The sequence below is a fragment of the Marinomonas pontica genome, assembly GCF_026191375.1.
Lineage (GTDB): Bacteria > Pseudomonadota > Gammaproteobacteria > Pseudomonadales > Marinomonadaceae > Marinomonas > Marinomonas pontica.
This window is the reverse complement of sequence record NZ_JAODTL010000053.1, coordinates 1-115,343: the sequence shown is the minus strand read 5'-3', so window position 1 is coordinate 115,343 and position 115,343 is coordinate 1. Positions and strand designations below refer to the sequence as shown.

The 115,343-nt window shown below is 45.2% G+C and carries 103 protein-coding genes, 3 tRNA genes and 4 pseudogenes (1 of these 110 running past the window's edge); 43 read left to right on the top strand and 67 right to left on the bottom strand.

Features of this window, described 5'->3' with window-relative positions; all coding sequences use genetic code 11:
* The 3 genes in view from pseB to pseF are tightly spaced (at most 3 nt apart) and all read left to right on the top strand, a layout consistent with a single transcriptional unit that may run on beyond the window.
* Nucleotides 1-293, top strand: partial view of a UDP-N-acetylglucosamine 4,6-dehydratase (inverting) gene (pseB, locus tag N5P32_RS15585; RefSeq protein WP_265729937.1) — the end only. 703 nt of this gene lie to the left of the window's left edge; 293 of the gene's 996 nt are visible here — the last part of the coding sequence; the start codon falls outside the window, past its left edge; the stop codon is at nucleotides 291-293.
* Nucleotides 280-1,467, top strand: a complete 1,188-nt coding sequence (gene pseC / locus N5P32_RS15580; protein WP_265729936.1) for a UDP-4-amino-4,6-dideoxy-N-acetyl-beta-L-altrosamine transaminase — start codon at nucleotides 280-282, stop codon at nucleotides 1,465-1,467. Before pseB ends, pseC begins: the two co-directional genes overlap by 14 nt.
* A gap of 3 nt (nucleotides 1,468-1,470) precedes the next feature.
* Nucleotides 1,471-2,178 (top strand): pseudaminic acid cytidylyltransferase, encoded by a 708-nt coding sequence (gene pseF, locus N5P32_RS15575; protein WP_265729935.1) that lies wholly within the window; start codon nucleotides 1,471-1,473, stop codon nucleotides 2,176-2,178.
* Here pseF and N5P32_RS15570 read toward each other — a convergent pair.
* From N5P32_RS15570 to N5P32_RS15455, 24 genes and pseudogenes are all read right to left on the bottom strand, one after another.
* Nucleotides 2,153-3,133: a PseG/SpsG family protein gene (locus N5P32_RS15570; protein WP_265729934.1), complete on the bottom strand. Its 981-nt coding sequence runs from the start codon at nucleotides 3,131-3,133 to the stop codon at nucleotides 2,153-2,155. The two genes, pseF and N5P32_RS15570, sit on opposite strands and share 26 nt — an antisense overlap.
* Complete coding sequence (gene pseI, locus N5P32_RS15565; RefSeq protein WP_265729933.1) at nucleotides 3,130-4,149, bottom strand: pseudaminic acid synthase; 1,020 nt, start codon at nucleotides 4,147-4,149, stop codon at nucleotides 3,130-3,132. Before pseI ends, N5P32_RS15570 begins: the two co-directional genes overlap by 4 nt.
* A 2-nt stretch (nucleotides 4,150-4,151) precedes the next feature.
* Nucleotides 4,152-6,260: a motility associated factor glycosyltransferase family protein gene (locus N5P32_RS15560; protein ID WP_265729932.1), complete on the bottom strand. Its 2,109-nt coding sequence runs from the start codon at nucleotides 6,258-6,260 to the stop codon at nucleotides 4,152-4,154.
* A complete protein-coding gene (locus N5P32_RS15555; RefSeq protein WP_265729931.1) occupies nucleotides 6,250-6,543 on the bottom strand; it encodes a hypothetical protein in 294 nt (97 codons plus the stop codon). Before N5P32_RS15555 ends, N5P32_RS15560 begins: the two co-directional genes overlap by 11 nt.
* Nucleotides 6,543-6,977, bottom strand: coding sequence for a flagellar export chaperone FliS (gene fliS / locus N5P32_RS15550; RefSeq protein WP_265729930.1), 435 nt, complete (start codon nucleotides 6,975-6,977; stop codon nucleotides 6,543-6,545). Before fliS ends, N5P32_RS15555 begins: the two co-directional genes overlap by 1 nt.
* A gap of 38 nt (nucleotides 6,978-7,015) precedes the next feature.
* Nucleotides 7,016-8,710 (bottom strand): flagellar filament capping protein FliD, encoded by a 1,695-nt coding sequence (fliD, locus tag N5P32_RS15545; RefSeq protein WP_265729929.1) that lies wholly within the window; start codon nucleotides 8,708-8,710, stop codon nucleotides 7,016-7,018.
* A 40-nt stretch (nucleotides 8,711-8,750) separates the two neighbouring features.
* A complete protein-coding gene (locus N5P32_RS15540; RefSeq protein ID WP_265729928.1) occupies nucleotides 8,751-9,173 on the bottom strand; it encodes a flagellar protein FlaG in 423 nt (140 codons plus the stop codon).
* 64 nt (nucleotides 9,174-9,237) lie between these two features.
* On the bottom strand, nucleotides 9,238-10,122 hold the full coding sequence (locus N5P32_RS15535) for a flagellin N-terminal helical domain-containing protein (RefSeq protein WP_265729980.1): 885 nt from the start codon (nucleotides 10,120-10,122) through the stop codon (nucleotides 9,238-9,240).
* Nucleotides 10,123-10,762: 640 nt separating this feature from the next.
* Nucleotides 10,763-10,918 (bottom strand): hypothetical protein, encoded by a 156-nt coding sequence (locus N5P32_RS15530; protein ID WP_265729927.1) that lies wholly within the window; start codon nucleotides 10,916-10,918, stop codon nucleotides 10,763-10,765.
* Nucleotides 10,919-11,858: 940 nt separating this feature from the next.
* Nucleotides 11,859-12,743, bottom strand: a complete 885-nt coding sequence (locus N5P32_RS15525; RefSeq protein WP_265729926.1) for a flagellin N-terminal helical domain-containing protein — start codon at nucleotides 12,741-12,743, stop codon at nucleotides 11,859-11,861.
* Nucleotides 12,744-13,206: 463 nt separating this feature from the next.
* Entirely contained in the window at nucleotides 13,207-14,745 is a 1,539-nt protein-coding gene (locus tag N5P32_RS15520; RefSeq protein ID WP_265729925.1) for an HD-GYP domain-containing protein, read from the bottom strand.
* 21 nt (nucleotides 14,746-14,766) lie between these two features.
* Nucleotides 14,767-16,077 (bottom strand): flagellar hook-associated protein FlgL, encoded by a 1,311-nt coding sequence (gene flgL / locus N5P32_RS15515; protein WP_265729924.1) that lies wholly within the window; start codon nucleotides 16,075-16,077, stop codon nucleotides 14,767-14,769.
* Between the two features lie 4 nt (nucleotides 16,078-16,081).
* The gene (gene flgK, locus N5P32_RS15510) at nucleotides 16,082-18,058 is read right to left on the bottom strand and encodes a flagellar hook-associated protein FlgK (RefSeq protein ID WP_265729923.1); all 1,977 of its coding nucleotides are present in this window, start codon (nucleotides 18,056-18,058) and stop codon (nucleotides 16,082-16,084) included.
* Between the two features lie 108 nt (nucleotides 18,059-18,166).
* The gene (flgJ, locus tag N5P32_RS15505; RefSeq protein ID WP_265729979.1) at nucleotides 18,167-19,114 is read right to left on the bottom strand and encodes a flagellar assembly peptidoglycan hydrolase FlgJ; all 948 of its coding nucleotides are present in this window, start codon (nucleotides 19,112-19,114) and stop codon (nucleotides 18,167-18,169) included.
* A 54-nt stretch (nucleotides 19,115-19,168) separates the two neighbouring features.
* The gene (locus N5P32_RS15500; RefSeq protein ID WP_265729922.1) at nucleotides 19,169-20,257 is read right to left on the bottom strand and encodes a flagellar basal body P-ring protein FlgI; all 1,089 of its coding nucleotides are present in this window, start codon (nucleotides 20,255-20,257) and stop codon (nucleotides 19,169-19,171) included.
* Nucleotides 20,258-20,306: 49 nt separating this feature from the next.
* Nucleotides 20,307-21,155 (bottom strand): flagellar basal body L-ring protein FlgH, encoded by an 849-nt coding sequence (locus N5P32_RS15495; protein WP_265729921.1) that lies wholly within the window; start codon nucleotides 21,153-21,155, stop codon nucleotides 20,307-20,309.
* A gap of 13 nt (nucleotides 21,156-21,168) precedes the next feature.
* Entirely contained in the window at nucleotides 21,169-21,954 is a 786-nt protein-coding gene (flgG, locus tag N5P32_RS15490) for a flagellar basal-body rod protein FlgG (RefSeq protein ID WP_265729920.1), read from the bottom strand.
* 50 nt (nucleotides 21,955-22,004) lie between these two features.
* Nucleotides 22,005-22,747 (bottom strand): annotated as a pseudogene (flgF, locus tag N5P32_RS15485) (flagellar basal-body rod protein FlgF).
* A 138-nt stretch (nucleotides 22,748-22,885) separates the two neighbouring features.
* On the bottom strand, nucleotides 22,886-24,583 hold the full coding sequence (locus tag N5P32_RS15480; RefSeq protein WP_265729919.1) for a flagellar hook-basal body complex protein: 1,698 nt from the start codon (nucleotides 24,581-24,583) through the stop codon (nucleotides 22,886-22,888).
* 12 nt (nucleotides 24,584-24,595) lie between these two features.
* Nucleotides 24,596-25,300 (bottom strand): flagellar hook assembly protein FlgD, encoded by a 705-nt coding sequence (locus N5P32_RS15475; protein WP_265729918.1) that lies wholly within the window; start codon nucleotides 25,298-25,300, stop codon nucleotides 24,596-24,598.
* 10 nt (nucleotides 25,301-25,310) lie between these two features.
* A complete protein-coding gene (gene flgC, locus N5P32_RS15470) occupies nucleotides 25,311-25,760 on the bottom strand; it encodes a flagellar basal body rod protein FlgC (protein WP_265729917.1) in 450 nt (149 codons plus the stop codon).
* A gap of 5 nt (nucleotides 25,761-25,765) precedes the next feature.
* Nucleotides 25,766-26,158 (bottom strand): flagellar basal body rod protein FlgB, encoded by a 393-nt coding sequence (flgB, locus tag N5P32_RS15465; protein WP_265729916.1) that lies wholly within the window; start codon nucleotides 26,156-26,158, stop codon nucleotides 25,766-25,768.
* Between the two features lie 221 nt (nucleotides 26,159-26,379).
* Entirely contained in the window at nucleotides 26,380-27,216 is an 837-nt protein-coding gene (locus tag N5P32_RS15460) for a CheR family methyltransferase (RefSeq protein ID WP_265729915.1), read from the bottom strand.
* Between the two features lie 60 nt (nucleotides 27,217-27,276).
* Nucleotides 27,277-28,206 carry a chemotaxis protein CheV gene (locus tag N5P32_RS15455; RefSeq protein ID WP_265729914.1) on the bottom strand — a complete coding sequence of 310 codons (930 nt, stop codon included), beginning with the start codon at nucleotides 28,204-28,206 and terminating at the stop codon, nucleotides 27,277-27,279.
* 139 nt (nucleotides 28,207-28,345) lie between these two features.
* On the opposite strand from N5P32_RS15455, the gene flgA reads away from it, so the two are divergent.
* The 4 genes from flgA (at nucleotide 28,346) to N5P32_RS15435 (ending at nucleotide 30,140) form a co-directional block, all read left to right on the top strand.
* On the top strand, nucleotides 28,346-29,038 hold the full coding sequence (gene flgA / locus N5P32_RS15450; RefSeq protein ID WP_265729913.1) for a flagellar basal body P-ring formation chaperone FlgA: 693 nt from the start codon (nucleotides 28,346-28,348) through the stop codon (nucleotides 29,036-29,038).
* A 112-nt stretch (nucleotides 29,039-29,150) separates the two neighbouring features.
* Nucleotides 29,151-29,465: a flagellar biosynthesis anti-sigma factor FlgM gene (flgM, locus tag N5P32_RS15445; RefSeq protein WP_265729912.1), complete on the top strand. Its 315-nt coding sequence runs from the start codon at nucleotides 29,151-29,153 to the stop codon at nucleotides 29,463-29,465.
* 37 nt (nucleotides 29,466-29,502) lie between these two features.
* A complete protein-coding gene (locus tag N5P32_RS15440; RefSeq protein ID WP_265729911.1) occupies nucleotides 29,503-29,982 on the top strand; it encodes a flagella synthesis protein FlgN in 480 nt (159 codons plus the stop codon).
* Nucleotides 29,983-30,064: 82 nt separating this feature from the next.
* Nucleotides 30,065-30,140 (top strand) — tRNA-Arg (locus N5P32_RS15435).
* A 76-nt stretch (nucleotides 30,141-30,216) separates the two neighbouring features.
* On the opposite strand, the gene N5P32_RS15430 is transcribed toward N5P32_RS15435, so the two are convergent.
* Genes N5P32_RS15430 through N5P32_RS15415 form a run of 4 tightly spaced genes read right to left on the bottom strand, consistent with a single transcriptional unit; the run spans nucleotide 30,217 to nucleotide 33,147 of the window.
* The gene (locus tag N5P32_RS15430; RefSeq protein WP_265729910.1) at nucleotides 30,217-30,624 is read right to left on the bottom strand and encodes an OsmC family protein; all 408 of its coding nucleotides are present in this window, start codon (nucleotides 30,622-30,624) and stop codon (nucleotides 30,217-30,219) included.
* 44 nt (nucleotides 30,625-30,668) lie between these two features.
* The gene (gene trpC, locus N5P32_RS15425) at nucleotides 30,669-31,484 is read right to left on the bottom strand and encodes an indole-3-glycerol phosphate synthase TrpC (RefSeq protein WP_265729909.1); all 816 of its coding nucleotides are present in this window, start codon (nucleotides 31,482-31,484) and stop codon (nucleotides 30,669-30,671) included.
* A gap of 20 nt (nucleotides 31,485-31,504) precedes the next feature.
* Complete coding sequence (gene trpD / locus N5P32_RS15420) at nucleotides 31,505-32,545, bottom strand: anthranilate phosphoribosyltransferase (protein ID WP_265729908.1); 1,041 nt, start codon at nucleotides 32,543-32,545, stop codon at nucleotides 31,505-31,507.
* Between the two features lie 23 nt (nucleotides 32,546-32,568).
* Nucleotides 32,569-33,147: an anthranilate synthase component II gene (locus N5P32_RS15415; protein WP_265729907.1), complete on the bottom strand. Its 579-nt coding sequence runs from the start codon at nucleotides 33,145-33,147 to the stop codon at nucleotides 32,569-32,571.
* Between the two features lie 365 nt (nucleotides 33,148-33,512).
* On the opposite strand from N5P32_RS15415, the gene N5P32_RS15410 reads away from it, so the two are divergent.
* Together N5P32_RS15410 and N5P32_RS15405 are read left to right on the top strand one after the other, a co-directional pair.
* Nucleotides 33,513-34,844, top strand: coding sequence for a magnesium transporter (locus tag N5P32_RS15410; protein WP_265729906.1), 1,332 nt, complete (start codon nucleotides 33,513-33,515; stop codon nucleotides 34,842-34,844).
* Nucleotides 34,845-34,907: 63 nt separating this feature from the next.
* Nucleotides 34,908-36,020: a mechanosensitive ion channel family protein gene (locus N5P32_RS15405; RefSeq protein ID WP_265729905.1), complete on the top strand. Its 1,113-nt coding sequence runs from the start codon at nucleotides 34,908-34,910 to the stop codon at nucleotides 36,018-36,020.
* A gap of 162 nt (nucleotides 36,021-36,182) precedes the next feature.
* Here the strand turns inward: N5P32_RS15405 and N5P32_RS15400 are convergent.
* Together N5P32_RS15400 and rpe are read right to left on the bottom strand one after the other, a co-directional pair.
* A pseudogene (locus tag N5P32_RS15400) lies at nucleotides 36,183-36,793 on the bottom strand (HAD-IA family hydrolase); the annotation flags it as partial.
* Nucleotides 36,793-37,464 (bottom strand): ribulose-phosphate 3-epimerase, encoded by a 672-nt coding sequence (rpe, locus tag N5P32_RS15395; RefSeq protein WP_265729904.1) that lies wholly within the window; start codon nucleotides 37,462-37,464, stop codon nucleotides 36,793-36,795. The pseudogene N5P32_RS15400 and the gene rpe, both read right to left, overlap by 1 nt.
* 89 nt (nucleotides 37,465-37,553) lie before the next feature.
* On the opposite strand from rpe, the gene N5P32_RS15390 reads away from it, so the two are divergent.
* Both N5P32_RS15390 and N5P32_RS15385 read left to right on the top strand, forming a co-directional pair.
* Nucleotides 37,554-37,802 (top strand): hypothetical protein, encoded by a 249-nt coding sequence (locus N5P32_RS15390; protein WP_265729903.1) that lies wholly within the window; start codon nucleotides 37,554-37,556, stop codon nucleotides 37,800-37,802.
* Between the two features lie 44 nt (nucleotides 37,803-37,846).
* Nucleotides 37,847-38,365 (top strand): DUF3530 family protein, encoded by a 519-nt coding sequence (locus tag N5P32_RS15385; protein WP_265729902.1) that lies wholly within the window; start codon nucleotides 37,847-37,849, stop codon nucleotides 38,363-38,365.
* Nucleotides 38,366-38,538: 173 nt separating this feature from the next.
* Here the strand turns inward: N5P32_RS15385 and djlA are convergent, their stop codons facing one another.
* Nucleotides 38,539-39,342, bottom strand: a complete 804-nt coding sequence (djlA, locus tag N5P32_RS15380) for a co-chaperone DjlA (RefSeq protein ID WP_265729901.1) — start codon at nucleotides 39,340-39,342, stop codon at nucleotides 38,539-38,541.
* Between the two features lie 128 nt (nucleotides 39,343-39,470).
* Between djlA and N5P32_RS15375 the strand changes: the two genes are divergently transcribed.
* From N5P32_RS15375 to N5P32_RS15340, 8 genes and pseudogenes are all read left to right on the top strand, one after another.
* Nucleotides 39,471-41,726 (top strand): LPS-assembly protein LptD, encoded by a 2,256-nt coding sequence (locus tag N5P32_RS15375; protein ID WP_265729900.1) that lies wholly within the window; start codon nucleotides 39,471-39,473, stop codon nucleotides 41,724-41,726.
* Nucleotides 41,716-42,975, top strand: a complete 1,260-nt coding sequence (locus N5P32_RS15370; RefSeq protein WP_265729899.1) for a peptidylprolyl isomerase — start codon at nucleotides 41,716-41,718, stop codon at nucleotides 42,973-42,975. The genes N5P32_RS15375 and N5P32_RS15370 overlap by 11 nt, the downstream gene beginning before the upstream one ends.
* Nucleotides 42,976-42,984: 9 nt before the next feature.
* Nucleotides 42,985-44,004: a 4-hydroxythreonine-4-phosphate dehydrogenase PdxA gene (pdxA, locus tag N5P32_RS15365; RefSeq protein WP_265729898.1), complete on the top strand. Its 1,020-nt coding sequence runs from the start codon at nucleotides 42,985-42,987 to the stop codon at nucleotides 44,002-44,004.
* Nucleotides 44,001-44,801 (top strand): 16S rRNA (adenine(1518)-N(6)/adenine(1519)-N(6))-dimethyltransferase RsmA, encoded by an 801-nt coding sequence (gene rsmA, locus N5P32_RS15360; protein WP_265729897.1) that lies wholly within the window; start codon nucleotides 44,001-44,003, stop codon nucleotides 44,799-44,801. Before pdxA ends, rsmA begins: the two co-directional genes overlap by 4 nt.
* A complete protein-coding gene (apaG, locus tag N5P32_RS15355; protein WP_265729896.1) occupies nucleotides 44,802-45,176 on the top strand; it encodes a Co2+/Mg2+ efflux protein ApaG in 375 nt (124 codons plus the stop codon).
* An 8-nt stretch (nucleotides 45,177-45,184) separates the two neighbouring features.
* Nucleotides 45,185-46,013, top strand: a pseudogene (locus tag N5P32_RS15350) (symmetrical bis(5'-nucleosyl)-tetraphosphatase).
* Nucleotides 46,010-46,330, top strand: a complete 321-nt coding sequence (gene glpE / locus N5P32_RS15345; protein WP_265729895.1) for a thiosulfate sulfurtransferase GlpE — start codon at nucleotides 46,010-46,012, stop codon at nucleotides 46,328-46,330. Before N5P32_RS15350 ends, glpE begins: the two are co-directional and overlap by 4 nt.
* A gap of 6 nt (nucleotides 46,331-46,336) precedes the next feature.
* Nucleotides 46,337-47,452 (top strand): tRNA nucleotidyltransferase, encoded by a 1,116-nt coding sequence (locus tag N5P32_RS15340; protein WP_265729894.1) that lies wholly within the window; start codon nucleotides 46,337-46,339, stop codon nucleotides 47,450-47,452.
* On the opposite strand, the gene N5P32_RS15335 is transcribed toward N5P32_RS15340, so the two are convergent.
* Both N5P32_RS15335 and tsaD read right to left on the bottom strand, forming a co-directional pair.
* Nucleotides 47,453-47,716, bottom strand: coding sequence for a dihydroneopterin aldolase (locus tag N5P32_RS15335; RefSeq protein ID WP_457920490.1), 264 nt, complete (start codon nucleotides 47,714-47,716; stop codon nucleotides 47,453-47,455).
* A gap of 103 nt (nucleotides 47,717-47,819) precedes the next feature.
* Nucleotides 47,820-48,857 carry a tRNA (adenosine(37)-N6)-threonylcarbamoyltransferase complex transferase subunit TsaD gene (gene tsaD / locus N5P32_RS15330; RefSeq protein WP_265729978.1) on the bottom strand — a complete coding sequence of 346 codons (1,038 nt, stop codon included), beginning with the start codon at nucleotides 48,855-48,857 and terminating at the stop codon, nucleotides 47,820-47,822.
* A 451-nt stretch (nucleotides 48,858-49,308) separates the two neighbouring features.
* On the opposite strand from tsaD, the gene rpsU reads away from it, so the two are divergent.
* The 5 genes from rpsU (at nucleotide 49,309) to N5P32_RS15305 (ending at nucleotide 55,804) form a co-directional block, all read left to right on the top strand.
* The gene (rpsU, locus tag N5P32_RS15325; RefSeq protein ID WP_009835737.1) at nucleotides 49,309-49,524 is read left to right on the top strand and encodes a 30S ribosomal protein S21; all 216 of its coding nucleotides are present in this window, start codon (nucleotides 49,309-49,311) and stop codon (nucleotides 49,522-49,524) included.
* Nucleotides 49,525-49,664: 140 nt separating this feature from the next.
* Nucleotides 49,665-50,111, top strand: coding sequence for a GatB/YqeY domain-containing protein (locus N5P32_RS15320; protein ID WP_265729893.1), 447 nt, complete (start codon nucleotides 49,665-49,667; stop codon nucleotides 50,109-50,111).
* A gap of 4 nt (nucleotides 50,112-50,115) precedes the next feature.
* A complete protein-coding gene (gene dnaG, locus N5P32_RS15315) occupies nucleotides 50,116-52,170 on the top strand; it encodes a DNA primase (protein WP_265729892.1) in 2,055 nt (684 codons plus the stop codon).
* 60 nt (nucleotides 52,171-52,230) lie between these two features.
* On the top strand, nucleotides 52,231-54,069 hold the full coding sequence (gene rpoD, locus N5P32_RS15310; RefSeq protein WP_265729891.1) for an RNA polymerase sigma factor RpoD: 1,839 nt from the start codon (nucleotides 52,231-52,233) through the stop codon (nucleotides 54,067-54,069).
* A gap of 328 nt (nucleotides 54,070-54,397) precedes the next feature.
* Nucleotides 54,398-55,804 (top strand): PhoH family protein, encoded by a 1,407-nt coding sequence (locus N5P32_RS15305; protein ID WP_265729890.1) that lies wholly within the window; start codon nucleotides 54,398-54,400, stop codon nucleotides 55,802-55,804.
* Between the two features lie 88 nt (nucleotides 55,805-55,892).
* On the opposite strand, the gene N5P32_RS15300 is transcribed toward N5P32_RS15305, so the two are convergent.
* From N5P32_RS15300 to N5P32_RS15285, 4 genes and pseudogenes are all read right to left on the bottom strand, one after another.
* Nucleotides 55,893-56,519 carry a bifunctional 4-hydroxy-2-oxoglutarate aldolase/2-dehydro-3-deoxy-phosphogluconate aldolase gene (locus N5P32_RS15300; RefSeq protein ID WP_265729889.1) on the bottom strand — a complete coding sequence of 209 codons (627 nt, stop codon included), beginning with the start codon at nucleotides 56,517-56,519 and terminating at the stop codon, nucleotides 55,893-55,895.
* Nucleotides 56,520-56,560: 41 nt separating this feature from the next.
* On the bottom strand, nucleotides 56,561-58,036 hold the full coding sequence (gene zwf, locus N5P32_RS15295) for a glucose-6-phosphate dehydrogenase (protein ID WP_265729888.1): 1,476 nt from the start codon (nucleotides 58,034-58,036) through the stop codon (nucleotides 56,561-56,563).
* Nucleotides 58,037-58,056: 20 nt separating this feature from the next.
* Nucleotides 58,057-59,030 (bottom strand): annotated as a pseudogene (glk, locus tag N5P32_RS15290) (glucokinase).
* A 102-nt stretch (nucleotides 59,031-59,132) separates the two neighbouring features.
* Nucleotides 59,133-60,197 (bottom strand): GGDEF domain-containing protein, encoded by a 1,065-nt coding sequence (locus tag N5P32_RS15285; RefSeq protein WP_265729887.1) that lies wholly within the window; start codon nucleotides 60,195-60,197, stop codon nucleotides 59,133-59,135.
* A 259-nt stretch (nucleotides 60,198-60,456) separates the two neighbouring features.
* Between N5P32_RS15285 and N5P32_RS15280 the strand changes: the two genes are divergently transcribed.
* A complete protein-coding gene (locus N5P32_RS15280) occupies nucleotides 60,457-60,780 on the top strand; it encodes a hypothetical protein (protein ID WP_265729886.1) in 324 nt (107 codons plus the stop codon).
* Here N5P32_RS15280 and N5P32_RS15275 read toward each other — a convergent pair.
* Entirely contained in the window at nucleotides 60,777-61,712 is a 936-nt protein-coding gene (locus N5P32_RS15275) for a DUF3080 family protein (protein ID WP_265729885.1), read from the bottom strand. The two genes, N5P32_RS15280 and N5P32_RS15275, sit on opposite strands and share 4 nt — an antisense overlap.
* Before the next feature lie 97 nt (nucleotides 61,713-61,809).
* Between N5P32_RS15275 and N5P32_RS15270 the strand changes: the two genes are divergently transcribed.
* Nucleotides 61,810-62,142 carry an acyl-CoA thioesterase gene (locus N5P32_RS15270; RefSeq protein WP_265729884.1) on the top strand — a complete coding sequence of 111 codons (333 nt, stop codon included), beginning with the start codon at nucleotides 61,810-61,812 and terminating at the stop codon, nucleotides 62,140-62,142.
* A gap of 126 nt (nucleotides 62,143-62,268) precedes the next feature.
* On the opposite strand, the gene N5P32_RS15265 is transcribed toward N5P32_RS15270, so the two are convergent.
* From N5P32_RS15265 to rlmE, 15 genes are all read right to left on the bottom strand, one after another.
* Nucleotides 62,269-62,859: an LPP20 family lipoprotein gene (locus tag N5P32_RS15265; protein WP_265729883.1), complete on the bottom strand. Its 591-nt coding sequence runs from the start codon at nucleotides 62,857-62,859 to the stop codon at nucleotides 62,269-62,271.
* 143 nt (nucleotides 62,860-63,002) lie between these two features.
* The gene (gene pnp, locus N5P32_RS15260; protein WP_265729882.1) at nucleotides 63,003-65,111 is read right to left on the bottom strand and encodes a polyribonucleotide nucleotidyltransferase; all 2,109 of its coding nucleotides are present in this window, start codon (nucleotides 65,109-65,111) and stop codon (nucleotides 63,003-63,005) included.
* 176 nt (nucleotides 65,112-65,287) lie between these two features.
* Entirely contained in the window at nucleotides 65,288-65,557 is a 270-nt protein-coding gene (rpsO, locus tag N5P32_RS15255) for a 30S ribosomal protein S15 (RefSeq protein ID WP_012068748.1), read from the bottom strand.
* 111 nt (nucleotides 65,558-65,668) lie between these two features.
* Nucleotides 65,669-66,595, bottom strand: a complete 927-nt coding sequence (truB, locus tag N5P32_RS15250; protein WP_265729881.1) for a tRNA pseudouridine(55) synthase TruB — start codon at nucleotides 66,593-66,595, stop codon at nucleotides 65,669-65,671.
* Between the two features lie 9 nt (nucleotides 66,596-66,604).
* Nucleotides 66,605-66,994: a 30S ribosome-binding factor RbfA gene (gene rbfA, locus N5P32_RS15245; RefSeq protein WP_012068746.1), complete on the bottom strand. Its 390-nt coding sequence runs from the start codon at nucleotides 66,992-66,994 to the stop codon at nucleotides 66,605-66,607.
* A gap of 12 nt (nucleotides 66,995-67,006) precedes the next feature.
* The gene (infB, locus tag N5P32_RS15240; protein ID WP_265729880.1) at nucleotides 67,007-69,577 is read right to left on the bottom strand and encodes a translation initiation factor IF-2; all 2,571 of its coding nucleotides are present in this window, start codon (nucleotides 69,575-69,577) and stop codon (nucleotides 67,007-67,009) included.
* A 26-nt stretch (nucleotides 69,578-69,603) separates the two neighbouring features.
* Nucleotides 69,604-71,094 carry a transcription termination factor NusA gene (nusA, locus tag N5P32_RS15235; RefSeq protein ID WP_265729879.1) on the bottom strand — a complete coding sequence of 497 codons (1,491 nt, stop codon included), beginning with the start codon at nucleotides 71,092-71,094 and terminating at the stop codon, nucleotides 69,604-69,606.
* A 27-nt stretch (nucleotides 71,095-71,121) separates the two neighbouring features.
* Nucleotides 71,122-71,583 (bottom strand): ribosome maturation factor RimP, encoded by a 462-nt coding sequence (rimP, locus tag N5P32_RS15230; protein ID WP_265729878.1) that lies wholly within the window; start codon nucleotides 71,581-71,583, stop codon nucleotides 71,122-71,124.
* 315 nt (nucleotides 71,584-71,898) lie between these two features.
* Nucleotides 71,899-71,984 (bottom strand) — tRNA-Leu (locus N5P32_RS15225).
* Nucleotides 71,985-72,027: 43 nt separating this feature from the next.
* Nucleotides 72,028-72,381, bottom strand: a complete 354-nt coding sequence (gene secG / locus N5P32_RS15220) for a preprotein translocase subunit SecG (protein ID WP_265729877.1) — start codon at nucleotides 72,379-72,381, stop codon at nucleotides 72,028-72,030.
* 3 nt (nucleotides 72,382-72,384) lie between these two features.
* Nucleotides 72,385-73,134, bottom strand: coding sequence for a triose-phosphate isomerase (tpiA, locus tag N5P32_RS15215; protein ID WP_265729876.1), 750 nt, complete (start codon nucleotides 73,132-73,134; stop codon nucleotides 72,385-72,387).
* Between the two features lie 91 nt (nucleotides 73,135-73,225).
* Complete coding sequence (glmM, locus tag N5P32_RS15210) at nucleotides 73,226-74,572, bottom strand: phosphoglucosamine mutase (RefSeq protein WP_265729875.1); 1,347 nt, start codon at nucleotides 74,570-74,572, stop codon at nucleotides 73,226-73,228.
* The gene (folP, locus tag N5P32_RS15205) at nucleotides 74,572-75,405 is read right to left on the bottom strand and encodes a dihydropteroate synthase (RefSeq protein ID WP_265729874.1); all 834 of its coding nucleotides are present in this window, start codon (nucleotides 75,403-75,405) and stop codon (nucleotides 74,572-74,574) included. The genes glmM and folP overlap by 1 nt, the downstream gene beginning before the upstream one ends.
* A 33-nt stretch (nucleotides 75,406-75,438) precedes the next feature.
* The gene (ftsH, locus tag N5P32_RS15200; RefSeq protein ID WP_265729977.1) at nucleotides 75,439-77,400 is read right to left on the bottom strand and encodes an ATP-dependent zinc metalloprotease FtsH; all 1,962 of its coding nucleotides are present in this window, start codon (nucleotides 77,398-77,400) and stop codon (nucleotides 75,439-75,441) included.
* A 69-nt stretch (nucleotides 77,401-77,469) separates the two neighbouring features.
* The gene (gene rlmE / locus N5P32_RS15195; protein WP_265729873.1) at nucleotides 77,470-78,090 is read right to left on the bottom strand and encodes a 23S rRNA (uridine(2552)-2'-O)-methyltransferase RlmE; all 621 of its coding nucleotides are present in this window, start codon (nucleotides 78,088-78,090) and stop codon (nucleotides 77,470-77,472) included.
* Between the two features lie 99 nt (nucleotides 78,091-78,189).
* On the opposite strand from rlmE, the gene N5P32_RS15190 reads away from it, so the two are divergent.
* The 3 genes from N5P32_RS15190 (at nucleotide 78,190) to N5P32_RS15180 (ending at nucleotide 79,435) form a co-directional block, all read left to right on the top strand.
* Nucleotides 78,190-78,492, top strand: a complete 303-nt coding sequence (locus tag N5P32_RS15190) for a YhbY family RNA-binding protein (RefSeq protein WP_265729872.1) — start codon at nucleotides 78,190-78,192, stop codon at nucleotides 78,490-78,492.
* 101 nt (nucleotides 78,493-78,593) lie between these two features.
* On the top strand, nucleotides 78,594-78,905 hold the full coding sequence (locus N5P32_RS15185) for a hypothetical protein (protein ID WP_265729871.1): 312 nt from the start codon (nucleotides 78,594-78,596) through the stop codon (nucleotides 78,903-78,905).
* A gap of 131 nt (nucleotides 78,906-79,036) precedes the next feature.
* A complete protein-coding gene (locus N5P32_RS15180; RefSeq protein WP_265729870.1) occupies nucleotides 79,037-79,435 on the top strand; it encodes a hypothetical protein in 399 nt (132 codons plus the stop codon).
* 75 nt (nucleotides 79,436-79,510) lie between these two features.
* Here the strand turns inward: N5P32_RS15180 and erpA are convergent, their stop codons facing one another.
* Nucleotides 79,511-79,858 carry an iron-sulfur cluster insertion protein ErpA gene (erpA, locus tag N5P32_RS15175; protein ID WP_265729869.1) on the bottom strand — a complete coding sequence of 116 codons (348 nt, stop codon included), beginning with the start codon at nucleotides 79,856-79,858 and terminating at the stop codon, nucleotides 79,511-79,513.
* A gap of 66 nt (nucleotides 79,859-79,924) precedes the next feature.
* Nucleotides 79,925-81,511, bottom strand: coding sequence for a peptide chain release factor 3 (locus N5P32_RS15170; protein ID WP_265729868.1), 1,587 nt, complete (start codon nucleotides 81,509-81,511; stop codon nucleotides 79,925-79,927).
* Nucleotides 81,512-81,827: 316 nt separating this feature from the next.
* Between N5P32_RS15170 and N5P32_RS15165 the strand changes: the two genes are divergently transcribed.
* The 6 genes from N5P32_RS15165 to phnE (N5P32_RS15140) all read left to right on the top strand — a co-directional run bounded on the left by N5P32_RS15165 (nucleotide 81,828) and on the right by phnE (N5P32_RS15140) (nucleotide 88,842).
* A complete protein-coding gene (locus N5P32_RS15165; protein WP_265729867.1) occupies nucleotides 81,828-83,720 on the top strand; it encodes an ATP-binding protein in 1,893 nt (630 codons plus the stop codon).
* Nucleotides 83,721-85,088, top strand: a complete 1,368-nt coding sequence (locus N5P32_RS15160; protein WP_265729866.1) for a sigma-54-dependent transcriptional regulator — start codon at nucleotides 83,721-83,723, stop codon at nucleotides 85,086-85,088.
* Between the two features lie 218 nt (nucleotides 85,089-85,306).
* Entirely contained in the window at nucleotides 85,307-86,350 is a 1,044-nt protein-coding gene (gene phnD / locus N5P32_RS15155) for a phosphate/phosphite/phosphonate ABC transporter substrate-binding protein (RefSeq protein WP_265729865.1), read from the top strand.
* A 104-nt stretch (nucleotides 86,351-86,454) separates the two neighbouring features.
* On the top strand, nucleotides 86,455-87,240 hold the full coding sequence (gene phnC / locus N5P32_RS15150; RefSeq protein WP_265729864.1) for a phosphonate ABC transporter ATP-binding protein: 786 nt from the start codon (nucleotides 86,455-86,457) through the stop codon (nucleotides 87,238-87,240).
* Nucleotides 87,228-88,022, top strand: coding sequence for a phosphonate ABC transporter, permease protein PhnE (gene phnE / locus N5P32_RS15145; RefSeq protein ID WP_265729863.1), 795 nt, complete (start codon nucleotides 87,228-87,230; stop codon nucleotides 88,020-88,022). The genes phnC and phnE (N5P32_RS15145) overlap by 13 nt, the downstream gene beginning before the upstream one ends.
* 22 nt (nucleotides 88,023-88,044) lie before the next feature.
* Nucleotides 88,045-88,842: a phosphonate ABC transporter, permease protein PhnE gene (gene phnE, locus N5P32_RS15140; protein WP_265729862.1), complete on the top strand. Its 798-nt coding sequence runs from the start codon at nucleotides 88,045-88,047 to the stop codon at nucleotides 88,840-88,842.
* Nucleotides 88,843-88,910: 68 nt separating this feature from the next.
* Here phnE (N5P32_RS15140) and N5P32_RS15135 read toward each other — a convergent pair whose 3' ends face one another.
* On the bottom strand, nucleotides 88,911-92,039 hold the full coding sequence (locus N5P32_RS15135) for an efflux RND transporter permease subunit (RefSeq protein WP_265729861.1): 3,129 nt from the start codon (nucleotides 92,037-92,039) through the stop codon (nucleotides 88,911-88,913).
* A 3-nt stretch (nucleotides 92,040-92,042) separates the two neighbouring features.
* The gene (locus N5P32_RS15130) at nucleotides 92,043-93,233 is read right to left on the bottom strand and encodes an efflux RND transporter periplasmic adaptor subunit (RefSeq protein WP_265729860.1); all 1,191 of its coding nucleotides are present in this window, start codon (nucleotides 93,231-93,233) and stop codon (nucleotides 92,043-92,045) included.
* A gap of 93 nt (nucleotides 93,234-93,326) precedes the next feature.
* On the opposite strand from N5P32_RS15130, the gene N5P32_RS15125 reads away from it, so the two are divergent.
* Entirely contained in the window at nucleotides 93,327-93,899 is a 573-nt protein-coding gene (locus tag N5P32_RS15125; protein ID WP_265729859.1) for a TetR/AcrR family transcriptional regulator, read from the top strand.
* Here N5P32_RS15125 and N5P32_RS15120 read toward each other — a convergent pair.
* The 3 genes from N5P32_RS15120 to N5P32_RS15110 form a co-directional block, all read right to left on the bottom strand.
* Nucleotides 93,896-94,786, bottom strand: a complete 891-nt coding sequence (locus N5P32_RS15120; protein WP_265729858.1) for a DMT family transporter — start codon at nucleotides 94,784-94,786, stop codon at nucleotides 93,896-93,898. The genes N5P32_RS15125 and N5P32_RS15120 overlap by 4 nt on opposite strands.
* Nucleotides 94,787-94,891: 105 nt before the next feature.
* Nucleotides 94,892-96,205, bottom strand: coding sequence for a Na+/H+ antiporter NhaC family protein (locus N5P32_RS15115; protein ID WP_265729857.1), 1,314 nt, complete (start codon nucleotides 96,203-96,205; stop codon nucleotides 94,892-94,894).
* Nucleotides 96,206-96,401: 196 nt separating this feature from the next.
* Nucleotides 96,402-97,598: an FAD-dependent monooxygenase gene (locus tag N5P32_RS15110; protein ID WP_265729856.1), complete on the bottom strand. Its 1,197-nt coding sequence runs from the start codon at nucleotides 97,596-97,598 to the stop codon at nucleotides 96,402-96,404.
* Nucleotides 97,599-97,930: 332 nt separating this feature from the next.
* Between N5P32_RS15110 and N5P32_RS15105 the strand changes: the two genes are divergently transcribed.
* The 6 genes from N5P32_RS15105 (at nucleotide 97,931) to N5P32_RS15080 (ending at nucleotide 108,678) form a co-directional block, all read left to right on the top strand.
* Nucleotides 97,931-99,385, top strand: coding sequence for a circularly permuted type 2 ATP-grasp protein (locus tag N5P32_RS15105; RefSeq protein ID WP_265729855.1), 1,455 nt, complete (start codon nucleotides 97,931-97,933; stop codon nucleotides 99,383-99,385).
* Between the two features lie 2 nt (nucleotides 99,386-99,387).
* Nucleotides 99,388-100,332, top strand: coding sequence for an alpha-E domain-containing protein (locus N5P32_RS15100; RefSeq protein WP_265729854.1), 945 nt, complete (start codon nucleotides 99,388-99,390; stop codon nucleotides 100,330-100,332).
* Nucleotides 100,329-103,688, top strand: coding sequence for a transglutaminase family protein (locus N5P32_RS15095; RefSeq protein WP_265729853.1), 3,360 nt, complete (start codon nucleotides 100,329-100,331; stop codon nucleotides 103,686-103,688). Before N5P32_RS15100 ends, N5P32_RS15095 begins: the two co-directional genes overlap by 4 nt.
* A gap of 29 nt (nucleotides 103,689-103,717) precedes the next feature.
* The gene (locus N5P32_RS15090) at nucleotides 103,718-106,297 is read left to right on the top strand and encodes a circularly permuted type 2 ATP-grasp protein (protein ID WP_265729852.1); all 2,580 of its coding nucleotides are present in this window, start codon (nucleotides 103,718-103,720) and stop codon (nucleotides 106,295-106,297) included.
* Nucleotides 106,294-107,157, top strand: coding sequence for a transglutaminase family protein (locus N5P32_RS15085; RefSeq protein WP_322783878.1), 864 nt, complete (start codon nucleotides 106,294-106,296; stop codon nucleotides 107,155-107,157). Before N5P32_RS15090 ends, N5P32_RS15085 begins: the two co-directional genes overlap by 4 nt.
* A 126-nt stretch (nucleotides 107,158-107,283) precedes the next feature.
* Nucleotides 107,284-108,678 (top strand): DEAD/DEAH box helicase, encoded by a 1,395-nt coding sequence (locus N5P32_RS15080; protein ID WP_265729851.1) that lies wholly within the window; start codon nucleotides 107,284-107,286, stop codon nucleotides 108,676-108,678.
* A gap of 89 nt (nucleotides 108,679-108,767) precedes the next feature.
* Here N5P32_RS15080 and N5P32_RS15075 read toward each other — a convergent pair whose 3' ends face one another.
* The 5 genes from N5P32_RS15075 to N5P32_RS15055 form a co-directional block, all read right to left on the bottom strand.
* Nucleotides 108,768-110,759 (bottom strand): methyl-accepting chemotaxis protein, encoded by a 1,992-nt coding sequence (locus N5P32_RS15075; protein WP_265729850.1) that lies wholly within the window; start codon nucleotides 110,757-110,759, stop codon nucleotides 108,768-108,770.
* A gap of 187 nt (nucleotides 110,760-110,946) precedes the next feature.
* Nucleotides 110,947-112,338, bottom strand: coding sequence for an L-cystine transporter (locus N5P32_RS15070; RefSeq protein ID WP_265729849.1), 1,392 nt, complete (start codon nucleotides 112,336-112,338; stop codon nucleotides 110,947-110,949).
* Nucleotides 112,339-112,579: 241 nt separating this feature from the next.
* Nucleotides 112,580-112,656 (bottom strand) — tRNA-Ile (locus N5P32_RS15065).
* Between the two features lie 179 nt (nucleotides 112,657-112,835).
* A complete protein-coding gene (locus N5P32_RS15060; protein ID WP_265729848.1) occupies nucleotides 112,836-113,111 on the bottom strand; it encodes a helix-turn-helix transcriptional regulator in 276 nt (91 codons plus the stop codon).
* Nucleotides 113,083-113,682, bottom strand: coding sequence for a cupin domain-containing protein (locus N5P32_RS15055; protein WP_265729847.1), 600 nt, complete (start codon nucleotides 113,680-113,682; stop codon nucleotides 113,083-113,085). The genes N5P32_RS15060 and N5P32_RS15055 overlap by 29 nt, the downstream gene beginning before the upstream one ends.
* 123 nt (nucleotides 113,683-113,805) lie before the next feature.
* Here N5P32_RS15055 and N5P32_RS15050 point away from each other — a divergent pair, with 123 nt between their 5' ends.
* Entirely contained in the window at nucleotides 113,806-114,336 is a 531-nt protein-coding gene (locus tag N5P32_RS15050; protein ID WP_265729846.1) for a peroxiredoxin-like family protein, read from the top strand.
* An 82-nt stretch (nucleotides 114,337-114,418) separates the two neighbouring features.
* Here the strand turns inward: N5P32_RS15050 and N5P32_RS15045 are convergent, their stop codons facing one another.
* Both N5P32_RS15045 and N5P32_RS15040 read right to left on the bottom strand, forming a co-directional pair.
* The gene (locus N5P32_RS15045; RefSeq protein ID WP_265729845.1) at nucleotides 114,419-114,748 is read right to left on the bottom strand and encodes a DHCW motif cupin fold protein; all 330 of its coding nucleotides are present in this window, start codon (nucleotides 114,746-114,748) and stop codon (nucleotides 114,419-114,421) included.
* 103 nt (nucleotides 114,749-114,851) lie between these two features.
* A partial coding sequence (locus N5P32_RS15040) for a GNAT family N-acetyltransferase (protein ID WP_265729844.1) occupies nucleotides 114,852-115,343 on the bottom strand: 492 nt, incomplete at its 5' end.

Below are 115,343 nucleotides of genomic sequence, written 5' to 3'. Positions count from 1 at the left end.
ATTTGGCGGCGGCTTACGCACCAGACATTCCGACTAAAGACGTGGGTATTCGCCCTGGCGAAAAACTTCACGAAGTCATGTGCCCAGCCGATGACTCGTACCACACTTACGAATTCAAAGACCATTACGTCATTTCACCAAGCATTAAGTTTTATCAAGAAGACATGGACTTTGCGCACAATCGCCTTGGCGAAACCGGTGATTTGGTAGAACCTGGGTATGAATATCAGTCGGGTAGCAACCCTCACTTTCTAAGTATTGAAGAGATTTTAACCTTCGATGACGCACACTGACTTTATTCCCTACGGCCGTCAATCCATTAGCGAAGACGATATCGCAGCGGTTGTAAAATCGCTGCGCTCTGACTTTTTGACGCAAGGCCCTTGCGTTAATGAGTTTGAACACGCCATCTGTACGAAAGTTGGCGCTGGTTATGGCGTTGCCGCAAACAGCGCAACATCCGCCCTGCACCTTGCTTGCTTGGCATTAGGAGTGGGGTCTGGCGATACCGTTTGGACATCGCCAAATACATTTATCGCTTCCGCTAATTGCGCACGCTATTGCGGTGCGAATGTGGATTTTGTCGATATTGACCCTCGCACCTACAACATGTGTGCGGATAAATTGGCCGAAAAACTGGCTACTGCGCACACCAAAGGCCAGTTGCCCAAAGTCGTTATTCCTGTGCACTTTGCTGGCCAATCCTGTGATATGCAAGCCATCCATGCGCTATCCAAAAAATATGGCTTTCATATTATAGAAGATGCTTCCCATGCGATTGGCGCAAAATACCAAGGCCAATATGTCGGTAATGGGGCTTTTAGCGATATTTGTGTTTTTAGCTTTCATCCAGTGAAAATCATCACCTCGGCTGAAGGCGGCATGGCTGTGACCAACAACGAGCAACTCGCGAATCACATGCGCACACACGCTCAGCAAGGCACAACTAGATCGCCCGATGAACTGACTGAAATGCCAGGAGATTGGTACTATGAACAGCAGACGTTAGGATTTAATTACCGCATGACAGAGTTGCAAGCCGCATTGGGAGCCTCGCAATTATCGCGTCTGGATGATTTTATCCAGCGTCGCCACGCGCAATTTTCCCATTACGAAACGCTCTTAAAAGACTTTCCAATTACCTTGCCTTTTCAAGCGAAAGACACGGTTTCGGCGCTGCATTTGTTTCCTATTTTATTGCCAGAAGCGAATAAAACCGCGAGAAAAAGTGTGTTTGATATTTTGCGTCAAGCTGGCATCGGCACTCAAGTTCATTACATTCCAGTCCACACCCAGCCTTACTACCAAGCGCTTGGCTTTAAGCAAGGCGATTATCCGGTTGCGGAAGATTACTACGCTCGCACACTGAGTTTACCGCTTTTTGCCGATCTAACCCCTACCCAACAAGAACGTGTGGTATTGATTCTGAAGCACGCGTTAATTGCCAACCAAGTGATGAGCGCTTAAACGATGAATCCGACGTCCAACACACCATACCGAGTGGCGGTGATACCCGCCCGTGGCGGATCCCAACGCATTCCAAGAAAGAACATTCGCTTGCTGGCTGGCAAACCTCTGATTGGCTACTCTATTGAAACCGCCATCGCCTCAGGGCTATTTGATCGAATCATAGTTTCTACGGATGACGCCGAGATTGCAGAAGTCGCCCGACAGTTCGGCGCCGAAACACCATTTTATCGTCCGGCTGATTTGGCCGATCACATGACGGGGACCACACCCGTGATGCAACACGCATTGCGCTGTCTTATCGATGAAGGCAAAACGCCCGACCAAGCCTGTTTGATTTACGCCACTTGCCCTATGTTGACCCCAGACGATTTACATCGTGGATTGGCACAACTGGATAACACCACTGCTTTTTGTTTTTCTGCCACGACGTTTGCTTTTCCCATTCAACGGGCGCTGCACATTCAAGAAAATGGCAAATTAGCGCCAATGTTTCCTGAGCACATTAGCAAGCGTTCACAAGACTTGGTAGAAGCGATTCACGATGCAGGGCAGTTTTATTGGGCGAGTACGCAAGACTGGTTTGATGAAGTGATCTTTGGCCCTAAATCCAAGCCATTGCTACTACCAAGGCATAGAATTCAGGACTTAGACACAGAAGAAGACTGGTTGCGTTTAACGCAAATCATGGCGCTGCAAAATATGAATTAATGGTTCTGGCTACGCGGTTTGCTCCGTCACCATCCACCAAGCTGTGAGCTATCTTTTTGGCTTCTTGCTGCCATTCATTGTCCGCCCAACGACAACGCACTTCTTCAACTAACTGTGCAATACGCGCTTGTCGGCTACCTTCTGGTGTATTATCAAAACGCACTGAACGACACCAACCTAGCGGCACATGTTGCTCTAAAGAGCGCGTTTGGTTGTCTGCCACTTGCGCAAAAACAGTCGGAACGCCCATGCACGCCAGTTCAAACAAGGTACCTCCAGCGGCAGAAATTGCCATCTTGGCTTGCTTCATTAACGGCCTAACATCCGCTAGCCCTTGCTCAAACGCGATGTTATTTTCAAGACAAAATTGAACAACCTGATCACCATGTTTGGCATTCGCACCCAGCAAGACCTGAATATATTTCGTAGGGAAATTGGACGCCAATAGGGTCTTTAAAATGGGCAAAGTTAATGCGAGAGGATCGGTTCCACCCAGAGTAATGAGCAAGTGTTCAGGGGAAGCATGACTGTCATTTTGCTGTCGAAACGTCGGTCGTAACAACGCGTATCGGCTTCCTGTTAATGGGCATTCAACGCGTTTGGAATACGCTTGCTGCAAAGGGTTTAACAACCATTTGGTGGGAAACTCGCCCCTATCATTCATGTCATCCAACACCAACAAGTTTGACTGATGGGAGTAAAGCTGCGCAATCAGATCCGCGTGATAGCCATAATGATCCAAAACAACCACGTCCGCTTGTTCAGCCGCAGAAAAGAACTCAGTCTCATCATCAATAAAATAATCGTCAGGCGCAGCAAACGACTGATAACGTCGATCAACAACAAACTGGCATTGCCAGCCTAATTCTTGAAAGGCGAAGATAAGAGCTTGGCAACGAACTCGGTGTCCCATGCCGATCTCGACAGAGGCATCGGCTCGTACCAACAATTTCACGCCATCATTTCCCAAGCAAGAGGCTGACCTTTTTTCGCATCTGCCACTAATGTTTTACCTAATACGTCTGTCCAATGCTTAGGCGCAAGACCAAAGGAGGGACGAATAATTTTAAGGTGCTCTTCAGTCAATATGGTGCCAGCTGGCAAATCTACAGCCACATAAATAGAACGACGATATTTCTTCGCAGCTTGCTCGGCGTCTGAACCACCGTATGTCACCGTCCCCAATGCCGCTTTTGCTGCTCGACACGCCACCACCAGCGCCTTCATTTCGTCTGGTTCCATAGAGAATTCGGCGTCGACACCACCAGCATTACGATCTAACACAAAGTGCTTTTCAATCACGGTCGCACCCAATGCGGTTGCCGCCACCGCGGCACCAAGTCCTTTGGTGTGATCAGATAAGCCGACTAAACAGCCCGTTTTTTCAGCCAAATCAGCCATGGTGAGCAAGTTAGAATCTTCGATTTTGGAAGGATAGGTACTGGTGCATTTGAGCAAAGTTAACGGGTTATCGCCAATGGCTCGAATGGTCGCGACGGCTTCCGCTATTTCGTCTTCGCTTGCCATGCCCGTCGACATAATAATCGGTTTGCCCGTGCGAGCCACCGCCTGAATCAGAGGTATGTCGGTCATTTCAAACGACGCAATTTTATACAAGGGCACATTAAGCGACTCTAAAAACGCCACAGCACTCAAATCAAACGGCGAACTGAACGCCACCAACCCCAAAGACTCCGCCAACTCGAACAAGGGCTGATGCCATTCCCATGGGGTCGATGCTTTGGCATACAAGTCATACAAATTTGAACCGCGCCAAAGACTGTCGTCTTCAGACACCATAAATTCACCATGACGAATGTCCAGTGTCATGGTATCGGGTGTATAAGTTTGCAATTTGATGGCATCCACACCCGCGTCCGCCGCAGCGTGAATCATGGCCTTGGCGAGCTCAAAATCTTGATCATGGTTGCCCGATAATTCAGCAATAATAAACGGCGTTTGTTCGAACATAATTAACCATTGTAAAAAGTAATGAGGTGGTCATTCCCTTGGTCGACATACTCCGATGCTTGTTGAAGCATACTGGGCATTTCTTCCAGGAACTCACACCATGGGGTAAATAGATGACGCGCACGAGACACGGTGTCGGCTTCATCTTGATACTTAAATAAGAACTGCACAATCAAAAAAGCAGAGTACGTAAATGAACCGATTAAAAGGTCGTATATGTGTCGATGAACACTGCCTTTCAAAAAGTAAATTTGGCGATGATGCGACCAAAGCAAATCGCACACTTGTTCTCGTGTGACCACCGACTCATCCCAGCCTTGCTGTAAGGTTCGGCTAATTTTTTGGAAGTCGTCCACAGAAATAAGCGCTTCTGTTGATTGCCCAACCAATGATTCTGGTGGCTCGGTAAAAAACGCGCTTTCTAATAAATCAATCACGTTAGCATGATCTATCTTAGGGTCCATGATCAAAACATCTTCCATTCGCAATGGCGTGACGCCTTCAATCTTCGCCCCATCAGACAAATTAAAGCTCGCGAAATTACGGCGCTGATTCAGTTGTCGCGTTAAGGATTCAAGCTGAACACGCGACGTATCCATAATGCCTGTTGCGTAAATAGTGCCGCCAAAATTGCCTTCTCTTTCCACCAAACTGGCTTTTTGGAAGGTTTGGAAACCGGTCTCTTTACCGTCTTTATAGTATCCACTGTGAACCGAGTGATGACTGCCTTTGTCTTTAAAACCATTGTCTACGCCAAGATAATAGACATTGTTGAAGCCAAACAAATGCACGTAGGACAAAGCCAAATTAGCTACCACAGGGTTGCAGTAGTTCAATTGTACGTATTCTTTGGTGTCGCCCTGCATGCGAGCTTGGTTCAGCATCAGTGAGGTGATCGCTTCTCCGGGTTTCATGGCCATACCCGAGCGTTTGAAACAATCAAATAACCCAGGATGCATAACATTGACCGACAAGCCCCAAATTTTGTCCAAGTAGTCTTGATCTAAAAACTGGAATTTATCGACGGTTTGTTTCAACCGCTCAATATCAACGTGAATATCTGGGGTGACACCCAGTTTTTTTAGTGTGTTAATCGTTGAACCACAACAAATTAACAGCACTTGGTCACGTACTTCTTTTACCAGCTCAATACCTTGATCCAATGACGGGCCATTCCCTAAGATAAAAACAGGAATGTTTGTTACCCATTTTGGCAAGGCTTCACGACCTTGAAAGTGTGCTAACTTAGTTTTAGGCAACGATTTTAGGCCTTGAGCAATACCAATCAAGGCATCATCAAAGAACCCCCACCCCATCACTTGACGCGCGTAGTGTTTTTTAAAATAACTGACCGCCAAATCATTTTCAGGGCTGCTATAGCCAATGTGTAGATACGTTTCAGGCGCTAAGAAATAGCCATTCTCTTCTAATTGGCGAAGGTATTTCTCAGTAAACTCTTCAGGGCTAACCCCTAAGAAAAAGTGAATGGTGCGGCCATCACGGTTACATTCTTCCAGAATGCTCTGCCATTCTATAGCAAACAAAGAATAGTAGAAAAAATCCAAGTCGCATTCATATAAATACAAATGCTTCACCGCTCTCTGAGCCAATATCATTTCAAGCTGATAACCAAACTCAACCCCAAACAAAATGGCAGAACCTACAAATTCTGGCCAGCCTTCTTGAAGAGTCAGACCATCACTATGCTGTTCAGCTTGATCCAGAATTTTATTGCTGTAATGCACATGACGACTGGGATGATTGTCCGTACGCTCCAAGTTCAATACGGTTTTATTCGGCTTAGATAACGCACGTTTAACACGTTCAGAGGCTTGTTGACGGGGTGCGGTGGAGAATAGAGGCACTCCAACATCTTCACGGTATACGTTAAGCTCACCGCTTTCTTCCATGTAAATGTGGCGTTTTTTGGGTTGGTAATGTTGAAAGGATTCGTAGATGTGCGGCATGACGTGCGAAAATACCGTCATGTTACGAATGTATCGCTCCGTTAACTCTTGATCGTTTTCTCTGAGGCGTTTAGCACCTCTTTCAAACAGGGAAGCAAAAGCTTCGGCCTGATCAAGAGAGGATTGGTTGTCCTCATTTTGCATTTTTCACGCCTTTATACTTGCTCACACCCTTACGGGTTTTATTGGTTTGGTAAAGTTGCTTTTGCATTTCGGCATGCACATCACGAATTAGCTGAGTAGCCGTTTGATGTACCAGTATAAATTGCTTTATTTTTTCATTATCGGCCGCATTAGACTGCGGCACGATGGTATAAATAAAAGCACTATTGTCTTCGCATAATTGCTGTATTTGCTCTATGTCTTTGTCAATAATGCTTTGCTCTAACGCGTCACTCAACGTCGTCAAGTGTGACATATCGAGCATTAAACAGCTCCTACACGAGCTTCCATTTGGCCTTCATAAGCGGCTTGCTTATCAGCCGGTGAAATCTGATCCCACGCGCCTTTAATCTGCAAAATTAGACCCATAACTTGGTCTAATATGCCAGTGTCTTTGGCAATACTGGCTTCCGTAATACGTACGATCATGTACTCGTAAAGCGACTCAAGATTGTCCACGAGCTCCGGATTAACATCACGGTCTAGTGCATCTCTTAACGCATTGATGATCTCACTCGCGCGCGTTAACGCAGCGGCTTTTCCTTCCCAATCAGCGCGTTCGATACAACCTTTACCTAACGCCAGCTTTTCAAGCGCGCCTTGCATTAAGAGCTGAATGACGCGGTGAGGGTCAGCAGAGGCTAAATCGGACTTAATTGAGTCCTTTCTATAAGCTTGGATCCCTTTACTCTTGTACATAAACAACCCCATTAAAACGTGTAGACAATTTAAAACGTTTACATTTTCGCCAATACGGAGTTCAGATAACCGCCTTGCGCATTCATGTCTGCTAGGCGCGAATCCAAACTTGTAAACTTAGAACGTAAGGACGTTTCGTATTTAACCATGCGGTCTTCATACGCTTCTAACGTCCCCTCTGTACTATCTATCGACCGACGAACGGAATCCTTTAATGAATTTGTCATTCCACCGGATCCAGTATAGCTAGAAAGTAGGTTATTCAGCGATTCAGCTAAGCCATTTTCACCCGAAATCAGCGGGGCGATTTCACTGTAACCCCGTTTCATTGCCTCATTGAATTTACCACTGTTGAAGCTCAGCATCCCTTGATTGTCCATTTTGACACCTAGGTCAAAAATAGAGGTAAAGGTGCTGGTATTGCCGTGGCTGGTCATTAATTGGGTCGACAACGAAGACTGCAAATTACGAACCATACTGTTGCCATTCAGTACCGCTCCTTTATCAGAGCTTGTCTGCAATAGGCTGACTAAATCATTATAAGACGCAATAAATTCTTCGATTGTGTCCTGCACGGTCTGTTGGTCAAAGCTGATATCGACTTTGGTTGTTTTATCGGTTTCAGACAAGGCTTCTATAGACAGACCAGCAACCGCCCCATCAAAAGTGTTGGTATCGTTTCGAATTTGAATGCCATCTACAGTGATAATAGCGTCTCTGGCTTGCTCACCCATCGGCGTGTACATGCCAGCAAACGCACCTTCTGTAGAAAGGCTGTCCAGCATAGATGTGGAGGTATTCGCTGCAATCGCTGTCGGATCGGCTTCTTGGTCTTCAAGGTCTTCTTCGACAGGGTCGTCTTCCGTCGTCTCTTCGACTATCGGCGTTTCGTTTGCATCCAGAGTATCTTCTTCTACTTCTGGTGCATCATCTTCTGGAATGGGGCCATCATTTGCGTAGTCAAATTCATCGCCAGGCAGATCTAACTCATCCGTTTCATCGACCGGAGTCTCTGGCAGCTCTTCTGGAACTACGTCTTCTTCGACTGGTAGATCTTCTTCAATTGGCTCGTCTTCAACTGGCGGTTCTTCTTCAGGCACAACAAGATTACCTTGTTCGTCTGTCACCACCGATGTATTGATGATTTTCAGCGTATTTCCTGATCCTTGAATCGAAGACGTGGCGGTAAAAAATAAATTGCCATTACCATCATCGACTAGGTTAGCAGAGACACCAAAGTTGTCTTCAGACGTGTTAATAAGGTTGCGTAATTCGGAAAGGGTCGTGCCAGCCTTGACGTCCAAAGTAAACTCATGTTTACCGGCCTTAAACGTCAGTTCAGCATTTTTAGGGGTAACAACGTCGTCTGCAGACGAAAAAGTGCCTGGCGCAGACATAACACGGCTGCCTTTTGCTAATTGATTCACATCAATTGCATAAGATCCATTCGATGCCGTATTGTCCGTTGTTATTGCAATAGACTCTTCACCTTCTGGCTGAGCAATCTTTGCATCTCGCCCAGTAAAAAGTTCATCATCTTTAAGCGCCTCGACGGCGGATTTAAAGCTATCAATGGCAGAGCCAACTTTGCCTAATGCAGATAGCTCAGCTTCATAACCGTCAATTTTGTCTTGATAAAGTTTGACCTTAACGTCTTTTTGGGCGCTCACCATTTGTTTGACAAGGGATTCCAGATCCAAACCAGATCCAGCACCTAATGAGCCTACCGACATAACTTTATCTCCTGACGCTTAACAACATCTATAAACTAAATCAAACCTCACTATTTACCAAGGTTCCCTTGATATCGCTGAGTTGACTCATAATAGCATCAATTCTATCAGACATTTTCAGAAACTCTTCTGTTGGAATTTGGCGAACCACATCCCCTGTCGTCTGATCTAATACTTTGACAATATTTTGCTCTCTGTCTTCTGTCATTTCAAAGGTTAAATGCACATTTAATTGAGACATTTTTTGGTTCACTGTCTCCACATCACGTGGCTCAACTTTGGCAGAGGAATGAAAGGATTGAGCATTTCGGTTGTCTTTATCAGCCCTGCTTGTATCGGCAGAATTTTGCACTACTTTAGCATTCGCTTGACGCAATGCAGCAAAATCCTCAGCAGCACGCTGCTCAGGCTTTAAAGAATAACCAAGGCCCTGTTTAGAAAAATCACTGGCATTGATTGACATATCAGAGTTCCTCCACATAGACAAAAGCCAGGGCTTAGCCCCAGCTTTCCGCTACCACTACTTCTTAGCCTAAAAGAGACAAAGCTGTTTGTGGACGTTGGTTTGCTTGAGCCAAGATTGATGAGCTTGCTTGTTGAAGGATTTGAGAGCTTGTTAGCTTCGCAGTTTCTTCAGCAAAGTCAGCATCACGTACACGAGCACGAGCAGACGATACGTTTTCAGTAATGTTACTTAAGTTACTGATTGTAGATCCAAAACGGTTTTGAATCGCACCCAACTCAGCACGCTTAGAGTCTACTGCAGAAATCATAGTGTCCAACACATCAATCATACTTTGCGCATTGGCAACAGTAGAAACAGACGCTGTTGATACATCAACCTGTGCAGTCGCCGCACTACTAGATAGACCAGACATTGTGAAACCACCGTTACCTGCGTAATCGATAGAGTTGTTCACGCCGCCATCCACTAGGTTGAAGCTGATCGTTTGGTTTGAATCCGCACCTACTTGGAAAATACCGTTGTAAGTACCGTCCAGTAAGTTCTCGCCACCGAATGTAGTGTCAGAAGCGATACGGTTAATTTCTGTAGACAATTGGCTAACTTCTTGTTGGATCGCCGCGCGGTCTTTATCAGAGTTAGAGCCGTTAGATGCCTGGATAGAAAGTGTACGCATACGTTGCAACATGTTTGTTGTTTCGTCCAATGCACCCTCAGCCGTTTGAGACAAAGAAATACCATCGTTCGCGTTACGTACAGACTGGTTTAAGCCATTAACCTGAGAAGTTAAACGGTTAGAAATAAGTAGACCTGCCGCATCATCTGCCGCGCTGTTAATACGCAAACCAGAGGACAAACGTTGGAAAGAAGTATCCAAAGATTTAGCAGAGCCCATCAACTGGCGCTGAGCGCTTAAAGATGAAGTATTTGTATTTACATAAAGAGCCATCATAGCCTCCTAGGTTTTATTAAATCCTGCAAAAAAGCAGATCGTATAAGGTTTTCGACAACACTTTGAAAACCTTTAGTCAATTTCGGAATTTATTTTCCGTTTAGAGGAAAAAACCATCCCTTTAGACGGCAATTTAATGCCTAACTAATTGTTTTAAATAAATTTAAAGACAATTAAATTTTTTTGCACTTTTTTTCTAAAGCGTGTGATTTTCATACAAAAACCGCCTAGAAATTCCCTTAAAGCGCTTACTAAAACGGGTTTTGAGCACAATACTGACAAAACCCATAAACAACCTTCGACACAGCGCCCAGATACAGCGGCAACAAATCACCATTCGCAGCTGTCTATTAGGCAAAAAGCCATTTTATTGCCGCTTAATAACTGACGTCACAACGCCCTATAACCATCTATTCATGGCCAGCCAAGTCGTGTTATTTCTGACAACTGTGCGAAGGCAGTAACCCCATAAACACAGTCGAACTCAAAAACGCTCAAGCAACATTGAGCACCGCATTTTTAGGCGCAGCCATACCGTCAAAAGCCACGCTTTTTAAGCAAAATTGGGCAAAACATAACGCTCAGCATCAACAACAGCCGCTTTACTCCGCTCACCGAGACCACCCCATCAAATGCGCTACCAAGCAAACAGATGCCATCCAACAGATTCCGCTGAAAAGAAGACACAGCGGTGCCGTTGCATCATTGAAATATGCAGATTCAGCGCACCACCAATCCCTCGACGCACCATCAGACAAATAAAGCCGCATTTTCTGGCTACACAGGTAGTCATCTCGACAGCCCGCCTTTGATCGACAAAATATGACGGTCGACGTCAAATTGAAGGCGCAACTTTGCCACCTCAAACTTAAATGACGTGAGGCTATGTATGGCCATACGGATTGCGCCGGAAAGAAACAATCCCGCACCCCCGCTGACACTCATACGCCTAGCCAAAGCAACCAGCCTGACTTATAAAAAATACAGTCATCAAATACGTACCTTCCTCGTATACAAATTTTTGCTCGCAACCAGATACCAGCAACCAAGTGAATAGACACACAGTCTGGACGCTCATGCTTTTTGCGCACGCCAATACAACAGGACGCAGCCGTGCTGACTAAGATCGAATGACGATCTATTCAATAGACACAGCCCTTCGTATTAACGAAAAAATGTCCCCACGGTGCAGCTCAGAAAAAACGCCAGCCATAGCAACCCTTTTTTGGGTACGCCAATATCCAACACAATCACGTTGATTGCGTTTTCATCGTGCCGCGCTTTCATAGTTGTATGAAGGCTATGCGATACCATCCCCATGTCGTCTAATTCACTCTCATGTTTCCTATATCCAAACTCGATTGTTATTAGGTTGCTTTTTTTAGACGGCGATGCCCGTGTCAGACACAAACACAACTCGACAAAAAAGACGTTCAAGACGTCAACTCAACCCACTCAAAGCTCATCTCATAGCCGATCTAGAGCAACGACACACCATAACGGCAGCCTCTATCACCCATAAAACACCTATGGCATAAGCCTAAAAAGCCACTCCCAACTCACCCAAATGCCTTAAAACGGCACTATTTGGGCAAAAAAAAGCCGGGTGAAATAATCACCCGGCATAAGAGGCACCTCTAGGAGAGAGAAGTAGCCCATTTTCCGAGAAAAACTCGAATCATTTGTAAAAGCTGCAGTCTAGTGCCGCTTCACATCATTCTGTTATCTGCTCATTAGTTACCTAATAAAGACAGCGCAGTCTGTGGACGCTGATTCGCTTGAGCAAGGATAGTACTGCTTGCTTGCTGAAGAATTTGCGTGCTTGTCAGATTCGCCGTTTCCTGAGCAAAGTCGGCATCTCGCACTCGTGCTCGTGCAGCCGATACGTTCTCAGAGATATTACTCAAGTTGGTAATGGTTGAGCTGAATCGGTTTTGTACCGCACCAAGTTCTGCCCGCTTAAAGTCCACCGCAGAAATCATGTCATCGATGATCGCGATCATACTTTGCGCGTTCACAATAGTAGACACAGAGGCCGTATTCACATCGATCTGAGCTTGCGCTTGGTTCGATAAACCCGACATGGTGAAACCGTTGTTCGCTTGGTAATCAATAGAGTTATTCGCCCCACCAAATTCTAATGAGAAACTGATCGTTTGGTTGGCATCGGCACCGACCTGGAATATACCTTGGTAAGTACCATCTAGTAAGTTTGCTCCACCGAACGTCGTGGTTGCTGCAATTCGGTTAATCTCTTCGGACAATTGCGCCATTTCTTGTTGTAGCGCGACACGGTCTTTGTCTGAGTTAGATCCGTTTGCTGCCTGAATGGACAAAGTACGCATACGTTGTAGCATGCTGGTTGTTTCGTCCAAGGCCCCTTCCGCTGTTTGCGCTAGGGAAATACCATCGTTTGCGTTTCGAACAGATTGGTTCAAACCATTAATCTGAGAAGTCAAACGATCCGAAATTTGAAGACCCGCGGCATCGTCTGCTGCGCTGTTAATTCGACGACCAGATGACAAGCGTTGGTATGCCGTGTCAAGGTCTCGACTAGAGTTTGAAAGTAGTCGCTGAGCATTCAGCGAGGATACGTTAGTATTTACATATAAAGCCATTTTTTCTCTCCTAAAATCATTTTTTTTAACGAGACAACCTTTTGATTTAATTAGTTATTTGGTTTTTGTCTCTTATTAAAGTTATCGACACGTTTGCGCTGACCTTTAATATTTTTTAATGCTTTTTTTAAGTTTTTTACATTTTCTAAAACCTAAAAAAGCGGCACTCAAAGTTATCGAACTCAATGCCAATAACTTTAAGAAAAAACATTAAAAACAGCCAAATTAGTGATAAAAATTCACATGGAGAGAAACAGAATTGAAACAGCGCCAAGCTCTATAGGCTAACGCAGTGATTGTGACTATTAAGAAAGCGGTGAACGGTGAACGGTGAACGGTGAACGGTGAACGGTGAACGGTGAACGGTGAACGGTGAACGGTGAACGGTGAACGGTGAACGGTGAACGGTGAACGGTGAACGGTGAACGGTGAACGGTGAACGGTGAACGGTGAACGGTGAAGGCTAGGAAATGTGATTAATAAATTGAAGCCCTACAGATTGAGGATCCACTTCTTTTTCAATCACCACCTCTGTGCGTAAGTTGGCCGACTTATTAAGCTCAATATCGGATGACTCAATAAACGCCTTGTTGGTCATACTGTACACCTGTCGAACCAACGACGGCTGAAACTCTTTATTAAGCGTCAGTACAAAACCGACCCGCCCATTAGACAGCAAAACACAAGAACCAACAGGGATGCGCCCAATACTCTTTAAGAACACGCCGAGCAATTGCTTATCGAACGCTAAACCTGACTCTTTTTGCATCTGCTGGTAGGCCTTAATAGGCCCCATTGACGGCTTATGCGGTTGCTCCGATGTCATGGCATCGTAAGCATCAATGATCGCTGCTATTTTTCCATACACTGAGATTTCCTGATCTTGTTTCCCTTCTGGATAACCTGATCCATCAATTTTTTCGTGATGATCTAATAGCATTTGATACACCGCCTTAGGCACCCCTTCACACTTTTGCAAAATTTGCTCGCCAAACTGTATATGCTTGCGGAACAAATCAAATTCTGCATTCGTCATTTTAGAAGACTTAGTCACCATGGCCATCGGCAATCGGAAGCGGCCCAAATCAAATAACAAAGCCCCCAGCGTAATCACTTCAATGTACGCTCTTGATAGCTTCATGGCTTTCGCAAAATGAATCCCCAACACAGCCATCCCCATGGCATGCTGCTCCAGATACGTTGAGGCGTCTTTTATATGACGAATCGCCATCAAGGAGAAGTTATTCCGGGTATGAGACTCAATCAAACGGCGACAGAACTTCATCAGCTCCAACATTTCTAATTGTTCACCCCGTCTAAAACGCTCTACTTGAGTGACTAACAAGGCATGCCCGTCTTGAAAAAGCTTTAAAGCCGTCGCAGTTTCTGCATCAAATGAAGTAGGAATCAATTTAGTATCAACAGGCTCTTTTTTCATGACTGTCGATTTTAATGGTACGGATTCAGCCAAAGGAGAAACGTTACTTTTGACACTTTCAGCATTAGAACGATGGCTCATGCGATCTTTATAACTAAGAATGTACTCTCTTGTTTGCTCATTGAGCTCTTGGCGAAAATAACGAAACAAGCTTTGCCCACGAGCATGCTTACTGCGTAATTCTTTGGTATTTAAATCTGGATTGAGTTTTTTTAGACTGCGAACGGAACGCCCACTTGCGATAGACATGCACAACACCAGAAATCGCTCTTGTGCATCGTAAAGTCTTTCACGTCGGCTATTTAATAATTTGTCATCCGTAAAATACGGATCATAAGGAAGGAAAGAAGAATCTAAATCAGAACGTAAAAGATCAAAAGCCACTTGGCGCATGGCCACACTCACAATACGATCTTTTCGTCCATGAAGTTTAATAAGGCTTTGAACACGCTTACTGTTAACAACTTTTTCTTTGATGCCCAAAATGCTGAGTATTTCATCGATGTCAAAATACCCAACGTTGATATCAGCCCCAAAACAGGACTCAATTTTAAATGCTGACATCTTTTACCTATACCTTAGAACTTACATTTTATTAAAGAGAGAAAGGTTACTCATGCGAGTGAACACTTTCTGCGAAGCGCTTAATGCAGACTCTTTCATTGTCAATTCCGTTGCCGCAGCCGCAATATCCAATCCCCCCACACGATCCTGAGCGACCGCATTTGACAATTGATTTGCTGAGCTAAAATCTTCTCTATCCCTAAGAATATTCAAACGCGCACCGACGGATGAACGACCTTCCCCCACTTTAAGTTGCGCGTGATTAATGCTGGTTGTCGCATCAAAAAACGCTTGTTGGCGCGCTTCATGAGTCGAATTGCGATCTTTTAATACCGCCAAGGTATCATTAATTTCATTCAGGACATTATCGCGTCTTGGTTTATCCAAAGCGACATCCACACTGGCACCTGGCTGCCCTCGCATTAAAAATGACATGCCACCAAAGTTAATCGGCCGGCCGGCAGTATAAGACCCGGATGCCACCACTTCGCCTTGGTTATTAGTGATGCTGAAGGTTCCTGGCGTGCCATCAAATGCGCGTCGTCTTTCCTGATCCTCTCGTGTGTCTGAGCCAACATACGTTGAATCCACCGGCGGCGGTGTCGTGCCGTCAGCAACAACTGGAGACGTTGTTATTTGATATAAATTTGACGCTGGATTTTCAGGGTCATAATAATCCGCCATAAACTGATCAAAATCCCCCTGATTTTGTACTTTAGTCGACAAAGACACATCGCCCGTTAATAACTGAGAGGAAAAAGTTCGATTTGTCCAAATATCCTGAAAAAGCTTTTTTCCTGAATCACTAACAGGGATTTTCATGTCTTCAGCGATTTGCGCGTACTTTATTCCTTCATTGCCAGTCCATTTGTATCGACCTTGACTGTCCAAAACAAAAGGTGGTCCCTGAGTGTCCGTACCAGCAAAAATATAATTGCCGTCCGCACTTTTTGAATTCATCAGTTCAGCCATAGACTCGGTGATCAAACCAACCTCTTGAACAATCGCGTCAATGTCTTCTTGTGTGTTGATGTCGTTTTGGGCTTGCATTAAAAGCGACCGCACATCATCCATCGAGTCATTAAGGCTCTCTAATGCAACTTCTTGATACTCTAAACTGCTCGTCGCCATTTTAATGGAATCATCAAACAACTTTAGGCGATTATTGCTGCCTTCATACATGAGTATTTGGCTAGCACCAACGGGGTTGTCACTTGGCTTAATGATGTCGGTTTGCGCTGAGATTTTTTCTTGTGCTTTAAGAATTTTCTCATTCGCTTGGCCAATGGATCGGCTTGACTGACTGTAAATTAAATTATTCGTCACTCGCATACACTTACCTCATAATTCCAAGCAGAGTTTCGAAGGTGGTACGAGCGGCAGTCACCACTTGAGCCGAGGCCGAATAAGATTGCTGATATTTCAGTAGATTCACGGCTTCCTCATCCAAACTCACGGCAGACAATCGATCTCGTCGATTGATGCTGTCGTTCATGATAATTTCGCTCGACTCTGCATGCCCAGCTACTTCTGCGGTTTTACTGCCCACATAGGAAATAAACCCTGCAAAGGCTTTTGACAAGTTCGCTTTTCCAGCCACGATAGATTTATTTTGGAGGTCAACCAACGCAAGTCCATTAAAGTTATCAGATGGCCCTAGATTGTCAGTACTAATAGAGAACTCGTCGCCCAGCTGTGGCATAGAAGACACAGACACATCAAAGCCCGCCTCGTCTGCCAAACCCGCCTGCTTCAGTAGATCGGTATACTGAGTCACATTGTTTACAGTCGCAATATTAACACCTGAAGCATCACGAACCACATAAGAGCTAGGTGATGTAAAATAAATTTTATGGGGCGCACTTGGGTACAAAGAGCCGTCCGACGCAAACGCAGAAGAATCTGGACGCGTATTGCTTACCGACGTCAGAGATATTCTTGCGTCCGATAAATTCTCCGAACTAGTGCTCACTCCAACTGGCGCACTCAGCGCGAGAGCATCACCATTTTTTGCCTGAAGGCTAAGATTCGTCGCCGCGCCTTCGGTGGGAGAAAAACGAAAAACATCATCATGATCAATAGCGCTTAAATCTGCCAAGCGAATGTCCAGCCCAAGTTCATCAATTTTATAATACCCATCACTGTCCATTTTCATGGTGGATGGATCAAACAATGTCGATGGCCCAGTCGAGTTACCGTTTAGGTCAAACTGCGTGATGGCAAATCGGTTGTCGTCCGTTCTCGTTAATTCGTACGAATCTTTGGTGATTTTAGTGGCTTCGCCTGCTGACACCTTGACAGAAATACTTGGCAACTTACTGATATTGTCTTGGCTTGAGTAAATGCTGATTTTACCTAGACTAAAAAGGTCACGGCCAAAATTACCGTTCGCATCCAACCCTTTCGCGTTTTGAGTGTTCATAGCGTCTGCAATGGCAATGGCATGCTGCCCTAGAGTACGGTCTGCATACACACTGAATTCCGAGCGAAAATCCACTAAACCACCAATACTGCCGCCCAGGTTATCCGTTTTTAACCCTACATCGTAGTCACCAAAGCTCACCACCAAATCAATTTTTTTCGGATTCATTTGATTGGGAATCACTTTTAACTCTGTCGGATGCTGATCCATTACCAAAGGCTGGCCATCGGCCAATTGGATTGTCATCAAGCCTTTGTCATTGAATTGCGTTTTAATATCCAGATATTTGGACAAATCCTTCGCTAGCAACTCTTGCTGATCTCTCAGCTCATTGGCTGGAGAAATAGACAAGCCTTCTTGTCTAAGAATTTTTCCGTTTAAATCAGAAATTTTTGCGGTAATGGCGTTAAGATCAATCAAAGAAGAAGACAGTTGCTCGTCAACCAACCCCTCTTGGTTCGTTACCATACCCGATAGGGTTTTATATTGCTCAACCAAGTTATTTAAACTGGAATGGGCAAGCTGTCGCAAAGACGCAGAGGTGGGGTCATTATTTGCCGTCTGCAAAGCGTTAAATGCTTTATCCAAATACCCTGTCAACGCGACACTGTCTTCCGCCAACAGGTTATCAGAAACCGTCATCATAGAATGGTAAGTGTCATAATAAGAAAAATCAGACGTGTCAGAGCGCACTTGAGCACTGATAAAATTATCAACCAAACGTGACGTATCCCGAAGGACAACGCCACCCACTGGCGAACTAGAAGTGGATGTTCTTTGACGGCTATAGCCCTCAGTATCCACATTGGATGTATTCTGCCCAGTCGTATTAATACGGGCATTACTAGACTGAAGTCCAGACAAACCAATTGAATATAAACTTGAGCCCATAGCTCACACCCCTAGTACGTTTTTAGAAATTGCCTTGATATTTATTTAGCTCTATCGGCTATCAATGCAAGAACTTTACCAACGCTGTCAATTAGGGGGAATTATTTACTAAAGCCGTTGAAACCACTGACTTGAAAGGATGTTATCAATTTTTTCGGCGTATTTTGGATCCGTCGCATAGCCGCCTTGTTGCAAAGAAGCGGCAAACATTGACGCGTCATCTCCTGCCTCTAAGGCACCTTTGTACCGCTCACTTGAGGACAGAAAATGGGCATAATCTTCAAAGCTTTGGGAGAAAGAATCGTAGGCACGAAACGCCGCTTTTTCACGCTTGGCAACCCCATCACGAAACTCTAAGGTGTTCACCACCGCCCGATCACCTTGCCAACGACTGTCCGCTTTAATGCCAAACAGATTGAAGCTCGCCGTCCCATCTTCTTTTGCAATAGGGTATTTCCCCCATCCGGTTTCCAACGCAGCTTGAGCGAGTACAGCCTTAGGGTTAACGCCGAGTTTTTCGGCTGCACGTTGAGCATGAGGCCAGAGGTTTTCAACAAACTCTTGAGGTGAGGAGAAGACCACCGACAATGCGGATGGCGCAGCAACAGGAGTCGTCGACCCAGAGACGGAATCAACATGCGCTTTTTGTTCTGCTTCTTGTCGAACAGACTGAATAAACTCAGTGGACGCACGATGCGCCAGCGCTTGAATTCGCACTAAGTCTTGTTTAGCAACCTGATTCAAAAAATCAGTATCGCCTCTTTGTTTCGCTTCAGGAGAGCTTAATTGCCCCTGCTGTTGAGTTTGATATTGACGAATTAACGCCTCAGACAAACCGATACCACCAGACTTCGCCATGCTTTGCGACATCTGAGAGTCCATCATTTCTTGATATTGCTTAGTTTGCGCACTGGAAAACAGCCCACCGCCAATCGCTTCGTTTGTGCTGCGCATGTTCTTCAGCAACATATTGATAAAGATAGACTCAAACTGCTGAGCCACGTCTTTTAGCGCAGCATCTGGGTCTTTTTGAGCCTTAGTCTTTAAATCCGCCAGCGTCGAAAAGTCAGCAAAAAATCCTGCTTTGGCTGTATTGAATTCATCACCAAACTATATCACCACCAAATCAGCGTTAATTGCACCAGCTTGTTTTAAGCCTTCTAGGATTGCCATCACATCACCAGGAGCGGCACCCACCTGATTCACGGCACGCACAATATCGTTTAACGAAGCACCAGGGTCAAAGACAAACATATGACCGCTATTTGGAGCAATTTCAATCCCTTCTCGTGGTGAGACAATCGTTTGCCCTCCCGTCACAGTACCGTCTTGTCCAACGACAGGAGGAACGTCTTTGATGGTGACCGTCAAACTACCATGAGTAATGGCAGCGGGTGATACTTTTACATGCTGACCAATAATAATGGTTCCTGTACGGGAATTCACCACGATGCGCGCTCGCTCTTCGGCCACTTCCACGTCTAAATTTTCCAGAATAGACAAATAGGTAACCCGCTGGCTTGGATCTCGCGGAGCCGATACACGAATTGACGTAGCGTCCAATGTCGTCGCAACACCAGGACCTAAAAGATCGTTAATTTTATCGGATACTTGTTTGGCCGTTGTAAAATCAGGGCGATTCAGGTTAAACGTCAAGGTGTCGCCAGTATTAAAACTGCTAGGCACCACACGCTCCACACTGGCACCATTGGGTATACGCCCAACCGTTGGAACATTGACAGAGTTACGAGAGCCATCCGCACCGTTAGCACCTAAACCACCAACCACTAAATTACCTTGAGCAATCGCGTATACCGCTCCATCCGCCCCTTTGAGCGTTGCAAGCAACAAGGTGCCACCACGCAAGGCACTGGCATTACCAATAGACGAAGCGGTAACGTCGATTTTTTGACCCGGCTTAGAAAAAGCTGGCAAGGTTGCCGTTAACGACACCGCCGCAACGTTTTTGGACGTCGCGCTTACCCCTGCAGGCAATGTCACACCAAAACGAGACAACATACTTGCAAAGCTTTGGTTCGTGAATGGCGTACTGTCGCCCGTGCCGTTCAAACCGATCACCAAACCATAACCAAACAATTGGTTTTCTCGTACGCCTTGAACACTAGCGATGTCTTTTAAACGCTCCGCTTGAACAGAAAAAGACAGTAGATACAAAACAATTAGCGCTACGTGCTTCATCACATCACCTATTGAGAGGAACGAACCTCTCTACTGTTAGATCAATAAACTAATAAGGCATATCGCTGGAATTGAGCAAACGACTCACCCAACCTTGCTCACTGCCAGCGGCCACATCGCCTGTTCCCGAGTACGTAATTCTCGCATCTGCCACTCGTTCGGACTCAACGGTATTATCCGGGGAAATGTCTTGTTTTCTCACCATACCAGAAAAACGGATGTATTCGTCTCCCTGATTCAATCGCAACCATTTTTCACCACGCACTGCCAACAAACCGTTTGGATAGGCTTTATACACAGTCACCGAAATCGTACCACTCAAGCTGTTATTTTGGTTGGCTGAAGCATTACCAGAAAAGTCCGTACCCTGTTGCGGCAACGTTGTGTCCATTTTCAACTCTTGACCCAGGACCGTCGGGTTTTCGATTGTCGCTGACGAAGACTTAGACACCGTGGCTGCATTGGCTTTCGTTGAGGTGGTTGTCTCGTTTAAGTTTATGGTCAGGATATCGCCCACTTTACTGGCTTTTTGATCCCCAAAGAACACATCCCCCATACTGGTCTGGTAAATACCGCCCGTTGGGGCTTGAGATGGCGTCATGCCATTTGGGTAAACGGGTGCGTAATAAGGGTCATCCGATTGTATTGCCTGACTTAATTCTGGACCATTTAATGGGTCATTGGGATCTGGAATATAGCCTTTACGCTCCTCAGTCGGTGTCGACTCTGCTGGCGTTTCCTCCTCTCCAGTCACAGCGTCGATAACGGCATTCGTCACGGCTCCCGCTGCACCAGCAGCCGCGGCGTTTGCGACCGCTTGCTGGTTCACATCCCACGCAAGGCAACCCGACAAGCAAGCACTGAGCAAAACTAAGAAGGTAAATTTAATCTTCATCATATCCCACACGTTACTATAATTGCTGAATCGCAAAGCTCATCATGCCGTCAGCCGATGCGATGACTTTCGAGTTCATTTCATACGCTCGTTGCGTTGTGATCATATTGACAAGCTCTTCTATGGAATTCACATTGGACGCTTCAAGCATACCTTGACTAATAGTACCTAATGAATCGGTTCCTGGCACGCCAACCAATGGTGGCCCACTCGCGTTGGTTTCGGTGAAAATATTTTGCCCTACGGAGTTTAGACCGGTTGGGTTGATAAAGCCCGCAATGTTAATAGCCCCCACCTGTTGAGCATCCGCATTGCCATTTCTTCGTACCGACACGATACCGTCTTCCGCTATCATAATCTCAATCGCATCAGGGTCAATTTGGATCCCTGGTTCAACCACCAAGCCGCCAGAAGTGGATAGCTGACCTTGGCTATTTAATTGCAAACTGCCATCACGGGTATACGCAATCGTCCCGTCTGGCTGCAATACTTGCAGGAAGCCTTTCCCCTGTATAGCAATATCGAGCTGACGATCGGTCATGTTGTAATCGCCATTAGAAAAGTCTTTTTGAGTTGCTCCCACTTTCACACCAGTACCCAGTTGCAAACCGGATGGGAGTTCAGCGTTTTGAGCACTCAAGCCACCCGGCGCACGAACGGTTTTGTACATCAAATCTTCAAAGACCGCTCTGTCTTTTTTAAAGGCCGTCGTCGAAACGTTTGCCAAGTTGTTGGCAACAACGTTCAGTTGCTTATCCATTGCACTCAAACCGGTTTTACTGACCCATAATGCTGAATTCATAAAAGCCTCTTAATTATTCCACTGTTCTTTTAGGTATTTACCAATCTTGCTTAAGACGTACGCTGCAATATGCGCGCAGACGAATCAGCGTTATTTCGAATGGTATCCATCATTTTCACATTCATTTCAAAGCGGCGAGAAAGGTTCATAATGTGCGTCATTTCTTCGACGGCATTCACATTGCTGCCTTCAATGAAGCCACTCACTAGCTTCACATTAGGGTCAAGGTCGTAGGTTTGACCGTCCCTTGTGTGCAGCAAACCATCCTCTTCTTTGCGTAAGTTTTGTTTGTCTGGGTTAACCAATTTGATTTGGTTCAACACGGCCACTTCATTATTTGCTCCACCTTGTGGAACAATCGAAATAGATCCGTCAGCGGTGATATTAATGCTGTTCGCGGGGGTAAAAAAATAGGGCCATCAACCCCTGCCACTGGCAAACCTCGGCCTGTGACCAATTGCCCAGCGGCGTTAATTTGGAGGTCTCCCGCGCGAGTATACGCCTCTTGACCGGTTTCATCGTACACAGCAATAAAACCATCACCTGCAACCGCTACGTCTAAATTTCGACCCGTTTGGATCATGTCACCTTGAGTAAAGCGGGTTGCCGGGTTTTCTGTCATCGCATAGACGCGGCTAGGATAATAGTCGCCATAGACTTGCATAGAGCGAGCTTGTTCGAAATCAGAACGAAATCCTGTTGTACTGACGTTAGCGAGATTGTTTGCATGAATAGTCTGGGCATTCATGGTTTGAACACCACCACTCATTGCCAAATATAAAGCCTTATCCACTGCTATTCTCCTAGAAAAAATGACCACTAGGTGTAGTTGCTTTCAAAAACCATACCAACTTAAAAAAGACACGAAAAAAGGCCAAAAAAAAGCCAGAACAGCGAGGCTGTTCTGGCTTAAATCTCTCTCTCCAGAAAATTAACGAAGGTTTATTATCGTCTGAGTCACAGTATTTTCTGTTTCTAATGTTTTACTGTTTGCTTGATAATTACGCTGCGCCTCAATAAGCGCAACCAATTCAGACGTAAGGTCAACGTTAGACTCTTCTAACGCACCACCTTGTATTTTTCCTAATGTTCCACTGTTCGGACGACCAATGTCGGCTGGACCAGAACCCTTACTTGCCAACCAAGCGGTATGTCCAGACGGCATAAGACCGTCGGTACTGTCAAATGTTGCCAGCGCAATCTGGCCAAGTGTTGCCGTTTGTTGATTAGTATAATTGGCAACTAAAAAACCATCACTGTCGAACGAAACACCCTGCAACTCACCCGCTGAAAAGCCATTTTGCTCAAAGTTGTCTGTATTATCTAACGCGAATTGAGTGGAGCCAGTAAGGTCCATTGGTGTAATACGGCCACGATTGGTCGGATCCACCCCCATAATTTCTAGGGTAATTGGTGTCGCCACTCCGTACGGAGGAAGCCCACGATACGCGCCCATCAAATTACCCGCCGCATCAAATGACACCGTCGTGTCTTTCTCTAGAAATAACGTGTCCTCACCGGTCAAAGGGTCACTGTAGGACTCCTCACCATCCATTGTGACACGCATTTCGTAAGTATTGTCTTCGCCTTGTTTGATAAAGTAATAACCCAGAGTGTGAGACTCACCTAATGAGTCATACACCGTTCTGGTATTACCGTAGGTATAGGTATCAGGATTCAATGGGTCAAACGACTCACGCGCTACCGAACTAGGCTCACGCACTTCAGTCGGAGCAAGTGCAGACGCAATGGCCACACCACCCAATGTACCAGCCACCGCCAAAGGGTTTTTCGTCGCCGCCGCAATATCTGCAACACCAGGCTCTGTCGCACCAATGTACAGAAGCTCAAACGGAGCCTCATTCGTACCGTCACCGTTATAATCCGTACCACCATCAGCAGAATTATACGTGGCAAAGGTCTCACCCAAGAAGGCAGCACCCGTATCGTCCGTCAGATTGCCATCAACTGTCGCGTGAACTTTATAGGTGTTTGGCAATTCACTCTTTGAATAGTAGTACGTTACGATGTGAGACTTACCATTACCATCAACCACACCTTGCGTTTGCGTGTAGTTGTATGTATCTGGATTCATTGGATCAAAATCTGCCTTAATGTATGGCGGCACATCTTCGCTTTTCGAGTTAAGGTTAACTTTTAGATCCATCGACGTCGTTGCTTCAGGCGCAATCCTATCCGTCGGAACTTTTAAGTTATCTAGGTTACCACCCACCACGCCATCGACAGCGTTAAAGCCTTGCACATTGCTTCCCGTGTTGGTAACAAGAAAGCCATTTTCATCCAGCTTAAAATTACCCGCTCGCGTGTAAGATTGAGCAATACCAGCATCCAATATAAAAAAGCCAGCACCGTCGACCGCCAAGTCAAGGTTGTTGTCAGTATAAGATAAATTGCCCGGAGCGAACTCTTGTGACACTTTACTCACACTCACGCCCGAACCAATGCTGTTACCACTACCCGCGCCCAGCACGCTCGTGTTGTAGAGATCATCAAACTCAATACGTGACTTTTTAAAGCCCGTGGTATCGGCGTTGGCAATATTGTTACCTGTTACGCTTAAATAATCGGCAGATGCTTTAATGCCAGACAGTGCAGTATTGAATCCCATAATGCTCTCCAATCACCCTAATATTTCTAATTCATTCGTGAGTTTTATTTTGCCGTGGTTTTCCACATTCAAAACCGTACCGTTTTCACCATTGATTGTGACACCTTGGATGCGTGTCGGTAATCGGGTATTCATCGCGGAAATTTCGCCCTTCTCATTCGCCGAAGAAGCGGCAAAACGATATTCTCCAGACGGCAAAACATTTCCGTCATCGTCTTTCTTATCCCACTTGTAATCGCCCGTGTTCAATGTTGCTGTGCGAACAAGACGGTTGTCTGCGTCGTATATTTTCAACGTGGCCGTTTGTGAGTTTTCAGGTATCACCACTTTTACTGGCACTTCATCCAATCCGTCGGTGACTTTCGTCCTGTTTCCTTCCATCAGAATCGATTTCCCCACCAACGTCGAAGCACTCAACGCTTGATTAGAGGTCAAAGAAGTCGCCATATTCTCAAGCTGATCCGAAATACTAGTTAATCGCTCGAGAGAGCTGAACTGGGACATTTGCGCCACCATATCATTTGCATCTTGCGGGGCGGTTGGATCCTGCCCTTTAAGCTGCTCGATATAGAGTTTTAGAAAGACGTTTTGGTCCGCTAAGGCCGCCTCATCTTTTGGCACTTCCGGTTTTTCAATTCCGGCTTTAGATTTGGCCGCATCCGTCCCGTATTGGGAGATCAGCCCACCAAGCCCTTTTGTATCAGAGATATTCGCCATATGTCAGCTCCTATGACTGCCCAAGTGTGAGCATCTTCTGCATCATACTTTTTGCGGAGTTCATAATTTCTACGTTCGTCTGAAAAGATCGAGAAGCCGACATCATATCCGCCATCTCTTCCATTGGGTTTACGTTTGGATAAAACACGTACCCTTCATCATTTGCCATGGGGTGATCTGGTTCATATCTTGGTTGTAACGGGGCATCGGATTCTACAATGCCATCTACCTTTACACCCACTCCAGCTCCACTGTTGTCTGTCTTTACATTTCCCCAACCATACTCTTGCATGCTGTCGTTCATCATCTGTGAAAAAACAGGCTTACGCGCACGGTATGTCTGGTCCGCTGAACTTGCTGCACTGTCCACGTTTGCCATGTTGCTTGCAATCGTATTCAAACGCACTGTTTGCGCGCTCATTGCAGATCCAGAAATGGTAAAAATATTACTTAAAGACATCGTGATTAATTCCCAGTAAGCGCTTTTTTCATGCCGCTGATTTTACGATCCAAGAACATAAAACTCGTATCAAACTGCATCGAGTTTTGGGCGTACTCCGCTTGCTCTCTTTGCATATCTACCGTGTTCCCATCCAAAGAAGGCTGGTTGGCGTTACGATAAAGCAACCCCTCTGGCTCACCAGCAAAACCTTCCCCCGATATATGTCGAGCGTTAGTGCCTGCCAGTGATAACTTATTACGTTCATTGTTTAAAAGTGAATCGAATGAAATGTCTCTCGCCTTATAGTTTGGCGTATCCGCATTCGCAATATTATTCGCAAGCACAGCCGCTCTGGCACTTCTAAACTCAAGCGTTTTATCGTGACCCGCAAATGCACTGGAAAAAGAAATCGCCATTTCACCCTCAATTCAAACAAAAATAATTGATTCTGCTTAACATAAAGCAATTATAGTGCCAGAAAATAAAATCTTTTAATTTCAATAACTTAAACAAATAAATATACCGAACGGCAAAAAGCGGCAATACAAAAGATAGGACAACAAAAACAAAAAAGCCCATCTAAACACATTAGACGGGCTAATTTGGAGACCTCAAGAAGGTCTAAGATATGTTGTATTTACAGCGACTTTGCCTTGTAAACAATACCCGGATGACATTGCACTATCTCAAAGTAATCAGACAAGCCACTGAGCGCCTCCGATCCACCAAGAAATAAGTACCCGCCCGGCTTCAATGATGCGTGCATACGCTTCAAAATATCTAACTTCAATTCCACCGTAAAATAAATCAGAACATTTCGACAGAAAATAACATCAAACTTGCCTAACATTGAAAACGACTCAATGAGGTTCAAATATTTGAACTCAACACGAGCCCCTAAATGCGGCTTAATCTTCCAAGTAAGATCATTTACCTTATCGAAGTAACGTTTTTGCAAATCCGGCCCAAGACCACGCGCAATAGCAAGACTATCGTACTCCCCCTGCTTGGCGTGCTGCAGTATGTTGGTACAAATATCCGTCGCAACAATTCTTTCACCCGCTTTCAATACACCAGGGCGAGAGGACTTAAATTCCTCGATCACCATACTGATAGAATAAGGTTCTTGCCCGGTAGAAGACGCTGCCGACCAAATTCTCAGTGGAGACGCCGACATTTCCGGCAATACTTTTTCTTTTAAAATAGTAAATGGGTGCGTATCTCTAAACCACAGCGTTTCGTTCGTCGTCATCGCATTGATGACTTCTTCCTTCAACTTAGAGCCGCCAATCCTTTCCAAAGCATCCACTAGCTGCTCTATTTTAGAGAAGCCTTCACGCTCTAAGATTTTACCTAAGCGACTAGCAACCAAATACTGCTTGTTATCGCTCAATGAAATACCGCACACTTTCTGCAGATAGTCCCTGAACCTGATATAACCATTTGGTGTAATTGTATTTGTACTACTGAGCATCAAAACTCCATACGTGCCAGATTCAATATAAAAAGATAAATCTCAAAGAATCGCTAAATGCTATTCTGATTGAACCTGAACCGTCTCAATTGCCAAACGAGCAAGCTCATCAGGCTGGAACTTGGCCAAGAAACCATCCGCACCCACTTTTTTCACCATAGATTCGTTAAACACACCACTCAAAGAAGTATGAAGAAGAATAAACAAGTCTTGTAGGCGACTGTCATTACGAATAGATGTGGTCAGCGTATAGCCATCCATTTCTGGCATTTCTATGTCGGAAATGACCATGGAAAACTCTTTCGTAACATCTTTCCCTTCCGCTACCATGTTCTGTAGATAAGTAAGCGCCTCTCGCCCATCACAAAGAACCGTCGTAGCAAAACCGACTTGCTCCATACAACGCTTAATTTGCTTACGCGCCACAGACGAGTCATCAACGATTAATATATGATGTTTCTGAGCGTTTTCGGTGACACCGGCATTAACAATACCTTCTGAGATATCTTGGCGTGTTGGCGCCACTTCAGAAAGAATCTGTTCCACATCGATGATTTCTACCATTTCTTTGTCTACCTGACACACAGCCGTCAGGTAATTGTCATTAGACAACCCCTTTGGCGGCGGCTGAATATCACTCCAGTTCATGTTCACAATACGCTCTACGCCACGCACTAAGAACCCCTGAATGCGACGGTTGTATTCTGTAATGATCACAAAGCACTGACTGATGTTCTCGATCGGGCTTGCCCCCGTAGCCAACCCCAAATCTAAAATAGGAATAGTACCGCCACGGATATGAGCCACCCCTCTCACCACAGGAGAGCTGTGCGGCATCGTGGTCAATTTAGGACACTGCAGGACTTCTTTCACTTTAAAGACGTTAATACCGTAAATCTGCTTACCATTTAAGCGAAACAACAGCAATTCAAGTCGGTTTTCTCCCACGAGCTGTGTACGTTGGTTAACAGTATCCAAAACTCCAGCCATAAACGCCTCCAAAATGTGTAAACATTAACTGAGGTAGCACCTCAAAATTGTTAAAATGTATCGTCCAATGATAAAGTGAATTCAAATTTTTTACTAACTATCTTATTTATCACGTCATAATAAACAAAGAGACCGAATCATGCGAACCATAAGGCTAAGTATAGCCTTCATTTTTCTACACGCGGGAATAACATTCGCTGCATCAACCGAAGAACAAATTAATCACTACATCAATCAGGTAGAGATCCCACGGTTGTCAGAAATTTATCCAGATGCAAGCATTACCATTACATTAAACAACCTTGCTGCGCTCAACTACTTACCAAACTGTGAAAGCGGTCCAATTCAGATACAAAACCAACGCCCGGATGCTACGAAACGCACAAACTACGAAATAAGTTGCGAGCAACCAACATGGAAATCTTATATACCGGTCACCCAAAGCATCATGATTCCGGCCATAAAAACCATCGTCCCTATCAACCGAGGCCAAGTCATCAGCCCGTCTAACACCGATGTCGGCGAAGTGGATATATCAAACCTCAGAGGGCACATTTACACCAAAAAGAAGCCACCCTATGGCCTCATCGCGTCGCGTAATTTGCGCATCAACACCTTTGTTACCGATGCCCTGACAACCCCACCAACCTTGGTTAAAAAAGGCGATTTGGTTCTCATTACCGCCAACAGTGGAAACATTATAGTAAGAATGAACGGCGTTGCTTTAGAAAACGGCATAAAAGGCCAACAAATACGCGTAAAAAACACCAGTTCTGAACGAATTATATACGCCAAAGTTGTAACTGACAGTGAGGTTCTTGTAAACTATTGAGTACAGAGTGATCGGCAAAATATAAATTCTTTTTCTGAGGCTTTATTACTAAAGTTTCGCTAGACCCAGCCGACAATATAGACAGGCAAATCATAAAAGGGCGGAAAACCCAATGGCAATACATTTTACAGGTCTATCAAATCAGAACCCGATAAGCAAAAGTGAGCGATCGCAAAAAGACGACGCTACTGGCAGTGCTACGGCAAAACAAAGCGGCGTTCAAAGTGGCGGCACTCTTGCGGAAGATACCGTAAAACTGAGCGGTACAGCACAAACACTACAAAGCCAGCAGTCTAAAATTAACAACTTACCTGATGTTGATATGGACAAAGTAGAGCAAATTAAAAACGCAATCGCGGCGGGCGAGTACAAAATAGACACTCAGAAGCTAGCGAATAATATGGCTTCTATGGATTCACTCTTCTAGACTGCTAACTCAATGCAGCTAGCACACGGTTTGTCCTATGATTCCTATCGCTCCAATATTCGTCAGAAGCAAAGAGATATTAGAACAGCTCTCTTCGCTTCTTGATGAAGAACGCACCGCATACGGTAAACAAGACAGCGAAGTCATCATCGACTTATCCGCTAAAAAACAAACCCTTCTTGATGAAATGAACCAACTTAATGAGAAAAGAGTCAATATTCTTATTAAATTTGACATCGTAGATCGCAAGAAACCCACCGAAGAAGCATTTAAAGACTGGCTGAGCTTACAAGATAGCTCAATGGACAATGTTCGCCTCTTAATGCAGGAATGTGAAGCGCTATTAAAAACCTGCAAAACCAAAAACAACACCAATGCACGCGTCCTCAATACCCTTCAAAAACGCAACAAACACCTTTTTGAATTACTCCAAGGTCACAGCAGCAAAAATAAGGTCTATACAGCCAGAGGGTCTACCCGCCCGATAAGCAGCAAACACACCTTAGGTCGAGCTTGAAAAAACCATAAAAATCAAAGCCATAGTTCGTTTGGATTTGTATTTATACACCAAATAATGTATAAAACTCTCTGAAAAATACGTCCTCATAGGTAAACAGGATATACCGGCCGCCTCCTAAGCAGCTATTCCAGGTTCGAGTCCTGGTGGGGACACCATATATCGCTCGCTCATTTTCATTCCGAAAAAAAGAGCCTTTCGGCTCTCTTCAATATTCATAAACTCAGCAACGTATTATTCAGCTTCAACCACTTCGAAGCTATGTACGATCTTCACGCCACCTTTTTCTAACATAAGTGAAGCCGAGCAATACTCTTCAGCGGACAATTTGACGGCACGCGCAACCACGCTCTCTTTTAGGTTGCGACCTGTCACAACAAAGTGAACACGAATTTCTGTAAAAACGGCAGGCACAGCGTCCGCACGATCGGCATCAATTTGTACTACGCAAGACACGACATCTTGGCGAGATTTTTTCAAAATACCTACCACATCATAAGAGGTGCAACCTCCTAAGCCAGCAAGTATCAATTCCATAGGTCTCGGTCCAGCAACCTGATTACCGTCTATTTCTACTTTAAAACCAGAACCCGTTTCAGCCGTAAAGTGCACATCTTCTTGCCAACTAACATTCGTCTTCATATCTAAACCTTACCTATATTCTGTCATCCAAAAATTCATCGTTACTAGGATTGAAACAATTCCGCCAACTTTTCACCAGGATCATCAGCACGCATGAACGCCTCTCCCACCAAGAAGGCATGAATGCCTTTTTGACGCATCAATGCCACATCATCACGCGTATGAATACCACTTTCCGTTACAATCAGTCGATCTGAAGGCACACTTCCCATCAACTCAAAGGTGTGATCAAGGCTTAATTCAAACGTATGCAAGTCACGATTGTTGATACCAAATAGCTCTGTCTCGGTATACTCCAAAGCCAAATCCAACTCAGGACGGTTGTGAACCTCAACCAAAACATCCATTCCCAAGTCACGAGCCATTTGATCCAACTGACGTAACTTATCACCACTCAAACAGGCCGCGATTAATAGGATACAGTCAGCCCCTATGGCTCTGGCTTCCAATACTTGGTATTCATCGACAATAAAATCTTTACGGATAACAGGCAATTTACACGCACTGCGCGCTTCCACCAAAAAATCTTCATGCCCTTTAAAAAAGTCACTGTCTGTCAATACAGACAAACACGCCGCGCCAGACCGTTCATAAGATCGAGCAATATCAGCAGGAATAAAAGGTTCACGCAAAATACCTTTACTCGGAGACGCTTGCTTAACCTCTGCGATAACAGCGGCTTTACCAATGGCAATCTGATGTCTCATCGCTTGTGCAAATCCACGGGGCGCATTGTGCACATTGGCAACAGACGCAGCCACTTCCAAATTACCGTACGGTGTATGAGATTTGCGCTCAGTAATTTCTTCATACTTACGAGCCACAATTTTTTTTAAAATAGTCGGTGTTTCTACTTGCATTAGGTTACTGCTCCTATTTTCTACAGTGAGTCAGGGCTCATAAAACAACGTGTAAAACTGGCTAGTTCAGACATTTTAACTTTGGCTGTCCCGCCACCGATGACGTCTTCCGCAATGTTCACACCCTCCGCCAACGAATCGGCAATACCAGAAACATAAATGGCCGCACCGGCATTCAGTGCCACAATATCTCTAGCAGGGTTTATTTTTCCTTTACCCTCTAACGCCATTTTAACCAAAGCCAGGCTTTCAGAGGCATCGGACGCTTGAATCGTATCAATTGATTGAAGCGGAATACCAAAATCTTCAGGGGAAATCGTATATTCAAACACCTCGCCATTTTTTAGTTCCGCTACATACGTTGGTGCAGCAATGCTAATCTCGTCCAATCCATCTTGTGAATGAACCACCATCACATGCTCACTGCCTAAGGCTTTAAGCACCTCGGCAATAGGACGAACCCACTTCTGATGAAAAACCCCCATGACCTGCCGTTTCGCATTGGCCGGATTGGTAAGTGGGCCGAGTAAGTTAAAAATAGTGCGCGTCGCCATTTCTTTGCGAGGCCCGACCGCATACTTCATCGCCGAGTGGTGATTCGGTGCAAACATGAATCCCAGACCAATCTCTTCTACGCATCGGCATACTTGTGCAGCATCAAGCCCAAGAAAAATCCCAGCTTGTTCAAGCACATCTGCGCTGCCCGATTTCGATGACACAGATCGCCCTCCATGCTTAGCCACTTTCCCGCCAGCAGAAGCCACAACAAACGCTGAAGCTGTCGAGACATTAAATAAGTTTCCACCATCGCCGCCAGTACCGCAGGTGTCGACCACATGTTCTAGGTCCAAATGCACTTTACTGGACAACTCTCTCATCACTTGTGCCGAAGCAGTTATTTCTTCAACGGTTTCGCCCTTCATGCGCAAACCAATTAAAAAACCGCCAATTTGAGCTGGTGTGGCTTTTCCTGTCATGATGTCATTCATCACTATTCGCATTTCGTCGCCGCTTAAATCTTGGCGCTCAACAACAGCAGCAATCGCTTTTTGAATATCCACCAGCCTCTCCTATCAGGTTAAATCTATCGTGTTAAAAAGTTGGCCAACAAAGCATGACCTGCTTCGGTTAAAATTGATTCAGGGTGGAACTGCACCCCTTCTACATTCCATGCCTTATGTCGAATTCCCATAATTTCATCTTGTTCTCCTGCCGCATTGTGGCTCCATGCCGTGACTTCTAGACAGTCCGGTAACGCGTCCGCCGACACCACCAAAGAATGATAGCGCGTGGCCGTTTGGGGGTTCGGTAATCCATAAAACACAGAGGTATTTTGATGATAAATTAATGACGTTTTGCCATGCATAACATTTTTAGCACGAATCACCTCTGCGCCAAAGACCTGACCAATACTTTGATGGCCTAAGCAAATACCCAATATCGGAATACGCCCGGCAAACGCCGCAATAGCAGACATAGAAACACCCGCTTCATTTGGTGTACAAGGTCCCGGCGAAATAACCAAGTGCGATGGCGCAAGACGCTCTATCTCCTCGACACTAATTTCATCATTACGAAACACTCGCACATCCGCTCCCAACTCGCGGAAGTACTGTACAAGGTTGTAAGTGAAAGAATCATAATTATCTATCATCAATAACATAACGAAGGGACACGCCTAATTAAAACAATATGGATCCATACCAATTCCGCCACTGGATAAGCACGGACACAAAAGCCGAAATGCAATGATGAGCAACAATCGCCTGCATTTATTGTGCGCTAAATTCTACACTGTCAGGCACAGCCTGTCTCGCCAGACCGTGATCCCGAGGCGCTTAGGCTTGATACTTTTTTAGCCACAAAGTCATTAATTGACACATTTATGCGTCAACCTTGTTTAATGATTTTGAAAACCCAGCATAAAATCTTATAAAAACAATGCCTTGTTTGAAATCAAAGCGGTTATACCGCACACTAGAAAGCATGTTATCTTAACCGTCATTACTCTGTGTTTAAGGATGCTCTGTGCATAGTCAAGTCGCTGCCCTCATCGAAACTCTTATCCATGACGAACACTCTCCAGAGTCCGTTAATAAAGCCATTTCAGAGTTGACTCCCGACGATGTGGCGCTGGCCTTAGAATCCATTCCATTGGCGCAGCGTAAGCAAGCTTGGGCCAACATAAAACAAGCTAACCGGCTCGACATTTTAGTAGAAATGCGTGGTGAATCTCGCCAGCTACTGCTCAAAGAGCTGGACGATTCTGAGATTGAAACCTTATTTACCGACGTTGATGCCGAAGACCTATTAGAGATCACGGACTCGTTGCCAGATCGTCTTGTCGACATCGCGCTCAAACAAATGGACACCAAACAGCGTGAATACTACCAACAAGGTATTGTTTACGACGATGATGTTGTCGGTCGTTGGATTGATCACGAATTATTAATTGCCTCTCAATCCATTCGTACGTCCGAAGCCATGCGACTGCTTAAAAAGAGCACGCCAGATTACACAGACATGGTTTATCTGGTCAATCGAACTGGCCGCTGGGTTGGCTGCGTAAAATTCGACAAACTCTTTAAAGCGCAGGGTCATGAGCCGATTTCCAGTCTTATTGATGAAGACTGCTCTTTTATTCACGCTGACACGGAACTCACCAAAGCCGCAGAGCAATTAGAGCGCTCCGCCCTATCTGCTCTGCCTGTTGTCGACGACAATCACATCCTTTTAGGGCGATTCCATGCTGGCTTGGCCATGGAAACTTGGCGTTTAGAACACGAAGCGCAGCAAATGTCGACCGCCGGTCTAAACGAGGAATCCGACCTTTTTGCTCCAGTTAAACGCAGCGCAGCCACGCGTGGCATTTGGCTTGGTATCAATTTGCTCACCGCTTTTTTAGCCTCGGCTTTTATCGGCCTATTTGAAGCCACACTGCAACAAGTGGTCGCTCTTGCCGTACTCATGCCTGTGGTCGCCTCCATGGGCGGCATTGCCGGCAGCCAAACGCTCACTCTGATTGTGCGTGGTTTAGCACTTGGCCAGATCACTCGCAGCAACTTGAAGTCGCTCTTAAGCAAAGAGCTAAAAGTCGGCGGACTCAACGGTATTTTATGGGCCATTGTGATCGGCGTAGTGACACTTTGGTGGTTTGAAAGCCCAATGTTAGGAGCCGTTATCGGCTTAGCCATCATCGTCAATATCATTATGGCGGCCCTTTCAGGTGTGCTGATTCCTGTTCTACTGGATAAGTTACGCATTGACCCAGCACTTTCTGGCTCGGTCATCCTGACAACCGTTACCGACATTGCAGGGTTTGTTGCCTTCTTGGGGTTAGGCACGCTATTGCTTTTGTAATGATGGCATAACGACAATCACGCTTCACATTTACGACAAAGATATAGGAAAAGAGAACCAACAATGACTTGGGAAACGATGCAGCTCTATTTGGGCCTAGGCGACACAAAAATGCACTGGGTAGTCAGGGTATTTTTAGTTGTACTAGGGACACTATTGGTCAACTTTATCGCCACCCGCTTCCTAATGCGTGTTGACCGTCAGCTCGAAAAAACCAAAACACCATGGGACAATGTCTTAATTCATGCAGCTCAAAAGCCAATTGGGATGTTTATTTGGCTTGCTGGTTTAAGTGTTGCGGCAGAAATTTCCGGTACCGAATTAGACCCAGACTTCAGTTCGCTTATTCATGCCATCAGGGAAGTGGGTGTCATTGTCATTCTTACTTGGTTTGTTCTTCGATGCATATCGGAGAGCGAGCGCACCTTAACCAGCTCAGACAAAATAAACAACAATGTCGATTACACAACGGCCAGCGCAATCAGTAAACTATTGCGCGCTGCGGTGGTCATTACAGCCGCTTTAGTGGTGTTGCAAACATTAGGGTACAGCATCTCTGGAGTTTTGGCCTTTGGCGGTATCGGTGGTATTGCCGTTGGTTTCGCCGCAAAAGATTTACTGGCCAACTTCTTTGGTGGCTTGATGGTGTATTTAGACCGACCGTTTGCCATTGGTGATTGGGTTCGATCGCCGGATCAGAATATTGAAGGCACTGTTGAGCATATTGGCTGGCGTCAAACTCGCATCCGAACTTTCGATAAACGTCCGCTTTATGTACCAAATTCGACGTTTTCTCTTATTTCAGTTGAAAACCCGTCGCGCATGACGCACCGTCGCATTAATGAAACCATTGGCGTTCGCTATGACGACTTCCGCCTATTGCCTACCATTTTGTCCGACATTAAAGAGATGGTGGCCAATCATGAAGACCTCGATACAAATGAAACCTACATGGTCAATTTTAATCAATTTGGCCCATCATCATTAGATTTCTTTATTTATGCCTATACCAAAACCGTGGACTGGCGAACCTATCACAACGTCAAACAAGACGTGCTGTTCCAAGCAATGCAGATCATTGAGTCACATGGCGCGGAAGTGGCTTTCCCGACTCACACCATACATATGGCCGCAGACAATCAAGCCTCTTTATCCGCAGAACCAAAGAGCGAGTAACAAAAAAGCGCCAAGCTCAATAGAGTTTGGCGCTTTTTACATTACAACCAATACCATCCTCAACCCATGCCAATATCAATAACAGCGCGCTGCTTAGACAAGCAACTCAGCCAGATCGTCGATGACGGCATCCGCGCCTAGCGATTTCAAATCCACGCCCTGATGATAACCATACGTCACCAAAGCACATTTAAAGCCTGCGTTTTTCGCGGCGTTAAAGTCTGTAATCGAATCGCCAATCATTAGACAATTTTCAGGCAATGCTTCGATGGATTCACTGCAATACAATAAAGGCATTGCCGAAGGTTTTTCTCTTCTAACGTATCGCCACCTAACAACCAACCAAACTGTTCTGTAAGCTCAAAGTGATCCAGCATAGGCTTTACAAACACACTTGGTTTATTGGTGATCAATGCCACCGGAACCCCATTGTGCTTGAAGGCTTTAAGCAAGGCTTTAACATTTGGATATAGACTTGTGCCATCCGTTAAATGCGCGTGGTAATGCATTAGGAAAATACGGTACGCCTCTTCCTGCTTCGCAGGATCAATATTGGCCCACTCCAATGCTTGCTCGATCAACTTAGCCGAGCCAAAACCCACCCAGCCGCGCACTCGATCTTCGCCAGCCACTTGGGATCCAAGCTCCGTCAAGAAAGCATCTACCGCACCAGCAATATCAGGAACGCTATCAACAAGTGTCCCGTCGAGATCCAAACAGACGAGTTCCGGCCAGCCGTCAAACCATTTAGTGAAATACTGCGGCGTTTTCATTAACGCGTACTCGCAAGTTCTTTACGCATGGCATCAATCACCGCTTTGTAATCTTCTTTGCCAAAAATGGCGGAGCCTGCAACAAAGGTGTCTGCACCAGCGCGCGCGATTTCCGCGATGTTCTTTTCACTTACCCCACCATCCACTTCAAGACGAATGTCATAACCACTGGCATCGATTAATGCACGCGCTTCACGCAATTTGTCCAAAGTGCCAGGTATAAAAGATTGCCCACCAAACCCTGGGTTCACCGACATCAACAGCACCATGTCGATTTTATCCATCACATGCTTTAAATAATGCAATGGCGTGGCTGGATTAAACACCAACCCGGCCTTACAGCCGCCGTCTTTGATCATTTGCAAAGAACGGTCAATGTGCTCGCTGGCTTCTGGGTGAAAAGTAATAATAGAGGCACCTGCTTCTATGAAATCACCAATCATACGATCAACCGGTTTCACCATAAGGTGTACATCAATATCGGCGGTCACGCCGTGTTTGCGTAATGCCTTGCAGACCATAGGCCCAATGGTTAAATTGGGGACATAATGATTATCCATCACATCAAAATGGATGATGTCGGCTCCTGCCGCCAATACAGTATCAACTTCTTCGCCTAATCGAGCAAAATCGGCAGAAAGGATAGAAGGGGCAATGATAAAATCATTCATATCTGACTCCAGCAGTGACACAATAAAGGTCTCATAGTGAAAATGTAGACCGCATTTTAACAAGACCTTTTAAAGAAGTATTGAAAACAATGAAGAAAATTACCCTACCGTTCACCATCATTGCACTTCTTTCCTTGAGCTCATTTTCTCTGTTGGCTGAGGAATCTCAGCCCACATCCAGTGATACCAATTCACAAAGCACACCGCCCGAAAGCAACAACGAGTATGTTGTACCAAAACCGCAATTATCACGCATTGACGCCTTAAAATCGTCACTTACGCTGAGGCACCTTGATCATCAGATACAAACGCTGGATGCCAATGGAGAAACCTTTTAACCCTCTACAGCCCGTCATTAACCAGCTCAACCCAAGGTTGTGTAATGTTACTGCACTCTGACAACGAACACCCAGACTGGCCTGATGCAATAGCGCCTTTGCGCGCAGCGCTTCCAAAATACAGTTGGTGCACCCTGTCTATAGAAGTTCCTGATATCATCAAGCGCGCTTCGCCAGTTCAAGTAAGCCTTGAAGACGCCGCCACAGAGACATCCCCCATCGAATTACCCAATCAAACATTGGTATTTGCTCGCATTCAAGCCACCATAGAAAAAGCCAAAACAGAAGGAGTGGAGCAATTTGCCTTTCTAGGCTACAAGACCGGCGCCAGTTATGCCCTTGCTTTTTTAGCCAGTAATGCATCCGCTGGCAGCGCACTGGCACTCATTGATATTGAGCCAACGCCCAATCTATCGGAATACGAAACGGCACAACTGATTCGACAGATAACGCAACCAGTGCTGGATTACTACGTGAACAACGTGGGAAGCGAACAATTCGCAATGTGGCGAAAACAAGCCGCTAACCAGAGAGCAGAAAAAAGGGAGACTACATTCAGCTAGACTCGATCCCAGACAGAGTAACGGGAAAAAACGGTAAACAACTTCTCATTCAACGCGTCCGAGGCTTTTTAAAACAAAACACCCGCCAAATTAATCAGCGTTCAGCATTACCCAGCGCAAAAAAAGGGCTTTTCTATGAAAGCCCCATTAGCAATTAAATACTTAGCTATCCCTTATTTGCGAGCGTTTTTAACCAACTCGTAAGCGGATTGAATTTCTTGCGTGCGTTCTTTTGCCAATTCAATCATCTCATCAGGAAGCCCCTGAGAACTTAGCTTATCAGGATGATTCTTACTCATTAAACGACGATAAGCTTTTTTGATATCCGCGTCACTCATGTCTGGCGTTACACCTAACGCCTCATACGCCGCCTTCAATAAATCTTTTGCCCCTGCGCTGTTAGACGAGTAATCGGATGACGACTGATAACCCTGTCTAAAGTGCGCTTGCTGCTTCACTTGAATATGCAGGGCTTCAAATTCCGCCACAGACACACCAAGGTATGCACAAACCTGAGACACAAAAGATTTCTCTTCAACACTAAAGTGCCCATCTGCGTAGGCAGACACCAATAATATTTCCAATAAGGTTCGCGTTAGGTCACCCGGTCCTACTACGGTTTTGAAGGTATTTAACACCGTTGCAAGATCGAAGTTTTCCGATTTGCCTTCATTAAAAAGTTGCTTCGCTTGCGCTTGAGCTGCTGGAGACAGACGCAATCGTTGCATAACAGACTGCGCCAATTGAATCTCCGCTTCCGACACCTGACCATCAGATTTCGCTAAGCGTCCCATCAACAAAAATAAGGTACGGAAAAAGGTTTCTTGCTGAAGACGGATTGTTGCGCCGTTTCGAATAGCGCTAAAACCACCGCCCTTCTGCGCTCTATCAATCACGCCACCTACAATAAAACCAAGCAAGCCGCCTAGTAAACCCGCCAAAATATAACCCAAAATGGCGCAAACAATTTTCCACATAAAGATATTTCTCCAGAATCGGTAGCCCCTATAGGCCTGCTTAGATTATCATTTGTCTTAACACGTGGACCCGCTTATGGGCAGTATCCGATTTCGGACAATAATTATTGGTAACAAGTATACCCTGCATGGTTAAGCATTTACGCACCTACGCCTTATTTTTTCAAAGTCTTTTCATTTTGCCACTTGCGCACGCGGAAGTAGAGCAATGGGATTGGGCGCCAAGAGAATCCTTGACGACGGAGCAGCAATCACAGCTGAGTCGATATTGTCAGGGAGCCTATATCAACAACTGGACAGCAACCGACGTAAAAGGCACAAAGCTGAGCGCCGACCTTATCGTGCGAGATAAGAGCGGAGTTATTCACCTTGAAGGCGCAGCAGAAATCGTCCAACCTCAATCGGCGTTAACGGCCAGTAACATTGAAGGCATTCCTGACGAATATTATCGTGCCAACGGCAATGTTACACTGCGTGGCGACAACCAATTAATACGCAGCTCCGATGCTTACATTTCAAATAACGGCAATGGAACAACCGAATTCAATGATGCCATCTTACTCAGTCATCAATCGGGCTCTCGTGTTTCAGCCAAATCGCTATCGAATGATCAAGATGGCGTCGTCTTCATTGAAGAAGGTTTCTTTACCACGTGTGAGCCAACCCAAGAAAGCTGGAAGCTGTACGGAAGTTCGATTGAATTAGACACCAAAAGCGGATTCGGGACAGCAAAACACGTGCAAATACGCATTGCTGACATACCCGTTTTTTACTTTCCCTGGTTGCGTTTTCCACTTGATAACACGCGACAAACTGGTTTCTTGTTTCCGAACTTCGGCTATTCTGGCTCTGATGGGGTCAGCTTTTCCGCTCCATTTTATTGGAATATTGCGCCCAACTATGACGCCACCATCACGCCTCAGTACATTCAAAGAAAAGGCGAAGGATTCGATTTAGAAATTCGCCATCTCAGCGAATATGGCAAAACCACTTACGAGCAATCTACCTTTTCAGACAATGACGAAGGTGAGCAAACCCTATTAAAATTAACGTCCACACAAAACCTTAATGACTACTTTAGTGCCGGTCTGATACTTGAAGCCAACCCAACTGACAACAAGTTTCCAGAAGCCAACAGCACCTCGATTGGTGAAAAAGACCATTATCAACGCAGCCTGTACTTTGCATTCAACAATGGCAACTTTCTCAATAAAGTAACGTATTTAACCTATCAGACACCGGACGACACCGTCGATCAACCGTTTGAATGGTTACCACGCATTGACAGTTCTTATCGTATGGCGGCGTCCTTTCTGGATTATAACGTCGATGTTCAATACACCGATTTCTATGATCCAGCCGAGGACGACTTTGATGGCGAACGTGTCGTCGTCAATCAAAATGTGGCGTTGGATTTCAGCAATGAATGGGGGAAATTTAGCCCTGGGATTTTGACCCAATACCGCGACTACAATCTGCACGATTACACCACGGACAGTGACAGCAGCACGGCAGTGGGTCATTTATCGAGCTATATCGACTCATCGCTGTTATTTGAACGACGTTTTAGCAATGACGATGAACACATATGGCGACAAACACTCGAGCCTCGTCTTAGCTATCTCAATGCCCCTTTCGAGTATCAAAACCTCATTCCCGATTTTGATAGCAGCGAACCGACCATGACCTATTCTCAGGCATTCAGTCACACTCGCTTTAATGGCAGTGACCGTATTGGCGACACAGAACAAGTCACGCTGGGTTTGGAAAGTCGTCTATATGATGAAAACAATAATGAAAAATGGGCGTTTAAAGCCGGTCAAGTCTTCTATTTAAAAGATCGTTATGTTGGTATTGATGGCGACTCAGACACAGACACACCAGTTGATGATACAAAACACAGCGACCTGTTAACGTCTGCGGATTACAATGGCAACCGATACAGCTTAACCGCCAATTTGAACTACAGCTTAGACGATCAAAATGTCAATTTGGCGCAACTCGTTGCTGACCTCAAGCCAACTGACGATATAAAGATAAACTTAAGCTATCTGTATTCGATCAATAATTCAGATTCAGACGACGATGCCAAGCAAGCCAGTATTGGCAGCATCTTTCCTCTGAATCAAAATTGGTCAATGTATACGCAGTATACGTATGACTTCATCAGACAGGACTCCACCAAAGAGATCGTAGGTTTGGGTTATGAGAACTGCTGTATCAAGGTGTCATTAAGCTATCAAGACTGGCTAAACGATGATAATGAATACGATCGTGGCGTCTTTTTACAATTTATTTTACGTAGTTTAAGCAGTGCTGGTCGCGCCAACAGCGAAGACAATATTGCCAATAGCTACTGGAACCAAGGAAAAGTTGGATATTAATCATGAAGTTATCTTTTTCTCTTTTATGCTGTTTGCACTTATACCACTGCATTCTCTGCACGCAGCACCAACAAAGATCGATGGTATTTCAGCGATCGTTGACTCCAAACCCATCTTAGAAAGTGACATTCAAAACCGCTTTCAAATTGTTAAGGATCGTGTTCCAGGCGGCATCATGACGGATAACATTCACCGTCAGATCCAAAACCAAATGATCGATGAAGCACTCCAAGTCAACTACGCGCGCAAAGTAGGCATGCGAGCATCCAGTTCAGATGTGGACAACGCCATTCTTGGTGTGGCTAAAAACATGAACCTGGATTTACAAGGTTTAAAAACGGTTTTAGCCAGCAAGGGGATTGACTACAACCGTTACCGAGCTCAAATAGAACAAGAAATTTTGATCAACAACATCAAGCGTGAAATCATCAAAAAGCGCATTGTGATTTCCGATCAAGAAGTAGACGACTATCTTAGCTCCAGCACCAGCATCACCAAAGAAAAGGAGCAAGTCCATCTAAGACACTTGTTAATCAGGGCAACAGACCCCGAACAAGCCAAAATAAAAATGGACGCGATTGCAGACAATATCCAAACAGAAAACGATTTTATTCAACAAGCAATTGAAAACTCCGATGGGCAATTTGCCATTGAAGGTGGCGACTTAGGCTGGCGCCCATTAAACCAATTACCGCCACTTTTTGTACGCGCTATCGAAACCGAAAAAGGCCCATTGATTGGCCCATTGCAAAGTAATGCAGGTTTTCACTTATTATGGTTAATTGAAAAACGTTCACCCGATGTCACCCTGCAGCAGCAAACCAAAACCAGACACATTTTGGTTCGAGCTAATGAAATTAGAGACATGGCACAAACCAAAGAGTTTGCCGATGACATCTACAAAAAACTGCAAAATGGTGCCGATTTTGCCCAACTTGCAAAAGAAAATAGCGAAGACCAAGGCTCTACGTTACAAGGTGGTGATTTGGGCTGGGTGACGCCTGGCACCATGGTGCCAGAATTTGAAGACATGATGGACAAAACCGCGATTGGCCAAATAAGCAAACCATTCCGCACACAATTTGGATGGCATATTTTGCAAGTTGAAGGTCGACGTGAAGCTGACATCAGCGACAAGGTAAAACGCAGCAACGCTGAACGCGCTCTAACGGCTCAGAAACAAGACATAGTACTGGGCAATTGGCTTGATGAATTGCGCGCCGATGCGTTTATTGATATTAAAAAGTAAGGGTACAAAATGCCAATGGGGTCGCTTGAAACACATCCAACCATCGCCATCACTTCGGGCGAGCCTGCCGGCATTGGCCCAGACATCATATTAAGCGCACTCAGCGAACAGACATTTCCTGCTCGCTTGGTGGTGCTAGCAGACATAGAGTTGCTCGAAGATCGAGCCAAAGAATTGGGCTTATCGGTCACTATTAGTAAGCTCGAGCAGCCATCAGACGCACCGCCTCATTCCCAAGGACAGATTAATGTCCTGCCAATCCCCAAAGCGAAAAAAACCACTTCTGGCATTTTAGAGGTGGCCAACTCGCCCTACGTGTTAGAAACACTCAAGCGAGCAGGCGAAGGGTGCTTACGTCACGAATTTGACGCTATTGTCACACCACCCGTGCATAAAGGCATCTTATGTGAGACTGGGGTTCACTTTTCAGGTCACACCGAATACTTCCAAGCACAATGCAAGTCGCCGCACGTGGTCATGATGCTAGCCACCGAAGCAATGAAGGTGGCATTAGTGACCACTCACCTACCCCTGAAAGACATTTCTTCGGCCATCACCGAGCACAGCATCAGCCTTGTAGTAACAGCACTTAATAAAGATCTTCAAGAAAAATTTGGTATTGCACAACCTAAAATTTTAGTCTGTGGGTTAAATCCACATGCCGGTGAAGATGGTCACCTTGGCCGAGAAGAAATTGACGTTATCATTCCGACTCTCAATAAACTTCGCCAAGAGGGCTTAAACCTAATTGGGCCGCTACCAGCAGACACACTGTTTACACCGAAATACCTAAATGATGCCGACTGCGCCCTTGCTATGTATCACGATCAGGGGCTACCTGTGTTAAAATACTCAGGTTTTGGTAATGCCGTAAATATTACATTAGGCTTACCTATTATTCGGACATCCGTCGACCACGGCACAGCCATTGACTTGGCTGGCACAGGCAAAGCAAATAACGGCAGCCTTAAAGTGGCCATTCAACATGCCATTAACATGGCAAATAACGCGAAAAAGTTTTCTAAATGAGCAAACCACAACCCCATAAAGCCAGAAAAAGATTCGGCCAAAACTTCCTTCATGACCACGGCGTTATTCGTCGTATCGTGGCGTGTATTGGCCCTAAAAAAGGGCAACGCATTGTAGAGATTGGGCCTGGTAAAGGCGCTTTAACCGAAGGCATCATCAGTGTCACTGAGCGCATGGACGTGGTTGAGCTTGACCGTGACCTAATTCCTATTCTAAAAGTGAATTTGTTCCGGTTCCCTGACCTTACTGTGCATGAAGCCGACGCCATGAAGTTCGACTTCACTTCGCTGCGCACAGAAGAACAAGCCATTCGTGTTGTTGGTAATTTGCCATATAACATCTCGACACCGCTTATCTTTCATCTGCTCAGCCAAGCCGATGCGATTGAAGACATGCACTTCATGCTACAAAAAGAAGTGGTTGATCGTTTAGCAGCACGCCCTGGAGACAGTTTGTACGGCCGATTAAGCGTGATGGCACAATATTACTGTGCGGTTGAATCGCTCTTTATTGTTGGTCCAGAGTCGTTCGACCCAGCCCCCAAAGTGGATTCGGCCATTGTAAGAATGACACCATACCAATCGATTCCATACCCAGTAAATGACATTAAAAAACTGGAAGACATGGTTCGTATTGGCTTCCAGCAGCGCCGAAAAACGCTACGCAACAATTACAAAGGCGTGTTGGACAACGACGACTTCGCGGCATTAGACATTGACCCAACACTTCGCCCAGAACGTCTGGATGTTGAAGATTTTGTGCGAATTACCAATTACGTCATCAACAAGGAAGGATGAATGGAAAAGTATGATGTCGTGGTTTCCGTTCGTACCGAGTATTTGGCAAATCAATCCACACCAGCGGAATCCCGCTATGTGTTTGCTTACCATATCTCCATCACTAACTGTGGAACCGAACCGGCCAAACTTCAAACTCGCCACTGGATAATCACCAATGGCGATGAGCAAATCCAAGAAGTAAAAGGCAGCGGCGTCATTGGCGAATACCCTCATTTGGAACCCGGAGAATCGTTCCATTACACCAGCGGCACCGTAATGGATACCGTTGTCGGGAGCATGCAGGGAAGCTACCAATTTATTGCTGATGATGGCACCGAGTTTCAAGCGCCTATTCGCCCCTTCACTCTGTCCGTTCCCAACCAGATTCACTGAGGTTTTCTATGTCGACCTACGTTATTGGCGACTTACAAGGCTGCCTAACCCCTCTTGTACAATTGCTAGAACAAATCCAATATCGTCCAGAACAAGACAAATTGTGGTTTGCGGGTGACTTAATAAACCGTGGCCACGAATCGCTTGAAACACTGCGCTTTATTAAGTCATTAGGGGACAATGCGACCGTCATATTGGGCAATCACGACTTACACTTGCTGGCGGTATCTCATGGATTTGGCACACTAAAGCGCGGCGATACGCTAACAGAAATTCTCTCAGCCAGAGATCGAGATGAATTAATGGATTGGCTACGCCAACAACCTTTGTGCCATTACGATAAAACACTGAATACTGTCATGACGCACGCCGGCATTCCGCCGTGCTGGAGCCTAGAAGATACATTGACCTTTGCAAAAGAAGTAGAAACGAAGCTCAAGTCCGACACTGTTGATGAATTTTTTGCCACCATGTATGGTAATACGCCAAATCAATGGGACAACACACTCACAGGGTTGGACCGCCTTCGCGCCATCACCAATTACTTTAACACGGATGCGCTTTTGCGATAAAAACAGCAAGCTCGATTTGAAATCTAAAGAAGGCATCAATACTGCTTCAAAAGGCTATGCGCCCTGGTTTAACTACCCGACCAAGCTCCCTGAAGACTGTCACATTGTTTTTGGACACTGGGCTGCACTGGAAGGCAAAACCCAACAAGATCGTATCCACGCATTGGATACCGGCTGTGTTTGGGGTGGTAGCCTAACCGCATTGCGCCTTGAAGACAGACAACGCTTTAGTACACCTTGCACAATTAACCGGAAGAAATCATGACTTACACTTGTATCGATATTTCAGACGCCCTCCCCATCATAGAAAACAACGCCGCAATTGTAGATATTCGCGATTTGGTTAGCTTTCAAACCAGCCACATGAGCAAAGCGCTCAACCTCACCAATGACAACGTCCAAGACTTCATTGAGAAAACAGACAAACAACAGCCAGTGATTGTGTGCTGTTATCACGGCAATAGCAGCAAAGGCGCGGCTGAATACCTAGCCTCACAAGGTTTCAAAGAAGTGTACTCACTTAATGGCGGCTTCAGTCAGTGGAGCGCCATGTTTCCTGAGCAGTGTGAAACAGGAAATTAACCAAGCATGACAACCCCTTATCAAGTGTATCTTGTTGGCGGCGCAGTACGAGATTCTTTACTGTCACTGCCCGTTGTCGACAGAGATTGGGTCGTCACGGGCGCCACACCAGAACAGCTTGAGCAACAAGGCTTTCAGCAAGTTGGCAAACAATTCCCTGTTTTTTTACACCCAAAAAGCAAAGAAGAATACGCGCTTGCCCGCAAAGAAAAACAAGGCGAAGGCTACACAGGCTTCATTTGTGACTTTTCACCCGATATCAGTCTAGAAGAAGACTTAGAACGCCGAGACCTGACCATTAACGCCATTGCGCAAGACCAACATGGCAACCTAATCGACCCTTACCATGGCCAGCAAGACCTGATCAACAGAGTGTTTCGACACGTCTCGGACGCCTTTATAGAAGACCCATTAAGAGTGTTACGAGTGGCTCGTTTTGCCGCTCGTTTTCAAGGTTTCGGCTTTACTATTGCTCCTGAAACACTCGCTCTCATGCAGACCATTAGTGAATCGGGAGAGCTTGCAACACTGAGCGCCGAACGCATTTGGAAAGAATTGGAAAAAGCATTGAACACGCAGCATTCTCATGCCTTTTTCTCTGTATTAAGCGCAGCCAATGCATTGGACAAATTATTCCCTGAACTTGTTTGGAAAGACAGCCAAGCACTTGCCGATACTTTGCAGCACTCAGAATTCACGCCAGCACAACGCTGGGCCATTCTGAGCCAACACACGCCACTGGAAGCGCTAACGCAATTACATCAACGTATTCGTTGCTCTAATCAGTTTAAAATTCTGGCCGAACAAACTCGCGGATTTCTAGAAAATCAACGCATTCCAATGGCCGCAGCCGAGTGGGAAAACTGGTTAACGTCAGTGAACGCCATAAAAAAACCTCAACCATTTACACTACTGATTGAGGTTTTATGCCACTTAACACATACCGATATAAAAGACTGGCAAGCGTTACGTGCCACCGCAGCGACCGTAACGGCAACCGCGCTGATAAAGCAAGGTTTGAGTGGCGCGGAACTCGGCTTAGGCCTTAAAGCATCCAGAGCTGACGCGTTGGCTCAATTGGCTCAAGAAGCGTCACCGTTAATACAGTCGCGTCACGCCTAACTAATACGTGACCGCTGATTTTCTATGTATTTTCACACCGACAGCCTGAGCAGAGGCTACCGCGCCAGGCTTACGCAATGTTAATGTCACCGCATTCAACTTGAATTTCCCAATTAACTCGCCCACTAAATGCTCTGCCAATGTCTCAATCAACTCAAACTGACGCTCGGCACAAAACGCTAGGATGTAATTCGAAATGGCCTCGTAATCTAATGTTTTCGCAAGGTCGTCTGTTTCTGCAGGCACACGGTTGTCATGTTCCATTTCCAAATCAAAGACCAAATCTTGCTGTATCTTTTTTCCCAGTCATAAACACCAATAACGGCCTGAGCCTTTAAGCCCTCGATAAACACCACATCATTCATTATTAAGCTCCCTTCAAAGGTGGCAGTTCAGACAGTGGCCAACGGGCACGAATCGACAAGCTCAACTCAGATGATTGACCATTCAGCAAACGCTGTGCGCCTGCGTAGGCAATCATGGCGCCGTTATCAGTACAAAATTCTGGTCGCGCGTAGAAGACACTGGCTTTGATTTTTTTAAGCTGGCTTTCAAGCTGCTCACGCAAACGCTGATTCGCACTCACGCCGCCGGCAATAATTAACTGCTTCAGACCTTCCGCCTCAAGCGCACGACGACACTTAATGACCAAGGTATCCACCACGGCCATTTCAAACGCTAATGCGGCGTCCGCTTTAAATTGCTCATCACATGCATCGTTGTCCAATGCATCGTGAACCGCTGTTAAAAAGGCGGTTTTCAAACCACTGAAACTAAAGTCCAAGCCCGGACGATCTGTCATAGGACGAGGGAATTTAAGCCCTGATTTAGGATTACCTTGTTTGGCAAGCACCGCAATTTGCGGTCCACCAGGGTACGGCAGTCCAATCATTTTGGCTGCTTTGTCAAACGCTTCACCTGCGGCATCATCAAGTGATTGACCTAACAAGCGATATTCGCCGATCCCATCGACTCTAACCAACTGAGTATGGCCACCAGACACCAGCAAAGCGATAAAAGGCATAGCAGGTTGGGATTCTTCTAACATTGGCGCTAAAAGATGCCCTTCCATGTGATGCACACCCAGCGCGGGAATGCCTAACGCATAGGCTAAAGAACGACCGATCGTAGCGCCAGCCATCAAAGCACCAACCAAACCTGGGCCACTGGTGTAGGCTATCGCATCTAATTCAGACTTTTTCATCCCCGCTTCCTGAAGTACTTCATCAATCAGCGGCAGTGTCTTACGCACATGATCACGGGAAGCAAGCTCTGGCACTACACCACCGTATTCGGCATGCTGCGCAATTTGAGAGTAAATCTTGTGAGCCAAAAGACCATTATCCGTATCGTAAATAGCGATCCCTGTCTCATCGCAAGAAGTTTCTAATCCCAATACTTTCACTTGAATAATCTCAATCAATAATTTAAGCGCATTGTACCCTATCTCCTCTCACCATTGCAGAGTGAAAAAGCATTTCCTAACGCAAGACGGGTGAAAGAAATTAGACAACGAAGCTCAAAGCCATTATAATGCGCACGTTTTAAATGTTTAAATTAAAAGGCAGGTGATTTTTTTCGTTTGGCACATAGCATCTAATGCAAGCACTTCTTATATTTAGTGCTACTTATGTAAATGATATGGCGATCCAAACACCCTCTTAAAGAATGAATACAGTTACAGACGCGATCACAGTCTGTTCAGGGTTAGGCTTTATTAGCCTAGAAAAATCCGATCTATACAAGATCACACTCTGTTCAACAAAAGCGCGCTTTGAAAGCCCATTAAATACGGGTATGATTCACGCCGTTTTTGTGAATACTTAAACTTTAAAAAAATTATTGAAGGTAATAACATGCCAGCTGTAAAAGTAAAAGATAACGAACCATTTGACATCGCTCTACGTCGCTTCAAACGCTCTTGTGAAAAAGCAGGCGTTTTGGCTGAAGTTCGTCGTCGTGAATGCTACGAAAAACCAACAACTCTTCGCAAACGTGCTGCCGCTGCTGCAGTTAAACGTCACGCGAAAAAAGTTTCTCGTGAGCAAAAGAAATTCCAACGTTTGTATTAGGCCAATCTGCCGTTTGGCGATTTGATCAAAACAAATGTTTTGCCTAGACGTTACTAACGTTTAGTCATATAAAAAACGGCTAGTTATTCAACTAGCCGTTTTTTTTGCTTATTTGCCTACCAGAAAGTAAAGAGGATCCTATGTCAGATTTAAAAAAGCACATTTCAGACACACTTAAAACCGCCATGCGCGCGAAAGAGAAACAGCGTGTTACGGTTATCCGCACCATTTTGTCTGAGTGCAAAAAAATCGAAGTTGATGAGCGCATCGAGCTAGACGATGCTCGTGTATTGGCTGTTTTAGACAAAATGAACAAGCAGCGTAAAGACTCAAATCAGCAATTTATTGATGGCGGCCGTGAAGATCTAGCCGTAATCGAACAAGAAGAAATGGCAATCATTAGCGAGTTCTTACCAACCCCATTGACGGACGACGAAGTCGGTGAGATTGTAAAAGCCGCAATCGCAGAAACTGGCGCCACGTCAATGCAGCAAATGGGTGCGGTAATGGCCATAGTTAAACCTCAGGTACAAGGCCGTGCCGACATGGCGCAAATCAGCAAACAAGTTAAAGCGCAACTAGGCTAATACCATGGCGGGACGCATTCCTGATCAGTTTATAGACGAGCTTTTGGCTCGTACCGACTTAACCGATGTGGTTGCGTCTCGTATTAGCTTGAAAAAAACGGGGCAAAATTACAGCGCCCTCTGTCCTTTCCATAATGAAAAAAGCCCTTCCTTTAGCCTAAATCCAAACAAGCAATTCTATTATTGCTTTGGCTGTGGCGCTGGCGGTAACGCCATTTCATTTGTCATGGAACACGATCACCTCGATTTTGTTGATGCCATAGAAGTGCTCGCCAAAGACGCCGGTATGGAAGTGCCTCGCGAACAAGGTGCACCCGATAGGTACGAACAAAATGCCGAGTTATTAAAGCGTTTATCAGAAAGCTCACAATTTTATCAACAACAGTTAACCCAGCATCCAGACAAGAAAAAAGCCACCGACTATTTGTCCAAAGATCGTGGACTGTCTGGGCAAATAGCGAAAGTATTCGGCTTAGGCTACGCCCCATCTGGCTGGGACAACCTACTTAAAAAAGTAGGTACTCGTGCAGAAAGCCAAGAGCAACTTTTACTTGGCGGGATGTTAATCGAGAAAAAAGACCAACCCGGACACTATTACGACCGCTTTCGTGATCGCATTATCTTCCCCATTCGCGATTCCCGAGGTCGAGTCATAGCCTTTGGCGGGCGCGCCTTTGGAGACGAAAAGCCCAAATACCTAAACTCCCCTGAGACACCAGTTTTCCAAAAAAGCCAAGAGCTCTATGGCTTATTTGAAGCCAAACAAAATACCCCAATACTCGACCAAATCATTGTCGTCGAAGGCTATATGGATGTGATTGTTTTGGCTCAGCATGGCATCACCAATGCCGTTGCCACGCTAGGCACTTCCGTCAATAGCCAACACATACGCAAACTATTCAAACTAGTCAGTAAAGTTGTGCTCTGCTTTGATGGCGACAAGGCCGGTCGCTCTGCCGCCATTCGAGGGCTAGAAGCTGCCCTTCCTGTTATGCAGGATGAAAAACAAGTACGCTTTTTATTTTTACCCGAAGGCGAAGACCCAGACTCACTAGTCCGAAAAGAAGGCAAAGAAGCCTTTAACCATCGATTAGAAGATGCCTCTTCTTTGTCACATGTGCTATTTGATCACGCACGCAATCAGGTCACTCTTGGCGATGAAGAAGGTGAAGCTCAATTTGCTCGCAATGCCATGGAAATGATCAGTCAAATCCCAAAAGAACTGACCTTTCGCTCAGTCCTACTTCGCCAACTTAGTGATCAATCAGGCATAGACAGTGAAACCCTTGGAAACACCGTTTTTAAGACCCGACGCCACCAAGCCCCCACACAAGGTCAAGAACCAACACAACAAGCCAACACCCCCTTAGCACAGCACTTTGAAGGCGACATCCCAGACCTAAGTCATTATGACTACGAGCCGCCTCATGACGCGTACGGCGATGCTCAGTACCTTGACTACGCAGCTCCAACCAGTCACACCCAAAATCAAGGCTCGCCCAAAAAACCATTCGGAAAGAAACCCTTTAGCAAAGGTAAATTCTACAATGACGAACCCGCTTTACCGCCTGCCGCACCCAGCCTGAGCAAGATTAAGCAGGCCACATTGTGTCTGCTGTTTCATCCGCACATTGCGAAAGAGATTGATTTGCCTGACCCACTGGTTAATCAAGCCAATGAAGAGCTTCAGATTTTTTGCAAAATATGGAGATATTTTGCAAAACACCCAACCAAAAACACGGGACACTTGCTTGGCGAAACGACAGATACCACCACGATGTCGGCCATTTACGCACTTTTAAACCACCAAGATGCCACAACAAAGCAAAAAATATCCAATGCACAGCAAGAAGTGCTAGACATGATTTCGGCACTTGAGAAAAATTTAGGCTTAAATAGCAGTATTGAACGGTTGAAAAGTCGAGGGAACGAATCCATAAAGGATACTAGCAGCAAGCAAGAACTACGGAATTTGATGGACTTAATTAGACAAAAAAACGGTAAATACTGCCTACTTTTCATTCAAAAAAGAAAGGATTCGGTGGATAAAAGTGATTGATTTTGTTATAATCCGCGGCTTGCTAAACTCCCAAATGAATTTCTAACGATAGGTTGTCGAATGCCAGACACTCAACAGTCACGTCTCAAAGAGCTGATCTCCAAGGGTAAAGAACAAGGTTACCTAACTTTTTCTGAAGTTAATGACCACCTCCCTGATGACCTTTCAGACCCGGAGCAAGTAGAAGAAATCATTGCCATGATCAACGACATGGGCATCACGGTTTCTGAAGTTGCACCAGATAAAGATAACCTTCTTATGGAAGAAGGTGATGCCACAGATGAGGCCGCTGCAGAAGAAGCAGCAGCAGCATTAGCGGCTGTAGAAGGTGATATCACCCGAACAACTGACCCTGTCCGCATGTACATGCGTGAAATGGGTACGGTTGAGCTACTCACTCGCGCTGGCGAGATTGCGATTGCAAAACGCATCGAAGAAGGTACGCGCGAAGTAATGGCGGCCATTTCCTATTTCCCTGGTGCTGTGGATGTATTGCTAGACGCATACGCAAAAGTACAAGAAGAGGAAGGTCGTCTTAGCGACATTTTTAGCGGTTTCATTGATGGCGATGGCGAAGAGCCTGTTTTCGAAGAAACGGCCACAGAAGAGCCTATTATTGAAGAAGATTCGGTAGACAGTGACGACGATGATGACGACACTGAAACCACTGAAGAAGAAACAGATAATGGCCCAGATCCAGAAGAAACAGCTCTGCGCTTTAATGATATTTCGCGCATCTATGAAGAGCTGAAAGTCTTGCTTGAAAACAGCAATAGACAGGATCCTGCCGTACAGAATAAACAAGAAGAGCTAAGCATCAGTTTTGCACCAATCAAATTGGTTCCTAAGCTGTTTGACGACTTGATTGAGCGCGTACGCTCTCGCATGGAAAAAGTGCGTGAACAAGAACGCCTAATCATGCAAGTCTGTGTACGCAAATCAGGCATGCCACGCACGGAATTCTTAAAACGTTTTCCAAGCAATGAAACCAATGCCGACTGGCTAAAAGAGCAAATCGCCTCTGGTGCTGATTACGCAGCCATGCTTGAAGAAAACGAAGCCGAATTTATGCGCAGCCAGCGCAAGCTTCGTGCCGTAACAAAAGAAACCGGCCTAACGATTGCGGAACTGAAAGAAATCAATCGTCGCATTTCTATTGGTGAGACTCGCGCTCGTCGTGCGAAAAAAGAAATGGTTGAAGCTAACCTTCGTTTGGTTATCTCTATTGCGAAGAAATACACAAACCGTGGCTTACAATTCTTGGACCTTATCCAGGAAGGCAACATCGGTTTGATGAAAGCCGTAGACAAATTTGAATACCGTCGTGGTTATAAGTTCTCGACTTACGCTACGTGGTGGATTCGTCAGGCAATCACTCGTTCGATTGCTGATCAGGCTCGTACAATTCGTATTCCTGTGCACATGATCGAAACGATTAACAAACTTAATCGTATCTCTCGTCAAATGCTGCAGGAAATGGGACGCGAAGCCACGCCAGAAGAATTGGCCGCTCGCATGGACATGCCAGAAGACAAAATTCGTAAAGTATTGAAGATTGCAAAAGAACCAATCTCAATGGAAACCCCTATCGGTGATGATGAAGATTCACACTTAGGCGACTTCATTGAAGACGATGGTGCTGAATCTCCAATTGATATCGCTACGATTGAAGGTTTACGTGAGTCGACTACCATGGTTCTTGCAGGCTTAACCGCTCGTGAAGCCAAGGTATTGCGCATGCGTTTTGGTATCGATATGAACACAGACCACACTCTTGAAGAAGTGGGCAAGCAGTTCGACGTTACTCGTGAACGTATTCGTCAAATCGAAGCGAAAGCCTTGCGGAAGCTACGTCACCCAAGTCGTTCAGAACACCTAAGAAGCTTCTTAGACGAGTAAAACGACCTGTTTACAGAAAAACCGCTGCCTAAGCAGCGGTTTTTTTATGCCTAAAACAGATAAAAAAACTCAATTAGAACAAGCATAAGCAACAAAACTGTCATACACTCTATTTAGAGTATGGAAAAAGACAGTGAGGCATAGCTTGCTTAAAACCATAGTCACAAAGAAACTCAGCTCAATATTTCCCCTTTTGGTTGGATTTGCATCCGACGAACAACCTTGCTATCACCCCTCAAAACACACAACAACACAATCACATTGCCCGTACAGATCGATTTTCTATTTTCAAAAGACAACTTCATGTTCTTTACAGGAGTAATACTCTATGGAAAAAATCTACGTTCTTGATACCAATGTTCTGTTGCACGACCCATTGGCCATTTATGCGTTTGCCGAACACAAAGTCGTGATTCCCATGACCGTTCTTGAAGAACTTGACGTTATTAAAGACAGGCGAGACAAAGACGTCAGTCGTGAAGCGCGTGTTGCGATCAATACCATTGATAAAATAGTTGGTGACACCTCTCCCCGAGAGCTACAGGCAGGCGTCCCAATACGCGTTGTTAGTAACGATGTAGACAAAGACCAAAACAAGCGCAGCGAAGGCTCCTTGGCCATTTATCCAGATCAACAAATTACACTTACGGATAACGTGCCTTTTTTGAATGGCAACCATGACCACGCCAACGACAACCGCATCATCAATGTTGGACTTAGCCTACAAGCCACTCATCCTCGCTCTGCAGTCTGCCTAGTAACAAAAGACATCAACATGCGGATCAAAGCCAAAGGTTCTGGCCTGGAGCGAGTGGAAGATTACCGCAAAGACCGCGTTCTAGACGACTTGGATTTAATGACCAAGGGCTACATTCAATTTACAGGCAGTTTCTGGTCAACCATTGATAGCGTCAAAACAGAAGCCCATGGCCGACACACGGTCCATGTCATTAACAAAACCCACTTGCCTAATATCTATCTCAATATGTTTGTCATTGATGATGAAGACTTTATTGGCTTTGTGGTCAATACAGATCAAGAGTTTGTTTATTTACTTGATGTTAACAAGCAACATCTAATGAACCAAAACTTTTGGGGCATTCACCCGCGCAACCTAGAACAAGCCATGGCGTTTTATTTATTACGCCATGACAATTCCGACTTAATGGTAATGACAGGACCTGCAGGATCAGGAAAGACCTTACTCGCTCTTGCCTACGGATTACAGGTAACCATGGAAGAGAAGCGCTTTAATAAAATTATTGTCGCTCGATCAACCCCACCAATGGCGGAAGACATTGGCTTTTTACCAGGAACCGAGGAAGAGAAAATGGCACCTTGGTTAGCCGCGTTTGATGACAACTTGGAAATCCTACACGGCGCAGATGAACACTCTTTTAGCAGTATCGATTATGTTAAACAAAAGGCCAACATCCAGTTTAAATCTCTTAACTTCATGCGCGGCCGCTCATTCAACAACGCCTTAATCATTATTGACGAGGCTCAAGGTTTAACGCAATTCCAACTTAAATCTATCGTGACACGAGTGGGTAGCAACTCAAAAATTATCGTTTTAGGTAACTTGGCACAGATAGACAATAAGTACATCACCCCACTTACTTCGGGACTCACCTACTTGGTGGAAAAAACAAAATCCTTTAAATACGCCAGCATTATGCATGTTAACGGCATCGAACGAAGCCGACTTGCGGAATTTGCGGAAGAAAACCTATAAAAAAACACGCCATTTTAGGTCGGAAAAAGGCAATAAAAAAAGGAAGAACCTACGTTCTTCCCTTTTTTTGAACACAATAAGAAAAGGCTTAGCGAGCGACAGACTTCGCCAGCTCGGTAATGTCATCCCATTTTCCAGCACGCACTAAATCGGTTGGCACAATCCAAGAACCCCCAACACAAAGTACATTTGGTAACGCCAAGTACTCACGGAAATTGTCTGCGCCAATACCACCAGTCGGACAAAATTTAATCTGCGGCAATGGCCCACCAAACGCCTTCAACGCCTTCACTCCACCATTTACTTCAGCAGGAAAGAATTTAAAACGGTCATAGCCGTATTCCATTCCCAACAAAACATCCGAAATGGTCGCCACTGCTGGCAAATACGGCACATCGTATTCTTTACCGACGGCTAATAAATCCGCTGTCATACCAGGGCTAATGATAAACTGAGATCCGGCCTCAATCGCTTGAATATATTGCGCACGTGAACACACCGTCCCCGCACCAACAATCGCCTCAGGCACTTCTTTACGCAACGCGGTAATCGCCTCTAGAGCCGCAGGCGTTCGTAATGTCACTTCCAACACAGGCACACCACCAGCAACAAGTGCTTTGCCCAGCGCAACCGCTTGCTCTACATCGTCGACAACAATAACAGGAACCACAGGCGTCGCTGTCATCACTTTTTCAGCTGTATAAGTTTGAGTCATTTCGCTTTCCTTTTATCGGCTTATTTTTCAGTCCAATTGACTTAGTAGTCGTGCCAATTGCGGCCGTCTTTAATAGGCAATGCCATCGATGCGGCCGGCCCCCATGAACCAGATGCGTATTCTTTAGGGCGCTCGCTCGTTTGATTCCAAGCAGACATAATACCGTCCACCCATTTCCATGCAGCCTCCACTTCATCGTAACGCATAAACAAGGTTGCATCGTTGCGCATCACATCCAATAGCAAGCGCTCATAGGCCTCAGGGCTACGCTTATCATTAAATGCTTCCGTTAGACTCAAGTTCAAATCTACCGGTTGCAGATTCATTCCTTCACTCGCTCCAGGCACTTTATTCATTACCGTTAGAGAGATTTTTTCTTCTGGCTGAAGGCGAATCACCAATTGATTCCGCTGCAACTGACGGTTACTTTCATCGCTAAAAATGCTGTGAGGAACAGCCTTATATTGAATCACGATTTCAGAATAACGCTGACCCAAACGCTTACCGGTTCTCAGATAAAACGGCACGCCAGCCCAACGCCAGTTGTCAATATCAGCCCGCAAAGCGACAAACGTTTCTGTTCTTGAATTAGGGTTACTCCCTTCTTCATCAAAATACCCTTTTACATCTTTCCCTTTGATCATGCCTTTTGCATACTGTCCACGAACGGTTTTTGTGTACGCATTTGCACCAGCAATAGGACGCAATGCTTTTAAGACTTTGATTTTTTCATCTCGAACCGAGTCTGCATCCATACGACCTGGCGGCTCCATCGCTACCAAACATAGCAATTGGATCAAGTGGTTCTGCACCATGTCTCTCATGGCACCAGCGTTGTCGTAATATCCCCAACGCCCTTCAACACCAACGGTTTCTGATACCGTAATTTGCACGTTATCAATGTGTGCGCTGTCCCATAATGGCTCGAACAACGTATTACCAAAACGGATTGCCAACAGGTTTTGAACCGTCTCTTTTCCTAGGTAATGGTCAATACGAAACGCTTGTTGCTCATTAAAGTTCTTCATCACCTCATCGTTAATCGCACGAGAAGACGCCAAATCTCTGCCCAGCGGTTTTTCCAACACCACACGCATACGGTCAGCGTTCAAACCATGCGAGGCCAAAGAAGAACAAATAGAACCAAACAGATCTGGGGACGTGGCCAGATAAAACACAACGTCGCGGTCATCACCACCGACTTGGTGCTCATTTAGTCGAGCAAAGTCGGACTCTTGCTGAGCATCAACCGACACATAACTTAAACGTTGCTTAAAACGCTGCCACGTTTTGTCGTCACCAATACTGGAAGGAACGAATTCATCAAGCGCTGCTCGAATCTTTGTCTGGTACTCTTCAGTGGCAACCTCACGTCTTGAGGCTCCAATAATTCGAGTCGTCGGAGCGAGCAACCCATCCATATCTAAATGGTACAAAGCCGGCAGTAACTTACGCATTGCAAGATCACCACCACCACCAAAAATGACAACATCACAGGCTTTCAAACTGGCCTTCATTCTTTACTCTCCAACTAAATCTAGGCTTTCGACACAAGATGAGACGCATAACATGCGCACCCCATCAGGCCTGGGTATTCAGACATAACAACAAAAGTCGGAATAGGCGAAACAAAATTTTTCATGCGACCTTTGTCTTGCATCGCATCACGGAAACCACTGTTAAGAATTTCTTTCAGATAACGAGGAACGATTCCACCTGCAATATAGACACCACCACGGGATTCAACAGACAAGACCAGATCCCCAATTACGCGACCTAAAAACACAAAAAATTGCTCTAACGTCGCCTTGGCAATTGGGTCGTTACCCAATGACAACGCTTCTCCAATCTCAGGAGCTGTCAGGCGCTTTTCAATGCCATTCTGCAAAGCAAGAGCTTCATAAATATTTTCAAGCCCCATACCGGATAACACACGCTCCGCCGACACGCGATGGTGACGAGTGCGAAGGAATTTAAGAATATTATCTTCGACATCATTACAGGCAGAAAGATCGACATGCCCCCCTCTCCAGGAAGAACAATGTTCGGGCCATTGTCTTGCGGTACAACACAAGCTACCCCAAGACCCGTTCCCGCCCCAATCACCCAACAAGCCCCTTTAGGGTCAATGGTCGATTGTTCGCCGATAACCACCATATCTTGCGGCGTTAAAATTTCTAAACAATGACCGACAGCATCAAAGTCATTTAATAAAGCGACGGCTTTATTGTCTCCAAAATAGGATTCAACTTCAGCTCGTGTGAACTGCCAAGGATTGTTAGAAAAACGAATAACTGGCTGGTTCACAGGACCTGCAATAGCCAACACAACAGCGTCAATATCATCCATATTAACGCTGCAGTTTTTAATGTAATCCGCTGCAGCATCAAAAAAGCTGTCGTATTTTTCACAAGGAAGCACTCTGACTTCGAGAGGCTCATACTGATGAATAGGAACCAATGCAAAACGAGCATTTGTTCCGCCAAGATCGGCGATTAAAGCGTGGGACATAGATGAACCCTATTTAATTTTTTTGAAATTTTACAACAAAATCGAGGTGAAAAATACCGTACCATTGAAAAAACAAGCACAATAATGTAATAAAATTACATTTTATCTAAGTCTATTTAAGAACTTAAACACCTTTGTAGGCACTAATCTTTTACGGTTATTTTTATAATCATAGAGACGCTCATCCGCCACTTTCAGCAGATGTTTGTAGTTACTTGGCATGTCAGACATAACGCTCGCACCACCGTAACTAATAGTAATAGGTACTAAGTTAGATTTATACCTTAACGGATTAGATTGTAGGTATTCTTGGATGGATTCTGCAATTAATATTGCTTGTTCATAACTTTTTCCGGGCATCACAAACACAAACTCATCACCCGCAAAACGGAATGCCAGCCCTTGCTTATGCACATATTTTAATAAGCGCTTAGCAATATATTCTAGCACCTCGTCACCACAATTGTGCCCCAAGGTGTCATTGATGGATTTAAAGGCATCACAGTCTATAAAGACCACCGTCAAATCGCGTTCTTGCATTTTTGATCGAGCAAACTCACGGTCCAACATTAATTCTAATTGTCGACGGTTTAATAATCCCGTCAATGGATCGCGAGTAGCAAGATATTCTAGTTTTTCCCTCGCTGTCACATTGCTCAGGCAAATCGAAATTTTGATCGCTAATTGATCCAATAAAAAAGTGTCTTTTGTAGTGGCATCATATCGTGTGCTATCAGAGTCCGCCTGACAAAACAAACCAACCAATTCACCGTCAATCGTCAAAGGGGAAATCGCCACAGAGGAAATGATGTCACGATACACAGCGGGGATAATCTCCCAGCATCGACTTAAATTGGTATTCACCAGAATCGTCTTATTACTCGACTTAATGATATCTATCATGGATCTACGCCGTGTAAATAAGACACGATCACGCAGATCTGGCATTTTTTCTAGACTTTCAATCAGATGGGATAAGGGTGCTTCATTAATCAGATTCACCCACACATAAGGGACATTAAATTGTTTCTGCACCTCTTTCGTGAGCGTAGAAACAAACTGATCACAACGCCCAATCGACAGAATACAGCGCTCTATTTCAAAAAATTTGCGTGCGATTTCTTCATTGTGTCTCACATTGTCGATCAATTCATTGATATCATGCATGCACTATGCCCTACCGCAATATGGTTACGCGGCTTAATAATCTTAATAGAAGACCAGATCCTAAAAATATCATTGATCTATCTACATTATAGTACGATGCTTGAACACTTTGAGCTATAGATTGAACAAAAAATTGCTGAACATTCGTACAAGAAGCCGCTCATTCCCATAACAACGCCTCTTAATTAATTACCTGTTTTCTTTAAGAAAAAGCACGCTATGCCGATAACTTATTGTAGATGATTCAGTAGGCATAGAAATGAACATAAGAGACATCGTTGAAACACAGATAACCCAAAGCAGCAAAGCGGGCAGTCCGGTATCTGGCAACGCACATTTCGCCTTGCTAATGAGTCTGTTCAATCAACCCGGCCCATCCATAATGGATGCACCTGATACCTTAAGCCAACATCCCCCGCATGCGGTCACGCGACCAATGCAGTTTTCTCACCATATTGGAGAAAACCCGATAGCCAACATTGCTTTACTAAAAGCCCTCAGCGCAGAGCCATTGGCAGAAGGCCCTGCCTACCAATACGATCCAGTGGAAAGCTTAGAACGTCAAATCAACATCAAAATCTAACCCGCGGCTGTCAAAGGCAATGCACATCGTTCAAACAAGGCACTCCAATGTCCAGCATGCTGCTGAGACGCCCGTTGATATTCCTGCCAAACACTCTTATCGGATTCAAAATCAAGCTGCCCAAGAAAGCGATCAAGTGGCTCTGTATGGGGCGAACTCAGGGAAACAAGACGAGTCAAGAGTGGCAAAACTTGGTAAGCACTCTGATTGATACGCCCCATATACGGTTGTATCTGCTGAACATAATGGCGTTCAAACTGTTGCTTCAGAAAAACAACTGGAGCACCACATACCTCATCACCTTGGTGTGCAATCACGCCCGACACCCCTTTTAGATATTCAGTCAGCTGCATCAGCGAATACAACAATCGGCCCGCGTATTCACTGTCCATTAGTATTTTAAGATCCCCTTCAAAAATAACGGATTCAACCTTTGGTAGGCTTGAAAGTTGCTCTCCTATTACGACCAATCGCCCTAAGGCATCCAATAATTCCTGTTGCTCCGCCGTCGAATAATTCAAGGGAACAAAGCCATTAGATAAACTGAAAAAGGCCTCACTTTCCTTGCCATTGAACAGTGCATTCCCAAACGCCTTAGGCAATTCCCGACGCTTTTGTTGCGCAACACTTCTAAGTGTCGCGGATAACTCTGACTCTTTAAGGTCGCAAGACTCAATGGCTCGAATAATATCCAACTCATACAAGAATCGCTGGCTGTCAGTCATCACCTTACCTAGTATGCTATTTTTTCTTCCTGCAATAACCCCCACATCACACTGCTGAAGTGACAAAAAATCTAATAGCCCTATATCAAACTTAGTCAGAGGCTGCTGTCGAAAACGAAAGGAAGGGAGACTTTCTGGCATCACTGTTGCAGGCGCTATTAAAGAGAAATACTGAGAGCGGTTTAAATCTGCAACATATTGAGACAAAAGAGCGTCCACTTTAAAACGCGTGTCACACCCACTCACTCCAGCGAGTATAATGCTGCATAACAATAGCATTCGAAAAAGATAAGGCTTTATCAACATGAACAAATTACTCATCCAAAAACGTGAAGAAATCTCGGAAACGCGCGTGGCTAAAATGGTTTTCCCTGCCACAACGAACCATTATGACACTCTGTTTGGTGGCATCGCACTACAATGGATGGATGAAGTAGCCTACATCGCTGCAACGCGCTTTTCGAGAAAGACCATGGTGACAATATCAACGGAACAAGTGGACTTCAAACACCCGATTCCTCTGGAATCTTGGTTGAACTCATTGCTCGCGTTGTACATGTTGGAAGAACATCACTTAAAGTGGAAGTGTCGATTTTTCTCGAACAGTTGGACAGCGACAAACGCACAAAAGCAGTGACTGGGCATTTCAATTTTGTGGCCGTCGACAGCAACAAAAAACCAACCCCTATTTTTGATGAAGAAACCAGCGCCTGATGAAGCAATGAGAAGGGGTTGCACTCACACCCCTTCTCATAAAGTCATGCTACTGAGCGCGACGTTTGGCGATTTCAGCGGCCAACTCATCAAAGCTTTTTTCAGACTCTAGTTTCTGAAATAAAGCCGCTTCGTTTCTCATAGACGTTCTTAAAATACTCTCAGCCACACCTTCAGCTTGAGCAGGATCCAATCCCACTAATACCACCAAACCACCAGACGGTGTCGGCATCTGACGAACGACTTTAGAACCAATCAGTTTTTGTTCTGTCACCTGTTTGCTGACAACACTATTCACTCGGTCAACCGTTTCTGCATCGCCCGCCCCTGTTATCTCAACGTATTGTTTCACCATGTTTTGCAAATCAACACTCAACACCTGAGCCAATTCAACACGCGCCGCTGTCGCAGCCATTTGTTTCATGTAATTCGGGCCAGCAGCAGATTTTTCACTGTAACCTACCGCAGACAATTCGACCCCTTCAACAGGGGCACCACACACCCAAGCTGGAGCAGCCTGATTGGAACCATCTGCAAATACGCAGTCAGGGATCGCCGCAACCGGTGTGTTAATCACATCTTTGCTGCATGCGGCCAACACCAAGCTTGCCACCACTACACTTGCTACTTTAAACATCATGTTTTTCCTTTATACAAACACAGAAGACACGTAAAAATGCACAAATCACATTATTTATAATGCTTTTATTTTAGTCCATTCATTTGTTTAAAAACAAAAAAAGGCGCTAATAATTAGCGCCTTTCCAGCAACTTTAACCGATATTACTCAGTGTAAGCCGCTTTTTCTTCTTCTGTTACGTCTTTCATAGACAGTTTAATACGACCACGCGCATCAACATCTAGTACTTTAACGATAACGTCTTGTCCTTCAGACAAGAAATCAGACACCGCACGAATACGCTCTTCAGCGATTTGTGAAATGTGAACCAAGCCATCTTTGCCAGGCAAGATATTTACGAATGCACCAAACTCAGCCAAACGAACCACTTTACCTTTGTAAAGTTTGTCCACTTCTGCTTCTGCTGTGATTTCATGAATCTTCAACAAAGCCGCATCAGAAGACGCTTTATCAGCCGCATAAATACGAACAGTACCGTCGTCATCTAGATCGATAGACGCACCCGTTTGCTCAGTGATAGAACGAATTGTCGCACCACCTTTACCGATAACGTCACGAATTTTCTCAGGATCAATTTTGATCGTTGCCATAGAAGGCGCATTTGGAGAAACTTCTGGACGAGCGTAACCGATAACTTTCGCCATTTCACGAAGGATATGAGTACGAGCTTCAAGCGCTTGGCTCAAAGCGATGTCCATAATTTCTTCGTTGATACCTTCGATCTTGATGTCCATTTGAAGCGCAGTGATACCTTCAGCAGTACCCGCCACTTTAAAGTCCATGTCGCCAAGGTGATCTTCGTCACCCAAGATATCAGTCAATACCGCAAAGCCGTCGTCTTCTTTGATAAGACCCATTGCGATACCCGCAACTGGTGCTTTAAGAGGAACACCGGCATCCATCATAGACAAAGACGCACCACATACCGACGCCATTGAGCTTGAACCGTTAGATTCAGTGATCTCAGACACGATACGGATTGTGTATGGGAATTCATCTTCAGAAGGCAATACCGCTTGAACACCACGACGAGCTAGACGACCGTGACCAATTTCACGACGACCAACACCACCCATACGTCCACACTCACCGACAGAGTAAGGAGGGAAGTTGTAATGAAGCATGAAGCTGTCTTTGCTTTCGCCAGTCAGACCATCGGTCATTTGTGAATCGCGGCTCGTGCCTAGAGTACAAGTTGCAATCGCCTGAGTTTCACCACGAGTGAACAAAGCAGAACCGTGAGTTTTGCTTAGTAAGCCAACTTCAACGTCAATTGGACGAACTGTTTTATTGTCACGTCCATCAATACGAGGCTTGCCATCGATTACACGACGACGAACAATGCGTTTTTCAAGTTTAGAGAAAGCACCAGTAACATCCGCTTCTGAGAACTCGCCTTCTTCAGTAACCAGTGCAGCAACTGCAGCATCACGAACAACACCTAGCTGAGCGTAACGAGCCATTTTTTCACTGATTCCGTACGCTTCTTCGATTTGAGCTGCGTAACCAGACTGTAGAGCGTCCGTCAAAGAAACGTTTGCCGCTTCTGCTTCCCAATCCCAACGAGGCTTAGCGCACTCCGCTGCGAATTCAGTAATAGCAGAAATCGCTGTTTGCATTTCTTTGTGAGCGTAAAGAACAGCGCCTAGCATTTCGTCCTCTGTAAGCTCTTGCGCTTCAGATTCAACCATCAGTACTGCGTCTTTCGTGCCCGCTACCACCATGTCTAGCAAAGAGCCGTCTAGGTCAGAGTAGCTTGGGTTAAGAACGTAACCAGACTCGTCGTTAAAACCAACACGAGCCGCACCGATAGGGCCATTGAATGGGATACCAGAAATAGTCAATGCTGCAGATGTCGCCAACATAGCCGCAATGTCTGCGTCTAGGTTTGTGTTAGTAGACATTACTGTACAAACAACCTGAACTTCGTTCATGAATCCTTTAGGAAACAACGGACGAATTGGACGGTCGATCAAACGAGAAGTCAGTGTTTCTTTTTCAGAAGGACGACCTTCACGCTTTAGGAAACCACCTGGAATTTTACCAACTGCGTATGCACGCTCTTGATAATGAACAGATAATGGGAAGAAGTCTTGACCTGCTTTAGCAGATTTAGCGCCTACAACAGTAGCAAGTACTTGTGCATCACCAATAGTACAAAGAACAGCACCCGTTGCTTGACGAGCAATGCGGCCTGTTTCTAGCGTTACGGTATCGTTACCGAACTGGAAAGTTTTTGTCGTAATACTCACGCGTATTCCTTTTATAAAAAAATTTCTTCTCCCAAAGACCTCTTTTTAAGCCAGTACTCATATGAACTCTTTTTTGACTCTTCATAATGAAGAGGAAAAGCGCATATGAAGTACAGGCTGTCCCTTGGGAGACCAATAAAAAAAGGGCCATAATTACTTATGGCCCTTTCTCAGTCTTAGCGACGCAGACCTAGTTTTTTGATCAAACTAGTGTAACGAGCTGCATCTTTACGCTTAAGGTAATCCAACAATTTACGACGTTGGTTTACCATGCGGATTAGACCGCGACGAGAATGATGGTCGTGGATATGAGCTTTAAAGTGACCTTGTAGACCTTCGATGTTCTTAGTCAACAATGCTACTTGAACTTCAGGAGAACCTGTGTCGCCTTCCGCTACTTGAAACTCTTTAACCAACGCTGCTTTTGATTCTGCAGACAATGCCATAATCTTAATCTCCAAATTAATATGCTATTAAAAGTAAAGGATAGCCGAGCATATTTTCAGTCATCCTAGAACCACAAGTTTAACACTCTTTTTAGCAGAACTCACTGCTATTTATAAAGAGAACTCACTGGTATTAACCAATCTATAAGGCCGAATAAAAGCACCTTTAATCTGCCCAAGGCCCAAGAAGCGCTGCGAGCCACAATCGTACATTCGTATGATGGTTTCGTTCTCTAAAGAAACTGTATTTGGAATGGTTCTACCAAACATCATATTTACGGTATCGGCTTCAGGTAAATCCACTTTCTCAAAGTGCTCAATCGCCGTATCCATTGGCATTAAATAAGCATCTAGTGCGTCATAACCTTGCTCAGCAATGGCCTCAAACTCTTCAAGTGACATCATCTTTTCAGGCAAATACCCCGCCGTCGAAATACGATGCAATGAGTGAAGGTGTGCTCCGCAACCCAGTGCTTCACCAATATCTTCGCCTATGGTTCTGATATAGGTACCTTTTGAACACCGGATATCAAGCGTCAGCGTATCTTCTGTTCTTGAAACTAGAGTGAGATCAGAAATCGTAACGTGACGACGTTTCCTTTCGATGACAATCCCTTGACGAGCATATTCGTACAAAGGACGACCTTCATGTTTTAACGCCGAATACATAGGCGGAATTTGTTCAATTTCGCCACGAAATCCATCCAGAATGTCTTCAAGAGATTTATCGCTCAGGGTCGGGACTAACTCTTCAGTTAACACCTCACCTTCTCGATCTCCTGTTGTCGTGCGCTTTCCCAATTGAATGCACGTAAGGTAACGCTTATCCGCATCCAATAAATATTGAGAAAACTTTGTAGCCTCACCAAGACACAATGGCAACATTCCGGTTGCCAAAGGATCAAGCGCCCCAGTATGTCCTGCTTTTTCGGCTTGATAAAGACGACGGACACGCTGCAACGCTTGGTTCGAACTTAAACCTATCGGCTTGTTCAGTAGAACGATACCGTCTACTGAACGCCATTTTGCTTTAACCATACGAATTTATTACTCGTCTTCGTTACCGTTTTTCGTCTCATCATCACGAATTGCTTCGTCGATCAGAGCAGACATACGCGAGCCATTAACCACACTCTGGTCATAATGGAAACGCAAATGCGGCATAACACGAAGTTTTACTTCTTGTGCTAAACGACGACGCAAGAAACCTTTTGCACTGTCTAGTGCTGCTTGGTTCTCTGCCAATACTTCTGGCTGGTCATCTTTGCCTAATACGGTGTAATAAATATCCGCATAGCCTAAATCTTTTGCTACACGTACTTCGTTGACAGTAACCAACCCTAAACGAGGGTCTTTTACTTCAAACTGGATTAAGGACGCCAGCTCCTTTTGGAGCTGGTCACCAATCCGACTAGTACGACTAAATTCGCCTGCCATGATCTTGCCCTATTAAAGCGTACGCGCTACTTCGACAGTTTCAAAAACTTCGATCTTATCGCCTACTTTGACATCGTTGTAATTCTTCACACCGATACCACATTCCATACCACGGCTTACTTCATTTACCGCGTCTTTGAAACGACGTAATGATTCAAGCTCACCTTCGTAAATAACAACATCATCGCGCAATACACGAATTTGCTTACTACGGTAAACCGTGCCTTCAATAACCATACAGCCAGCAATCAAACCAAATTTAGGTGAACGGAATACGTCACGTACTTCTGCAGTACCTTTAATGTCTTCACGAAGATCTGGTGACAACATACCGGACAACGCAGATTTCACGTCATCAATGATGTTGTAGATAACGCTGTAGTAGCGAAGATCAATGCTTTCTCGCTCAATAAATTGCTTAGCAGAGTTATCTGCACGCACGTTAAAGCCGAAGATAACTGCATCAGAGGCCAATGCCAACGTCGCATCCGTTTCTGTGATACCACCAACACCGCTTGATACTACGTTTACTTTCACTTCGTCTGTATTCAAATCAGTCAATGACTTGATCAAAGCTTCAAGAGAACCACGTACGTCGGCTTTAAGAACAACGTTTAGTGTGCGCACTTCGTCTTTGCCCATTTCAGAGAACAAGTTCTCCAATTTAGCGGAGTGTTGACGAGCAAAACGTACTTCACGGTATTTACCTTGACGGAAGTTAGCCACTTCACGCGCTTTACGCTCGTCAGCCACTACGATGAACTCTTCACCCGCTTCTGGCGTACCATCAAGACCAAGGATCTCAACAGGAATAGAAGGTCCAGCAGAAGCAATTGAAGCACCATTTTCATCCAACAGAGCTCGTACACGACCCATTTGCAAACCAGCCAATACGATATCGCCTTTTTTCAGCGTACCATTTTGAACCAACAAGGTAGCAACAGATCCACGTCCACGATCAAGACGAGCCTCAACAACCACACCTTTTGCCGGAGCACTTGGTACAGCGGTCAATTCAAGTACTTCAGATTGCAGAAGAACCGCTTCTAACAACTCTTCAATACCTTCACCCGATTTAGCCGATACACCAACGAACTGAACGTCACCGCCCCACTCTTCTGGTACCACTTCCTGCGCGACCAATTCGTTTTTCACACGATCAAGGTCGGCGCCTTCTTTGTCGATCTTAGTAATGGCAACAACCATAGGAACAGCAGCAGCACGAGCATGCTGAATTGCTTCAATTGTTTGCGGCATTACACCATCGTCTGCAGCACATACAAGAATAACGATGTCCGTTGCTTTCGCACCACGAGCACGCATAGAAGTAAACGCGGCGTGTCCAGGTGTGTCTAAGAAACTGACCATGCCATGTGGTGTTTCAACATGGTAAGCGCCGATATGCTGAGTGATGCCACCGGACTCGCCCGCAGCAACGCGAGTGGTACGAATGTAATCAAGCAAAGAGGTTTTACCATGGTCAACGTGCCCCATTACCGTCACAACAGGTGCGCGTTTGATCGCCTCACCTTCGTAATCGATAGCTTCGATCATGTCGTTTTCAACAGCATTTTCGTCGATAAACTTAACCGTATGACCCATTTCTTCAACGACAAGTGTCGCAGTATCACGGTCAATGGTTTGGTTAATGGTCGCCATTGCGCCCATTTTAAACATAACTTTGATCACTTCAGCGCCTTTTACTGCCATTTTCTCAGCAAGGTCTGCAACAGTAATACTTTCCGGCAAAGCCACTTCGTGAATCATTTTAGCCGTAGGCTTTTGGAAACCATGCTCTTGTTTAGATGGCTTCTTATTTTTACGACCCAATTTGCCGCGACGAGTAAACTCATCTTCGTCATTCACATTAACTCGCGTTGTACGCTTGTTATCTGGATTAACGCGACCACGCGGTTTATCTTTGTCGTTGTCGTGTCTAACTGGTCCCTTTTTGCCTTTAGGGGCAACCGTTGATTTTTTGCTGTCCATCGCTGGTTGAGACGTTTTTTTCGATGCTTTAGGCTGCTTCGGTGATTCCACGGGTTCTGCCGCTCCTATATCGGAAACATAGTGCTCCGTATCATTTACCGCGCCAGCGTCCGCTACGACAGTACTTACCGCTGCTTCTTGACGCGCTTTTTCTTCGGCTTCAGCTTTGGCTTTAGCCGCCTTCTCTTCTTCTAGCTTACGCTCAGCTTCAACGCGAGCTTTCTCTTCAGCTAAACGCTCTTGCTCTTCGGCCAGTCGCTTCGCTAACAATTCTTCCTGCTTTTGAGCTTCTTCGTCAGCATCATCACGCTTAACATAGGTGCGCTTTTTCTTTACGGCTACGTTAACGGCTTTGCCACCATCGCCACGGGACAACGTGCTTGTCGTTTTACGCTGTAACGTAATGCGTTGACTGCTATCGCTTTCTTCACCGTGCTGACGTTTTAAATGATTCAACAACGTTTGTTTTTCAACTTCAGAGACTTCTTGGCCTTCACTTGTTTGAGGTAGACCAGCATCTTTCATCTGAGCCAGTAGCTTATCGACTGGAGTGTTTACCAGCTCGGATAGTATCTTTACGGTTTGAACTGTCATTAAGTTCCCCCTTATGTACTCAGATTTTATTCAGATTCAGCAAACCAAGGTGCACGCGCCGTCAAAATGAGGCTAGCCGCACGCTCTTCTGTCATACCTTCAACATCAAGCAATTCATCAACGGATTGCTCTGCTAAATCTTCCATAGTAATAACACCCATGGAGGCAAGAACAAGTGCCAAATGATTGTCCATGCCATCCATTGCTAACAAATCAGCAGCAGGTTTAGCATCGTCTAGTTGCTCTTCAGCTTGAAGGGCTTGATTCAATAGAGCTTCTTTTGCTCGAGAACGTAATTCGTTCACCAAATCTTCATCAAATCCGTCAATATCTAACATTTCTTCCATTGGGACATACGCCACTTCTTCTAAAGAAGTGAATCCCTCATCAACCATTTGAATCGCTAAATCGTCATCAATATCCAAACCTGAAACAAAGATATCGATTAATTTTTGTGATTCTTCTTGTTGCTTCGCTTCTGCGTCTTCGCTGGTCATCACATTCAAAGACCAACCAGTTAAAGCGGATGCCAAACGAACATTCTGGCCGTTACGACCAATCGCTTGCGCAAGGTTGTCACTTTTCACTGCAACATCCATAGAATGGGCGTCTTCATCAATAACGATAGAATCCACTTCTGCTGGTGCCATAGCATTAATCACCAACTGGGCTGGATTATCATCCCAAAGCACAATATCTACTCGCTCGCCGTTCATTTCATTTGAAACAGCTTGGACACGCGCACCGCGCATACCAACGCACGCACCGATAGGATCAATACGACGATCGTTTGTTTTTACTGCGATTTTTGCACGAAGGCCTGGATCACGAGATGCGCCGCGAATCTCAATAACTTCTTCAGAGATTTCAGGCACTTCAAGACGAAACAGTTCAATCATGAAAGCAGGATCATTACGTGACAAAATCAGTTGTGCACCGCGACTGTCATCTCGAATTTCAAGCAGTAATGCACGAATACGATCGTTCATTCTAAAGCTTTCACGAGAGATCAATTGATCTTTTGGCAATGACGCTTCTGCATTTTCACCTAGATCAATAATCAAACTATCACGAGTGACTTTCTTCACTTGACCGTGAACCAGCTTGCCTACTTTTTCTGTGTACAAGGCCACCATTTTAGCACGTTCAGCTTCACGCACTTTTTGAACAATGACTTGCTTTGCGGTTTGCGCAGCAATACGACCAAAAGCCTCAGACTCAACTTCTTCTTCGTATACTTCACCAATACCCACACCTAGGTTTTGTTCTTCAGAATCGTCTATTGTTAATTCAGATGCTGGCGCTGAGTAGTCTTCATCAGCAACAATGTTCCACTGACGGTAGGTTTTATAATCACCCGTGCGCTGATCAATGGAGACACGAATCAATGCGTCTTCTTCAAAACGGCGTTTGGCAGCACTAGCTAAAGCAATCTCAACAGCTTCGAAAATAACTTGTTTCGGAACATCTTTCTCGTTGGATACGGCTTCTACTACCAAAAGAATTTCTTTGCTCATCCTTTTAGCCTCTCTTCAAGGTTAATTTTAAAATTGTGGAACAACATTTGCCTTATCAATCAAATCGATAGGCAACAAGTATTCTTCTTGATCAACGCGAATGACAACGTCTTCACCTTCGATCCCCATTAGCTGTCCTTTAAATTTGCGGCGCCCGTCAAAAGGCACACGTAGACGTAAAGAAACAATAGATCCGATATACGCTTGGTACTGAGCCAAACCAAATAAAGGACGATCTAAACCTGGGGAAGACACCTCTAAGTTGTATTCGCCCGTAATGGGATCTTCAACATCCAAAATAGAGCTGACTTGGCGACTGACTCGGGCACAGTCTTCAACATCAATGCCTTTTTCAGCATCTGTTTCTATATAAATACGAAGCACAGAATCTTTACCAAGCGATAAATACTCCATCCCCCAAAATTCAAACCCTAAACCTTCAACGACTGGTCGAATAAGTTCTTCTAAAATCGTATATTTAGCTGACAATCGTTTTCTCCGAAAACCAATTTTTTGTAAAACGCAGAAACAAAAAACGGGCTCAAGGCCCATTTTATTAAAACTTAGCGCTAGTGTGCAGATAATAAAAAACCCCATATAGGGGCTCTTAGTACTCACACCAGCTTACGCTGAGAGAGCATCCTTCATAATGAAGGCTGTCAATCCAGACAAAAACACCAAGAGCGAACTGTTGCGAACTCCAAAAAGGAAAACCCTAAGAAAACGTTACTCCTCTCAGGCAAACCAGATCACTCTGCATCAATATGAACACATCATACACAAAATATGACATCAATTCAATATTGGTGCGGATGGGGGGACTCGAACCCCCACGAGCATAGCTCACCACCCCCTCAAGGTGGCGCGTCTACCAATTCCGCCACATCCGCAAACTCTAACCAGACATCACAAGACGCCTTTTAACGCAAAACCTTACTCTGTTACAGGAAGATCGGACGTTGTTTTCTTTTTGTCACCCAATTCAGGCAAGGCTACCGTTTCTTCAACTTGAGGCGCTGAAGGAACAAAATCAAGAGCCCCTGAAACACTTTTCGCTTGTTCGCTGGCAAAAAAAGCCAAACCAAAACTAGTCAAAAAGAATATTAGTGCAAAAAGTGCCGTCATTTTTCCGAAGAAACTACCGCCACCTTGACTACCAAATACAGTTTGGGACGCACCACCACCAAAAGAGGCACCTGCATCCGCACCTTTACCTTGCTGCAACAAAACTAACGCAATAATCACTACTGCCGCCAGTACATGCAAAACCAAAATAAGTGCTTCCATCAATTAACCTGCTGTTTTTACTATCGCTATAAATTCTTTAGCATCAAGAGATGCACCACCTACAAGAGCACCATCTACATCAGGCATTTCAAACAAAGCCGAGCTGGTTGATGCTTTAACACTACCGCCATATAAGATCTGCACTTTTCTAGCAACAGACTCAGATAACGTTGACAAAAAAGATCTAATTGATTGATGAACGTCTTGTGCCTGCTCGGCACTTGCTGACAAACCTGTACCTATCGCCCAAACAGGTTCGTAAGCGATCACCATCTGTTCAAAGGAGTCAACACCAACACAATCAATCACCGCTTGAAGCTGACGCTGACACACCTCAAACGTTTTATTTGACTCACGCTCTTCTAGGGTTTCACCTATACACAACATTGGAGTCAATCCAAAATCTAAAACCGCCTCAACTTTTGTGGCAACTTGCTCGTCCGTTTCACCATACAAAGAACGTCGTTCAGAGTGACCAAGTAGTACATACTTAACCCCAAAGTCATTCAACATCGAAACAGACACTTCACCTGTATAAGCCCCTTGTTCATGGTTACTCACATTTTGAGCCGCCAGGACAAGAGCACTGTCTGAAATCATTTCAGACACTTGAGACAAATAAGGAAAAGAAGGCGCTATAACCACTTCAGAATCAGAACCACCCATCTCCAAAAGGCCGCCAATCAGTGAAACAATAGACTCTTTAGAGCCATTCATCTTCCAGTTACCAGCAACGATTTTTTGACGAATCATATCCTAACCCCTAAATTCGAGGCGCCCATTCTATGGAATGGACGCTTTGGTTTCAAGCATTTATTTTTATTCGGAACACATTAAAGACGTTTTAAGCATCTACCTTTGACGCCACAACCGCTTTAACTTCTTCCACTAAATATTCAACAAGCTCATCCACAGTTTTATCATCACGCCCTTCGACCATCACCCTAATCAAAGGCTCAGTACCAGACGCCCTTAATAAGACACGACCTAAACCATTTAGGCGCTCATTGGCAACCGCTATGGCTTTTTGCAAAGCTGGCTCTTCATTCGGCACAAAACGCTTTGCCACTCGAATATTTTTAAGTTTCTGAGGAAATTTAACCAAACCTGCTAAAAGCTCGTCGAGCGTCTTACCCTCTTCTACCATTGCTCGAAGAACCTGAAGCGCAGCAATAATACCGTCCCCAGTGGTGGTAATAGAGCGACAGACAATATGACCCGAAGGCTCACCGCCTAACACCCAACCATGCTGCATCAGCTTTTCATTGACATAACGATCCCCAACAGCCGCCCGACTAAAACCAATACCGGTTTCAGAAAACGCCAATTCAAGACCAAAATTACTCATGAGCGTACCGACAACACCACCACTAAAACGGCCAGTGCGCATCAAATGATTAGCAATAATATACAAAATATCATCGCCGTCACGCACAACTCCATGACGATCAACAAGAATTAGGCGATCGCCATCACCATCGAGCGCAATACCTAAATCAGCTTCCTCCGCCAACACATTCTTGCGCAACAATTCAGGCTTAGTCGCACCACTAAATTCATTAATATTAAGACCATCAGGGTTGATCCCGATAGAAATAACTTCTGCACCCAGTTCAGAAAACACACGAGGCGCAACGTGATAAGTCGCCCCATCAGCGCAGTCAACAATGATCTTCAAGCCGCTCAGCTGCAGGCCAATTGGGAAAGTCCCTTTACAGTATTCAATGTATCGTCCTGCGGCGTCATCAATACGTTTCGCACGCCCAATCATACTGGACTCAACCACTTCCATTGGCTGTTCCAAGAAATACTCAATGCGCTCCTCAATTTCGTCTGAAATCTTTCCACCTTCAGCCGAAAAAAACTTAATCCCATTATCAGTATAAGGGTTATGAGATGCACTAATCACGATGCCAGCACTGGCACGAAAAGTCCTCGTCAAATAAGCAATAGCAGGCGTTGGCATGGGACCAACAAGACGAACATCCGCACCAGCCGCCACGATGCCTGATTCGAGCGCAGACTCAAACATATAGCCCGAAATACGAGTATCTTTACCAATTAAAATTTTCTTATCATGCTCTTTAAAAACTTGACCTGCCGCCCAACCAAGCTTAAGCATAAATTCAGGCGTAATTGGCGTTGTACCTACCTTACCTCGAATACCATCCGTACCAAAATACTTACGCATTAACTTTCTCCCTCAATACGAGACATTAACGCCAACATGTCTACATGCGGCCTAACATCATGAACTCTGAATATTCGAGCACCCTTTAAATAAGCTGACGCATTCGCTCCCATTGTGCCGTACAAACGATCCTCAACAGGTCGCCCCAACACATCACCAATCATGGTTTTTCTAGATAGGCCAATAAGCACCTCAAAACCAAGCGTTTTAAACCGTTCGGTATGGCGTAGCAACGCCAAATTATGCGACAACGTCTTACCAAACCCAATTCCAGGGTCCAAAATCACACGAGCCCGATCAATTCCGGCCGCTTCACATTCGCTCACTCTCGATATCAAATAATCAGCAACGTCATCAACTACAGACGCGTAATCAGGTTGCTCCTGCATCGTTTGAGGCATTCCTTTCATGTGCATCAAACACACTGGAAGATTCGTTTCAGCGGCAGCCAATAACGCACCATCACGCTCAAGCGCGCGAACATCATTAATCAACCCCATGCCTAGCGCAGCCGCCCCCCGAATCACTTCAGGCGTACTCGTATCGACCGACACAATGATATCAAACTGCTTTTTAATTAATTCGACAATTGGCAACACCCGATCCAATTCTTGCTGAGTGGAAACAGGGGCGGCACCAGGGCGCGTAGACTCACCGCCAACGTCGATGATACTCGCCCCCTCTTCGATCATTCTTTGCGTCTGACGCAAAGCAGCATCAAAAGAATTAAAGGCGCCACCATCCGAGAAAGAATCAGGGGTAATATTTAATATCCCCATAACATGAGGAAGGGATAAGTCTAACGACTTATCCCCAAAAGACATTAACGACATGAAAAAACCATATCAAAAATTAACCGTTCGAAATCACTCACCCGTTGATTTAGGCGAAGCTTGATCAGAGGACACTTCAGCATCTTCTGCTTTCACGCCATCATCAGATGAAACAACCTCATCCACTTCCGTCGCATCAGCGGCTTTTTGCGCTTTTGCACTGGGATCAGACCAACCTTCAGGTGCTGACGGCTTGTTGCCATCCATAATTTCTTTAATTTGCTTAGCATCAATCGTTTCATACTGCATTAATGCTTCGGCCATTACATCCAATTTTGAACGGTTATCAACCAAGATGGTTGTCGCTTTCTCATAACAGCGGCTAATAATATCTTGCACTTCAGCATCGATAATTTTGCCCGTCTCTGGTGAGAAATAGTTCGCCTTGCTACCCGTTGGCCCTGAAATGTAACCACCACTATTGTCATCTTCTTCGTAGGCGAATGGACCTAGCTTTTCAGACAAGCCCCACTTAGTGACCATGTTACGAGCAATGCTTGTGGCACGCTCTATGTCGTTTGATGCGCCAGTAGAAACCCCATCGAAACCGTGAATCATTTCCTCTGCAATTCGTCCGCCATACAAGCTACAAACCTGGCTTTCAAGACCGCGTTTACTGATGCTGTACTTATCCTCTTCCGGCAAATACATTGTCACACCAAGCGCACGGCCACGAGGAATAATAGACACCTTATAAACAGGATCATGTTCAGGCATCAAATAACCAATGATTGTGTGGCCAGCTTCATGGTATGCCGTATTCAATTTTTCTTTATCGCTCATCACCATGGTTTTACGCTCAGCGCCCATGAGGATTTTATCTTTCGCTAACTCCAACAGCTCCATGTTCACTAATCGACGATTAGATCGAGCCGCAAACAACGCCGCCTCATTCACTAGATTCGCTAAGTCGGCACCAGAAAAACCTGGCGTACCACGCGCAATGTTTTTTGGTTCAACATCATCATCGCAAGGCACTTTACGCAAATGCACTTTTAAAATCTGCTCACGGCCACGAATATCTGGCAAACCCACTGTTACTTGGCGATCGAAACGACCAGGACGCAATAATGCAGGGTCTAATACATCTGGACGGTTTGTTGCCGCAATTACGATAATCCCTTCATTACCCTCAAAACCATCCATTTCTACCAATAGTTGGTTCAAGGTTTGCTCGCGCTCATCATTACCGCCGCCCATACCGGAACCACGATTACGACCTACGGCGTCAATTTCATCAATAAAGATAATGCATGGTGCGTGCTTTTTAGCTTGCTCGAACATATCACGAACACGCGACGCCCCCACACCAACAAACATTTCAACAAAGTCTGAACCTGAAATGGTAAAGAACGGTACTTTTGCCTCACCAGCAATGGCTTTAGCCAATAGTGTTTTGCCTGTACCTGGAGGCCCGCACATCAAAATACCGCGAGGAATTTTACCGCCTAAACGCTGAAATTTACTTGGCTCTCGTAGAAAATCCACCAACTCTTCAGTGTCTTCTTTTGCCTCATCACAACCAGCCACATCTGCAAAAGTGGTTTTAATCTGATCTTCAGGCAACAGACGAGCTTTGGACTTACCAAAAGACATCGGGCCACCCTTACCACCGCCACCACCTTGCATCTGGCGCATGAAAAACATGAAAATGGCAAGAATAAGAAGAATAGGAAAACTCGCTACCAACAACTGAGTCCAAATACTCTGCTGTTCAGGCATGCGACCTTCAACGATGACGTTATTACTTAACAGGTCATCCATGATTTTAGGGTCTGCTGCCGCTGGACGCACAGTATCAAACGTATCACCACTGGTCCGGCTTCCGCTGATGGTATAACCATCCACAATTGCTTTGGCTATCCGACCTTCCTGAACCTCTTTCACAAACTCTGAATAAGAAATTCGATTTGTGTCAGACGTCGTATTAAAATTATTAAACACAGTCAGCAGTACAGCCGCTATCACCAACCACAACAGTATATTTTTCAGCATATCGTTCAAGAGCACACCTCTAAACGGTTATTTAAAATGTCTCTGGCAATCATACCAGAACATATCCCATTAACCCTTATATTGTCTTCCTAATAAGTAAACTTCACGACTTCTTGCGCGCGACGCATCTGGCTTACGCGTTACAACAGACCCAAACTGAGCCCGCATGGTTTTCAGATAATCTTCAAACCCTTCCCCCTGAAACACCTTCACCAAAAAGTTACCTCCTGGTCGCAGCACTTGAGCCGCCATATCTAACGCAAGCTCCACAAGATACATAGCTTGAGGTTGATCAGAAGAACTATTACCACTCATATTGGGGGCCATATCTGAAATTACAAGATCTGCTTTCTCATCTCCAATTTCCGCCAAAATAGCCTCATACACTTCTTGCTCCGTAAAATCCCCCTGAACAAAACGAACACCAGGCAAAGGGGCCATTTCTAAAATATCAGAAGCCACAATCGTGCCATGATCTCCTACCAATTTTGCCGCCACTTGCGACCAACCACCAGGAGCCGCACCAAGATCAACAACACGCATTGCCGGCCGGAACAATTTATCCTTATCGTTTATCTCTATCAGCTTATAACTTGCTCTAGAGCGATAACCATCTTGTTGGGATTTTTTGACATACGGATCGTCAAAATGTTCCTTCATCCAATTATTACTACTTTTTGATCTTGCCACGTTTTCATCATACCTAAATCAGTCAATATTCCGCTATAATATCGCTTAACCTCTTAAGCCTCCAATAAAGAGGGTCAACTAATATGAGAAAATTTGACTATGAGCCTTACAAACGCCCAAAAAAAGCAATATCGCCTAATCGGCCACGCGCTAAATCCAGTGGTTATGATTGCGGGCAACGGTTTAACTGAGACCGTATTAACAGAAGTAGACCGTGCACTAGAAGATCACGAACTGATCAAAGTCCGCATCAGCATTGCTGATCGTGAAGTTCGCACCGCATTGATCGAAGAAATCAGTAAAATCATGAAGTGCGAAACGGTTCAAACCATTGGCAAAGTAGCGCTTTTTTACCGCGCCGCCTTAGAGCCAAACCCAAAACTTTCGAACCTTCTTCGCTAAACCTCGCGATGAGATAGTCTTTTTTGAACAAAAAACAGACTATCTCTAAACTCTTCAAAATAATGGCCGATATCTTTGACAGCTAATCAAGGAGTCGTAACATGCTATTTATAGAGGCGCTAAACAGAGCCAACAACCAACCAAACGAGAAAAAAATCATTTCTCGGGTTAAATATCGCCCTATTGTCAGCAACCAAGACTCGGTCGACCTAAGTTCAGCAGCACACCAAGTAAAAGAAATCTATTTGGAAAGCCAAACCAAAGATGCGCTTACGGCTTCAACAAGCGTTTTTGCCAATCTTATTGAGCATGCTCTCAGTTATATTTTTGAAACCAAGCTCCATCTACACTCTCCAGAAGAACTCGACTTAGACAAAAAAACTGGAAACTTTTTTTACAAGTTCCCCCTATAAATACGGAAAATGGAAGAAAATCAGCAGGCTATCTTGCTCCTGAAATACATCGGCGACCGCCCGCAAAGCAATTGATTTTTCATATTCCAGTAAAACCTTCATATGGCATTCCTGTCGACATGACACTTCTTATGTCGCCACATAACGGATCACCAGAGACATTGGACTTTTTCCACTCATTTCCAAAGGAAAACAGCCTAACTGTGTTAAGAACCCCTTATCCTCCAGAGTTCCTAGACCAACAAGTAAAGCATCACCATATTCTACTCGATCAGGATGGCGAAGCAGACCAACTGTCCGCACTGTATGCTCATGCCAACCAAAGCCGACTCATTGAGCAAAACCCAATTCCTACGCAACTGTGTGGGTTAAGAATTTGGCGCACAAAAAACAACGCCCTAAACCCTATTGTATTGGGCGACAAACACATTGGCCTTTTATTTGTTGGTCATTACAAAGCACAAGAAGGCAATGCCATCAGCGCTGAAGAAAGAGCGCGCCAAGCCTCTAACCTCTACACAAAAGCCTAACACAGAGCAATAAAAAAGCCCCTCTCGCCAAAACGAGAAGGGCCATTAGAAAACATACCGATACTAACAAGATACTTAAATACTAAAACTCGCACCACAACCACAGGTGGACGTAGCATTTGGGTTTTGCACGACAAAGCGAGAACCCTCTAGGTTTTCTTTATAGTCCACTTCTGAGCCAACTAGATACTGAAAGCTTAACGGATCAACCACCAAAGTCACTCCATTACGCTTTACTTCGGTATCGTCTTCCTGATGCTCTTCATCAAAGGTAAAACCATACTGAAAGCCGGAACAACCGCCACCCGTCACATAAACACGCAACATGAGTCGATCATTTTCTTCTTCTTCAATCAGCGATTGCAGCTTCGCCGCTGCGGCGTCTGTAAATTCAATAGGATCAATCGATTCAACCATGTTCATACCACTACTAAAACCATTTCGATAATTGAATTATCCGCTTATCCGACTAATTTAGTCAAGTATTGATCAATGTTCACGTGTCGAGCGGAAGCGAACCTGCGGCCATTTCTCTTCAGCCATCATTAAATTCACTCGAGTTGGCGCCAAGTAGGTTAAATGACCACCGCCATCAATGGCCAAATTGTCACGACATTTATTTTTAAACTCTTCAAATTTCTTAGCGTCATCACACTCAACCCATCGCGCGGTATTCACGTTAACAGGCTCATAAATACATTCCACTTTGTATTCGTCTTTCAAACGGTAAGCAACCACTTCATATTGCAACTGACCAACCGCTCCCACAATCAATTCATTATTACGTTGCGGCATAAACAATTGCGTCGACCCTTCTTCAGAAAGCTGCTGAAGACCTTTCTGTAACGCCTTCATTTTCATAGGATCTTTCAAACGGACACGGCGAAACAACTCAGGAGCAAAGTGAGGAATACCAGTAAACTTCAAGTCTTCGCCTTCTGTAAAGGTATCGCCTATCTGAATCGTGCCATGGTTATGCAAACCAATAATATCGCCAGAAAACGCCTCTTCAACGCCTTCACGATCACCTGCGGTGAAAGAAACCGCGTCGGTTACCTTAATGTCTTTACCAATTCGGCAATGACGCATTTTCATGCCGCGACTGTACGTACCCGAACAGACTCGCATAAAGGCAATACGGTCACGATGCTTTGGATCCATATTGGCTTGGATTTTGAAAATAAAGCCAGAGAATTTTTCCTCAGAAGCTTCAACTTTACGGCTGTTCGTTTCACGATCAATCGGCGCAGGTGCCCACTCAACAAAGCCATCCAACATTTCACGAACACCAAAGTTAGACAATGCCGTACCAAAGAACACTGGCGTTAATTCGCCCGCCAAATACGCATCGTGATCAAACTCATGACTCGCACCACGAACAAGTTCGATCTCTTCTACATACGCTTCCCAGTCATCGCCAAGCAACTCTTTCGCTTCATCAGACTCTAACCCTTCAATACGAATATCGTCCATCAAGGTATGACCACGACCGCGAACAAACACATGAATAGTATCGGTATAAAGGTTATATACCCCTTTAAAGAAATCACTCATCCCTATCGGCCATGTGATCGGCGCGGCGGCAATTTTCAGCACCTCTTCCACTTCATCCAACAGCTCAATCGGATCACGGATGTCGCGGTCCATTTTGTTTATGAAGGTCAAAATAGGCGTGTCTCGTAAACGACACACATCCATTAACTTAATCGTACGATCCTCAACACCTTTCGCACCATCAATGATCATTAACACCGAGTCAACTGCCGTTAGGGTTCGGTAAGTATCTTCAGAGAAGTCTTCGTGCCCAGGCGTGTCCAACAAATTCACAGTGCGATCTTTATACGGGAACTGCATCACAGAAGAAGTAATCGAGATACCGCGCTGTTTCTCCATCGCCATCCAGTCAGAAGTAGCGTGCTTATCGCCTTTTCTGCCTTTTACAGAGCCTGCCGTCTGAATTAACTGCCCAAGCAACAGAAGTTTTTCTGTGATGGTGGTTTTACCGGCATCAGGGTGGGAGATGATTGCGAAGGTGCGTCGATCGTTTACTTCGTTTAGAAAATTCTGGTCGGCCATTAAAAGTTCTTTTAAGTTGTACACAGGCGTTATGAACATGCCTGTTATGTTAATCGTGATTTCAATGCCGCCTATTTTCGCTGATCTCGGCCTTATAAACAATCAATGCCTATAGAATTAATCCGGATTCAGACATTTCCCCTCCAGCAGAGCCAGCTCTACCCAATGCGGATTAACAATAGATATATTTTTAATCGCTTGTGATGGGACATTTTTGTCCTCAATATAAGCCAAAACCTAGCGATCATAAGACATTAAAGTTGGCATCAATCTTTCATTAGGTTTCTGAATTATAAAAATAATAAGGTATGAATAAATGGCAATTCCCACGCTTTTATGGCTTCGCAATATCGGTATTGGCGGCAGGCTATTTTTAGCCTTTGTGTTGATCTCCTCTATCACTATTGTTGCAAGTGGTTTGGCGACAAACACCTATCTACAGCTTAGCGACCGCCTTCTGCTACTGAAATACCAAGACATTCCAGGTTTGGATGCGGCGGCTAGACTAAACGACAAAAGCCGACAAATCGTCGCTACGGCACCACTGTTAGTTACCAGTGACGCGTCCATTTCGCGCGAAAAAACCATGAACGAACTGAGCGCCGCCATCAGCGAGATGGACTCTTTGATGCGGAACCTGCCGGACTACAATCGATATTTTCTTGAGCTCATTACGCAAATTCAAAACAGCCTAACGCTCCTAAATCAAAGCGTTGAACGCCGCGAAGCCATAAGACGTGAACTGACCACACAATCATTGCTAATTTTCCCTTTATTTCAGGATCTCATTTTTCAGATAGATCAATTGGAACGCTCGGCAGAATTAGAACAAGTCATTAGTCGGCTATATTATTTTTCAGGCTTAATAGAAAAAGTCAGCAATGATGCCTCATTTAATGAATTGGATTACACCTTTTTGCGACTTGAAAAATTAGGCTCAGAGATTGCCCAATACCTTACTTTGTTGCCTCAGGTGCCACTGCCATTACGTCAATCATTACTCAATTTACTCACCATGAGTTCTCGTCAAGGCGAATTATTCCAACTCAAAAACGAAGAGCTAGACCTGCTCTACCAACAAAGTTTTCTTTTAGAAAATAGCCAGCAACATATTCAACAATTAGCTGCGCAAATCAATCAATATACCAATTACACCAACACCAGCATTCGCGGCTCGCTTGAAGGCGCTATAAAGTCTATTAACAGCAGTATTCGTAATATTCTATTGCTGTCTCTTATAAGCCTAAGCGTTGCCTGCGCTATTTCTTGGTTTTATGTACGTCGCAATGTGTTGCAACGCATCATCGAATTGCAAAGAAACATGCGCGCCATTGCTAGCTCTCAATTGGATACAAAAATACGCATTGTTGGCCATGACGAAGTCTCTAGCATGGCCAGAGATTTACAATACTTCCAGCAAACGGCGATAGCCGTAGAAAAAACCAATCAAGCCCTCGCCGCGGAAATAGAAGAAAGAGTCGCCGCGGAAGCGCAACTAAAAGCCACGCAAAACGAATTAGTCCAAGCAGGAAAGCTCGCAGCGCTAGGGCAGCTTGGTGTGGGCATTACTCATGAAATAAACCAACCCTTAACCGCTATTGCCAGTCATTTGCACACAGCAGGGCGGCATATGGAAAAAGGTCAAATGGACAAGGCCCAAAATAGCTTAGATAAAATCGGCCTGTTACTCACGAAGATCACCCGAATCACCAAACACCTTAAAGCATTCGCTCGCGTTGCCGGCACAGAACGGACGCCAGTTTGCCTAAACACCGTACTCCAAGATGCCATCGAACTCATGTCCAGCCAGATTATAGACCAGCATTGCACTCTGGATTATCAAGCAAGCTCAACGTCATTTTATGTACTCGCTGAACCGATTCGCCTAGAACAAGTCATGGTCAACCTGATTAGCAATGCCGTTGATGCATTATCCAGTGCGCCAGTAAAACAGCTTTCCATTAAGGTATATGAACAAGACAACAAGATAATGATTGATGTCAGTGACACAGGAATTGGTATTGATGAGAGCCAATTAGAACAAATTTTCGACCCGTTTTTCACCCAAAAAGAAGTCGGTCAAGGACTCGGTCTAGGCTTATCAATCAGTTACAACATAGTTCAAGATTTTGGCGGCCAAATTAGAGTGTCATCAACACCAGATGCAGGCAGCCGCTTTACCTTAGAATTAAAAAAGGCAGAAAAATAAATGCTTAATACAATAAAAATAATCCTTATCGACGACGACCAAGCCATCATTGAAGCATTAACAGAAATGCTAGAACTGGAAGATTTTCAAGTAGAAAGCCATAGCAGAGCAGACAAAGCCATCGCTTTGCTTGATAGAAACAGCGCAGCAGTAGTACTCAGCGATGTCAGAATGCCTAAGATGGACGGCATGAATTTACTCGCTCGCCTTCAAAAGCTAGACAATGAGTTACCGGTTTTACTGATGAGCGGCCATGGAGACATCCCTATGGCAATCGAAGCTATGAAAGAAGGCGCCTATGACTTTCTTGAAAAACCCTTGCAGCCAGCTCAGCTGATCAACCAACTGCAACGCGCTGCTGAAAAAAGGCAACTGGTTTTAGAGAACCGAAAGCTAAAGCAAAACCTCGCTCAGCAAACAGGCTTAGAAGCCTTTATTATTGGCGAGTCAGCCGCCATCAAGAACATTCGCCAACATATATCCTCGCTCGCGCAAGCGAATATAGACACCATTATTTATGGCGAAACAGGCTGCGGTAAAGACGTGGTTGCCAGAGCATTGCATCAATTCAGCCTGCGTAATAAAGGCCGATTTATCGCGATTAACTGTGGTGGCATCAGTGAAAGCTTGATTGAAAGTGAGCTATTTGGTCACGAAGCTGGCTCCTTTACCGGCGCCAACAAACGCCATATTGGTAAGATTGAAGCAGCTAATGGTGGTACGCTTTTTTTGGATGAAATAGAAACCATGCCGCTGCCAGTACAAATAAAACTATTGCGCGTTTTACAAGAGCGCACCATTGAACGGGTCGGAAGTACCACACCCATTCCCGTTGAGCTCACGGTTATTGCAGCCAGCAAAGACAACCTTGCTCAACTTGGTGACGAAGGAAAGTTTCGCAAAGATCTGTTTTATCGACTCAATGTTGCAAGCCTGACCATTCCTCCACTCCGAGACAGACCAGAAGACATTTTGCCGCTTTTTCACCACTACGCGCAAAAAGCCGCTGAACATTTCTCTAGGGAATTGCCCAGTATCACGCCTTCGTATCTGGACCATTTAATCCAGCATCAATGGCCAGGCAATGTTCGGGAGCTAAAAAATTCAGCTGATCGATTTGTACTTGGGATTAGCGAAAACTCCCTCGCATCAATAAAACGGAGCGATGACATAAATGGAAGTTATGAAGAACGTATGGATCAATTTGAACGCCATATTATTGAAGAAGGGCTCAGAGCCACCAACGGCTTATTAAATGAAGCGGCCGAGTTACTGGATATGTCACGCAAGACCTTGTATCGAAAAATGAAAAAACATCAATTAGACAAACAGCAATTTAAAACATCCGAAGATGATGGACAAGAATGACCCATTTCCTATTTCCATATGAGACTAACGCGCCCCAAAAAATAGAACAGCCTCAAAAACAAGAAACTAACCATTTGTTTTTTAAGGGCTTATTAGTATTGGCATCGGCTTTGCTCTACATCAGTCAATCCTTCATCCGTGTGGGATTGACTCATCTCCGACAACGGAACCTCCCGACCGGTGATAACAATAAAAAATACATCTCGAGGAAAATAATAATGCCTATTAAATTATTAACAGGTTTAGTGCTTTCTAGTTCATTGCTATTAGGCGCCAGCTCTGCCCTAGCCGAAGATTGCAGCTACCGTGGCGTTCTAGACGATAAGTTCTGTGACGAAAACTACGACCTTGTTGCCGACCTACCAAAAGACTCAAGCCAATGGCGCGATCCAAGTACTCTAGTTTTCACCTACACACCGGTTGAAGATCCCGCGGTTTATAAAGACGCATTCAGTGATTTCCAAAAGTACCTCAGTGAAGTGACTGGCAAAAAAGTAGTGTATTACACGGTTCACTCTAATGCCGCAGAAGTCGAAGCATTGCGCTCTGGTCGATTACACATTGCAGGCTTCTCTACTGGCCCAACAGGCTACGCTGTTAACCTAGGTGGCTTGGTTCCAATTGCCGTAAAAGGCACAGAAGAATCGTTTCAAGGCTACAACTTAATTACCATTGTTCGCAAAGACAGCAGCATTACCAAAATGGCTGACTTAAAAGGCAAAGTGGTTGCTCACACATCTGCGTCATCAAACTCAGGTAACTTAGCGCCTCGCGCCATCTTCCCGGCATTGGGTTTAACGCCCGATAAAGACTATGAAGTGAAATACTCAGGCAAGCACGATCAATCGATCATGGGGGTTTTATCTGGTGACTATGATGCCGCGCCTGTTGCCTCAGATGTTTTCAAGCGCATGGTGGACGCGAAACGCGTGAGCAAAGAGGATTTCCGTATCATTTACACAAGCCCTCGCTTCCCAACCTCCTCCTTTGGTTACGCATATGACCTTAATCCAGAGCTGGTTGAAAAAATCAAAAAAGCCTTTTTCACCTTCCGTTTCCCAGCGGAAATGCAAAAAACCTTTGGCGGCGCTGATCGCTTCTTCCCAATAACTTATAAAGAGGATTGGCAAGTTATCCGTGATATCGCTCACTCATCCGGTACGGCTTACACCAAAGCTGGACTTAAACAACTAGCGGAAGCCGATGCAGCAAAAGCGGCGGCCGCTAAACGTAAAAAAGAAGCCGCCAGTAAAAGCCAATAATCGACTATCCCTAATCGTTTAATCCATTTAAAAAGACGTATTTTAAAAAGACCAACAGCCTGATCCATCAGGTTGTTGGACCTCTTCGCCTGTAGGAAATCATCATGTCTGTCACTCAAAACACAGCTGAGCGTTCAAACTTTCTAGAAATTCGAAACTTAAAAAAAGAATACACCGCAGGAAATCCCATTTTAAAGGGAATAGACATTAACATCACTGAGCCAGGCATCATCGCCATCATAGGGCCTTCTGGAACGGGTAAAAGCACATTACTGCGTTGTATCAACCGTTTAATAGATCCTACGGATGGGCAAATTTTATTTGATGACGCTGACCTTTGCTTAGCCAAAGGCGCTCAACTGCGCAAGCTACGCCGCCAAGTGGGTATGGTGTTCCAAGAATACAACCTTGTTGAACGCTTAACCGTTATTGAAAACGTCTTAACAGGCCGTCTAGGTTACATGTCTGCATGGCAAGCTTGGCGCAGAAAGTTCAGCCAAGCAGACATTAATACTGCATTTGAATTATTAGACGCTGTGGGCTTAACCGAACATGCAAAAAAACGCGCCGATAGCCTTTCTGGGGGACAACGCCAGCGCGTGGGCATCGCAAGAGCGGTGATGCAAAACCCTCGCATTCTATTGGCTGACGAACCAACATCCTCTCTCGACCCAAAAACGGCGGTGGAAATCATGGAGCTGCTTGAACGCTTCTCCGCAGAAAAGAACATTCCAGCCTTGGTCAATATTCATGACGTAAAACTGGCCAGTCGTTTTGCTAAACGTATGATTGGCATGAGCAATGGTGTTGTTGTTTATGACGGCCCTCCTGAAGGCATTACCGATGAACACCTAAAACAAATTTATGGAGGTGAATCATGGCTGGTATAAATGCTTCGCAAAACAGAGAAAATCCATTCAAGCAAAATTGGTTTGTTACTGCTATTTGGCTGCTCGTCATCTGTTATGTGGTTTACTCCTTTAATGCGATGGGTTTAAGTTGGGAGCGCTTTAATGATGGATTAGGCCATGCCAGTAACCTACTAGGTCGCATGGTACCACCTAATTTTAGTCGCTGGTCTTTGCTAATGAGCGGACTGATTGAAAGCCTTGAAATTGCGGTTATTTCGAGTATTTGCGGAATTTTCATTTCGTTATTTCTAGGGTTATTCGCTGCTCGTAACATGATGCCAAGTTGGATCAGTACACCAGTGAGAACGCTTATCGCACTTTGTCGTACCTTTCACCCTGTGATCATTGCGATCTTGTTTGTTAAGAGTGTCGGATTTGGTGCTTTGGCGGGGATATTAACTCTAGTTGTCGCATCGGTTGGCTTTATCGCCAAACTCTTTGCTGAAGCCATAGAAGAAATATCGCTTAAGCAAGTGGAAGCGATCCGTGCCACAGGGGCTGGTTTTACCAGCATCATCTTATTTTCCGTTATGCCTCAGGTATTTTCTCGCTTTATCGGCTTCTCTACCTATCAGCTTGACTCCAACTTGCGTAATTCCACCATGGTAGGGATTGTCGGTGCAGGCGGTTTAGGCGGCACACTATTCTCTGCGTTCCAGCGCTTTGATTACGATTTCGTCGCGGCCATTCTCATCATCATTATTGCTCTAATTATGTTTGGCGAGTTTCTCTCTAACATCGTTCGACGCATTTTTCGCTAGTCTGACCTAGGAGCCTATTTTTATGAACACAATAGATCATCACTGGCAGCGTTTTACGCTAAAGCAAAAACTGTCTCGTTACGCTGTTTATCTTGTTCTTGTTATAGCGTTTGTACAGTCTATTCAATCAGTTGAAGTCATCCCCGAATTCTTGCTGGATGCACCAGAACAAATGGCTGACATGTTCTCTCGTATGTGGCCGATTGATTTCGCGTATTATCCAGATACTGTTCATGACGCCATGGTGGAAACGCTAAATATCGCGACATTAGGTACGCTTATCACATTAATTTTTGCTATTCCGCTGGCGTTAATGAATGCCAGCAATATTGTTAATTCGGTTTGGTGTCATTGGATATCTCGATTTTTCCTAGTGTCTTCTCGCTCGGTAAACTCACTGGTTTGGGCATTACTTTTTGTCTCCATTTTTGGCCCAGGCGTGATCGCTGGTGTCTTAGCAATTGCCTTCCGCTCTATCGGCTTTGTCGGCAAGCTACTTGGCGAGGCGATTGAAGAAGTGAATATGGGTTCTATTGAAGCACTAAAAGCCACTGGCGCGTCTTGGATGTCTATTTTGCTGAAAGGCTATTGGCCTCAGGTACTACCCGCTTTCTTCAGTATCGTCTTGTTCCGTTGGGACATTAATGTCCGAGAGTCTGCTGTATTAGGCTTGGTGGGGGCTGGCGGCATCGGTGTGGTACTTGATGATTCAATGAATCTATTTCAGTGGGATCGTGTTGCCATGTCGCTATTGGCTATTTTCATCATCGTTATCTTGGCTGAAATTGTCGTGGTGAATATTCGTAAACGATTAATCTAGTTATCTTTGATTCATCCATAAAAAAGGAGCCAAATTTGGCTCCTTTTTAATACAGTCAATAACCCGTGTTATTCTGCGGTGTCATCCGTTGTTAGTCCGCTAGGTCGTTTCGGAAAAATACGACGCACAATGACAAAGAATAAAGGTACGAAGAAGATGGCCAGTACTGTTGCCGTCAATGTACCACCTACGATCCCTGAACCAATCGAAATTCGGCTGTTCGCACCCGCCCCAGAAGAAAGCGCCAACGGCAATGTCCCGACCATAAACGCCATAGACGTCATGATAATAGGACGTAGACGTAAGCGAGCAGCTTGAGCCGCCGCATCCCAGACGTTGACACCTCGACGGTAAGCCGCTTCCGCAAATTCCACAATCAAGATAGCGTTTTTAGACGACAGACCAATGGTGGTTAGCAAGGCAACCTGAAAATACACGTCATTTTCCAGACCACGCAAATGCGCCGCTGCCGCTGCCCCAATCACCCCTAGAGGAATGACCAAGATAACCGAGAATGGAACCGTCCAGCTTTCATACAATGCTGCAAGACACAAAAACACAACCAAAATAGAGATGGCATACAGGATTTGCGTCTGTCCACTTGATAAACGCTCTTGGTAAGACAAACCACTCCAAGATCCAGTAACGCCGCCTGGCAATGCATCCGCCACACTCTGCAATTCGTCCATAGCGGCACCAGAACTTACGCCCGTTGCGCCAGAACCTTGAATTTCATAAGAAGCCAAGCCATTAAATCGAGTTAAGCTTTTTGGTCCATATGTCCATTCACTTTCCGCAAACGCAGAGAATGGCGTCATCGTATTGTCACTGCCGCGTACATACCAATGCTGCAAATCCTGAGGGGAAGAACGGTATTGTGCATCACCTTGCATGTAGACGGTTTTTACTCGACCACGATCAATAAAGTCATTCACATAACTACCAGCCCATGCCGTGCTCAGCGTTGCACTGATATCAGACAAAGACAAACCCAGTGCAGAGGCCTTTTCTTGGTCAATATCAATGTGCAACTGAGGGGCTTCAGAATCGGAACCTAAACGCACCCCTGTTAGCAAGGGGCTTGTGTTTGCATTTTGCAGCAACGCATTACGCATCTCTAGCAATGTGGCGCGGTCTGTATTACCTGTCGCCTGTAATTGGAACGTAAACCCACTACTTTGCCCCAAGCCTTGGATAGAAGGCGGAATAAGAGAGAAGATTCTAGCGTCACGAATACCGGCAAAAGCACCATAAGAGCGGCCCACAATGGCACTGGCGGTATTGGCAGGGCCGATACGTTCGCTCCAATCTTTTAGCGCGATAAAGGCCATCCCTGCGTTTTGACCACTGCCCATAAAGTTGAAACCAGAAATGGTGAACGTTGCATCAACATTATTCTTCTCTGTGACCATGAAGTAATGTTCCACTTCACGCATAACTTTATCCGTTCGAGCCATGCCAGCGCCTTCTGGTAACGACACCATCACCATAACTCGACCTTGGTCTTCTGTTGGTAAAAAGCCTGATGGTAAATTCATCATCAAACCCGCTAGGCCAGCAACAATAACGCCGTAACCCAGCATCCAACGAATCGGCTTTTTAATGATCCCGCTGACACCTCCAAAATACTTATCCGTTGCTCGGTCAAAATTACGGTTAAACCAACCACCTAGCCCCTTTTTCGGCGCGTGATGATTCGGTTTTAACATCGTTGCACACAATGCTGGAGTTAGGGTCAATGCCACTACAACTGACAAGGTCATTGCTGCAACAATGGTGATGGAAAATTGACGATAAATAACACCCGTGGAACCACTAAAGAACGCCATTGGCAAAAACACGGCAGACAACACCACGGCAATACCAATCAACGCACTGGTAATCTCCTTCATGGACTTTATTGTTGCCTCTTTAGGCGACAACTTATCCTCTTCCATAACTCGCTCAACGTTCTCTACGACAACGATCGCATCGTCCACCAGCAACCCAATCGATAGAACGATACCGAACATGGTCAAGGTGTTTATCGAAAAGCCAAACAATTCTAAAACACCGAAAGTACCCAATAACACTACAGGCACTGCAATGGCAGGAATCAAGGTAGCGCGCCAATTTTGCAAGAAAACAAACATCACGATAACCACCAACAAGATGGCTTCAAAAAGTGTTTTAACCACTTCTTCAATCGAGATTTTAATGAAACTTGTGTTATCAACAGGGAAAGACAATTTATAACCATCTGGCAAACTGCCAGATAAGCCATTTAAGACACTTTTAACCGCTTCCGACGTGGATAATGCATTCGCACCAGGCGCCAACATAACCGCCATACCAGAGGCAGGATGGCCATTTAAACGAGCAATATACGAATAGCTTTCACTGCCCAATTCCACTTTGGCGACGTCACTTAAACGCACGGTCGCACCACTGTCATCGTACGCAAGAATAATGTCTCGAAATTGCTCAGCGGTTTGTAACTTAGACTGTGCAGTCACCGTTACATTTAGTTCTTGCCCTTGAACAACGGGGTAAGCCCCTAAGCTACCGGCCGCTACTTGCGTGTTTTGCGCTGTTACTGCTGAAGACACATCAGAAGGCATCAGCTTATAAGAAGCCAATTTCAAAGGATCAAGCCAAATACGCATCGCATATTCAGCACCGAACACCTGAATACTACCAACGCCATCCACGCGAGAAACTGGATCCTGAATGCTGGATACTAGGAAGTCTGAAATGTCATTTGCCGAGTCTGAATCTGTTTCATCATACACCGCAGCAACCATTAAAAAGTCCGAATTAGACTTTTTAACCGTGACGCCATTTTGCTGAACCGAAGTGGGTAAATTAGACGTAACTTGCTGAATTTTATTTTGAATCTGTACTTGAGCGATGTCCGCATCCGTACCTTGTTCAAACGTCACATTAATACTCGTACGACCACTTGAACTACTGGAAGATGAAAAGTACAACAGTCCATCTAAACCGGTAAGCTGTTGCTCTAATATTTGTGTAACACTGTTTTCCACCGTTTCCGCAGACGCACCAGAATAAGTCGCAGAAATACTGATCGTAGGCGGTGCCACATTAGGGTATTGAGAAACAGGTAGATTCAAAATAGAAGCAAGACCGGCCAACATTATGGCGATGGAAATAACCCACGCGAATACAGGACGATTTATAAAAAATTGAGCTAACATAGATTACTTCCCTTGATTCGAAGAACCATTAACATTGGCAGCAACAATTGCACCGGTCTTACTGTCTCGAACCATTTCAACAGTAGTCACTTCGTTTCCTGCTCTTACTTTTAATGAACCTTCAACAATCACTTTGTCGCCTGCATTTACGCCATCAAGTACCAACCATTGATTATTAATAGTGCGGTCTACTTTCAATACTCGACTTTCAACAATGTTTTTCTGATTGACCACCAACGCAATTGGATTGCCTTTTACATCACGAGAAACACCTTGCTGAGGCACTAAAATAGCTGCGTTGTGTGTTAACTCATGGATCAAGCCACGTACAAACATACCCGGTAACAAAAGGTTGTCTGGATTAGGAAATTCAGCACGAAGCGTTACACTACCAGTCGATTCATCCACACTCACTTCACGTGCTTTAAGGGTTCCTTCTTCTTGGTAAGTGGTGCCATCTTCCAAAACAAGAGTCACTTTATTTGAGCCTTTCTCCACACCATCAAGCGACAAGAAAGAGCGTTGCTTAAGCTGATCCAGACTGGTTTGGGCCAAGTCAACAAAGATCGGGTCCAATGATCTCACCGTCGTCATAACCGTTGTTTGGCTACCCGTTACTAGCGCCCCTACGGTGACTTGCGAAATACCAATTCGGCCATCAATTGGCGCTCTGATTTTTGTGTAATCCAAATTAATCTTGGCACTCTCCAAGGCCGCTTCGGAGCCTTTTTGTTTTGCTTTGGCTTCTAGAAATGCCACTTGCGCATCATCAAGATCTTGTTGTGATACATTGTTTTGTTTGCGAAGCTGAGTATAACGCTCATACTTTAGCTGAGCCGACTTCAAGCTTGCATTGGACGACTCTAAATCTGCCTGAGCTTGTTTATAAGAAGACACGTAAGTGGAATCATCCAACTCATAAAGCAAGTCACCAGTGTTGACATCTTGACCTTCTTCAAAGAAACGCTTCTTTACAATACCGCCCACTTGAGGACGAATTTCAGCCACCAAACTTGACGTTGTACGACCAGGCAATTCCGCCATCAGATCTGTTTTTTGAGGCTGAATAACAACAACACCAACCTGTGTTTTGGGTGCGGACGGTACAGCAGCAGACTTGGGTGCCTCCTCCTGACAACCAGCCAGCAATAGGACAAGCAACGCACTTGCAACATATTTACATTTAGACAACATTGAGGAGACTTCCTTTCGAGATATTGAGAATGATCATTCACAAGCACTATAATACAAGCAATCAACCTAATATATGACAAAACGTGCAAATAAATGAGAACTATTCACCTACCCTGCCACAGCGATCAACGAAAACAATGCATTATTGATGCCACCAAACATCACGTACTAAGCAAAGGCTTTCACAAGGCCAGCATGAGTGAAATAGCGAAAACAGCTGAGCTTAGTGTAGGTCAAATTTACCGCTACTTTGCCCATAAAGATGACATTATTTGCGCATTGGTAGAGCAGTTTACCCAAAGAAGATTACATTATATGGCGTCCTTTTTAGATAAAAAGGATTGGTTAGAAAGGCACTTTTCTGATCTCAACCCAGAAAGCAACAATGAGAGAATAATGCACGCGGAGATAAAAGCCGAGGCAGCACGAAACCCTACGATTGCCCACATCTATACAGAGTCACACCAACGCCTGCAAAAGCGCGCCATCAATATCATGGCCGCGCAGTATCCCAATATGGATCAAAAAGAAATAGCTGCGAGGATTGAAATGCTTGTCACCCTTAGTGAAGGATTATTGGCACGCTGGGAGTTCCAACCCCGACCATTCAGCCAAGAAATACGCCAACTATACAGTGATACTCTCGACACTATACTGCCTGATTAAGCCTTTCTGGCGGGTTTGAAAATCGATTTGATCTGTGTCCATCGACAAACCAACATCGCCAGAAAAATCAAACAGCAGCCAAATACTTGCCCAACACCCATCACCTCGCCAAACCATAGCACCGCAAAAATAGCCGTCCAAACAGGTTCTAAATTCATGATCACCGCAGCATGGCTCACGGGGGTCAAACTCATGGCGTAAGTTTGTAATAAAAACCGTAAGCTGCTCGCGATTAAGGTGCTGGCTAGAAACCAGCCTGCCACATTAAGACCAATGCTGTGAGGAAGCGTTTCTGTGAACACAGACACAACAAGCAACACAACACCTGCTGATGAAAGCTGAATGGCCGTCAGTACCAGCGCATGCATACGCATTGAAAAACGCGACAATAGGTTCAACTGAAACGCCATGCACAAAGCCGCACCTAGAAAATACACCTGAGCAAATTCAATGTCCAAGCCTTGGTTCAAGGCAAGAAAACCCAACCCCACCACAGCAATCGGTAACGCAATCCAAATACTCAAAGGCGGCCTTTCTTTGAACATAAACCGAGCCACCACCGGAACCAGCACCACCCCCAAACTCGTAATGAAAGCCCCTACCCCCAAATTGGACCCCTGATCCAACCCAGTGACCCAAAACATCATGGTGATTCCCATCACCACTCCGACCCAACATGCCTGTTTAATATTCCCCCAGTCCAACCCACGAAAATATTTTTGCCCAGCTAAGAACAAAACAAAACCGGCAATAAGGAAGCGAACCCCCATAAAAAATAAAGGCGGCAGTCCAGCCAGAGCCTCTTTCGAAAAAATCCAGCCAAAGCCAGCCAAAATCGTCACCAAGACTAAAATCAATTCCGCCTTCACATGGGAACCCTGTTTCACGTGCTCTCCTTAATAAGTCCATATTCAAAGCAATAAAAAAGCCTGTGCATTTAGTGATCACCAAATGCACAGGCTTTTCGTTTTACAACGAAATTCTGTTCGCTTTTATTTCACGCTTTTTGGCCAAGCGATGTAAATAGACACCAACGCAGCAACCGCTAATACCCAGCTGTATTGCACATAACCGACTAAATCCAAAGGCGACACTTTCGCCAAAGAAGAAGCCAACAATATTTGAGCACCGTATGGCAAAATCCCCTGCACGACACAGGAAAAAATATCCAATAAACTGGCACTGCGGCGTGGATCAACATTGTAGCGTTCAGCAATGTTTTTTGCGACAGAGCCGTTAATTAAGATCGATACTGTGTTGTTCGCAGTACAACAGTTTGTCAGAGCGACTGCCGCACTAATGCTTAGCTCTCCAGCACGCGTGGAGCCAGCCTTGGCACCCAATGCACGACTAATACGTTCAATTGTACTTACCAGCCAATCTAGACCGCCTTGAGACTTCATCAATGCACCAAGACCACCAATCAACAAAGAAAGGATCAAAATCTCCTGCATACCGGTATAACCAGCGTAAATATCAGCGGACCAAGACGCGACAGAATATTCTGGCTGCATCGTCAAACCAATCACACCAGCCAACACAATGCCGCTAAACAACACCAACATCACATTCACACCGGCAATAGCCAGCCCCAGTACTACCACATAAGGCAACACTCGAATCAATTCGTAGTCTTTGATGTCTGAAATGTGTGCGCCACTGCTCTGGAAAAACAACCAAACCAACGTCACTAAGGCCGCTGGCAGAGCAATCTTGAAGTTCATGCGAAATTTATCACGCATGTCACAGCCCTGAGTTCGAGTGGCGGCAATGGTCGTATCAGAGATAATCGACAAGTTATCACCGAACATAGCGCCACCGATCACCGTGCCAACTGTTAGCAATAAAGGCAAATCAGCCGCTTCAGCAACACCTATGGCTATTGGCGCAATCGCAGCAATGGTTCCCATCGATGTACCCATCGAAGTGGCAACAAACGCCGTAATAACGAACAACCCTGGCAACAAAAGCGAAGCAGGAATAACGCTTAAACCGAAGTTAACCGTCGCATCCACACCACCCACACTTTTCGCCACACTGGCAAACGCACCAGCCAACAAATAAATCAAAATCATGGTAACAATCGTATTGTCGCCAACACCTTGAATAAACGTTTCAATGCGCTGATTAAACTGCCCTTTGCCCAACAAAACAGCCAAAGCAATCGCAGGTAAAATAGCAACAGGAGCAGAGATTTGGTAGAAGGCAAAATCAACGCCTTCAGATTGATACCAAAGGCCACTGCCGACAAAAAGAACAAGGAAAAGCAATAATGGCAACAAGGCCAAAGGAGATTTAGAAGTCATATCGTCTGAGGATTCCAGATTTAAGTTAACCCTTAAACTTATGATCCAAGGGTAAAGAGGCGGCGATGATAATCAAACTCAACCAGCGAGGCCAATAATAAATCGCAATGACGATCTCACAAAACGTTATAACTAAATAAACTAAATCCATGCAAAAAAAGAGAGATTTAATTATAAATAATCTCATTCAACAGAATCACCGATCGTCTAATACGGAATAACCGTAAATAGGATCCAATTTAGAATGGACAAAATCAGGGGCAAAACGTCCAGCCGCTTGTAGGGCTTTCAGCTTCATTTTTCCAAGCACACCACCATGCATATGATACAAGCCAGCATTGGTTTTCGACATTTTTTGAACTTTCGTCGCACGTGGCTTACGCGCTTGTTCGTAATACGTAAAAGCATCTGTCAGAGAATACGCACGTAAACACCTTGCCAAAACATAAGCGTCTTCAATGGCCATTGCCGCCCCTTGCGCCATAAACGGCAGCATTGGATGACAAGCATCGCCTAATAAGACCACGCGTCCGTTATGCCACGTCGGCAACTCGTCACGGCCATTCAAAGCCCATAGAAAGGTACTGGTCGCAGACGTTAATAAGTCACTCACTTCTGGATGCCAACCAGCAAAGGCGCGCTTCAATTCTTCAACATCACCTTCTTCACGCCACGATTCAGATTGCCAGTCGCTGCGCTCTTCTACAGCAACGAAATTGACATATTGACCGCCTCGCAAAAAATAACTCACAAAATGGCGACCCGGCCCAGCCCAAACACAAGCATCAGGTTTAATATTCACCTTCAAGTCACTCACAGGAATAACGCCACGCCAAGCAACCTGCCCCATAAATGTCGGACGCTCTTTACCAAGCATTTGTTCGCGGACTTTTGAATGAAGACCATCCGCACCAACCAATACATCCGCCACAAACTCGCGCCCGTCTTTAAGCAAAACAGCAACCTGATTAAGAAGCACGTTCTCTTCGTAACTGTCTACCACCGCATTCAACATCAACTCAACACCATGTCTAACACAAGCATTCACCAACACTTGATGTAAATCAGCACGATGTAAATGCCAATACGGTGCGTCATATCTTGCTTCAGCGGCGCTCCCTAATGCAGACCTAAGATAGTACTCGCCCGTTTTGTAATCGCGAATCACAGCCTGTTGCGGCACAAAGGCAAAGGGCGTCAATTCGGACTCTAAACCAAGCTGGCGAAGCACTTTGAATGCATTCGGACTGATCTGTAACCCAGCCCCAACTTCACCCAATTGTTCGGCTTGCTCTAAAACCACCGCTTTCATACCTTGTTTTGCCAACGCTAATGCGGCGCACAAACCACCAATACCCGCTCCAGCGACCAAAACACGACTGACCTGAGACACGACTTTATCCCTTTGAAAAATGACAAAAAACACAACAATTTTGATGTTTCATAGTAGCGAATTCCCACCCAAATAAAACCGACTCACATCACTTAATTTACCAATAATATCGGGACATTCAGGATTAAACACTATGGCTCGATCCTTGCTTTATTTAAAAAGTAGTGCGAAAACACTATGCAAACCCTAGTAAATCAGGGTAATGATATAAGTAAATTTGGTATTAAAAAGCATAGCCCCGTCCAACATAGGGCGGGCGCACAAAAATAGTACGCGAATGTGTGCAGATTTGAAGCACTCACCTCCGGCTTTAATAAGAGAACGAGGTATACATGGAAAAACTAACAAGCCAGTACCAGTCATCGGTTTTTTTTGACGAGTTAATTGATGAACAAGGCGCCGCAAGACCCCCAGCTCAACAACTACTGGGGTATTTAGACAGCCTATCTGAAGACGAATTAGAAAAGCGACGCCTCGCTGCTGAAGCAACAATACAAGAGATGGGCATCAGCTTTACGGTCTACACAGAAGAAGGCAACATTGACAGAGCATGGCCCTTCGACATAGTTCCCAGAACGATTGAAGCATCGGATTGGAAAATAGCAGAAGCCGGACTAAAACAACGTCTAAAAGCCCTCAACCTTTTCATCAACGACCTCTACCACGATCAAAACGTCATCAAAGACGGCATCATTCCAGAACACATCATCAAAGATTCAAAGAACTTCAGACCAGAATGCGTTGGTGTATCACCGGCTCACGGTGTATGGGCGCACATCTGCGGCACCGATTTGGTCCGCGACGAAAATGGGGACTTTTTTGTATTGGAAGACAATTTACGCGTTCCTTCTGGCGTGTCCTATATGCTTGAAAACCGTGCTATCACAAAACGCGTGCTGCCTGAACTGTTTGAAAACGAGTCCATACTACCGGTCGATTCCTATACGTCTCAGCTATTTGACACCTTGGCGGCACTGTCGCCAAGAGACATTGAAAATCCTGAAATTGTGGTACTCACTCCAGGTATTTATAACTCAGCCTATTTTGAACACGCGTTCCTAGCACAACAAATGGGCGCGGAACTCGTTGAAGGCAGCGATTTGTTTGTCGACAGCGACGACTGTGTTTACATGAAAACGATTGATGGCCCTGAGCGTGTCGACGTCATTTACCGTCGCATCGATGATTTGTTCATCGATCCAGAAGCGTTTGATCCTGAATCGGTACTGGGTGTTGCCGGCTTAATGCGTGCTTGGCGTGCCGGTAATGTGGCGCTGGCCAACGCGCCGGGTGCTGGCGTTGCCGATGACAAAGTCGTTTACGCTTATGTACCAGACATTATTCGTTACTTCTTGAAAGAAGAACCCATTCTTAAAAACGTTGAAACTTTCCTGTGTGACGACCCAGAACAGCGCGCTTATGTGCTTGATAATCTAGACAAGCTTGTCGTAAAACCAGCCAATGAGTCTGGCGGGTACGGTATGTTAGTCGGCCCACATTCTACGAAAAAAGAACAACTTTTATTTGCCGAGCTCATCACGAAAAACCCTCGTAATTACATAGCTCAGCCAACATTAAAGTTATCAACCGCACCAACACTTATCTCAAAAGGTGTTCTAGAACCACGCCATTTGGACCTTCGACCTTTCATTTTGCAAGCAAAAGACACCTACGTCACCACAGGTGGGTTGACTCGCGTTGCCATGAAAAAAGGCTCCTTAGTCGTTAATTCGTCACAAGGTGGTGGTAGTAAGGACACTTGGATTGTTGAAACTAAGGGGCAATAATCATGTTATCTAGAGTCGCAGAACGCCTATACTGGAGCGCTCGCTATTTGGAGCGAGTAGAAAATACGGCCCGCTTGGTCAGTGTTTATGATGAACTTTTGTTTGACCTTCCGAAAAGTATCGAAGTGTCTTGGTACAACCTAATAGAAATATTAAGTGGCGAAGAGATATTCGAGCAGCGCTACAAAGTAAAAGACGAACGTAACGTCGTAAAATTTTTATTGGCTGACGACACCAACGCCAGCTCCATGCTATCTTCATTGAAAATGGTGCGTGAAAACATTCGTACAACCCGAGATGCTGTACCTAAAGAAACGTGGGAACTGATCAACGAACTGGACTTGTACGCTCAGCAAAACATCAAACAAGGCATTAACCGTTCAGAACGCCATCTATTCCTTAATACCATTATCGAAGGCTGCCAAAAAATCATTGGGCTATTTGCTGGTGCGATGAGTCGTGACTCTGGCTGGCACTTTCTTATCATGGGCCGATACTTAGAACGTGCCGACATGGGAACACGTATTCTTGATGCCGCGGTGTCGTTGATGCTGAAGTCAGAACCAGAGGCGAGAATTCAACTTGGGCAAGTCACTTGGTCAAAAGTATTAAAGTCACAAAGCGCGTATTTGGATTATCGACGCACCGTACGAACATCGATAAATGGAGCAAAAGCCGCCACTTTTTTGATGAATGACCCTTGCTTCCCGAGAACATTGGCCTATTGTTTTGGGCAAATCAGCGAAGCGGCCAACAAGCTGCCAAGGGCAGGACTGATTACCTCCAAAGTCGACAAGATCCTAGACGTTGATTACCCACTGATCAGCTCGGAAGATTTAAATAATGACTTCCAGGATCACCTCAACGCGCTGCAGATTGCGATTATAGAAATAAACTACCAGATTACCGAAAACTGGTTTCATTTTCGGCAAGGAGACGCTGCATGACCATTAGAGTCGCAATACAGCACAAGACCACCTATGAGTTTGATCGATTTATCAATGTTGCCCCGCACATTTTGCGGTTGCAACCTGCGGCACACTCACGCACAAAAATTCACGCTTACTCGCTGAAAGTCTTGCCTGAAAAGCATTTTATTAACATACAACAAGACCCGTTCGGCAATTTTCAAACGCGTTTAGTGTTCCCAGAAAAAACCAACAAATTAGAGTTTTACGTTGAAGTCATTGCTGACATGACAGTGATCAACCCATTCGACTTCTTTGTGGAAAGCTACGCAGAAGAATATCCGTTTGCCTACGACAAAGCCCTCAAAAAAGAGCTCGATCCTTACTTACAAGTCACTGAATCTTGTCCGTTATTGGATAAATGGCTATCAACGGTTGATCGTAAAAACACGCCAATAAATGACTTCCTTGTTGCCATTAATAGTCGCTTAGCGGCAGAAATCGGCTACGGTATTCGTTTAGAACCCGGCGTTCAAACCTGCGAAGAAACCCTAACGCTTAAAAAAGGTTCTTGTCGTGATACCTCCTGGTTATTGGTTCAAATACTACGAAGCCTTGGTTTAGCCGCACGTTTCGCTTCCGGTTATTTGGTCCAGCTAACCGCTGATGTGAAAGCACTTGATGGCCCTTCTGGCCCAGAAGAGGATTTCACTGATTTACATGCTTGGTGTGAAGTATATCTGCCCGGCGCGGGTTGGGTTGGACTGGACCCTACATCAGGATTGTTCGCGGGTGAAGGTCACATCCCACTTGCTTGCACACCAGAACCTGCTTCTGCTGCGCCCATTACAGGATTCATCGACGAATGTGAGTGTGAATTCAGCTACAGCAACATTGTGACCCGTATTCACGAGGACCCACGCGTCACTAAACCCTACGCCGAAGGCGAATGGGACACCATCAAAGCGTTAGGCTTTGCCGTTGATAAACAGCTTGAAGATGGCGATGTTCGCCTAACAATGGGTGGCGAGCCGACCTTTGTTTCCATTGACGACATGGATTCTGAGCAATGGAACACCGGCGCATTGGGTGCAGAGAAACTCAAACTCGCCAAAGATTTGCTGATCAAGATGAAGCAAGAATTCGGCGCCAACGGTTTGCTCCATTATGGCCAAGGCAAATGGTACCCTGGCGAAGAAGTGCCTCGCTGGGCACTGGGCTGTTTCTGGCGCACCGACGGCGAAGCCTTGTGGAACGACCCAAAATATCTGGCTCGCGTAGACAAAGACTATAAACACACCATCAAAGACGCCCAAGCTTTTGGCGAATTGTTGTGTGAAAAGCTGGCTTTGGATAAGCAATACCTGCAAAGCACGTATGAAGATACGCTGTATTATTTGTGGATGGAGCAATCACTCCCTGCGGATGCAGACCCCACTAAGGCCGATTTAAAAGACGACTTAGAGCGTCGCCGCCTAGCAAAATTATTGAGCCGAGGTTTAAGCTCAACAACCGGTTATATTTTACCGCTAGAATTTGATGGCTATCACCAATGCTGGAACAGCTCGCTTTGGCCTATGCGCAGTGATGTAATCACCTTAATTCCTGGTGATAGCCCAATGGGTTATCGTTTACCACTTAACTCCTTGCCAGCGCAAGCAGAAGAAGATCGTATTCCTGAGCGCGACCCCTTTGACCCTCGCCAACCTTTGGCGAATAAAAAGGATAATGCCCTTTTAGACAGCGTGGCCAAACAACACTTTGCTAAAAAGCCCGTTCCTCCTGCGACGCCGGTAGAAAAAGTGCTTAAAAATGTGGTTCGTACTACCTTATGTATTGAACCGCGTGATGGCCGTTTGCATGTTTTCATGCCGCCGATGACGCATCTTGAACACTTCGTTAGCGTACTTGGGCACCTTGAAGACGTAGCAAAAACTCTGGATTTGCCCATTGTGATCGAAGGTTATGAACCACCGAAAGACCCTCGGATGCAAAAATTCTTGATTACGCCAGATCCGGGTGTCATCGAAGTCAATATTCATCCGGCCGCCAGCTGGGCTGGGTTAGTTCACAATACAGAAACACTTTACCACCAAGCGTATTTATCTCGCCTCGGCGCAGAAAAATTCATGCTGGATGGTCGCCATACAGGCACCGGCGGTGGTAATCACGTAACGCTTGGTGGTCGTACGCCAGCAGACAGTCCACTGTTGCGTCGCCCTGAATTACTGCAAAGTTTGGTGACATTCTGGCAGCATCATCCTGGGCTATCTTACCTTTTCTCTGGCATGTTCATTGGCCCTACCAGCCAAGCACCTCGCCCAGACGAAGGCCGAGATGAAGCCTTGTATGAAATGGAAATCGCGTTCCAAAATATGCCCGAAGGTTTCGTTGAAGAACCTTGGCTGGTTGACCGTTTGATGCGCAATTTGCTGGTTGATATTACCGGCAACACACATCGTTCTGAATTTTGTATCGACAAACTTTATGCCGCAGGCAGTGCCAGTGGGCGCCAAGGTTTATTAGAGTTCCGTGGTTTTGAAATGCCGCCTCATCCGCATATGTCATTGGTACAAATGCTGTTGCTACGCTGTTTGGTGGCTCGCTTCTGGAAAGAGCCCTACAAGAAGCCTTTAGTACGCTGGGGCACCAGTTTACACGACAAATTCATGCTGCCGCATTTTGTTTGGCAAGATGTGAAAGAAGTGGTCGAAGACCTTCAACGTCATGGTTTTCCATTTAAACTCGAATGGTTAGCGCCGTTTGAAGAATTCCGTTTCCCTCATTATGGTCGTCAGCAAATCGATGACATGGAAATTGAACTTCGTTGGGCCATTGAACCTTGGCATGTTCTTGGTGAAGAAATCACCGGATCAGGTACGGCTCGTTATGTGGATTCTTCCGTTGAACGTTTGCAGGTCAAATTATCAGGCTTAACAGACAACCGTTATGTGCTGAGCTGCAATGGCCGACGTGTACCGATTCGCGCAACCGGTCGTAAAGGTGAATATGTGGGGGCTGTGCGCTACAAAGCGTGGGCGCCGCCATCGGCGTTGCACCCTACCCTGGGAACCGACACGCCATTGATATTTGATTTGATCGACACATGGAATGGTTTATCGGTCGGTGGCTGCACATATCATGTGTCTCACCCCGGTGGACGTACCTATGACAACGTACCGGTCAACAGCAATGAAGCAGAAGCGCGTCGCGTAAACCGTTTTTGGGATCATGGATTCACACAAGGCACCCTGTCTCCACCACCCGCCTTTAGTGCCTTACGTGCATTTTATCCAAATGAAAACAGTCCTCGTGCCATGTCGCCACCCGCTGAAGAGCCAATGAATGAATATCCTCATACATTAGATCTAAGGAAGCAGTATAATGTCCTCTAATAATTAATTTTTTTAGGCTCAAGCACATTATGCAATTTCAAACAGGTACTTTCGTAACGTCGATGATTGATCAAAAATCGACGTTACCGTCCGCCTATGATACCCCTGTGAATGCTTATGATGAGGCCTTCATGGAAGATCGCCAACCGCGTCCTCATTGGGAACCAATATTACGCAGTATGGAGAATCTAACGGCTGAGGAGATGCACGACAGACAACGTCGTGCTCAGCGCATTTTGCGTGAAGACGGAGCTACCTATAATCTAACCAGCGACCCGCTCACTCCGAGCGTTTGGTCGCTGGATCTTATTCCCAACATCATAGAAACAAACGAATGGCTTTCCATTGAACAAGGGTTAGCTCAACGCTCAACTTTGTTTGATCTCATATTAAAAGACCTTTATGGCCCGCAAGAACTCCTGAAAAACGGCATTATTCCTTCCGAAATTATTTTTAGCCACCCCGGTTTCTTGCGCCCCTGTCACGGTGTTACTGTTCCTGGTGAGCATCAGCTATTGCTTCATGCGGTTGACCTTGTTCGCAACCCAATGGGGCAGTTCCAAGTGATTAGCGATCGAACCCAAGTGCCCAGTGGCGCCGGTTATGCCCTAGAAAATCGAGCCGTGGTTTCTCGAGTGATTGCCAACAACTTTCGTGAGAGCCAAGTACGCCGATTAGCGGGCTTTTTCCAGTCATTCAAAAACATGCTGTCTTCGCTGTCTAGTCAATGGACCGATACACCACGCATTGTCATGTTGTCGCCCGGTGCGTACAGCAGCACCTATTTTGAACAAGCGTATTTATCGAACTACTTGGGTTTTCCATTGGTTCAAGGCAGTGATTTGACGGTGCGTAACGGCGCTGTTTGGATGAAGTCGTTGAACGGTTTGGCTCGTGTAGATGTGATCTTGCGTCGAGTCGATGACGCTTACTGTGATCAAGCAGAGCTAAGAGCAGATTCCTTCTTGGGTGTACCTGGGTTGTTAGAAGTGGTTCGCGCGGGCAATGTGGTACTGGCCAACCCATTAGGCAGCGGTATTTTGGAAGCACCCGCGCTGTTAAAATTCTTGCCAGCCATCAGTGAATTTCTCATGGGAGAACAACTCACATTACCTACTGTAACCACCTGGTGGTGTGGTGATGCCGACGACCTACACTATGTTCTGTCCAATTTGAGTCATCTCATTATAAAACCGACCATACGTCGCCATGATACCAACAGTATTTATGGGCACACATTGACGGAAAAGCAAAAGCTCAGCACCATCGAAAAAATCAAAAGAAACCCGCATCTATACACTGCCCAAAGCTACATTCCAGGGTCAATGTCCCCGATTTGGTTGGATGAAAAAATACAAGCCAGACCAAGCCTAATGCGAGCGTTCACCGTTTCTGGCCCCCAAGGCTACAGCGTCATGCCGGGCGGATTATCACGCACAGGGGAATCACACAAAGAAGCCATTGTGTCGAATATTTCGGGTTCGAAAAGCAAAGACACTTGGGTATTGGCTGCAGAGCCTGAACCGCAAGCGGCCTCGATAATCGAACAAGTTCTATTGCAGGACGAAGCCTTACAGGCCAACTTACCAAGCCGGGTGGTCGAAAACCTTTTTTGGATGGGCCGTTATGCAGAACGTGCTGAAATTAGCATGCGTTTACTGCGCACCATTTTCAAACAAATGAATGGTATTGATCCTTTACCAGAAGAAAGCCGTCGCACCTTACTTGAAATGGCATCAACACAAACAGGCTGTCTACCCGGCTTTATGGAAGCCGATGAGGAATTGCTCGCTAATCCAGAAGCAGAACTGGTGTCTATTATTACCGATGGCAGCCGCGCAGGCTCCATCAAAGCCAATTTACAAGCCATGCTAAGCTGCAGTGAACAAGTCAAAGAAATGCTGTCTGCGGACACCCGAATTATCATCAATGAGCTGCGTGACCATATCCATGAACTGGATCGCGCCTATACCAATGGCCTGCCTTCCGCACCGGAAGAATCGTTAGACAGTTTGGTAACGTCATTGTTAGCACTTTCTGGTTTGAATCATGAAAGCATGTTACGTGGACTCGATTGGACATTCCAAGAGATTGGGCGCCGTACTGAACGCGCACTACAAACTGCAACACTATTGCGTTCTTCACTGACAAAACCCTTGCCTGCCACCTCGCAACAGCAAATTTTAGAATCGGTGTTATTAAGTGTTGAGGCTCTAATCTCTTTCCGCCGTCGCTATCGCAACCGTGCTCGCGTGGCCTATGGATTAGATCTCTTGATGATTGATGGTACGAACCCTCGCTCCTTACTGTACCAAGTTGAACAACTGCGTAAATACATTAAAGAGCTGCCTCGCAACGAAACAACTTCCGCGGGGCTGAGTCCAGAACATAAGATCATTATCAAGTCATTAAATGATATTCAGCTCGCCGACCTTGAAGAGCTGGCCAAAATAAATGAAAAAACACAAAGTCGTCATGCATTAGAACAGCTGATGACGGAACTTCTAGACCAATTAGAGCAGTTTACCGTTCTCATTAGTGATAAGTATTTTGACCATACCGCTGGCCCTCAGTCTCTCACTGAAGCCATAAGAGGAGTTGCTCTATGAGATACCGTGTTCGTCATATCACAGAATACTCGTATGGCGCACCAGTGAGCTTATGCTACAACATGGCGCATTTGCTGCCGCGAGACACTCGTAACCAGCGCTGTCTCCATCAAAAGGTTCAGATCAATCCCCCACCGGTCTACCAAAACGATGGCGAAGATTATTTTGGCAACCAAACCTTTTATTTTTCCATTCAGGAAGCGCATAAAAAGTTGGTTATTGACGTCACCACGGACTTTGAGATTACCCCACTTAATGTGCTTGAGTGGGCGTCTCAACACACGCTAAATTGTGGCCAATTACGGGCGCAGCTAAACGCCCCCAATACACCGGAACTGCGGATGGCAAAAGAGTATTTACTCGATTCGCCACAGATACATCGTTCTGAAGATTTAAAAGCCTATGCCGCCAGTACGTTTGCGGATGATAAGCCTGTATTGCAAGCAGCCTTAGCATTCACACACAAAATTTTCACCGAGTTTACCTTCGACCCAGCCAGCACAACGGTTGCTACTCCATTAGAACAAGTACTTAAACAACGCAGTGGTGTGTGCCAAGACTTCGCGCATCTTGCCATTGGTTGCTTACGTTCCGTGGGCATTCCAGCCCGCTATATGAGCGGATATTTAGAAACCCTACCGCCGCCAGGACAAGAAAAGCTCGTTGGGGCAGATGCATCCCACGCTTGGTTCGCGGTGTTTATCCCCGAACTTGGCTGGGTAGAATTTGATCCCACTAATGACATCATGCCAAATGATCAGCACATTGTGACGGCATGGGGAAGAGATTATTCCGATGTAACACCGCTGCAAGGGGTGATATTTGAGGGGGAGGATCTCAGCAACTGGCCGTTTCGGTAGACGTAAAAAGAGTCTAATTTGATAGTACATAGCATGTAAGGCGGATATAAGGTAAGCTTCGCGAAATTCTTGCATTACCTGACCATTCAGCCTTGCACCTGCCTTTGATAAAACATGAGAACATCTATGAGTTTCAACAAACTTGGGCTTTCTGCCCCCATCCTAAAAGCCATTGAAGACCAAGGCTACACTGAGCCATCCGCTATCCAAGCTCAGGCAATACCAGCCATTCTTGAAGGCCAAGATGTGATGGCCGCGGCCCAAACCGGGACAGGTAAAACCGCGGGGTTTACCTTACCTTTACTTGAAATTCTAAGCAAAGGCGAACACGCGCAAAATAACCAAGTACGCGCATTAGTATTAACACCAACACGTGAACTGGCCGCTCAAGTTGCTGAGAGCGTTAAGAATTATGGCCAGCATTTGGGCCTGAAATCGACCGTGGTATTTGGTGGCGTAAAAATCAACCCACAAATGATGGCATTGCGTCGTGGCGCCGATATTCTGATCGCTACACCAGGTCGTATGATGGATTTGTACAACCAAAAAGCCGTACGATTCGACAAACTGGAAGTGCTCGTATTAGATGAAGCCGATCGCATGTTGGACATGGGCTTTATCCACGACATTAAGAAAATCTTAGCAATCCTTCCAAAGAAGCGTCAGAACTTGCTGTTTTCTGCGACGTTCTCTCCCGAGATTCGTCAACTTGCAAAAGGCTTGGTGAATAACCCTGTAGAAATATCGGTGACCCCACGCAATGCGACGGCAGTGTCTGTTGAGCAATGGCTGCACCCTGTCGATAAAAAACGTAAAACCGAACTGCTTATTAAATTGATCGCGGAAGGTCGTTGGGATCAAGCGTTGGTATTTTCTCGTACCAAACACGGCGCAAACAAAATCACGAAGCAACTAGAAGACGCTGGCATTCGCGCCAGTGCGATTCATGGCAACAAAAGCCAAGGTGCACGGACTCGTGCCTTGTCAGACTTTAAAGAAGGTCGTATTCGCATTTTGGTCGCGACTGATATTGCCGCGCGAGGACTGGATATCGAACAGCTTCCTCATGTGGTCAACTTTGATCTACCAGATGTCGCCGAAGACTATGTTCACCGCATTGGTCGAACTGGCCGCGCTGGCGCAACAGGCAAAGCCATTTCTTTGGTGGCAGCGGATGAGTTAGACCAATTGCGAGCGATTGAACGTTTGACGCAAAAGCTGATCGAACGTCGCTACGATGATGATTTTTTCCCATCTCACATGTTGCCTGACACCACATTGGACACGCGTCCAATCAAGCCAAACAAACCGAAAAAACCAAAAGCACCTCGTGACCAGCACGCTGGCGCAAGACAAGGTAATGGCGCGAAACAAGGCGGCAACCCTGCTAAACAAGGCAATGCACCTAAATCAGGAAATCGTCGTCCAACCCCCTCAAAAGCAGAGGTAACACAAGGACAAGGTTTGCGTAGCAAACCTCTGGCGCCAGCGCGACGCAACCGCAAACCGGCTCAAGACTGATTGACCGTTAAGACAATACGCATAAAAAGGCCCATTGATTCGCTTCAATGGGCCTTTTTCGTATCAGGCATCCACGCGCTGTAAAACAATCAACTCAGTTTGTAGGATGAGATTTCTTTAAGTACGCTGTCGAAGCGCTGTTTCGCTTGTTCAGAGCCCTCATCTGTTTTATTCACTAAGTCGAGGATACGCTCGGAACGCTCACTCACATTCTGAATGTTGCGGTTAATCTCTTCAGAGACTTGTGACTGCTCTTCTGACGCGGTGGCAACACGCTCGATCGTTTGAGCTAACTGCTCTATATCATCAAACAGGCCTTGCATCATTGTCACATTATCACGCACCACACCGGATGTGTCGGTTGCCATGTTGGCGCATTGGTCCATGGACTTCAATGCACTCTTACCGGATCCAACCAAGGCTTCAATCATCGAACGAATTTCTTCAGTCGAGTTCTGTGTGCGTTGTGCTAAGGTCCTCACTTCATCTGCTACGACAGCAAACCCACGCCCTTGCTCGCCCGCTCGTGCTGCTTCAATCGCCGCATTAAGCGCCAATAAGTTCGTTTGCTCTGCAATAGATTCAATGGTTTGCAAAATACTGCTAATTTGCTCTGTGTTTGTTGTTACAGATTGAACCGCTTTGTGACCGCCTTCGACCTCCGAGGAAAGGTTCGCAATGGAATGCAAAATAGACTGCATTCGCTCAGAGGCTTGGGTACTTTGCGCTCGAATACTCTCCGTTGCCTGCGCCGAAGATTGCATGTCTTGTGAAATCGTATTGCTGGTTAACGACATTTCCTCTACGGCTGACGCCATTAAATCCGTTTGGTCAAACTGATTTTTTGTTTCTTTTAGTGCACTTTGAGAAAACCCACTCAACACACTCATGCTGTCTTTTGATTCTGACGCCATGTTCACCATTAGACTAAATGAATCTCTCAAATGATCTAAATGAACATTCAAATATTGAATAATATCTCCAAGCTCATCGTTGGACATATTTTCAATTTTTCCAGTCAAATTACGCTCTGAAGAAACATTTGATAAGGCCTGACTAATCAATTCGACACGTCGAGTGATAGAACGCGTTAAGGTGAAGGCTAACCAAATAACCGGCGTAATCAGAATCACAAAACCAATGACAAGAATATTGCGATACATTTGGCTTTTGGAGGTTAAAGACGCACTTAAACCTAGAATTTCCTCACTGATTTTATCCGCCACGCCTTTTATTAGACCAATTTTTGCCGTCGCTAACGCAAACCAGCCTTCAGGCCCTTTGACTGATGAGACATCCTTTAAAGCTAAAAATGAATCGGTGGCCTTAGACACCGACAACCACTTAGGGTTTTGCATTGCAGATTGTAGTAACGCTTTGTCTTTATCAGGCGCCGTAGCGTTAAAGTGCTCTAGCCAGTAAGCTTCGTCTTCGATATAGCTAGCAATCTGAGATTGACGCTTAGGCGTCGTCGTTTGAGCGGAAAAAACACCATTTAATGCGCCCCGATATTGGCCTGCGCGCTCTTTCATCCACAATAATCCAAGACGAGCTTCAAGTGTCTTTGCGATATCGCGATCACTGATGTTCAAAATTGCTCGTTGAATGCCGCTTAACGCGCGTCGATTTACCTCAGAATAAAAATCAAAGGCGCCGTTGTCCGCAGCAAGCACATCAACGCTTTTCCGGACGTTGTCTTTATTAGTTAACATCGTTAGAACAGACCCGAGTAAGCCGTCTATTTCATCTTGTCCAAGTGCTTCAAATATATCACCAGGAATGTTTCTAAGGGCGGATTCGGCCTTATCTGCTACTAGACGTTGAGCCATTAATGCCTCTTTGCCATTCGCCCCTTTACTACCAAGATAGCCAGCGCTCAAACCACGTTCTACGGCAAAATTATGGGCAACACCGTCTAACAAGGTCGACAGCATGACCATATCTTCGGCTACGCGCCCTTCATGAACTCGTTTGTTTAAATCTTTAACTAAAATGAAAACAATGATAATGGCAAATAATGAAGGCAAAATGCCCACAATCGCCACAGAATGAGATACCTTGAGGTTAGAAAATAGTGACACGATCTTCTCCTTGTCGTTGTTACTTACCAAGCTTAGATTAATTTAAGCACTTTGCATGCCTAATGCAAAAATTCCCTACCAAGTCATGACGTACCCCCTATTTTTTACTCAAAACACGTTCTACAAAAATAAAAAAACCACCCGAAGGTGGTTTTAAAAGGATTCTAACTCACAAGCCTTAGAAGCCTTAGCTATTCTTTAACTCAACCTCAGGCATTTCATCTTGCTCAAAGACCTCGTTATCAGAATGACCTAACCACTTAGAAGTAATGGTACCTGCCGTCATCGCACCATTAACATTCACTGCGGTACGACCCATATCGATCAAAGGCTCGATGGAAATCAATAAGCCAGCGAGAGCAACAGGCATGTCCAAGGCAGATAACACGATGAGCGCCGCGAAGGTTGCGCCACCACCGATGCCAGCAATACCAAATGAACTAATGGTAACGATAGCAATTAACGAAATAATGAAGCTTGGATCTAATGGATTAATGCCTACTGTTGGTGCAATCATCACAGCCAACATTGCAGGATAAAGGCCTGCACACCCATTTTGCCCCATTGTCGCGCCAAAAGAAGCAGAGAAATTTGACTCACCTTCACCATTACCTAGACGCTTTACTTGAGTATCGATATTCAACGGAATCGTTCCGGCACTTGAACGAGATGTAAAAGCAAACAAAAGTACCGGTAACACTTTCTTAAAGTATTGAATTGGCGAAATACCATTAAAAGCAAGCAAACATAAATGCATAACCAAAATCAGTGCCAAACCGACATACGACGCCACCACAAAATTAAGCAAGGTCAAAATGTCATTCACATCCGATCCAGCCACCACTTTTGTCATCAAGGCCAAAATACCGTACGGCGTCAAACTCAACACCATACGAACCAGAGTTCGAACAACCGATTGAGCCACATCAACAAAGCGCTCAAAACTCGCTCCTAATTCAGGTTCGCTTCGAGCAACTTTAACCCCAGCCACACCAACAAAAGCCGCAAAAATCACCACAGCAATGGTTGAAGTAGGACGGCTGCCAGCCAAGTCTGCGAAAGGGTTTCCAGGGAAGAAAGACGTAACCATGTCAGCAAATGACACATTGGCCAGACCATCTAGACGCGTCTCTAACGCCGCACCGCGAGCCATTTCTCGGGCTCCTTGCACAATGCCGTCAGCAGACAAGCCAAATAGATTGCTCACAAAAACACCGATCAAAGCAGAAACCGCTGTCGTCGCTAACAAAATACCAATGATTGAGGCGGACATCTTGCCCAATGACCCCGTGTCTTTCACCTTAATAATAGCGCCAATAATAGACACTAAAATCAACGGCATGATGATCATCTTCAGCAAACTAACATAGCCGTAGCCAACAATATTGACATACTCTAATGTCTCGCTGATTTCAGCGCTGCCAACACCATAAACAAACTGCAATGCAGCACCCAATGCCACACCTAAGCCCAAGCCAGTGAACACTCGAGTAGATAACGTTTTTTGTGATTTTTGCTGTTTAAACAGCACAACAATCAACAAAGCAAAGATCGCTAAGTTAATAATGGGATACAACATGAAGAAAAACCTTAAAAAGAACCAATAGAGCACCGATGCCCCACTCGCCTAAATAGCAGCGAATAAGGCAAATCGATAAGTTGGCGTAATGGTAACAAGATGTTAACCAAATGGATAAGAATGAAAAATCATTAACTTATATAATAAAAACGAATAAGGAAGAAACTTGAACCTATTTTAGCGGTAATAAAAAAGCCCCTAGAAGTTAGTGTTAACTAACCCTCTAGAGGCTTATTTTATATGGTGGGCCTGCCCAGACTTGAACTGGGGACCTGCCGATTATGAGTCGGATGCTCTAACCAACTGAGCTACAGGCCCTAAAAGCGTTGCAGATTATATCGACATGCTTCTCCCTTGCCAAGAAGTGGGTGCCATTTATATGTAATAATTTTTTGAAAGTGCTTGATTATCAGACTATTTTTCAATCAATTGACTGCTAATGTGGCTGATTCCTCAGTGCAATTTCTCGTTATGGGCACAAACCAGATCCAGCCATTTTAAATACGTCGGGCATGACGGTTGATTTCTCTAGGCGTGACCCCTAAGACTTTTTTAAATGCTCGGCGAAAAGCCGCTTCACTTTGATAGCCCAACTCGTCACTTAGAATAGCGAGATTCTTATCTCCATTTTTAATGCGCTGGGCAGCCAAACGCATACGCCATGAGGTCAAATAAGCCATGGGAGACACGCCAACCGTACGTTTAAACAATCCGCTGAACACAGAACGTGACATCCCCGCTTTTTCAGCAAGACTGGCGACTCTGCCAAGCATACTGAGGATGTTCATGAATGGATACAATAGCCCGAGCCAATCTGACATCACTCAGACCCGCCAACAAACCCAACTGAATTTTTTGGGTTTGCATGAAAAGCCTCAGCATTTGCACTAAATACGCCTCAGCCAACCGCTCCACAACAACCTGATATCCACAACGAGACTGGGAGCTTTCCATCAAAAGCAATGTGGTGAGTGGCAATAAATGCTGAGCAATATCGCTGTCTTTCTCCACTGGGATCCATTGCCACTCCATGTCCAACAGCGGGTTTAACGCTTTTGTCCCAAAATCAAATTCACACACAAACAAATGTGTTTCAATGCCTTCCACCTGAGTTGAAAGCACTTCAAGTTCGTGCCCGGAAGGAAGCCAAACACCATCGCCTTCTTTCAACATCAAACGAGAATTACTTTGCGCTGTGAGTGAAAGCTCCCCGCTAATCAGATACAACCAATAACTGGCGTCCGGAGAAAAAGATATAAACTCCCTAGCACTAGATACACAACGGCTGTTTACCGAAATGGCTCTTGGGCGAAACGTGCTTAATACTGACGATAGCCTATCCACGATAATGTAGTCTCACTATAAATACGATCTGCAACATTTAAAATACAATAGATCACCAATCGTATCAAATTTTACCATAATCTGCCTCTATCGAAATAAACAACAAATTATGAGGTAAACATAATGGTCGTCCTAAAGCCAAGAGCAACAACGCCAGATCTCAACATCAATACCCTCAAAGGGCCTTGGTCACTCACACAACAATCCCCAGAAAATTTTACTATGGTTGTTGTATATCGTGGTTTGCATTGCCCCATTTGTAAGAATTACCTAAAAGAATTAAGCCGCTTAGCAGATGACTTTGCAGCGAAAGGTGTGAACTCGCTTGTACTTAGCTCCGACACAGAAGAAAGAGCGCTACAGGCATCAACCGAATGGGAAATTCAAAACTTGACCATGGGATACGGCTTAACGGTAGAACAATCTCAAGCCTGGGGATTACATAGAAGCGCTGGCCGAGGGATTACGAGCATTGGTATAGAAGAACCCAATGAATTCACAGAACCAGGGTTATTTTTAATTCGTCCGGACCATACCTTATATTGGAGCAACATAAGCACAATGCCTTTTGCTCGCCCACACTTCAAAGAGGTGCTTGGCGCGATCGAATTTGCGGTCAGCAAGAACTACCCTGCTCGTGGTGAACTTATTTAGGAATAAGCTTTGTTATAGTAATGCGCAACGAAATAGAAAGTAGAATCAATATCTCGGTTCTACTTTCTCAGTTGCAAACACATCAATCCACAATAAACAGCGTTGCACCTTCTGACGTAGAAGAACGATGCGGTTCGGCGCCATCTGCTACTTGATAGCTCATTCCAGCCGACAAAATAAAGGTACGACCATCTTCTAGCACCGTTTTCAACTCGCCACTCATGCAAAAAAGAATATGGCCTTTGGTACACCAATGATCCGCCAAATACCCTGCTGAGTAAGTGACGATACGAACGCGAATGTCGCCAAACTGCTTTGTCTGCCAATAAGCAAAGCCGCTTTCGCCTTTGTGAGTGGTTTTTTCCACGCCTTGCCAATCTGTTACGCCAAAAGGTAAATCTGTAATCTTCATAACAACGCCTTAACGTCCTTCTACCGATGTTAGAATATCGCTCTGGATGATCGATATAATGTAAAGCGTAGTAAGCGTGAGCAAAAAATAGGGTCAAGCAATATTATTTCAGATCATCAATATTTGTGAGCACCCACGCACTGTTGTGCTGAGTAAAACCAACTTTAGGGTAATAATCCACGGCCTGTGGAGCGGATAACAGGATCAAAGCGCATTTAGGCTGTAAAGCGTCTTTGGTCATTCGTATCAAAGTTTTTCCAATACCAGACGCCTGCACTGTCTCATCAACAGCTAAATCCGATAAATAACAACAAAAGGCAAAATCCGTCACCGAACGCGCCACGCCGACCAAAGCCTCGCCTTGCCATGCCGTAATCAACAAATTCGCGTTTTTCAACATAGCTTCAATTGTTTCAGGCTCACCGATAGGGCGACGCGCACCCAGTGTCGTCTTCGACAGTAGATCGACAAATTGCTCCGCGCTGATCACCTGATTCACTTTGTAAACAATAGGAGCTGATAGATCGGAGGATTGCTCAATAGACATTTGGACACCTTTAGCAATTCGATAAAAATAAGAAGCGTAAAATATTCT

What these genes read in the sequence shown, in the direction of transcription:
- pseC (WP_265729936.1), top strand. Translation starts at nt 280, where the DNA reads ATGACGCACACTGACTTTATTCCCTACGGCCGTCAATCCATTAGCGAA.
- pseF (WP_265729935.1), top strand. Translation starts at nt 1,471, where the DNA reads ATGAATCCGACGTCCAACACACCATACCGAGTGGCGGTGATACCCGCC.
- pseI (WP_265729933.1), bottom strand. Translation starts at nt 4,149, where the DNA reads ATGTTCGAACAAACGCCGTTTATTATTGCTGAATTATCGGGCAACCAT.
- N5P32_RS15560 (WP_265729932.1), bottom strand. Translation starts at nt 6,260, where the DNA reads ATGCAAAATGAGGACAACCAATCCTCTCTTGATCAGGCCGAAGCTTTT.
- N5P32_RS15555 (WP_265729931.1), bottom strand. Translation starts at nt 6,543, where the DNA reads ATGCTCGATATGTCACACTTGACGACGTTGAGTGACGCGTTAGAGCAA.
- fliS (WP_265729930.1), bottom strand. Translation starts at nt 6,977, where the DNA reads ATGTACAAGAGTAAAGGGATCCAAGCTTATAGAAAGGACTCAATTAAG.
- fliD (WP_265729929.1), bottom strand. Translation starts at nt 8,710, where the DNA reads ATGTCGGTAGGCTCATTAGGTGCTGGATCTGGTTTGGATCTGGAATCC.
- N5P32_RS15540 (WP_265729928.1), bottom strand. Translation starts at nt 9,173, where the DNA reads ATGTCAATCAATGCCAGTGATTTTTCTAAACAGGGCCTTGGTTATTCT.
- N5P32_RS15535 (WP_265729980.1), bottom strand. Translation starts at nt 10,122, where the DNA reads ATGGCTCTTTATGTAAATACAAATACTTCATCTTTAAGCGCTCAGCGC.
- N5P32_RS15530 (WP_265729927.1), bottom strand. Translation starts at nt 10,918, where the DNA reads ATGACTACCTGTGTAGCCAGAAAATGCGGCTTTATTTGTCTGATGGTG.
- N5P32_RS15525 (WP_265729926.1), bottom strand. Translation starts at nt 12,743, where the DNA reads ATGGCTTTATATGTAAATACTAACGTATCCTCGCTGAATGCTCAGCGA.
- N5P32_RS15520 (WP_265729925.1), bottom strand. Translation starts at nt 14,745, where the DNA reads ATGTCAGCATTTAAAATTGAGTCCTGTTTTGGGGCTGATATCAACGTT.
- flgL (WP_265729924.1), bottom strand. Translation starts at nt 16,077, where the DNA reads ATGCGAGTGACGAATAATTTAATTTACAGTCAGTCAAGCCGATCCATT.
- flgK (WP_265729923.1), bottom strand. Translation starts at nt 18,058, where the DNA reads ATGGGCTCAAGTTTATATTCAATTGGTTTGTCTGGACTTCAGTCTAGT.
- N5P32_RS15500 (WP_265729922.1), bottom strand. Translation starts at nt 20,257, where the DNA reads ATGAAGCACGTAGCGCTAATTGTTTTGTATCTACTGTCTTTTTCTGTT.
- N5P32_RS15495 (WP_265729921.1), bottom strand. Translation starts at nt 21,155, where the DNA reads ATGATGAAGATTAAATTTACCTTCTTAGTTTTGCTCAGTGCTTGCTTG.
- flgG (WP_265729920.1), bottom strand. Translation starts at nt 21,954, where the DNA reads ATGAATTCAGCATTATGGGTCAGTAAAACCGGTTTGAGTGCAATGGAT.
- N5P32_RS15480 (WP_265729919.1), bottom strand. Translation starts at nt 24,583, where the DNA reads ATGGGATTCAATACTGCACTGTCTGGCATTAAAGCATCTGCCGATTAT.
- N5P32_RS15475 (WP_265729918.1), bottom strand. Translation starts at nt 25,300, where the DNA reads ATGGCGAATATCTCTGATACAAAAGGGCTTGGTGGGCTGATCTCCCAA.
- flgC (WP_265729917.1), bottom strand. Translation starts at nt 25,760, where the DNA reads ATGTCTTTAAGTAATATTTTTACCATTTCTGGATCTGCAATGAGCGCG.
- flgB (WP_265729916.1), bottom strand. Translation starts at nt 26,158, where the DNA reads ATGGCGATTTCTTTTTCCAGTGCATTTGCGGGTCACGATAAAACGCTT.
- N5P32_RS15460 (WP_265729915.1), bottom strand. Translation starts at nt 27,216, where the DNA reads ATGCTCAGTAGTACAAATACAATTACACCAAATGGTTATATCAGGTTC.
- N5P32_RS15455 (WP_265729914.1), bottom strand. Translation starts at nt 28,206, where the DNA reads ATGGCTGGAGTTTTGGATACTGTTAACCAACGTACACAGCTCGTGGGA.
- flgA (WP_265729913.1), top strand. Translation starts at nt 28,346, where the DNA reads ATGCGAACCATAAGGCTAAGTATAGCCTTCATTTTTCTACACGCGGGA.
- flgM (WP_265729912.1), top strand. Translation starts at nt 29,151, where the DNA reads ATGGCAATACATTTTACAGGTCTATCAAATCAGAACCCGATAAGCAAA.
- N5P32_RS15440 (WP_265729911.1), top strand. Translation starts at nt 29,503, where the DNA reads ATGATTCCTATCGCTCCAATATTCGTCAGAAGCAAAGAGATATTAGAA.
- N5P32_RS15430 (WP_265729910.1), bottom strand. Translation starts at nt 30,624, where the DNA reads ATGAAGACGAATGTTAGTTGGCAAGAAGATGTGCACTTTACGGCTGAA.
- trpC (WP_265729909.1), bottom strand. Translation starts at nt 31,484, where the DNA reads ATGCAAGTAGAAACACCGACTATTTTAAAAAAAATTGTGGCTCGTAAG.
- N5P32_RS15415 (WP_265729907.1), bottom strand. Translation starts at nt 33,147, where the DNA reads ATGTTATTGATGATAGATAATTATGATTCTTTCACTTACAACCTTGTA.
- N5P32_RS15405 (WP_265729905.1), top strand. Translation starts at nt 34,908, where the DNA reads ATGACTTGGGAAACGATGCAGCTCTATTTGGGCCTAGGCGACACAAAA.
- rpe (WP_265729904.1), bottom strand. Translation starts at nt 37,464, where the DNA reads ATGAATGATTTTATCATTGCCCCTTCTATCCTTTCTGCCGATTTTGCT.
- N5P32_RS15390 (WP_265729903.1), top strand. Translation starts at nt 37,554, where the DNA reads ATGAAGAAAATTACCCTACCGTTCACCATCATTGCACTTCTTTCCTTG.
- N5P32_RS15385 (WP_265729902.1), top strand. Translation starts at nt 37,847, where the DNA reads ATGTTACTGCACTCTGACAACGAACACCCAGACTGGCCTGATGCAATA.
- djlA (WP_265729901.1), bottom strand. Translation starts at nt 39,342, where the DNA reads ATGTGGAAAATTGTTTGCGCCATTTTGGGTTATATTTTGGCGGGTTTA.
- N5P32_RS15375 (WP_265729900.1), top strand. Translation starts at nt 39,471, where the DNA reads ATGGTTAAGCATTTACGCACCTACGCCTTATTTTTTCAAAGTCTTTTC.
- pdxA (WP_265729898.1), top strand. Translation starts at nt 42,985, where the DNA reads ATGCCAATGGGGTCGCTTGAAACACATCCAACCATCGCCATCACTTCG.
- rsmA (WP_265729897.1), top strand. Translation starts at nt 44,001, where the DNA reads ATGAGCAAACCACAACCCCATAAAGCCAGAAAAAGATTCGGCCAAAAC.
- apaG (WP_265729896.1), top strand. Translation starts at nt 44,802, where the DNA reads ATGGAAAAGTATGATGTCGTGGTTTCCGTTCGTACCGAGTATTTGGCA.
- glpE (WP_265729895.1), top strand. Translation starts at nt 46,010, where the DNA reads ATGACTTACACTTGTATCGATATTTCAGACGCCCTCCCCATCATAGAA.
- N5P32_RS15340 (WP_265729894.1), top strand. Translation starts at nt 46,337, where the DNA reads ATGACAACCCCTTATCAAGTGTATCTTGTTGGCGGCGCAGTACGAGAT.
- N5P32_RS15335 (WP_457920490.1), bottom strand. Translation starts at nt 47,716, where the DNA reads ATGGAACATGACAACCGTGTGCCTGCAGAAACAGACGACCTTGCGAAA.
- rpsU (WP_009835737.1), top strand. Translation starts at nt 49,309, where the DNA reads ATGCCAGCTGTAAAAGTAAAAGATAACGAACCATTTGACATCGCTCTA.
- N5P32_RS15320 (WP_265729893.1), top strand. Translation starts at nt 49,665, where the DNA reads ATGTCAGATTTAAAAAAGCACATTTCAGACACACTTAAAACCGCCATG.
- dnaG (WP_265729892.1), top strand. Translation starts at nt 50,116, where the DNA reads ATGGCGGGACGCATTCCTGATCAGTTTATAGACGAGCTTTTGGCTCGT.
- rpoD (WP_265729891.1), top strand. Translation starts at nt 52,231, where the DNA reads ATGCCAGACACTCAACAGTCACGTCTCAAAGAGCTGATCTCCAAGGGT.
- N5P32_RS15305 (WP_265729890.1), top strand. Translation starts at nt 54,398, where the DNA reads ATGGAAAAAATCTACGTTCTTGATACCAATGTTCTGTTGCACGACCCA.
- N5P32_RS15300 (WP_265729889.1), bottom strand. Translation starts at nt 56,519, where the DNA reads ATGACTCAAACTTATACAGCTGAAAAAGTGATGACAGCGACGCCTGTG.
- zwf (WP_265729888.1), bottom strand. Translation starts at nt 58,036, where the DNA reads ATGAAGGCCAGTTTGAAAGCCTGTGATGTTGTCATTTTTGGTGGTGGT.
- N5P32_RS15285 (WP_265729887.1), bottom strand. Translation starts at nt 60,197, where the DNA reads ATGCATGATATCAATGAATTGATCGACAATGTGAGACACAATGAAGAA.
- N5P32_RS15280 (WP_265729886.1), top strand. Translation starts at nt 60,457, where the DNA reads ATGAACATAAGAGACATCGTTGAAACACAGATAACCCAAAGCAGCAAA.
- N5P32_RS15270 (WP_265729884.1), top strand. Translation starts at nt 61,810, where the DNA reads ATGAACAAATTACTCATCCAAAAACGTGAAGAAATCTCGGAAACGCGC.
- N5P32_RS15265 (WP_265729883.1), bottom strand. Translation starts at nt 62,859, where the DNA reads ATGATGTTTAAAGTAGCAAGTGTAGTGGTGGCAAGCTTGGTGTTGGCC.
- rpsO (WP_012068748.1), bottom strand. Translation starts at nt 65,557, where the DNA reads ATGGCATTGTCTGCAGAATCAAAAGCAGCGTTGGTTAAAGAGTTTCAA.
- truB (WP_265729881.1), bottom strand. Translation starts at nt 66,595, where the DNA reads ATGGTTAAAGCAAAATGGCGTTCAGTAGACGGTATCGTTCTACTGAAC.
- rbfA (WP_012068746.1), bottom strand. Translation starts at nt 66,994, where the DNA reads ATGGCAGGCGAATTTAGTCGTACTAGTCGGATTGGTGACCAGCTCCAA.
- infB (WP_265729880.1), bottom strand. Translation starts at nt 69,577, where the DNA reads ATGACAGTTCAAACCGTAAAGATACTATCCGAGCTGGTAAACACTCCA.
- nusA (WP_265729879.1), bottom strand. Translation starts at nt 71,094, where the DNA reads ATGAGCAAAGAAATTCTTTTGGTAGTAGAAGCCGTATCCAACGAGAAA.
- secG (WP_265729877.1), bottom strand. Translation starts at nt 72,381, where the DNA reads ATGGAAGCACTTATTTTGGTTTTGCATGTACTGGCGGCAGTAGTGATT.
- tpiA (WP_265729876.1), bottom strand. Translation starts at nt 73,134, where the DNA reads ATGATTCGTCAAAAAATCGTTGCTGGTAACTGGAAGATGAATGGCTCT.
- glmM (WP_265729875.1), bottom strand. Translation starts at nt 74,572, where the DNA reads ATGCGTAAGTATTTTGGTACGGATGGTATTCGAGGTAAGGTAGGTACA.
- folP (WP_265729874.1), bottom strand. Translation starts at nt 75,405, where the DNA reads ATGTCGTTAATGTCTTTTGGGGATAAGTCGTTAGACTTATCCCTTCCT.
- ftsH (WP_265729977.1), bottom strand. Translation starts at nt 77,400, where the DNA reads ATGCTGAAAAATATACTGTTGTGGTTGGTGATAGCGGCTGTACTGCTG.
- N5P32_RS15190 (WP_265729872.1), top strand. Translation starts at nt 78,190, where the DNA reads ATGAGCCTTACAAACGCCCAAAAAAAGCAATATCGCCTAATCGGCCAC.
- N5P32_RS15185 (WP_265729871.1), top strand. Translation starts at nt 78,594, where the DNA reads ATGCTATTTATAGAGGCGCTAAACAGAGCCAACAACCAACCAAACGAG.
- N5P32_RS15180 (WP_265729870.1), top strand. Translation starts at nt 79,037, where the DNA reads ATGTCGCCACATAACGGATCACCAGAGACATTGGACTTTTTCCACTCA.
- erpA (WP_265729869.1), bottom strand. Translation starts at nt 79,858, where the DNA reads ATGAACATGGTTGAATCGATTGATCCTATTGAATTTACAGACGCCGCA.
- N5P32_RS15170 (WP_265729868.1), bottom strand. Translation starts at nt 81,511, where the DNA reads ATGGCCGACCAGAATTTTCTAAACGAAGTAAACGATCGACGCACCTTC.
- N5P32_RS15165 (WP_265729867.1), top strand. Translation starts at nt 81,828, where the DNA reads ATGGCAATTCCCACGCTTTTATGGCTTCGCAATATCGGTATTGGCGGC.
- N5P32_RS15160 (WP_265729866.1), top strand. Translation starts at nt 83,721, where the DNA reads ATGCTTAATACAATAAAAATAATCCTTATCGACGACGACCAAGCCATC.
- phnD (WP_265729865.1), top strand. Translation starts at nt 85,307, where the DNA reads ATGCCTATTAAATTATTAACAGGTTTAGTGCTTTCTAGTTCATTGCTA.
- phnC (WP_265729864.1), top strand. Translation starts at nt 86,455, where the DNA reads ATGTCTGTCACTCAAAACACAGCTGAGCGTTCAAACTTTCTAGAAATT.
- phnE (WP_265729863.1), top strand. Translation starts at nt 87,228, where the DNA reads ATGGCTGGTATAAATGCTTCGCAAAACAGAGAAAATCCATTCAAGCAA.
- phnE (WP_265729862.1), top strand. Translation starts at nt 88,045, where the DNA reads ATGAACACAATAGATCATCACTGGCAGCGTTTTACGCTAAAGCAAAAA.
- N5P32_RS15135 (WP_265729861.1), bottom strand. Translation starts at nt 92,039, where the DNA reads ATGTTAGCTCAATTTTTTATAAATCGTCCTGTATTCGCGTGGGTTATT.
- N5P32_RS15130 (WP_265729860.1), bottom strand. Translation starts at nt 93,233, where the DNA reads ATGTTGTCTAAATGTAAATATGTTGCAAGTGCGTTGCTTGTCCTATTG.
- N5P32_RS15125 (WP_265729859.1), top strand. Translation starts at nt 93,327, where the DNA reads ATGAGAACTATTCACCTACCCTGCCACAGCGATCAACGAAAACAATGC.
- N5P32_RS15115 (WP_265729857.1), bottom strand. Translation starts at nt 96,205, where the DNA reads ATGACTTCTAAATCTCCTTTGGCCTTGTTGCCATTATTGCTTTTCCTT.
- N5P32_RS15105 (WP_265729855.1), top strand. Translation starts at nt 97,931, where the DNA reads ATGGAAAAACTAACAAGCCAGTACCAGTCATCGGTTTTTTTTGACGAG.
- N5P32_RS15100 (WP_265729854.1), top strand. Translation starts at nt 99,388, where the DNA reads ATGTTATCTAGAGTCGCAGAACGCCTATACTGGAGCGCTCGCTATTTG.
- N5P32_RS15095 (WP_265729853.1), top strand. Translation starts at nt 100,329, where the DNA reads ATGACCATTAGAGTCGCAATACAGCACAAGACCACCTATGAGTTTGAT.
- N5P32_RS15090 (WP_265729852.1), top strand. Translation starts at nt 103,718, where the DNA reads ATGCAATTTCAAACAGGTACTTTCGTAACGTCGATGATTGATCAAAAA.
- N5P32_RS15085 (WP_322783878.1), top strand. Translation starts at nt 106,294, where the DNA reads ATGAGATACCGTGTTCGTCATATCACAGAATACTCGTATGGCGCACCA.
- N5P32_RS15080 (WP_265729851.1), top strand. Translation starts at nt 107,284, where the DNA reads ATGAGTTTCAACAAACTTGGGCTTTCTGCCCCCATCCTAAAAGCCATT.
- N5P32_RS15070 (WP_265729849.1), bottom strand. Translation starts at nt 112,338, where the DNA reads ATGTTGTATCCCATTATTAACTTAGCGATCTTTGCTTTGTTGATTGTT.
- N5P32_RS15060 (WP_265729848.1), bottom strand. Translation starts at nt 113,111, where the DNA reads ATGCTTGGCAGAGTCGCCAGTCTTGCTGAAAAAGCGGGGATGTCACGT.
- N5P32_RS15050 (WP_265729846.1), top strand. Translation starts at nt 113,806, where the DNA reads ATGGTCGTCCTAAAGCCAAGAGCAACAACGCCAGATCTCAACATCAAT.
- N5P32_RS15045 (WP_265729845.1), bottom strand. Translation starts at nt 114,748, where the DNA reads ATGAAGATTACAGATTTACCTTTTGGCGTAACAGATTGGCAAGGCGTG.